At 67.4% G+C, this 111,303-nt stretch carries 108 protein-coding genes and 1 riboswitch (1 of these 109 only partly in view); of the genes, 64 read left to right on the forward strand and 44 right to left on the reverse strand.

What is annotated here, in order from left to right; all coding sequences use genetic code 11:
* Positions 1–78: 78 nt before the first annotated feature.
* From ACW7G2_RS08985 to ACW7G2_RS08995, 3 genes are all read right to left on the reverse strand, one after another.
* Positions 79–1,407 (reverse strand): TldD/PmbA family protein, encoded by a 1,329-nt coding sequence (locus ACW7G2_RS08985; protein ID WP_456974900.1) that lies wholly within the window; start codon positions 1,405–1,407, stop codon positions 79–81.
* 25 nt (positions 1,408–1,432) lie between these two features.
* Positions 1,433–3,067, reverse strand: coding sequence for a TldD/PmbA family protein (locus ACW7G2_RS08990; RefSeq protein ID WP_456974902.1), 1,635 nt, complete (start codon positions 3,065–3,067; stop codon positions 1,433–1,435).
* A gap of 181 nt (positions 3,068–3,248) precedes the next feature.
* Positions 3,249–4,883, reverse strand: coding sequence for a TldD/PmbA family protein (locus tag ACW7G2_RS08995; protein WP_456974904.1), 1,635 nt, complete (start codon positions 4,881–4,883; stop codon positions 3,249–3,251).
* 148 nt (positions 4,884–5,031) lie between these two features.
* On the opposite strand from ACW7G2_RS08995, the gene ACW7G2_RS09000 reads away from it, so the two are divergent.
* Positions 5,032–7,386: an FdhF/YdeP family oxidoreductase gene (locus tag ACW7G2_RS09000; RefSeq protein ID WP_456974906.1), complete on the forward strand. Its 2,355-nt coding sequence runs from the start codon at positions 5,032–5,034 to the stop codon at positions 7,384–7,386.
* Complete coding sequence (locus ACW7G2_RS09005; RefSeq protein ID WP_456974908.1) at positions 7,358–7,615, forward strand: hypothetical protein; 258 nt, start codon at positions 7,358–7,360, stop codon at positions 7,613–7,615. The genes ACW7G2_RS09000 and ACW7G2_RS09005 overlap by 29 nt, the downstream gene beginning before the upstream one ends.
* Positions 7,616–7,803: 188 nt before the next feature.
* Here the strand turns inward: ACW7G2_RS09005 and fdhE are convergent, their stop codons facing one another.
* The 4 genes from fdhE to fdnG are packed head-to-tail and all read right to left on the reverse strand — an operon-like array spanning position 7,804 to position 13,464.
* Positions 7,804–8,727, reverse strand: a complete 924-nt coding sequence (gene fdhE / locus ACW7G2_RS09010) for a formate dehydrogenase accessory protein FdhE (protein WP_456974910.1) — start codon at positions 8,725–8,727, stop codon at positions 7,804–7,806.
* Positions 8,724–9,419, reverse strand: coding sequence for a formate dehydrogenase subunit gamma (locus ACW7G2_RS09015; RefSeq protein WP_456974912.1), 696 nt, complete (start codon positions 9,417–9,419; stop codon positions 8,724–8,726). The genes fdhE and ACW7G2_RS09015 overlap by 4 nt, the downstream gene beginning before the upstream one ends.
* Positions 9,416–10,342 carry a formate dehydrogenase subunit beta gene (fdxH, locus tag ACW7G2_RS09020; protein WP_456975217.1) on the reverse strand — a complete coding sequence of 309 codons (927 nt, stop codon included), beginning with the start codon at positions 10,340–10,342 and terminating at the stop codon, positions 9,416–9,418. The genes ACW7G2_RS09015 and fdxH overlap by 4 nt, the downstream gene beginning before the upstream one ends.
* A gap of 56 nt (positions 10,343–10,398) precedes the next feature.
* Positions 10,399–13,464 carry a formate dehydrogenase-N subunit alpha gene (fdnG, locus tag ACW7G2_RS09025; RefSeq protein ID WP_456974914.1) on the reverse strand — a complete coding sequence of 1,022 codons (3,066 nt, stop codon included), beginning with the start codon at positions 13,462–13,464 and terminating at the stop codon, positions 10,399–10,401.
* A gap of 248 nt (positions 13,465–13,712) precedes the next feature.
* Between fdnG and ACW7G2_RS09030 the strand changes: the two genes are divergently transcribed.
* The 3 genes from ACW7G2_RS09030 (at position 13,713) to ACW7G2_RS09040 (ending at position 16,812) form a co-directional block, all read left to right on the forward strand.
* Positions 13,713–14,315: a nitroreductase family protein gene (locus tag ACW7G2_RS09030; RefSeq protein WP_456974916.1), complete on the forward strand. Its 603-nt coding sequence runs from the start codon at positions 13,713–13,715 to the stop codon at positions 14,313–14,315.
* A gap of 185 nt (positions 14,316–14,500) precedes the next feature.
* Positions 14,501–15,040, forward strand: coding sequence for a LemA family protein (locus ACW7G2_RS09035; RefSeq protein ID WP_456974918.1), 540 nt, complete (start codon positions 14,501–14,503; stop codon positions 15,038–15,040).
* The gene (locus ACW7G2_RS09040) at positions 15,037–16,812 is read left to right on the forward strand and encodes a DUF2207 domain-containing protein (protein WP_456974920.1); all 1,776 of its coding nucleotides are present in this window, start codon (positions 15,037–15,039) and stop codon (positions 16,810–16,812) included. Before ACW7G2_RS09035 ends, ACW7G2_RS09040 begins: the two co-directional genes overlap by 4 nt.
* An 80-nt stretch (positions 16,813–16,892) precedes the next feature.
* Here the strand turns inward: ACW7G2_RS09040 and ACW7G2_RS09045 are convergent, their stop codons facing one another.
* Together ACW7G2_RS09045 and ssb are read right to left on the reverse strand one after the other, a co-directional pair.
* Positions 16,893–17,378, reverse strand: coding sequence for a DUF4019 domain-containing protein (locus ACW7G2_RS09045; protein WP_456974922.1), 486 nt, complete (start codon positions 17,376–17,378; stop codon positions 16,893–16,895).
* A gap of 118 nt (positions 17,379–17,496) precedes the next feature.
* On the reverse strand, positions 17,497–17,991 hold the full coding sequence (gene ssb / locus ACW7G2_RS09050; protein WP_456974924.1) for a single-stranded DNA-binding protein: 495 nt from the start codon (positions 17,989–17,991) through the stop codon (positions 17,497–17,499).
* 186 nt (positions 17,992–18,177) lie between these two features.
* Between ssb and ACW7G2_RS09055 the strand changes: the two genes are divergently transcribed.
* On the forward strand, positions 18,178–19,173 hold the full coding sequence (locus ACW7G2_RS09055) for a polyprenyl synthetase family protein (protein WP_456974926.1): 996 nt from the start codon (positions 18,178–18,180) through the stop codon (positions 19,171–19,173).
* Positions 19,174–19,209: 36 nt separating this feature from the next.
* On the opposite strand, the gene murD is transcribed toward ACW7G2_RS09055, so the two are convergent.
* The 5 genes from murD to ACW7G2_RS09080 all read right to left on the reverse strand — a co-directional run bounded on the left by murD (position 19,210) and on the right by ACW7G2_RS09080 (position 26,900).
* Entirely contained in the window at positions 19,210–20,649 is a 1,440-nt protein-coding gene (murD, locus tag ACW7G2_RS09060; protein WP_456974928.1) for a UDP-N-acetylmuramoyl-L-alanine--D-glutamate ligase, read from the reverse strand.
* A complete protein-coding gene (gene murL / locus ACW7G2_RS09065; protein WP_456975219.1) occupies positions 20,585–21,943 on the reverse strand; it encodes a UDP-N-acetyl-alpha-D-muramoyl-L-alanyl-L-glutamate epimerase in 1,359 nt (452 codons plus the stop codon). Before murL ends, murD begins: the two co-directional genes overlap by 65 nt.
* 5 nt (positions 21,944–21,948) lie before the next feature.
* Entirely contained in the window at positions 21,949–24,549 is a 2,601-nt protein-coding gene (locus tag ACW7G2_RS09070; protein WP_456974930.1) for a bifunctional aspartate kinase/diaminopimelate decarboxylase, read from the reverse strand.
* Positions 24,550–24,686: 137 nt separating this feature from the next.
* On the reverse strand, positions 24,687–26,381 hold the full coding sequence (locus ACW7G2_RS09075) for an amidohydrolase (RefSeq protein WP_456974932.1): 1,695 nt from the start codon (positions 26,379–26,381) through the stop codon (positions 24,687–24,689).
* An 84-nt stretch (positions 26,382–26,465) separates the two neighbouring features.
* Positions 26,466–26,900, reverse strand: coding sequence for an OsmC family protein (locus ACW7G2_RS09080; RefSeq protein WP_456974934.1), 435 nt, complete (start codon positions 26,898–26,900; stop codon positions 26,466–26,468).
* A gap of 285 nt (positions 26,901–27,185) precedes the next feature.
* Here ACW7G2_RS09080 and ACW7G2_RS09085 point away from each other — a divergent pair, with 285 nt between their 5' ends.
* The 3 genes from ACW7G2_RS09085 (at position 27,186) to ACW7G2_RS09095 (ending at position 28,873) form a co-directional block, all read left to right on the forward strand.
* On the forward strand, positions 27,186–27,575 hold the full coding sequence (locus tag ACW7G2_RS09085) for an HU family DNA-binding protein (RefSeq protein WP_456975221.1): 390 nt from the start codon (positions 27,186–27,188) through the stop codon (positions 27,573–27,575).
* Between the two features lie 216 nt (positions 27,576–27,791).
* Positions 27,792–28,403, forward strand: a complete 612-nt coding sequence (locus ACW7G2_RS09090) for a M23 family metallopeptidase (RefSeq protein WP_456974936.1) — start codon at positions 27,792–27,794, stop codon at positions 28,401–28,403.
* Positions 28,404–28,441: 38 nt separating this feature from the next.
* Positions 28,442–28,873 carry a hypothetical protein gene (locus ACW7G2_RS09095; RefSeq protein WP_456974938.1) on the forward strand — a complete coding sequence of 144 codons (432 nt, stop codon included), beginning with the start codon at positions 28,442–28,444 and terminating at the stop codon, positions 28,871–28,873.
* A 44-nt stretch (positions 28,874–28,917) separates the two neighbouring features.
* On the opposite strand, the gene ACW7G2_RS09100 is transcribed toward ACW7G2_RS09095, so the two are convergent.
* Positions 28,918–29,418, reverse strand: coding sequence for an SET domain-containing protein (locus ACW7G2_RS09100; protein WP_456974940.1), 501 nt, complete (start codon positions 29,416–29,418; stop codon positions 28,918–28,920).
* 185 nt (positions 29,419–29,603) lie between these two features.
* Here ACW7G2_RS09100 and ACW7G2_RS09105 point away from each other — a divergent pair, with 185 nt between their 5' ends.
* The 8 genes from ACW7G2_RS09105 (at position 29,604) to ACW7G2_RS09140 (ending at position 38,376) form a co-directional block, all read left to right on the forward strand.
* Positions 29,604–30,068 carry an SUF system Fe-S cluster assembly regulator gene (locus ACW7G2_RS09105; RefSeq protein WP_456974942.1) on the forward strand — a complete coding sequence of 155 codons (465 nt, stop codon included), beginning with the start codon at positions 29,604–29,606 and terminating at the stop codon, positions 30,066–30,068.
* 14 nt (positions 30,069–30,082) lie between these two features.
* Positions 30,083–31,555, forward strand: coding sequence for a Fe-S cluster assembly protein SufB (gene sufB / locus ACW7G2_RS09110; RefSeq protein WP_456974944.1), 1,473 nt, complete (start codon positions 30,083–30,085; stop codon positions 31,553–31,555).
* 79 nt (positions 31,556–31,634) lie between these two features.
* Positions 31,635–32,396, forward strand: coding sequence for a Fe-S cluster assembly ATPase SufC (gene sufC / locus ACW7G2_RS09115; RefSeq protein ID WP_456974946.1), 762 nt, complete (start codon positions 31,635–31,637; stop codon positions 32,394–32,396).
* Positions 32,393–33,643, forward strand: coding sequence for a Fe-S cluster assembly protein SufD (sufD, locus tag ACW7G2_RS09120; protein WP_456974948.1), 1,251 nt, complete (start codon positions 32,393–32,395; stop codon positions 33,641–33,643). The genes sufC and sufD overlap by 4 nt, the downstream gene beginning before the upstream one ends.
* A gap of 35 nt (positions 33,644–33,678) precedes the next feature.
* Positions 33,679–34,902, forward strand: coding sequence for a cysteine desulfurase (locus tag ACW7G2_RS09125; RefSeq protein ID WP_456975223.1), 1,224 nt, complete (start codon positions 33,679–33,681; stop codon positions 34,900–34,902).
* A 94-nt stretch (positions 34,903–34,996) separates the two neighbouring features.
* Positions 34,997–35,599, forward strand: coding sequence for a GNAT family N-acetyltransferase (locus ACW7G2_RS09130; protein WP_456974950.1), 603 nt, complete (start codon positions 34,997–34,999; stop codon positions 35,597–35,599).
* Entirely contained in the window at positions 35,586–35,918 is a 333-nt protein-coding gene (locus ACW7G2_RS09135; protein ID WP_456974952.1) for a non-heme iron oxygenase ferredoxin subunit, read from the forward strand. The genes ACW7G2_RS09130 and ACW7G2_RS09135 overlap by 14 nt, the downstream gene beginning before the upstream one ends.
* Positions 35,919–36,126: 208 nt before the next feature.
* Positions 36,127–38,376 (forward strand): TonB-dependent receptor domain-containing protein, encoded by a 2,250-nt coding sequence (locus ACW7G2_RS09140; protein WP_456974954.1) that lies wholly within the window; start codon positions 36,127–36,129, stop codon positions 38,374–38,376.
* On the opposite strand, the gene ACW7G2_RS09145 is transcribed toward ACW7G2_RS09140, so the two are convergent.
* Together ACW7G2_RS09145 and ACW7G2_RS09150 are read right to left on the reverse strand one after the other, a co-directional pair.
* A complete protein-coding gene (locus ACW7G2_RS09145) occupies positions 38,356–39,033 on the reverse strand; it encodes a HutD/Ves family protein (RefSeq protein WP_456974956.1) in 678 nt (225 codons plus the stop codon). The two genes, ACW7G2_RS09140 and ACW7G2_RS09145, sit on opposite strands and share 21 nt — an antisense overlap.
* Before the next feature lie 189 nt (positions 39,034–39,222).
* Positions 39,223–39,540, reverse strand: a complete 318-nt coding sequence (locus ACW7G2_RS09150) for a ComEA family DNA-binding protein (protein ID WP_456974958.1) — start codon at positions 39,538–39,540, stop codon at positions 39,223–39,225.
* Positions 39,541–39,743: 203 nt separating this feature from the next.
* On the opposite strand from ACW7G2_RS09150, the gene ACW7G2_RS09155 reads away from it, so the two are divergent.
* Positions 39,744–41,186, forward strand: coding sequence for a M20 family metallopeptidase (locus ACW7G2_RS09155; protein WP_456974960.1), 1,443 nt, complete (start codon positions 39,744–39,746; stop codon positions 41,184–41,186).
* A gap of 69 nt (positions 41,187–41,255) precedes the next feature.
* Positions 41,256–41,519, forward strand: a complete 264-nt coding sequence (locus ACW7G2_RS09160) for a GlsB/YeaQ/YmgE family stress response membrane protein (RefSeq protein WP_456974962.1) — start codon at positions 41,256–41,258, stop codon at positions 41,517–41,519.
* Positions 41,520–41,735: 216 nt separating this feature from the next.
* Here the strand turns inward: ACW7G2_RS09160 and ACW7G2_RS09165 are convergent, their stop codons facing one another.
* On the reverse strand, positions 41,736–43,163 hold the full coding sequence (locus ACW7G2_RS09165) for a mannose-1-phosphate guanylyltransferase/mannose-6-phosphate isomerase (RefSeq protein ID WP_456974963.1): 1,428 nt from the start codon (positions 43,161–43,163) through the stop codon (positions 41,736–41,738).
* Positions 43,164–43,289: 126 nt separating this feature from the next.
* On the opposite strand from ACW7G2_RS09165, the gene murU reads away from it, so the two are divergent.
* From murU to ACW7G2_RS09195, 6 genes are all read left to right on the forward strand, one after another.
* On the forward strand, positions 43,290–43,997 hold the full coding sequence (murU, locus tag ACW7G2_RS09170; protein ID WP_456974965.1) for an N-acetylmuramate alpha-1-phosphate uridylyltransferase MurU: 708 nt from the start codon (positions 43,290–43,292) through the stop codon (positions 43,995–43,997).
* A 174-nt stretch (positions 43,998–44,171) separates the two neighbouring features.
* On the forward strand, positions 44,172–45,656 hold the full coding sequence (locus ACW7G2_RS09175) for a putative nucleotidyltransferase substrate binding domain-containing protein (RefSeq protein WP_456974967.1): 1,485 nt from the start codon (positions 44,172–44,174) through the stop codon (positions 45,654–45,656).
* Entirely contained in the window at positions 45,653–45,850 is a 198-nt protein-coding gene (locus ACW7G2_RS09180) for a hypothetical protein (protein ID WP_456974969.1), read from the forward strand. Before ACW7G2_RS09175 ends, ACW7G2_RS09180 begins: the two co-directional genes overlap by 4 nt.
* Positions 45,847–48,567: an ATP-binding protein gene (locus tag ACW7G2_RS09185; protein ID WP_456974971.1), complete on the forward strand. Its 2,721-nt coding sequence runs from the start codon at positions 45,847–45,849 to the stop codon at positions 48,565–48,567. The genes ACW7G2_RS09180 and ACW7G2_RS09185 overlap by 4 nt, the downstream gene beginning before the upstream one ends.
* Positions 48,564–48,926: a response regulator transcription factor gene (locus ACW7G2_RS09190; protein WP_456974973.1), complete on the forward strand. Its 363-nt coding sequence runs from the start codon at positions 48,564–48,566 to the stop codon at positions 48,924–48,926. The genes ACW7G2_RS09185 and ACW7G2_RS09190 overlap by 4 nt, the downstream gene beginning before the upstream one ends.
* A 26-nt stretch (positions 48,927–48,952) precedes the next feature.
* Positions 48,953–51,049: an exonuclease domain-containing protein gene (locus tag ACW7G2_RS09195; protein ID WP_456974975.1), complete on the forward strand. Its 2,097-nt coding sequence runs from the start codon at positions 48,953–48,955 to the stop codon at positions 51,047–51,049.
* Between the two features lie 14 nt (positions 51,050–51,063).
* On the opposite strand, the gene hda is transcribed toward ACW7G2_RS09195, so the two are convergent.
* Genes hda through ACW7G2_RS09210 form a run of 3 tightly spaced genes read right to left on the reverse strand, consistent with a single transcriptional unit; the run spans position 51,064 to position 54,014 of the window.
* Positions 51,064–51,792, reverse strand: a complete 729-nt coding sequence (gene hda, locus ACW7G2_RS09200) for a DnaA regulatory inactivator Hda (protein ID WP_456974977.1) — start codon at positions 51,790–51,792, stop codon at positions 51,064–51,066.
* A complete protein-coding gene (locus ACW7G2_RS09205) occupies positions 51,789–52,952 on the reverse strand; it encodes an AI-2E family transporter (RefSeq protein WP_456974979.1) in 1,164 nt (387 codons plus the stop codon). The genes hda and ACW7G2_RS09205 overlap by 4 nt, the downstream gene beginning before the upstream one ends.
* A gap of 3 nt (positions 52,953–52,955) precedes the next feature.
* A complete protein-coding gene (locus ACW7G2_RS09210; RefSeq protein ID WP_456975225.1) occupies positions 52,956–54,014 on the reverse strand; it encodes a DUF2066 domain-containing protein in 1,059 nt (352 codons plus the stop codon).
* Between the two features lie 192 nt (positions 54,015–54,206).
* Here ACW7G2_RS09210 and purM point away from each other — a divergent pair, with 192 nt between their 5' ends.
* The 9 genes from purM (at position 54,207) to ACW7G2_RS09255 (ending at position 60,159) form a co-directional block, all read left to right on the forward strand.
* Positions 54,207–55,244 (forward strand): phosphoribosylformylglycinamidine cyclo-ligase, encoded by a 1,038-nt coding sequence (gene purM / locus ACW7G2_RS09215; protein WP_456974981.1) that lies wholly within the window; start codon positions 54,207–54,209, stop codon positions 55,242–55,244.
* Between the two features lie 10 nt (positions 55,245–55,254).
* Complete coding sequence (purN, locus tag ACW7G2_RS09220; protein ID WP_456974983.1) at positions 55,255–55,935, forward strand: phosphoribosylglycinamide formyltransferase; 681 nt, start codon at positions 55,255–55,257, stop codon at positions 55,933–55,935.
* An 8-nt stretch (positions 55,936–55,943) separates the two neighbouring features.
* Positions 55,944–56,675: a DUF3108 domain-containing protein gene (locus ACW7G2_RS09225; RefSeq protein ID WP_456974985.1), complete on the forward strand. Its 732-nt coding sequence runs from the start codon at positions 55,944–55,946 to the stop codon at positions 56,673–56,675.
* A complete protein-coding gene (locus ACW7G2_RS09230) occupies positions 56,672–57,403 on the forward strand; it encodes a DUF3108 domain-containing protein (protein ID WP_456974987.1) in 732 nt (243 codons plus the stop codon). Before ACW7G2_RS09225 ends, ACW7G2_RS09230 begins: the two co-directional genes overlap by 4 nt.
* Before the next feature lie 143 nt (positions 57,404–57,546).
* Positions 57,547–58,095: a peroxiredoxin gene (locus ACW7G2_RS09235; RefSeq protein ID WP_456974989.1), complete on the forward strand. Its 549-nt coding sequence runs from the start codon at positions 57,547–57,549 to the stop codon at positions 58,093–58,095.
* Between the two features lie 94 nt (positions 58,096–58,189).
* Positions 58,190–58,867, forward strand: a complete 678-nt coding sequence (gene azu, locus ACW7G2_RS09240) for an azurin (RefSeq protein ID WP_456974991.1) — start codon at positions 58,190–58,192, stop codon at positions 58,865–58,867.
* Between the two features lie 73 nt (positions 58,868–58,940).
* Positions 58,941–59,273: a YnfA family protein gene (locus tag ACW7G2_RS09245; protein WP_456974993.1), complete on the forward strand. Its 333-nt coding sequence runs from the start codon at positions 58,941–58,943 to the stop codon at positions 59,271–59,273.
* 24 nt (positions 59,274–59,297) lie between these two features.
* Positions 59,298–59,753 (forward strand): ribonuclease domain-containing protein, encoded by a 456-nt coding sequence (locus tag ACW7G2_RS09250; protein ID WP_456974995.1) that lies wholly within the window; start codon positions 59,298–59,300, stop codon positions 59,751–59,753.
* Positions 59,740–60,159, forward strand: a complete 420-nt coding sequence (locus ACW7G2_RS09255) for a barstar family protein (protein ID WP_456974997.1) — start codon at positions 59,740–59,742, stop codon at positions 60,157–60,159. The genes ACW7G2_RS09250 and ACW7G2_RS09255 overlap by 14 nt, the downstream gene beginning before the upstream one ends.
* A 23-nt stretch (positions 60,160–60,182) precedes the next feature.
* On the opposite strand, the gene murA is transcribed toward ACW7G2_RS09255, so the two are convergent.
* Both murA and ACW7G2_RS09265 read right to left on the reverse strand, forming a co-directional pair.
* Positions 60,183–61,439: a UDP-N-acetylglucosamine 1-carboxyvinyltransferase gene (gene murA / locus ACW7G2_RS09260; RefSeq protein ID WP_456974999.1), complete on the reverse strand. Its 1,257-nt coding sequence runs from the start codon at positions 61,437–61,439 to the stop codon at positions 60,183–60,185.
* Positions 61,440–61,485: 46 nt separating this feature from the next.
* Positions 61,486–61,722: a BolA family protein gene (locus ACW7G2_RS09265; RefSeq protein WP_456975001.1), complete on the reverse strand. Its 237-nt coding sequence runs from the start codon at positions 61,720–61,722 to the stop codon at positions 61,486–61,488.
* 128 nt (positions 61,723–61,850) lie between these two features.
* On the opposite strand from ACW7G2_RS09265, the gene ACW7G2_RS09270 reads away from it, so the two are divergent.
* The 8 genes from ACW7G2_RS09270 (at position 61,851) to rapZ (ending at position 68,021) form a co-directional block, all read left to right on the forward strand.
* Positions 61,851–62,849, forward strand: a complete 999-nt coding sequence (locus ACW7G2_RS09270) for a KpsF/GutQ family sugar-phosphate isomerase (protein ID WP_456975227.1) — start codon at positions 61,851–61,853, stop codon at positions 62,847–62,849.
* Entirely contained in the window at positions 62,849–63,403 is a 555-nt protein-coding gene (locus ACW7G2_RS09275; protein WP_456975003.1) for a KdsC family phosphatase, read from the forward strand. The genes ACW7G2_RS09270 and ACW7G2_RS09275 overlap by 1 nt, the downstream gene beginning before the upstream one ends.
* Positions 63,400–63,960: an LPS export ABC transporter periplasmic protein LptC gene (gene lptC, locus ACW7G2_RS09280; protein WP_456975005.1), complete on the forward strand. Its 561-nt coding sequence runs from the start codon at positions 63,400–63,402 to the stop codon at positions 63,958–63,960. Before ACW7G2_RS09275 ends, lptC begins: the two co-directional genes overlap by 4 nt.
* Entirely contained in the window at positions 63,941–64,450 is a 510-nt protein-coding gene (gene lptA, locus ACW7G2_RS09285; protein ID WP_456975007.1) for a lipopolysaccharide transport periplasmic protein LptA, read from the forward strand. The genes lptC and lptA overlap by 20 nt, the downstream gene beginning before the upstream one ends.
* Positions 64,450–65,169, forward strand: coding sequence for an LPS export ABC transporter ATP-binding protein (lptB, locus tag ACW7G2_RS09290; protein WP_456975009.1), 720 nt, complete (start codon positions 64,450–64,452; stop codon positions 65,167–65,169). The genes lptA and lptB overlap by 1 nt, the downstream gene beginning before the upstream one ends.
* Before the next feature lie 67 nt (positions 65,170–65,236).
* Positions 65,237–66,649, forward strand: a complete 1,413-nt coding sequence (locus tag ACW7G2_RS09295; protein WP_456975011.1) for an RNA polymerase factor sigma-54 — start codon at positions 65,237–65,239, stop codon at positions 66,647–66,649.
* Positions 66,650–66,771: 122 nt separating this feature from the next.
* Positions 66,772–67,098 carry a ribosome hibernation-promoting factor, HPF/YfiA family gene (gene hpf / locus ACW7G2_RS09300; RefSeq protein ID WP_456975013.1) on the forward strand — a complete coding sequence of 109 codons (327 nt, stop codon included), beginning with the start codon at positions 66,772–66,774 and terminating at the stop codon, positions 67,096–67,098.
* A 47-nt stretch (positions 67,099–67,145) separates the two neighbouring features.
* Positions 67,146–68,021: an RNase adapter RapZ gene (gene rapZ, locus ACW7G2_RS09305; RefSeq protein ID WP_456975015.1), complete on the forward strand. Its 876-nt coding sequence runs from the start codon at positions 67,146–67,148 to the stop codon at positions 68,019–68,021.
* A 12-nt stretch (positions 68,022–68,033) separates the two neighbouring features.
* Here rapZ and ACW7G2_RS09310 read toward each other — a convergent pair whose 3' ends face one another.
* Together ACW7G2_RS09310 and ACW7G2_RS09315 are read right to left on the reverse strand one after the other, a co-directional pair.
* Positions 68,034–68,369 carry a hypothetical protein gene (locus ACW7G2_RS09310; protein ID WP_456975017.1) on the reverse strand — a complete coding sequence of 112 codons (336 nt, stop codon included), beginning with the start codon at positions 68,367–68,369 and terminating at the stop codon, positions 68,034–68,036.
* 3 nt (positions 68,370–68,372) lie between these two features.
* Positions 68,373–68,714: a hypothetical protein gene (locus ACW7G2_RS09315; RefSeq protein WP_456975019.1), complete on the reverse strand. Its 342-nt coding sequence runs from the start codon at positions 68,712–68,714 to the stop codon at positions 68,373–68,375.
* A 185-nt stretch (positions 68,715–68,899) separates the two neighbouring features.
* On the opposite strand from ACW7G2_RS09315, the gene ACW7G2_RS09320 reads away from it, so the two are divergent.
* Positions 68,900–69,292 carry a PTS sugar transporter subunit IIA gene (locus ACW7G2_RS09320; RefSeq protein ID WP_456975021.1) on the forward strand — a complete coding sequence of 131 codons (393 nt, stop codon included), beginning with the start codon at positions 68,900–68,902 and terminating at the stop codon, positions 69,290–69,292.
* A gap of 221 nt (positions 69,293–69,513) precedes the next feature.
* Positions 69,514–70,875: a magnesium transporter gene (gene mgtE, locus ACW7G2_RS09325; RefSeq protein WP_456975023.1), complete on the forward strand. Its 1,362-nt coding sequence runs from the start codon at positions 69,514–69,516 to the stop codon at positions 70,873–70,875.
* A 32-nt stretch (positions 70,876–70,907) separates the two neighbouring features.
* Here mgtE and ACW7G2_RS09330 read toward each other — a convergent pair whose 3' ends face one another.
* The 7 genes from ACW7G2_RS09330 to ACW7G2_RS09360 all read right to left on the reverse strand — a co-directional run bounded on the left by ACW7G2_RS09330 (position 70,908) and on the right by ACW7G2_RS09360 (position 76,516).
* Positions 70,908–71,858, reverse strand: coding sequence for an aspartate carbamoyltransferase catalytic subunit (locus ACW7G2_RS09330; RefSeq protein ID WP_456975025.1), 951 nt, complete (start codon positions 71,856–71,858; stop codon positions 70,908–70,910).
* A 34-nt stretch (positions 71,859–71,892) separates the two neighbouring features.
* Complete coding sequence (ruvX, locus tag ACW7G2_RS09335) at positions 71,893–72,348, reverse strand: Holliday junction resolvase RuvX (RefSeq protein WP_456975229.1); 456 nt, start codon at positions 72,346–72,348, stop codon at positions 71,893–71,895.
* Between the two features lie 5 nt (positions 72,349–72,353).
* Positions 72,354–72,920 carry a YqgE/AlgH family protein gene (locus ACW7G2_RS09340; RefSeq protein ID WP_456975027.1) on the reverse strand — a complete coding sequence of 189 codons (567 nt, stop codon included), beginning with the start codon at positions 72,918–72,920 and terminating at the stop codon, positions 72,354–72,356.
* Positions 72,921–72,984: 64 nt separating this feature from the next.
* Positions 72,985–73,443 carry an FKBP-type peptidyl-prolyl cis-trans isomerase gene (locus ACW7G2_RS09345; protein ID WP_456975029.1) on the reverse strand — a complete coding sequence of 153 codons (459 nt, stop codon included), beginning with the start codon at positions 73,441–73,443 and terminating at the stop codon, positions 72,985–72,987.
* A gap of 145 nt (positions 73,444–73,588) precedes the next feature.
* On the reverse strand, positions 73,589–74,212 hold the full coding sequence (locus ACW7G2_RS09350; RefSeq protein ID WP_456975031.1) for a superoxide dismutase: 624 nt from the start codon (positions 74,210–74,212) through the stop codon (positions 73,589–73,591).
* A gap of 123 nt (positions 74,213–74,335) precedes the next feature.
* Positions 74,336–75,466 carry a PilT/PilU family type 4a pilus ATPase gene (locus ACW7G2_RS09355; RefSeq protein WP_456975033.1) on the reverse strand — a complete coding sequence of 377 codons (1,131 nt, stop codon included), beginning with the start codon at positions 75,464–75,466 and terminating at the stop codon, positions 74,336–74,338.
* 12 nt (positions 75,467–75,478) lie between these two features.
* Entirely contained in the window at positions 75,479–76,516 is a 1,038-nt protein-coding gene (locus ACW7G2_RS09360; protein WP_456975035.1) for a type IV pilus twitching motility protein PilT, read from the reverse strand.
* 327 nt (positions 76,517–76,843) lie between these two features.
* Here ACW7G2_RS09360 and proC point away from each other — a divergent pair, with 327 nt between their 5' ends.
* The gene (gene proC, locus ACW7G2_RS09365) at positions 76,844–77,689 is read left to right on the forward strand and encodes a pyrroline-5-carboxylate reductase (protein WP_456975037.1); all 846 of its coding nucleotides are present in this window, start codon (positions 76,844–76,846) and stop codon (positions 77,687–77,689) included.
* On the forward strand, positions 77,689–78,174 hold the full coding sequence (locus ACW7G2_RS09370) for a DUF4426 domain-containing protein (protein ID WP_456975039.1): 486 nt from the start codon (positions 77,689–77,691) through the stop codon (positions 78,172–78,174). Before proC ends, ACW7G2_RS09370 begins: the two co-directional genes overlap by 1 nt.
* Positions 78,175–78,219: 45 nt before the next feature.
* On the opposite strand, the gene ACW7G2_RS09375 is transcribed toward ACW7G2_RS09370, so the two are convergent.
* Positions 78,220–79,026: a cobalamin-binding protein gene (locus ACW7G2_RS09375; RefSeq protein ID WP_456975041.1), complete on the reverse strand. Its 807-nt coding sequence runs from the start codon at positions 79,024–79,026 to the stop codon at positions 78,220–78,222.
* Complete coding sequence (gene pdxH, locus ACW7G2_RS09380; protein WP_456975043.1) at positions 79,023–79,625, reverse strand: pyridoxamine 5'-phosphate oxidase; 603 nt, start codon at positions 79,623–79,625, stop codon at positions 79,023–79,025. The genes ACW7G2_RS09375 and pdxH overlap by 4 nt, the downstream gene beginning before the upstream one ends.
* A 17-nt stretch (positions 79,626–79,642) precedes the next feature.
* On the opposite strand from pdxH, the gene ACW7G2_RS09385 reads away from it, so the two are divergent.
* A complete protein-coding gene (locus ACW7G2_RS09385; protein ID WP_456975045.1) occupies positions 79,643–80,461 on the forward strand; it encodes a kinase in 819 nt (272 codons plus the stop codon).
* Positions 80,462–80,475: 14 nt separating this feature from the next.
* On the opposite strand, the gene ACW7G2_RS09390 is transcribed toward ACW7G2_RS09385, so the two are convergent.
* Positions 80,476–80,679, reverse strand: a complete 204-nt coding sequence (locus tag ACW7G2_RS09390; protein ID WP_456975047.1) for a dodecin family protein — start codon at positions 80,677–80,679, stop codon at positions 80,476–80,478.
* A gap of 129 nt (positions 80,680–80,808) precedes the next feature.
* Here ACW7G2_RS09390 and ACW7G2_RS09395 point away from each other — a divergent pair, with 129 nt between their 5' ends.
* Genes ACW7G2_RS09395 through hemE form a run of 4 tightly spaced genes read left to right on the forward strand, consistent with a single transcriptional unit; the run spans position 80,809 to position 83,892 of the window.
* Positions 80,809–81,378, forward strand: coding sequence for a shikimate kinase (locus ACW7G2_RS09395; RefSeq protein WP_456975049.1), 570 nt, complete (start codon positions 80,809–80,811; stop codon positions 81,376–81,378).
* Entirely contained in the window at positions 81,375–82,475 is a 1,101-nt protein-coding gene (gene aroB, locus ACW7G2_RS09400; RefSeq protein WP_456975051.1) for a 3-dehydroquinate synthase, read from the forward strand. The genes ACW7G2_RS09395 and aroB overlap by 4 nt, the downstream gene beginning before the upstream one ends.
* A gap of 57 nt (positions 82,476–82,532) precedes the next feature.
* Positions 82,533–82,790, forward strand: a complete 258-nt coding sequence (locus ACW7G2_RS09405; RefSeq protein WP_456975053.1) for a WGR domain-containing protein — start codon at positions 82,533–82,535, stop codon at positions 82,788–82,790.
* 28 nt (positions 82,791–82,818) lie between these two features.
* On the forward strand, positions 82,819–83,892 hold the full coding sequence (hemE, locus tag ACW7G2_RS09410; RefSeq protein WP_456975055.1) for a uroporphyrinogen decarboxylase: 1,074 nt from the start codon (positions 82,819–82,821) through the stop codon (positions 83,890–83,892).
* 101 nt (positions 83,893–83,993) lie between these two features.
* On the opposite strand, the gene ACW7G2_RS09415 is transcribed toward hemE, so the two are convergent.
* Positions 83,994–87,518, reverse strand: a complete 3,525-nt coding sequence (locus tag ACW7G2_RS09415; RefSeq protein ID WP_456975057.1) for an ATP-binding protein — start codon at positions 87,516–87,518, stop codon at positions 83,994–83,996.
* A gap of 81 nt (positions 87,519–87,599) precedes the next feature.
* Positions 87,600–91,157 carry an ATP-binding protein gene (locus tag ACW7G2_RS09420; RefSeq protein WP_456975059.1) on the reverse strand — a complete coding sequence of 1,186 codons (3,558 nt, stop codon included), beginning with the start codon at positions 91,155–91,157 and terminating at the stop codon, positions 87,600–87,602.
* A gap of 82 nt (positions 91,158–91,239) precedes the next feature.
* Here ACW7G2_RS09420 and ACW7G2_RS09425 point away from each other — a divergent pair, with 82 nt between their 5' ends.
* The 3 genes from ACW7G2_RS09425 to ACW7G2_RS09435 are packed head-to-tail and all read left to right on the forward strand — an operon-like array spanning position 91,240 to position 92,985.
* Positions 91,240–91,857 carry a YceI family protein gene (locus ACW7G2_RS09425; protein ID WP_456975231.1) on the forward strand — a complete coding sequence of 206 codons (618 nt, stop codon included), beginning with the start codon at positions 91,240–91,242 and terminating at the stop codon, positions 91,855–91,857.
* Positions 91,854–92,444 carry a cytochrome b gene (locus ACW7G2_RS09430; RefSeq protein ID WP_456975061.1) on the forward strand — a complete coding sequence of 197 codons (591 nt, stop codon included), beginning with the start codon at positions 91,854–91,856 and terminating at the stop codon, positions 92,442–92,444. Before ACW7G2_RS09425 ends, ACW7G2_RS09430 begins: the two co-directional genes overlap by 4 nt.
* Positions 92,437–92,985 carry a YceI family protein gene (locus ACW7G2_RS09435; protein ID WP_456975063.1) on the forward strand — a complete coding sequence of 183 codons (549 nt, stop codon included), beginning with the start codon at positions 92,437–92,439 and terminating at the stop codon, positions 92,983–92,985. The genes ACW7G2_RS09430 and ACW7G2_RS09435 overlap by 8 nt, the downstream gene beginning before the upstream one ends.
* A 44-nt stretch (positions 92,986–93,029) precedes the next feature.
* Here the strand turns inward: ACW7G2_RS09435 and ACW7G2_RS09440 are convergent, their stop codons facing one another.
* Positions 93,030–93,278 (reverse strand): glutaredoxin family protein, encoded by a 249-nt coding sequence (locus ACW7G2_RS09440; protein WP_456975233.1) that lies wholly within the window; start codon positions 93,276–93,278, stop codon positions 93,030–93,032.
* Between the two features lie 43 nt (positions 93,279–93,321).
* Between ACW7G2_RS09440 and ACW7G2_RS09445 the strand changes: the two genes are divergently transcribed.
* Entirely contained in the window at positions 93,322–94,704 is a 1,383-nt protein-coding gene (locus tag ACW7G2_RS09445; protein ID WP_456975065.1) for an L-serine ammonia-lyase, read from the forward strand.
* 30 nt (positions 94,705–94,734) lie between these two features.
* Here ACW7G2_RS09445 and ACW7G2_RS09450 read toward each other — a convergent pair whose 3' ends face one another.
* Positions 94,735–95,760 (reverse strand): homoserine dehydrogenase, encoded by a 1,026-nt coding sequence (locus ACW7G2_RS09450; RefSeq protein ID WP_456975235.1) that lies wholly within the window; start codon positions 95,758–95,760, stop codon positions 94,735–94,737.
* A gap of 161 nt (positions 95,761–95,921) precedes the next feature.
* A complete protein-coding gene (gene metX / locus ACW7G2_RS09455; protein ID WP_456975067.1) occupies positions 95,922–96,956 on the reverse strand; it encodes a homoserine O-succinyltransferase MetX in 1,035 nt (344 codons plus the stop codon).
* A gap of 93 nt (positions 96,957–97,049) precedes the next feature.
* A riboswitch (SAM riboswitch) is annotated at positions 97,050–97,178 on the reverse strand.
* A gap of 116 nt (positions 97,179–97,294) precedes the next feature.
* Between metX and ACW7G2_RS09460 the strand changes: the two genes are divergently transcribed.
* Both ACW7G2_RS09460 and ACW7G2_RS09465 read left to right on the forward strand, forming a co-directional pair.
* Entirely contained in the window at positions 97,295–98,401 is a 1,107-nt protein-coding gene (locus tag ACW7G2_RS09460) for a phytase (RefSeq protein ID WP_456975069.1), read from the forward strand.
* Positions 98,402–98,404: 3 nt separating this feature from the next.
* Positions 98,405–99,238 (forward strand): M23 family metallopeptidase, encoded by an 834-nt coding sequence (locus tag ACW7G2_RS09465; protein ID WP_456975071.1) that lies wholly within the window; start codon positions 98,405–98,407, stop codon positions 99,236–99,238.
* 27 nt (positions 99,239–99,265) lie between these two features.
* On the opposite strand, the gene ACW7G2_RS09470 is transcribed toward ACW7G2_RS09465, so the two are convergent.
* Positions 99,266–100,339, reverse strand: a complete 1,074-nt coding sequence (locus tag ACW7G2_RS09470) for an HDOD domain-containing protein (protein WP_456975073.1) — start codon at positions 100,337–100,339, stop codon at positions 99,266–99,268.
* A gap of 165 nt (positions 100,340–100,504) precedes the next feature.
* Here ACW7G2_RS09470 and ACW7G2_RS09475 point away from each other — a divergent pair, with 165 nt between their 5' ends.
* The 4 genes from ACW7G2_RS09475 to ACW7G2_RS09490 all read left to right on the forward strand — a co-directional run bounded on the left by ACW7G2_RS09475 (position 100,505) and on the right by ACW7G2_RS09490 (position 105,251).
* Positions 100,505–102,106, forward strand: coding sequence for a peptide chain release factor 3 (locus ACW7G2_RS09475; RefSeq protein ID WP_456975075.1), 1,602 nt, complete (start codon positions 100,505–100,507; stop codon positions 102,104–102,106).
* A 17-nt stretch (positions 102,107–102,123) separates the two neighbouring features.
* On the forward strand, positions 102,124–102,774 hold the full coding sequence (gene trhA, locus ACW7G2_RS09480) for a PAQR family membrane homeostasis protein TrhA (protein ID WP_456975237.1): 651 nt from the start codon (positions 102,124–102,126) through the stop codon (positions 102,772–102,774).
* 65 nt (positions 102,775–102,839) lie between these two features.
* Complete coding sequence (locus tag ACW7G2_RS09485; protein WP_456975077.1) at positions 102,840–103,205, forward strand: hypothetical protein; 366 nt, start codon at positions 102,840–102,842, stop codon at positions 103,203–103,205.
* Between the two features lie 90 nt (positions 103,206–103,295).
* Complete coding sequence (locus ACW7G2_RS09490) at positions 103,296–105,251, forward strand: AsmA family protein (RefSeq protein WP_456975079.1); 1,956 nt, start codon at positions 103,296–103,298, stop codon at positions 105,249–105,251.
* 28 nt (positions 105,252–105,279) lie between these two features.
* Here the strand turns inward: ACW7G2_RS09490 and ACW7G2_RS09495 are convergent, their stop codons facing one another.
* From ACW7G2_RS09495 to mtgA, 3 genes are read right to left on the reverse strand one after another with little or no spacing between them, the layout of a single operon-like run.
* Positions 105,280–105,711 (reverse strand): CBS domain-containing protein, encoded by a 432-nt coding sequence (locus ACW7G2_RS09495; protein ID WP_456975081.1) that lies wholly within the window; start codon positions 105,709–105,711, stop codon positions 105,280–105,282.
* Positions 105,671–106,699, reverse strand: a complete 1,029-nt coding sequence (locus tag ACW7G2_RS09500; RefSeq protein WP_456975083.1) for a glycosyltransferase family 2 protein — start codon at positions 106,697–106,699, stop codon at positions 105,671–105,673. Before ACW7G2_RS09500 ends, ACW7G2_RS09495 begins: the two co-directional genes overlap by 41 nt.
* 56 nt (positions 106,700–106,755) lie before the next feature.
* Positions 106,756–107,469 carry a monofunctional biosynthetic peptidoglycan transglycosylase gene (mtgA, locus tag ACW7G2_RS09505; protein ID WP_456975085.1) on the reverse strand — a complete coding sequence of 238 codons (714 nt, stop codon included), beginning with the start codon at positions 107,467–107,469 and terminating at the stop codon, positions 106,756–106,758.
* Positions 107,470–107,594: 125 nt separating this feature from the next.
* On the opposite strand from mtgA, the gene hslO reads away from it, so the two are divergent.
* From hslO to ACW7G2_RS09520, 3 genes are all read left to right on the forward strand, one after another.
* Positions 107,595–108,497 carry an Hsp33 family molecular chaperone HslO gene (gene hslO, locus ACW7G2_RS09510; RefSeq protein WP_456975087.1) on the forward strand — a complete coding sequence of 301 codons (903 nt, stop codon included), beginning with the start codon at positions 107,595–107,597 and terminating at the stop codon, positions 108,495–108,497.
* Between the two features lie 140 nt (positions 108,498–108,637).
* A complete protein-coding gene (locus ACW7G2_RS09515) occupies positions 108,638–109,462 on the forward strand; it encodes an XOO1806 family protein (RefSeq protein WP_456975239.1) in 825 nt (274 codons plus the stop codon).
* A 175-nt stretch (positions 109,463–109,637) separates the two neighbouring features.
* A protein-coding gene (locus ACW7G2_RS09520; RefSeq protein WP_456975089.1) for a TonB-dependent receptor domain-containing protein crosses the window boundary here: on the forward strand, positions 109,638–111,303 show its 5' portion. It continues 1,259 nt past the right edge of the window; 1,666 of the gene's 2,925 nt are visible here — the first part of the coding sequence; the start codon lies at positions 109,638–109,640; its stop codon lies beyond the right edge, outside the window.

Here is a 111,303-nt window from a genome sequence, read left to right on the forward strand (position 1 = left end):
CCCCCCCCCCCCCCCCCCCCCCCCCCCCCCCCCCCCCCCCCCCCCCCCCCCCCCCCCCCCCCCCCCCCCGCCCGATGGTCACACCGCGTCGGAGAGCGAGGTGAAGGTGAAGTCGCGCAGCCGCATCGGCGGCAGCATCATCGACATCCAGCCCTCGCCCACGCGCACCGGCCGACCCAGCTCGTCGATGTTGTTGAGCATGATCACCGGCGACTCGTTGAAGCGGAAGTTCTTGATCGGGTGGCGGATCTGCCCGTCCTCGATGTAGAAGGTGCCGTCGCGGGTCAGGCCGGTCAGCAGCACGGTCTGCGGATCCACCATGCGGATGTACCAGGTGCGGGTGACCAGCACGCCGCGGTCGGTACCGGCGATCAGCTCGGCGGTCGACTTGTCACCCCCGGACATGATCAGGTTGCCGGGGCTGCCCGTGGCCCGCTGGCCCTGCTGCTGGGCCCAGTAGCGCGAATAGTTCAACGCCGCGACCTTGCCGTTCTCGATGATCGGCATGCGCTCGCGCGGCATGCCCTCGTTGTCCCACGGCATGACCGGCACGTCTTCGTTCCACGGATCGGCAATCACATTCACGCGCGGATCAAACAGCTGCTCGCCCAGGCGGTTGCCACCGCCGCGTTTGGACAGGAAGCTGCGGCCCTCGTCGGCGGTACGGGCGTCGAAGAAGCGCATCATGAAAGACACCAGCCCGGCGACCGCCGCCGGCTCCAGGATCACGGTGTACTTGCCCGGCTCCAGCGCGCGCGCTTCGGCCGATGCGCTGGCCTTGCGCATCGCCACCGCCACGTCGCGACCGGCGTCAAACTCGTTGGCATGACGCAGGCTGCGGCCGACCCAGCCCGAGCCCTGCCCGTCTTCAGTGCGCACGGTGCAGGTGTAGTCGAAGCTGGTCCCGCGCTGGTAGCCGAAGTTGCCGTTGCTGTTGGCGAACGCGGTGAAGCTCTGCCCGTCTTCCAGGAAGCCCGCAGCCACCAGGTTCTGGGCCCGGGACGGCGCGATGGAGTCAGCCGCCACGCTGGCGCGGAACTCCGGGGTGATCGCAGCGGTGGATTCGCTGAAGGTCGGGCTCGGGCGGTACTCCTGCGGCCCGATCGCCGGCATGAACTCGGCGTTCTCAGGCGCCAGCCGCGCGAGGTCTTCCGCCCTGCGCACCACGCGCTCCAGGGCTTCATCACTGAACTCGTTGATCGTGGCCGTGCCCACGCGTTTGCCGAACGCCACCTGCACGCTCAGCTCGGCGTTGGCAACCTCGCCACTGGTGGACACGCTGTTGCGGGCGAAGCGGATATTGCCCTCGACCGACCCGCTCAGCGTGGCGGTGCACTCGTCGGCTTTGGACAGGCCTACGACCTTGTCGAGGATGGCGCGGGCCTGCTCTTCGGTGAAGATGGTCATGTTGTGGAAGTCTCCTTGGTGCCGATCAGCCGAGCGAGCGGGCGGTATTGATCACGTTGATGCCGTCGAAGCGGGCGGTGGACGAGCCGTGTGAGACGGCCGAGACCTGCGAAGGCTGGCCCTTGCCGTCAAAGAACGAGCCGCCCAGGCGGTAGTCACTTTCATCACAGATCGCGCTGCAGGCGTTCCAGAATTCCGGGGTGCGGATCTGGTAGGCCACGTCCTCGATCATGCCGGTGATCTCGCCGTTCTTGATTTCATAGAACAGCTGCCCGCCGAACTGCGCGTTGTAGCGTTGCTGGTCGATCGAGAACGAACCGTCGCCAATGATGTAAATGCCGTTCTCGACGTCCTTGATCATGTCGGCCACGGACAGCTTGTTCCGTCCGGGCGCCATCGACACGTTGGGCATGCGCTGGAACTGCACGGTCGACCACGAGTCCGCGTAGCAGCAGCCGTCGGATTCGGTCTTGCCGAGGATGTGGGCCTGGTCGCGGATGGCCTGGTAATCGACCAGGATGCCGTCGCGAATCAGGTCCCAGCGCTTGCACTTCACGCCTTCGTCGTCATAGGCCACCGCGCCGAGGCTGCCGGGCTGGGTCTTGTCAGCGAAGATGGTTACCAGGTCGCTGCCGTAGCGGAAGGCTTCCTCGCGCTTGTCCAGGGTGGCGAAGCTGGTGCCGGCGTAGTTGGCTTCGTAGCCGAGCACGCGGTCGAGCTCCAGCGGATGGCCGACCGACTCGTGGATGGTGAGCCAGGTGTGCGAGGGGTCGAGCACCAGGTCGTAACGGCCCGGTTCGACCGAAGGCGCGGACAGCTTCTCCTGCGCCTGCTTTGCGGCGGCAACCGCATCCTCGACCATGTCGTAGGAGTGGCCGTAGTTGACCACGCCGTTGGGCGAAATGAATTTCTGCGCAGGGTCTGCATCGAAGTACTCGTAGCCCAGACCCATCGGCGCGGACAGCCCCGCCCGGGTGCGGAACTTGCCGCTGTCCTTGTCGATCGCGGTCACCGTCATCGGTGCCCAGATGCGGTGCACATCCTGGTCGACGTAGGAGCCGTCGGTGCTGGCGAAGTACTTCTGCTCATTGACCGCGAACAGGGTGGAATTGACGAAGCTGGCACCGGCGCCCATCGCCGCGGCGTTGACGCCCAGCAGCAGGTCCACCTTTTCCTTGACCGGCACTTCCATGGCGTTGCGCTGGATCGGCGTGCGCCAGCTGACCTCGCCCACGCCCTGTACCGGGGCCAGTTGCACCGGCTCGCTCTGGATGCGGGCGTTGGCCTTGGCAATCGCCGTGGCCTGGCGCGCGGCACCGGCTACGGCGTCGGGACTGATGTCGTTGGTGGCGGCAAAGCCCCAGGCACCGTCGGCAATCACCCGCACGCCCACGCCGGTGGATTCGGCGTTGACCACGTTCTGGACCTTGTCCTCGCGGGTCATGACGAACTGGCGCAGGTAGCGGCCGATGCGTACGTCGCAGTAGCTGGCGCCTGCGCCGGTGGCGGCCTGCAGGGCGGTATCGGCGAGCCGCTTCTTGATCGCGGGATCCAGGACGGTCATCAGCTCATCGGCGGCAACGGCCTTGCCAAGCCACGATGGCAGGACCAGCCCACCCAGTCCGAGGCCGCTCAGGGCCAGGAAGTCACGTCTGTCCAAGACAGGTCTCCAGTGCTGGATCGTTGCCGCGCACGGCTCATGACGATCGGGATGGGAGGGAGCGAATTGATGGCGTGACGCATGGCGTCAAGCTGCATCGATTCTTGCGGTCGGATGGTTGAGCGTCAAATGGCTTTCGGCATGGTGCCCAAGTCTGTAACCGCTCCTACCAGGGGAACGGTCATCCAAGGCTGCGGGCGGTGTTGATCACATTGATCCCGTCAAACCGCGTGGTCGAGGATCCATGCGACACCGCCGACACCTGCGAAGGCTGGCCCTTACCGTCGAAGAACGACCCGCCCAGGCGGAAATCCCGCTCATCGCAGATCGCGCTGCAGGCATTCCAGAACTCCGGCGTGCGGATCTGGTAGGCCACGTCTTCGAGCATCCGCGTGACCTCCCCGTTCTTGATCTCGTAGTACAGCTGCCCGCCGAACTGCGCGTTGTAGCGCTGCTGGTCGATCGAATACGACCCGCGGCCGTGGATGTAAATGCCGTCTTCCACGCCGGCGATCATCTCCGCCACCGTCAGCGGCTCCTTGCCCGGCGCCAGCGACACGTTGGGCATGCGCTGGAACTGCACCGTCGACCACGAATCCGCATAGCTGCAGCCGTCGGATTCGTCCTTGCCGAGGATGTGGGCCTGATCACGGGTGGCCTGATAGTCAACCAGCATCCCGTCCTTCACCAGGTCCCAGCGCTTGCACTTCACGCCCTCATCGTCATAGGCCACCGCGCCGAGGCTGCCGGGCTGGGTCTTGTCGGCGAAGAAGTTCACCCGCTCGCTGCCGTACTTCAAACCTTCGCGCATGCGCTCCAGGGTGGCGAAGCTGGTGCCGGCGTAGTTGGCCTCGTAGCCGAGCACCCGATCCAGCTCCAGCGGGTGGCCCACGTTCTCGTGGATGGTGAGGAACAGGTGGCTTGGATCGAGCACCAGGTCATACCTGCCCGGCTCCACGGATGGGGCGGACAGTTTTTCGCGCGCCTGCCTGGCCGCTGCCACCGCGTCTTCACGCATGTCGTAGGAGGTGCCGTAGGCGACCACGCCGCCGGGCAGTTCGATGCGCCCGGCCGGGTCGGCATCCAGGTATTCATAGCCCAGCCCCATCGGTGCGGACAGCCCGTCGCGGGTGCGGAATTTGCCGCTGACCTTGTCCACCGCAGTGACGGTGAACGGCGCCCAGATCCGGTGCACGTCCTGATCGATATAGGAGCCGTCGGTGCTGGCGAAGTACTTCTGCTCGTTCACCGCGAACATCCGCGAGCTGACGAAGTCGGCGCCGGCGTTGATCGCGTCGGCGTTCACGCCAAGCAGCAGTGCGACCTTTTCCTCCACCGGCACTTCCATCGCGTTGCGCGCGATCGGCGTGCGCCAGCTCACTTCGCCCACGCCGCGGACCGGTGCCAGCTGCACCGGCTCGGTCTGGATCCGGGCGTTGGCGCGGGCAATCGCGGTGGCCTGACGGGCGGCCTGCACCACGGCCTGCGGAGTGAGTTCGCTGGTGGCGGCAAAGCCCCAGGCGCCGTTGGCGATCACGCGCACGCCAACGCCGGTGGACTCCTCGTTGACCACGTTCTCAACCCGGTCTTCGCGGGTCATCACGAACTGGCGCAGATAGCGGCCAATGCGCACATCGCAGTAGCTGGCGCCACCGCCGGTGGCCGCTTCCAGCGCGGCGTCCGCCAGGCGGCGCTTCAGCCCGGGATCCAGCGCCAGCATCAGCTCTTCGGCAGCGATGGCGCGGCCAATGAAGGGCGGCAGCACCAGGGCGCCGATACCAAGCCCACCCAGGGTCAGGAAATCACGTCGATGCAAATCCGCTCTCCGTCGTCACAGTCGATCGAGCCTGCACGTTGCCGCGGCGGTGCGCATGGGTCAAACGGCATGGAGGCACGGCCGAATGGACTTGCCCCGGCCCCCGCGGGAAGATGAAGACAGGCTCCAACGTGATGAACAACCCGGAATGAGCAGCAAAAAGATCCAGGCGTTCGACGGCCCCGCCGGCGGCTGGCAGTCGCTGCGCAGCGTGGCCGCGCACTTGCACAAGGAAGACGTGGCGGTCAAAGGCGCGAAGACGTTGCTGTCGATGAACCAGCCGGACGGCTTTGACTGCCCCGGCTGCGCCTGGCCGGACCGCGACCACACCTCCACCTTCGAGTTCTGCGAGAACGGCGCCAAGGCGGTAGCGGCCGAGTCCACGCGCCATCGCGCCGGGCCGGAGCTGTTCGCCAGGTATTCGGTGGCAGAGCTGTCCGGCTACAGCGATCACTGGCTGGAAGGCCAGGGCCGGCTGACCACCCCCATGCGCTATGACGCCAGCAGCGACCGCTACCTGCCGATCGCCTGGGATGATGCTTTCGCCCTTGTATCAGGGCACCTCAACGGACTGGATTCGCCCGACGAGGCGGTGTTCTACACCTCGGGCCGCACCAGCAACGAAGCCGCCTTCCTGTATCAGCTGTTCGTACGCGAGTTCGGCACCAACAACTTCCCCGATTGCTCCAACATGTGCCACGAGCCTTCCGGCGTGGCGATGGGCGAGCAGATCGGCGCCGGCAAAGGCACGGTATCGCTGCAGGATTTCGAGCAGGCCGATGCGATCTTCATCTTCGGCCAGAACCCGGGCACCAACCATCCGCGCATGCTGGGGGAACTGCGTGACGCGGCCAAGCGCGGCGCGGCGATCGTCTCGTTCAACCCGCTGCGCGAGCGCGGGCTGGAGCGTTTTGCGGATCCCAAGGACGCGGCCGAGATGCTGCGCGGCGGTTCCACCCGGATCTCGTCGGACTACCTGCAGCTGAAGATCGGCGGTGATCTCGCGGCACTGAAGGGCATCATCAAGCACGTTCTTGAACGCGACGCCGAGGCGTTGGAAAGCGGACGGCCTTCGGTGCTGGACCTGGAGTTCATCCAGGCCCACACCAGCGGCTTCGAGGCCTTCGCCGCGGATGTGGCGGCGGAGTCCTGGGACACCATCGTCGCCGAGTCGGGACTGGAGGAATCCCAGCTGCGCCGGGTGGGCGATATCTGGCTGGGCGCGAAGCGGCTGATCTGCTGCTGGGGCATGGGCATCACCCAGCACCTGCACTCGGTCGCCACCATCCAGATGATCTGCAACCTGCTGCTGCTTGGCGGACACATCGGCCGCCCCGGCGCCGGCACCTGCCCGGTGCGCGGGCACAGCAACGTGCAGGGCGACCGCACCATGATGATCTGGGAGAAGCCGCCTCAGGCGTTCCTGGACCGGCTGCAGCAGGTATTCGGCTTCCAGCCGCCGCGCGAACCCGGCTACGACACCATCGGTGCGATCGAGGCCATGCGCGACGGCCGGGCGAAGGTGTTCTTCGCCATGGGCGGCAACTTCGCCGCGGCCACGCCGGATACCACCGCCACCCACCGGGCGCTGCGCAACTGTGCGCTGACCGTGCACGTGGCCACCAAGCTCAACCGCAGCCACCTTGTGCACGGGCGCGAGGCGCTGATCCTGCCCTGCCTGGGTCGCACCGAGATCGACATGCAGGCCGCGGGCCCGCAGCAGGTGACGGTAGAGGACTCGATGAGCATGGTGCACCTGTCGGGCGGCATCAACGCGCCGGCCGACCCCAGCCTGCTGTCGGAGCCCGTCATCGTTGCGCGCCTGGCCGAGGCCACGCTGGGACCACGCAGCAAGCTGCGCTGGCGCTGGCTGGCGGAAGATTACGATCGCATCCGCGACCTGATTGCCCAGGTGTTCGACGACTTCCATGACTTCAATGCCCGGGTCCGCGTGCCCGGCGGCTTCCGCCTGTCCAACGGCGCGCGCGAGCGGCGCTGGAGCACCGCTGACGGCCTCGCCGCATTCAAGGCCCATCGCGTACCGGTCAACACGCCGATCCACCGGGCGCGTAGCGGCCACGCCGGGCAGCCGGTGTTCGTGCTCAGCACGGTGCGCTCGCACGACCAGTACAACACCACCGTCTACGGACTAAATGACCGCTACCGCGGCGTGCACGGGGAGCGGCGGGTGCTGTTCGTCCATGCCGATGACATCGCCGCGCTGGGCATGGCGGCCGGTGACCGGGTGGACCTGGAAAGCCTGGCCGAGGATGGCGAGCAGCGCACGGCGAAGAGTTTCCTGCTCGTGGCTTACGACATTCCGCGCGGCTGCCTGGCGGCCTATTACCCGGAGACCAACGCGCTGGTGCCGCTGTCCAGCTTCGCCGAGCGCGCCCGCACGCCCACTTCCAAATCAATCCCGGTGATGGTGCATCCGCACCGTCCTGATCCACTCGCCAAGGGGCCGAGCCAGCGTGACATCCCCGCAGCTGTCATTGGCTGAGGCGCTGCTGGCCGAGCTGGCCCGGCACCCGGAAGGCATCGCTCTGCCACGCCTGCGCAAGCGCGTGGATGCACGCATGAGCCTGCTCATGCGCACCCTCGCCTGGCTGGGGGAAGACACCATTGGCGGTGTGGAAGGTGCCGGTCTGGTCCGGATCGAGCGTCGCGGCGACAACGAAGTCGCCCTGCTCACCGACCGTGGCCACGCAGCCATCCACCCTCCCCCGTAGGAGCGCGCCATGCGCGCGAAACCGCGTGAACTCCAGCGACCAGGAGAGGCTTCGGCCCCTGCGCCGTCACCGGAGGTTCGCCCCGATGATGCATGTCACGCGGCTTCGCGCGCATGGCGCGCTCCTACAGGGGGAGGGCCGGGGTGCCGGGCCCGAAGGGCCGCGGCGCTTCGCCGCGGCGGGTCCGGTCAGTAGCCGACCAGGTACGGGTTGAAGCCGCCGCGTACGAACTCGGTGTCCTTCATCAGCACGTCCAGGCCCAGGCTGCCGACGTCATCGGCCACCGGATCCAGGCTGGCGTTCTTCACCTGGTACAGGATCTTCACCCAGCGGTTGCACTCCCGGCAGGTCTCCGCCTTGACCGTGGCATCAATCGTTTCCACGGAGCGGTAGCGGACGTCCTTGTTGGAGCCACAGCACAGGCATTTGACCCGCACCTCGTTCCACTGCGTGGCGCAGCCGGCGCAGGTGGCATAGCGGATGCTTTCGATCCCCTGCGCTCCCATCACCGACGAAGTGACCGGCCGGCCGCCGCAGGCGGGGCAGATCCCGGTGCTGACGGGCACCAGCGCATCCACATCCAGCGTGGCCGCCAGCCGGGCGAGATGCACCTGCACCGCGGCCGCGGCGAACAGATGCGGCGCGGTGGCGTCGACCGGAATATCGTCACCAAGCACGTTGGACAGCAGCCACAGCCGCTGCTCCACATCGGCCGTGCGCACGGCCTCCAGCGCCTGCCGCGCCTCGTCCGGCATCTCCAGCCCGCCGGCCTCTTCAACCAAAGCCTGGAGTACCGCATCCAGCGCAGGATCAGCAGCCAGCTTTTCCCGGTCGATTGGCGGCATCGCGCCGTCGGCGGCCTTGGCCAGCCGCTCTGGAGCCAGCGGCTCGACCGGCGGCAGGGTCACCACCAGCCGCGCCTGCAGGCGGGAGATCTCGGCCAGGAAACGCAGGTACGGCGCCAGCTCGTTGCTTTCGGCAAGGAATGCGAACCGTTTCGCGCGGGTCTGGAACAGCTTGACCGGCTCGGGCAGGAAAGCCAGCGGCGGCTTTGGTACGCCGCCGATCATTGAAGGATCCGGCTTCAGCGCGTCTTCCACCTTGTCGTTCACAGGCGCTCCGAGCCGTCGGACTTGCGTCCGCCGGCCAGCTCCCGCAGCCACTTGCGATGGTGGCGGAAGGCCCAGCCACCGGTCACGGTGCCGCGGGTCATCGCGCGGATGGTTCCGCGAGTCCAGATGGCCGCATAGACATGGGCGATGAAGAGCAGCAGCAAAAGGATCGCCGCTACCGCGTGCACCGCTACCGCCACCCGGCGTAGCGGGATCGAGAACAGGTGTGCGGTGTACTGCTCCCAGATCACGACCCCGGTCACCACCATGGCCAGGATCAGGAAGGCCATGCCCCAGAACACCAGCTTCTGCCCGGCGTTGTACTTGCCCAGCTCTGGCAGGGCCGCCTCGTTGGCCTTGAGCACATCACCGATCTTCCGGCTCCATTCAACGTCGTCCCGACTTGGCAGGTTGAGCCGCCACATCTGCACGAACATTCCCAGGAAGCTCAACGTCAGCACCAGGCCCACGATCGGGTGCAGCCAGCGCGTGGTCTGGCCGCCTCCGAACAGGTTGGTCAGGCCGTACAGCGAAGGATGGAAGAAGGCGAAGCCCGACAGCAACAGCACGATCATGCAGACCGCGGTCAGCCAGTGGTTGGCCCGGGTGAAGCCACGGTACCGGTTGACCACGACGGGGCGGCTGGATTCAATCCTGTCGCCGGGCGCGGAATAGACGCGATTGTCACTCATGGTGCCCGCCTCCCGTCGTCATCGTGGCTGTCAACCAGCTGCTGTGCCTGCTCTTCTTCCTCGGCGCTGACCTTGTTGGCACGCGCCACCAGGCCGTGCAGCGCGGCGCCGGCCAGGGCCACGCCCGCCGCCACCAGCCCCACTTCCTTGGCCGGGCCCTTCCAACCGGCTACCACCGGGGAAATCCTGGGATCATCCGGCAACCCCGCATAGATCGAGGGTTTGTCGGCGTGGTGCAGCACGTACATCACGTGGGTGCCGCCCACTCCCTGCGGATCGTAGAGACCGGCGTTTTCGTAGCCGCGCGACTTGAGGTCGGTGATGCGCTCTTGTGCAAACGCAACCTGCTCGTCCTTGGGCCCGAAGGTGATGCACTCCGTCGGGCAGGCCTTGGCACAGGCCGGCCCCTGCCCCACCGCAACGCGGTCGGAGCACAGCGTGCACTTGGTCGACACCTGTGCGGTCTTGTGGATGCGCGGGATGTCGAACGGGCAGCCGGCCACGCAGTAGCCGCAGCCGATGCAGTTCTCGGAAATGAAATCGACGATGCCGTTCGAGTACTGCACGATCGCCCCGGGGGCCGGGCATGCCTTCAGGCAGCCTGGATCCTCGCAGTGCATGCAGCCGTCCTTGCGGATCAGCCACTCCAGGTCACCGCTGTCGGGGTTCTCGTATTCGGTGAACCGCATCAGCGTGTACATGTCCGGCGTGAGGTCGTGGGGGTTGTCGTAGACGCCCACGTTCTCCTCGAGCTCCGGCTCCAGGTCGTTCCACTCGACGCAGGCTGCCTGGCAGGCCTTGCAGCCAATGCACCTGGACACATCGATCAGCTTGGCCACCTTGGTCAGGTGCCGCTCCGGTGGAGGAAGGTCGGCCGTGGCCGACGATCTCACCATGTCGCTGGGCAGCAGGTTGGAAGCCATCGGCTGCACCGGCGGATTGGCCGCCGCCGTCACCGGCTGGGGAGCGCGTTGGTTGCTCATGCCGGCACCTCCTGATCCGCGGCCCGTTCGATGTTGACCAGGTACGCCTTGAACTCCGGGGTTTCGATGTTGGCATCGCCAACGAACGGGCCCAGCGTGTTCGAGCCGAAGCCCTTGCGTGCCGCGCCCTTGAAGCCCCAGTGGATCGGGATGCCGACGATGTGCACCGGCTTGCCGTCACACACCAGCGGCTGGATCCGCTTGGTCACCACCGCCTTGGCCCATATCTGTCCGCGCGAGGACCACACCCGGACCCGATCGCCCTTGGTGATGCCGCGCTCCGCCGCCAGCTGTTCGCTGATCTCGACGAAGAATTCGGGCTGCATCACCGCGTTGGTGTGGTTGTGCTTGGTCCAGTAATGGAAGTGCTCGGTCAGGCGGTACGACGTGGCCACGAACGGGAACTCGTCGCTGGACCCGAGGCCGGCCAGGTCATCCGGGAAGATCCGGGCCACCGGGTTGCCGCGCATCTTGCGGTTGAACGGGTTCTCCACGGGGCTCTCGAACGGCTCCATGTGGGTCGGGAACGGCCCGTCGCGCATCAGCCTGCGGCTGAAGAAGCGGCTGGTGCCTTCCGGGTTCATGATGAACGGACCGACTTCGCGTGGATTGGCCGTCAGGCCGATGTCGGGCACGTCCGCCCCCACCCAGCGTTCGCCGTTCCACTCCACGATGACCCGTTCCGGATCCCACGGCCGGCCGTCCAGATCGCAGGAGGCGCGGTTGTACAGGGTCCGGCGGTTGGCCGGCCAGGCGAACGACCAGTTGGCGTGCACGCCCATGCCGCTGGGATCGCTGTTGTCGCGGCGGGCCATCATGTTGCCCTCCTCAGTCCAGCAACCGGTGTAGACCCAGCAGGCGGCCGCAGTGCTGCCGTCGTCGCGCAGCTCGCCGAAGCTGGACAGCTGCTCGCCATTGCGTGGGCCGCCTTCCAGGTCCACCAGCGCCTTGCCGTTGAGCTCCCGGGCGAGTTCGGCCGCGGTCGGATGCAACGGATCGGCGTAGTCCCAGGTGAGGTTGAGGATCGGCTCGGGCACCTTGCCGCCCTCCTGCTCATACAGCTTGCGCACCCGCTGGAAGATGTTGGCCATGATCCAGTTGTCGGTCTGGGCCTGCCCCGGCGGGCTCGCCCCCGGCCAGTGCCACTGCAGCCAGCGGCCCGAGCTCACGGTCGCGCCCTCGTCCTCGGCGAAACACGTGGTCGGCAGTTCCAGCACTTCGGTCTGGATGGAAGCCGTGTCGACATCGTTGTAGATGCCGTGGTTCTCCCAGAACGCAGCCGTCTCGGTTTCCAGCGGATCCATCACCACCAGCAGTTTGAGCTTGGCGAACGCCTCGGTCATCTTGCCGCGGTTGGGGAAAGCGAGGATCGGGTTGAAGCCCTGGCAGAAGTAGATGTTGACCTGGTCATTCTTGAGCATGTCGAACATCTTCATCGCGTCATACTGCGCGATGTCCAGCTTGGGCAGCCAGTCATAGCCCCAACCGTTTTCCGCAGTAGCCGCATCGCCCCACATCGACTTCATGAAACTGACGAAGAACTTGTTGTAGTTCTGCCAGTAGCTCGTCTGGTTGGGACGCAGCGGCTTGTTGCCACGGGTGGAAATGTAGGACTCGAAGTCCAGCTCGCTCTCGGTCGGGATCGCCAGGTAACCGGGGATCAGGTTCGACATCAGGCCGATGTCGGTCAGTCCCTGGATGTTGGAGTGCCCGCGCAGCGCGTTCATGCCGCCGCCAGGAACGCCGATATTGCCCAGCAGCAGCTGCAGCATGGCCATGCCGCGGATGTTCTGTGAACCCTTGGAATGCTGGGTCCAGCCGAGTGCGTACATCGACGTCATCGTCTTCGTCGGGGAAGACGTTTCGCCGATCATCTCGCAGATCGTCAGGAACTTTTCCTTCGGCGTACCGCAGAGGTTCTCCACGAACTCCGGCGTGTACACGTCAACGTGCTGGCGCAGCAGGTTCCAGACGCACCGCGGGTTGTCGAGCGACGGATCGGTCAGCACATAGCCGTCGTCACCGATCTGGTACTCCCAGCTCTCCTGGTCGTAGCGGCGGTTCTCTTCGTCATAGCCGGTGAACAGGCCTTCGTGCCAGCCGAAGTCCTCCCGCACCAGGTAGGACGCGTTGGTGTAGTTGTTGACGTAATCCCACTGGATCTTGTCGTTTTCCATGCACCAGCGGATCACCCCCATCAGGAAGGCGATATCCGAGCCCGGCCGGATCGGGGCGTAATAGTCGGCCACCGACGCGGAGCGGTTGAAGCGGGGATCGACCACGATCAGCTTCGCGCCACGCTTGCGCTTGGCTTCGGTCACCCACTTGAAACCGCAGGGGTGTGCTTCGGCGGCATTGCCGCCCATGATGATTACGAGGTCGGTATTGGCGATGTCCGTCCAAGAGTTGGTCATCGCACCACGGCCAAACGTCGGGCCCAGACTGGACACCGTGGGGCCGTGTCAAACCCTCGCTTGGTTGTCGAACCCGACGATACCCATCGAGCGGACAGCCTTGTAGGTCAGCCACGCTGTTTCATTGGTGGTCGCGGACGCGGCCAGGAAGCCGGTGGTCGTCCAGCGGTTGACGGTGACTCCGTCCTCGTTGCGTTCAATGAGGTTGGCGTCGCGGTCGTCCTTCACGGTACGGGCGATCTTGTCGAGCGCCTCGTCCCAGGAGATTTCCTCGAACCGGTCCGAGCCCGGGCGGCGGATGCGCGGGTGGGTCAGGCGGCTTTCCGACTTCACGTAGGACTTGAGCGCCGCGCCCTTCGGGCACAGGGTGCCGCGGTTGACCGGGTGATCGGCGTCGCCCTCGATGTGGAGCAGGTCGGCGTGCTCGCCGGCGTTCAGGTCGCCTCGCGAGTACATGATGACTCCGCACGCCACTGAACAGTAGGTGCAGATGTTGCGGGTTTCGGTGGTGGTGGCCAGTTTGAACTCGCGCACATGGGCGGTAGTGGCGGCTTCTGCCGCACCAAAACCCATGGCACCGAGCGTACTGGCTGCCGCCCCCGCGCCTGCGAGCTTCAGGAAGCCGCGGCGGGACAGTTCGACAGTCATTTCTTCATTCTCCTGGCACCTGTCGGCGGATGGGTGCACGTGATGATGTTCTCCCGCGGGTATGGGGGAGTCAAGGAAGACATCCGATATGACAAACGCATGACAACCTGGCATCCCGAGAGGACATAAACAATACTTTGCGTGCCCCAACAAGAACCTTTGTTCCAAAAATGAAGGTAACTGAGGAAGCGTCGGAATCTAAACTTCAGGTCTGATTTTTAGTTTCCCCTCCCAACAGGATCTGCATCATGACCAACAACCGCTTCCTCGACGTCGCTCGCAAGCGCCGCACCCAGTACGCCTTGGGCAACGACCTTCCGATCAGCCAGGACCAGGTGACCGGCCTGATCCAGGAAGCGGTGCGCCAAGCGCCCTCTTCGTTCAACTCGCAGAGCTCGCGCGCCCTGATCCTGCACGGCGCCCAGAGCGCGAAATTCTGGGAGATCGTCAAGGACGAACTGCGCAAGATCGTCCCGGCCGATAATTTCGCCACCACGGAACAGAAGATCGACGGTTTCGCCGCCGGCGCCGGCACCGTGCTGTTCTATGAGGACACGGCCCCGGTGGAGGCGCTGCAGGAGCAGTTTCCGCTGTATGCCAACAACTTCCCGATCTGGTCCGAGCACAGCACCGGCATTGCCCAGTACGCGGTATGGATGGCGCTGGCCGAAGCCGGCATCGGCGCCAGCCTGCAGCACTACAACCCGCTTCCTGACAAGGCGGTTGCCGCCGAGTGGGACATCCCGGAAAGCTGGGTGCTGCGCGCGCAGATGCCGTTCGGCAGCCACGCTGGCGAGATCGGCGACAAGACCTTCATCGAAGACGCAGAGCGCTTCCGCGTCGCCGCCTGAAATCCTGCCTCAGCCGGCGTCGCGGCGCCGGCTGAGGACCCTTTCCTCACCGCCATAGCGCGGACCCTGTCGATGTCGCAGATCGCCACCGCGTAGCGCTGGCCGCTGCAGGCGGGTGGCTACACCCCAGCCCCGGGGCCACCATAATGCCGCTCAAGGAAAGGGAGGCAGGACAGATGATCGCAATGGCGCTGTTGCTGGGTGGGATGCTGGCCTGGGCGGTGTTCGCCTACAATCGGCTGGTACGACTGCGCAACCAGGTCCGGACCGCGTGGGCGGATATCGATGTGCAGTTGATCCGGCGCCACGACCTGGTACCGCAGCTTGTTTCGGCGGTTCGCGCGTATGCCGGCCATGAAGCAGCGGTGCTCGAAGCGGTGACCGCGCTGCGGGCGCAGGCAATGCAGCAACAGGCACCCCGGGCGCTGGGCGAGGTGGAGTCCGCGCTGGAGCAGGCCATCGGCAGGCTGGTTGTACTCGGAGAGGCCTATCCGGCCCTCAAGGCCAATGAGAACTTCGCTCGCCTGCAGGCGGATCTGGTGGAGGTGGAGGAACACCTGCAGTACGCGCGCCGCTTCTACAACGGCGCAGTGCGGGACTACAACGATGCCACCCAGCGGATCCCGGACCTGGCCATTGCCCGGAGCTTCGGGTTCAACGCGGCGGAATTCTTCCAGGCCGGGAGCGACGCACGTATCGCTCCCACGGTGAGGCTGGAGCCGTGACCCGCCTGCTGGCCGTGCTGCTGGCCGTGCTGCTGGCGCTGATCTGGACCTTTCCGGCGACAGCCCAGGATCGCGCGGGTGAGCGCATCCTGCGCTACGACGTGGACATCGCCATCCAGTCCGACGGCAGCCTGGACATCACCGAAACAATTGCGGTCCGGGCCGAGGGCCGCCGCATCCGCCGCGGCATCACCCGGGAGTTCCCCACCCGCTACCGTGACCGCTGCGGAGACCGGGTGGTGGTGGATTTCCAGGTGCTGGACGTGCAGCGCAACGGCCGGCCCGAACCGTGGTTCACCGAGCGGATCGGCAACGGCGTACGCATCAATACCGGCAACGATGATTTCCTGCCGGTCCCGGCCGAGCACATCTACACGTTGCGTTATCGCACCACCCGCCAGCTGGGCTTCTTCGACGCTCATGACGAGCTGTACTTCAACGCGCTCGGCCACGGCTCGGTTTTGGCGGTGGAACGCGGCAGCGTGTCCGTTCGCCTGCCTGCTCCGGTGCCCGCTGCCGACATGGACATTGATGGATTCACCGGCGCCACGGGCACGCGTGGCAAGGCCTTCCGCGCCAGCGTACCGACCCCGGGAGTCGCGCACTGGGAGCTGGCCGCGCCGCTGAAGCCAGGGGAAGGATTGACCGTGGTGGTCGGCTTTCCCAAGGGAATCGTGGCCGAGCCGGGCTGGTTCCAGCGGGTGGCCTGGCGCCTGAAAGACAATCGCGCCGGCATCGTGGCACTGGTCGGATTCGGCCTGTTGCTGGCCTACTGCATCCGCCGCTGGCGCCTGATCGGGCGCGACCCGCGGCCCGGCACCATCATCGTGCGCTACGAGCCGCCACCGGACTATTCACCCGCCGAGCTGCGCTTCATGCAGCGCAAGGGCTACGACAGCACTGCCTTCAGCTCCGACCTGCTGGTTGCTGCGGTGAACGGCGCAGTGACGATTCACCGCGAGGAACGGACACTGCGCGCGGATCGCTGGACCGTGCAGCCCGGAGAACCTGGACCATCCACGCTGCACCCGGACGCGCCCCCAGCCCGCCTGGTCGAACAGTTGTTGCCACCCGGCGGGAAGAGCCTTGAACTGCACCAGGAGAATGCCTCCCGGATCCAGAAAGCCATGGCGGAGCACGGCAAGCAGCTCCGCAGCCGCATCATTCCCACGCTCTATCGCGCCAATCACGGCAGCGTGGGCATTGCGGTCCTGATCGCCGCCATCACCGTCATCGGCACCGTCCTGGCTGCCTCGCTGGCCGGAGGGGGCTGGGTCCTGGCCGCGCCCCTGCTGCTGGCAACACTGGTGACCACGGTCATCTTCGGCCTGGTGATTGGCGCACCCACTGCGGACGGGCGGCAGCTGCTGGACGAGATCGAGGGCTTCAAACGCTATCTCAGCGTCGCCGAGCGGCAGGACCTGCAGCAGTTGGAAGGCCCATCGGAGCACGAACCCGGCCTGGATGGCGGCCGCTTCGAACGGCTGCTGCCATATGCCGTGGCGCTGGAGGTGGAAGAGGCCTGGACCCGCAAGTTCACCGCGGCCGCGGGCGCAGCGGCGGTCGCTGCCGCCACTTCGGCAATCACCTGGTATTCGGCCAGTGGCCACGGTGCGGGGATCGGTGACATTGGCGGGATGACCCGCGCCCTGTCCAAAGGCCTGAGCTCGCAGATCGCCTCGTCCTCATCGCCACCCGGCAGCTCCTCCGGTGGCGGCGGAGGCGGTTTTTCCGGCGGCGGAGGCGGGGGTGGGGGCGTCGGCGGGCGCTGAGCCCGTCGCGACCGGCGAAGCCTGAAACGACAGCGGGATCCCGAAGGATCCCGTTGCATACGCCCCACCAGCCCTGCTGATCAGCGCAGGCTGTATCCCGACACGCGCCAGATCTGGTCTTCATCCAGCCGGAAGGAAACCAGCTCGCGCACCGGTTCGGCACTGTTGGCAAACCGGGTGGGGAACGCGATATTGATGTACAGGCCGGCGGGCACCTCGCCGCCGTCCTGGAACTGGGTGCGGGTGACCACCGCCTGACCGCGCTCGGTGGGGGCGCCAAGCCTGGCCCGGTCGTTGCCCACCTGCTGGACAAAGCTGTCCCGCGGCAGCATCTGCTTGACCACGTTGGTGGACAGGTCCCACACCTCGCCGAGCTGGTTGCTGTCGATCAGCTGCACGACCTGCTGCGCCGCGTTGGTCATCTCGACATCCTGGCGGGCCAGCTGGGCCTGCTGCTCCGGGGTGAGCTGCGCCTGCTCCTGTGGCTGGGCCGCCGGCTGCTGGGCAGACACCGTACCCATGGCCGCGGAAAGGGCGACTGCGAGCGCGATCGACTTGAACTTCATCCCGGATACCCCTTGCATGTGCGTTGAAGAAGGGCGCCAGTGTATGCCAGCGACGGCGGGGCAGCGCAAGCCCCGCCGCGGCCGGAATGGCCCCCGATCACTTCCCAACTGCTGCTGTCTAGAACGGGATGTCGTCGTCGGAGAAATCCTCGGCCGGCGGGCGCTGCTGCTGTTGCTGCGGCTCCGCGCGACGCTGCTGCTCCTGGCGCTGCGGCCTGCCACCGCCACCGCCGCCACGCTCATAGCCGCCACCACCACCGCCACCACCACCGCCTTCGCCGCGACCGCCGAGCATCTGCATCTCGTTGGCGACGATCTCGGTGAAGTACTTCTCCACCCCATCCTGTCCGGTGTACTTGTCGTAGCGGATCTCGCCCTCGACGTAGACCTGGGAGCCCTTGCGCAGGTACTCGGCGACGATCTCACCGAGCTTGCCGAAGAAGGTCACCCGGTGCCACTGGGTATTTTCCTGATTGTTGCCGTCGCGATCCTTGCGCACGCTGGTGGTTGCCAGGCTGATCTTGGTGATCGCCATGCCACCCTGGGTGTACTTGGTTTCCGGATCGTTGCCGAGGTTGCCGACCAGGATCGCTTTATTGATGCCACGGGCCATGAATTCTTTCCTTGCAGATGTGGCCGGCGCAGGGGCACGGCCGTTGGGTTCGGGGACCATTGAAGTATACCGGCGCCGGGCCTGCCATCCCCGGCCGGCCCGGCGCCGGGTCAGAGTCCGCCGCGCGGGCGCGTGGGGCAACTCCCGGGCCCGTATAATCCCCGGTCCCCCAGCTCCTGCATACCCATGGCCCAGGCAAATACCGCACCCGTCCCCGACCTTGCCGCCATCCAGGCATTCGCCGCCGCCGACATGGCCGGCATCGATGCCCTGATCCGGCGCCGCCTGGCCTCCGATGTGGTCCTGATCAACCAGGTGGCCGAACACATCATCTCCGCCGGCGGCAAGCGCCTGCGGCCGATGCTGGTGGCCCTGGCCGGGCGCGCCTGTGGCGGCCACGGCGCCGAGCACCACCAGCTGGCGGCGATCATCGAGTTCATCCACACCTCCACCCTGCTGCACGACGACGTCATCGACGAGTCGGACCTGCGGCGTGGACGCAGCACCGCCAATGCGATCTGGGGCAACGCCGCCAGCGTACTGGTGGGCGACTTCCTGTATTCGCGCAGTTTCCAGCTGATGGTGGAGCTGGACCGCATGGAAGTGATGCGGATCCTCGCCGATGCCACCAACCGCATTGCCGAGGGCGAGGTGCTGCAGCTGCTGCACGTGCGCAACCCGGACGTGGACGAGGCGGCCTACCTGCAGGTGATCGAGCGCAAGACCGCGGTGCTGTTTGCCGCCGGAACGCGCCTGGGTGCGCTGGCTTCCGGCGCCGATGCAGCGCTGCAGCAGCGCCTGCACGATTACGGCCTGCAGCTGGGCTACGCGTTCCAGATTGCCGATGACATGCTCGATTACGCCGCCGAAGGCGCCGACCTGGGCAAGAACCTGGGCGACGACCTGGCCGAGGGCAAGGCCACCCTGCCGCTGATCCACGCCATCGCCCACTCCGACGCGCCGGTGCGTGAACGCCTGCGCGCGATCGTGGAAGCCGGCGACGCGGGCGCCATGGATGAGGTGCTGGCCGCCATCCACGCCTGCGGCAGCCTGGAATACAGCCACCAGCGCGCGCTCGAGTACGCCGCTGCCGCCGAAGCCGCTCTCGACGGCCTGCCTGAAAACGACGCCGTCGCCGCCCTGCGTGGCCTGGCCCGTTACGCGGTCAGCCGCGGGTACTGAGCGCGGCAGCACCCGGTGCCACCCGGCCCCGGGTGGTCAGGCAATGCCCAACCCGGGGATCGCGGTGATGAGCTCGGGATCGAAGCCGGCCAACTCTGCAAAGTGCCGCCCGCGCGCGGTGTAGTCGCGATAGGGCCCGAAGCTGGGCGCGCCCGGCGACAGCAGGATCACCCCGCCCTCCCCGCCCATCAGCCGCTGCGCCGCCTCCACCGCCATCGGCAGTTCCTCAGCGGCGGCAAGCTGCATGCTGCCGCCCGCGGCCAGGGGTTCAAGCAACGCATGGATCCGCGGCCCATTGGCGCCCATGGTCACTGCAGCGTGCGGCGGGCGCAGCGCGATGGCATCGGCGAATCCGCTCCAGTCCAGTCCGCGATCATGGCCGCCAAGCAGGATCGCCACGCGCGCATCGCGATACACCTCCAGCGCCGCCAGGCTGGCTGCCGGCGTGGTGCTGATGGAATCGTTGACCCAGTGGAACCCCGCCCGCTCGCCCAGCGGCTGCAGCCGGTGCGGAAGCGGCGCGAACCCGCGTGCCTGCGCCGCCAGCGGCGCCGGATCCAGGCCAAATGCCTCGATCGCGGCCAGCGCTGCGCACAGGTTGATGCGGTTGTGCCGGCCCGGCAGCGGCACGTCTGCGGAGTCCAGCACCGCCACGTCACCGCGATACACCACCTGGTCGCGAAGATGCCATCCCGATTCATGGTTGAACCAGGTGACCTTGCTGTCCGGCAGCTCCAGCCCGGACAGCCGCGGGTCGGCCGCATTGAGCACGGCATGGCGCGGCCGGGCTGCGGTCAGCAGGACCAGCTTGTCCTGCACGTAGCGCTCCTCGCTGCCGTGCCAGTCCAGGTGTTCCGGGAAGACGTTGCTCACCACCGCCACCTCTGGACGCACGCCCGAAGCGGCCACGTCGCCGGTCTGGAAGCTGGACAGCTCCAGCACCCAGGCCTCGGCCTGGCCATGCAGCAGCTCCAGCATCGGCATGCCGATATTGCCCGCCAGTGCCGTGCGCACTCCGCCCGCACGCAGCAGGTGGGCCAGCATCGCGCTGATGGTGCTCTTGCCCTTGGTGCCGGTGACGCAGATGGTGCGCGCATCGGGCCGCGCCGCGAACCACAGCGCGGTGCCACCCAAAAAACGAGTGCCGCTTGCCTGGGCCTCCAGCAGCTCGGGCCGGTAGGCGCTGATGCCCGGCGACTTCACCACCACGTCAAAGGCGGCCAGCCGTTCGGCCGAGACCTCGGTTTCCACAACCAGCCCGGTATCGGCGGCCCGGACCTGCCCTGCCTCTTCGGGCGAGCAGAACAGGGTCAGCGAAGCCGGGCCTTGCGCCAGCTCGCGCAGCGCGGCATGGGCGGCCTGGGCCTCGCGGCCCCAGCCCCACAGGGCCACACGCTGCCCGGCGAGCAGGTCAATCGCCGGGGGCGAAGCGTTCACGCAGCCGCTCCCACAGCTGGGCCGGGATGTTGTGCTCATCGGCAGGAACCAGGAGCGGCGCAATGGCAGGTACGTCGTCCTGCAACTGGGGCGCGATCACCCGGGCAAAGCGCTTGACCACCGCGTCCTCGCGCCACTCCGGGCGAGCCGCCAGCGCGGCCATCGCCGCCCGCGACTCGCGCGCTTCGCCCACGCATTCAAACGGCTTGTGGTCGCGGAACTCCATCAGCGCGTCGTAGCCCGGGATCTGGTCCTCATCATCAAGCAGGTTGCGCCCGAGGATGGCCACCAGCCGCGGCTTGGGCATGAACGGCGCCAGCGCCAGGAACACGAAATGGCACTTGGGGCACACCCCGCACCAGCGGTTCACCGGGCGCTCGCCCAGCAGGTGGAAGTTGCGGTTGCAGCTGGAGAAATGCGCGTCGTAGCGGCTGGACTGGGCAAACTGCCGCGCCACCGCCAGTTCGCTCAGCGGCCGCAGCAGCGAGTAGTAGCGCAGGTCCGCGGCCACGGTGGCCTGCAGGTGCTCGCCGAAGGCGCGCTCGAACGCCCAGCCCTTGGACCACTGGTGGTTCACTTCGCCCGTGCCTTCGATCAGGCTGCCGTAGCTGGCTGAACGCTCGTTGGAAAACACTACCTGGTCCACGCCCAGCACGATCGCGGCAAAGGCGAGGATGGCGGAGTTGATCGCGGTCACCGGGATATGCCCGTTCCAGGCGCCCATCCGGTTGTATTCGAACAGTTCCGGCGCAAGCTGGCGGCCGATATTGAACGTGGCCAGGCCGGTGTGTGCGGCGCAGGCGCGGATCAGCTGCGAGCCGCCGATCCAGGACACCGTCTGCTCCACGTCCAGCGCTCGCAGCGCCTCGATCGACACCAGCGAGTCCTTGCCGCCGCCGATCGCCACCAGCGCGTGCCTGCGCAGGCCCAGCGCCGGGGCCGCTGCGGCCGGCGCGGCATCGCGCGGAAAGCGGATGTGCCCGTGCAGGTCCAGCCCGTTGCGATAGGCGAACTCGCCCAGGCCGTGCAGGTAGATCTCGTCCATCAGCCCGGCGGTGGCCGCATCGATCGCGTAGCCGTCGATACGGATGTCGCGTGGCGCCGCCGCCTTGTAATAGCTCACCCCGGCGATCAGGTGCAGCAGCTGCAATGCCCGCTGCGCGGCTTCGGTCTGGAGCTCATCCAACTGGAAAGGCGCGCCCGGCAGGGTCACCTGCTCGATCAGCTCCGGCCCGTCATCGAAGGCATAGACCAGTTCGGCCAGGCCGGTAGCCGGGTCGAAGCCGCAGCGCACGAACCGGAACGTGCGCACCGCGTCACGCGAGAACTCCACCGCACTCACTTGATGATCTCCACGCGCGGCAGTTCGCGCAGGTTGTAGGTGTTGGCCATGACCATGCCGTAGGCGCCGGTGTCGGCCACCAGCAGCACGTCGCCAGGCGCGGTGGCCGCGGGCAGCGGGCGGCCGGTGCCCAGCACGTCGCCGGTTTCGCAGATCGGGCCGACCACGTCGAAGTCGACCAGGTCGACATCGTCCAACCGGCTCAGGTTGTGGATGTCATGCCAGGCTTCGTACAGGGCGGGGCGCATCAGCGCATTCATGCCCGCATCGCCGCCGACCCGGCGCACGCCGTGCTTTTCCACCACTTGGGTGGTGGTCAGCAGCAGCACGCCGCACTCAGCCACCAGGTAGCGGCCCGGCTCGATCGCGATCCGGTAGCCGGGATAGGCGGCCTTGACCTCGGCGATGCCGGCGCTCCAGGCCTCCAGGTCGAACGGCTCGTCCTCGGCGCGGTAGGGAATCGGCAGCCCGCCACCGATATCGATGGTGTCGATGCTGCCAATGCGGTTGGCGATGCCACCCAGTTCGTCACACACCGAGCGCCAGTGCTCAGGCGTATCCACCCCGCTGCCGAGATGGGCGTGCAGGCCGTCGACGCGGATATCCAGCTGCCGCGCGGCCTCCATGAATTCCTCGATGCGCGCCACCGGCAGGCCGAACTTGGATGCCACGCCGCCGGTCTTGACCTTGGCGTGATGGCCTTCGCCGCGGCCCAGGTCCACCCGCAGCCACAGCTTGCGGCCGCGGAACACATCCGGCCAGCGCCGCAGCGCTTCCACGTTGTCCAGGGTCACGATGGCGCCCAGCTCGAACGCGCCCGCGTATTCGTCGATCGGCGCGAAGCTGGGCGTGAACAGCAGCCGCCCGGCTTCCAGCCCGGGCACCGAATCCCGCGCGTGACGCAGCTCGGCCAGCGACACGCATTCCAGGCCGAAGCCCTCCTCCGCCAGCGCATTGAGGATGTCCGGGTGCGGATTGGCCTTGATGGCATAGAAGCGGCGGTCCACGGGCTCCATCGCCGCCAGCGCCCGGGCACGCTCGCGCACCGTTGGCAGGTGGTGCACATAGGTGGGCGTGCCAGCGGCGGCCAGCGCCAGCAATTGCTCGCGCTGGCCCTGCCACCACGGGGTGCCGCGCACCCGCGCCGTACCGGACAGCTCGCTCCAGCGCGGGCCGAACACGCCCTGCTCGTGCGCCGGCATCGCGCCACTGGCGATCAGCTGCGCGTGCAGGGTGGCCAGGATGCCGTCGGCGTCGGCCTCGTCGATCACGAAGGTGAGGTTGAGGTCGTTGGAGGACTGCGAGATCAGGTGCACCCGTTCCTGGCCGAAGGTGGCCCAGATGTCCGACAGCTTGTGCAGCAGCGAGCGCATGCCGCGGCCGACCAGGGTGATCGAGGCGCAGGGCGCGATCACCTTGACCCGGCAGCACCTGGCCAGGTCTTCCGACAGCCGCGCCAGCACGTCGGTGCTGACCAGGTTCTCGCTTGAATCCAGCGATACGGTGACGTTGGTCTCCGATGAGCCGAGCAGATCCACCGACAGTCCGTGCACGCGGAAGATCTCGAACACATCGGCCAGGAAGCCGACCTGCTGCCACATGCCCACCGTTTCCATCGATACCAGCACGATGCCGCTGCGCCGGCTGATCGCCTTGACCCCGGGCACGCTGCCGGCGCCGTCATCGATCACCGTGCCGGGCAGGTCCGGACGTGCGGTATCCAGGATCGCCAGCGGCACGCCCGCTTCGCGGCACGGGCCCAGCGCGCGCGGATGCAGCACGCGGGCACCGGTGGTGGTGATTTCCTGGGCTTCGGCGTAATCCAGCCGCTGCAGCAGGCGCGCATCCGGCACTTCGCGCGGGTTGGCGCTGAACATGCCCGGCACGTCGGTCCAGATCTCCACCCGCTCGGCCCGCAGCCGGCCGCCAAACAGCGCCGCCGAGGTGTCCGAGCCGCTGCGCCCGAACAGCGCGGTGCCGCCGTCTTCATGACGGGCGATGAAGCCCTGGGTCAGCAGCAGCGGCGCATCCGACTGGGCGGCGAAGCGCCCGCGCCATTCGTCATCCGCCTCGCGGCGACCGGTGGCGGCCATCCGCGTGGTCCAGTCGGTCTGGTTCGGCAGTCGCTGCGCCTGCAGCCAGTCGCGCGCGTCCAGCCAGCCGAAATCCAGGCCCTGGGCACGCAGGTAGGCCGCGCCGAGGGTCGACGACAGCAGCTCGCCCTGGGCCAGCACTTCGGCCTGCCAGTCCAGTGCACGTCCGGCGGCGCGCGCATCCACTGCAAGGGCCTGAAGGGTGGACAGGCGCGCTTCCAGCACCTGCTCGGCATCCAGCCCGAGCTCGGCGGCGAAGTCGCGATGCACCCCTGCCAACCGCTCGAAGCCCTGCTGCGTGTCCACGCTGCCGTCGGCGATCTCCTGCAGCGCGTTGGTCACCCCGGCCAGGGCCGAGACCACGACCAGTGCGCGCGCCTGGTGCAGTTGCGCCCGTTCGGCGGCCAGCCGTCCAATGGTGTCCCAGCGCTCACGCTTGGAGACGCTGGTGCCTCCGAACTTGAGGACGATCCAGCGGGCGTTCAACGGGACGATCTGGGGCATTGGCAGCAGGATTCCGGGCGTGGCAGACAGGTGTAGCCAAGCATTGTAGGGCGGCTGCGGCCCTGCCGCCCAACGGGTTCCTGCCGCGACACCGGGTGCTGCCGGCCCGCGACAGGAACGCCATGTGGATCAGCGGATCAATCCGCGCTGTAGACGGCTTCCCCATCCACCCAGGTGGAGCGGATGACCAGCTCGTCCAGTGTCTGGCCTGGAACCTGCAGCGGGTCTTCGCCCAGCACCACGAAATCGGCGCGCAGGCCCGGCGCCAGACGTCCGGTCTCATCTTCGCTGCGGGTGGCCCAGGCGGAGCCTGCGGTGAAGCCGTGCAGCGCTTCGCTGGCGCTGAGCTTCTGGTCAGGCAGCCAACCACCCGGCGGCTGGCCATCGCGGTCCTGACGGGTGACCGCCGCGTACAGACCGAGCCGTGGATCAGCCGACTCGACCGGGAAGTCCGACCCCAGAGCCAGGCGTCCACCCGCATCCAGGAACCGGCGCCAGGCATAGGCACCCGCGAGTCGCTCTTCACCGACGCGATCGCCGGCCCAGGGCATATCCGAAGTGGCGTGGGTCGGCTGCATGGAGGCAATCACGCCCATTTGGGCGAAGCGCGGGATGTCCTCGACCGCCACGATCTGGGCATGTTCCACGCGCCAGCGGTGATCCGAACCCACCGCATCACCAAGCACGCTCGCATAGGTATCCAGCACGGTGCGGTTGCCGCGGTCACCAATCGCATGGGTCGTCACCTGCACGCCGCACTCGTGGGCGCGGCGCACGATGCCGGCATAGACGTCGGGCTCGTAGGCCAGCAGCCCGTGGTTTCCGGCCTCGTCGCTGTATTCCTCCAGCAGTGCCGCACCGCGACTGCCCAGCGCGCCGTCGATGAACAGCTTGATCCCGTGCATGCGCAGGCGTCCGCCGTCGTGGGTGTACAGGCCGTTGGCACACAGATCCGCCAGCGCATCACCGTCACCGGCGGCATAGGCTGCAATCCGCAGCGGCAGCCGGCCTTCATCGGCAAAGCGGCCGAACAGCGCCAGGTCGTCCCGCGAGACGCCCATGTCGTGCACGCCTGTCAGTCCGACCGCAACAGCAGCGGCCAGCGCGCGCTCCAAAGCCTGCTCGCGCAGCGCCTCATCCTGTTCGGGAATGACACGCTCAACCAGCCGGCGCGCACCACCGCCGACAAACACGCCGGTGGCCTGGCCACCATCGCGCACGATCCGGCTGCCCTGCGGATTCCAGTCGCCGGCGAAGGATTGCGCGCCTTCCTGCGCCTGGGCGAGACGCATCGCCTCCGAGTTGCCCCAGCCCGCATGGCCATCCACCCGCACCAGCCACACCGGCCGGTCGGGGAATGCTTCATCCAGATCGGCGGCGGTCGGGAACTCGCGCTCCGGCCACAGGTTCTGGTCCCAGCCGCGCCCCAGCACCCAGCTGTTCTCAGGCAGATCCTGCGCATAGGCCTGCAGCCGTGCAACCACCTCGGCCTTGCTGTCCACACCGGCAAGGTCCGCCCACATCAGCGAGAAGCCGAAGTTCAGCAGATGCCCATGCGCGTCGATCAGTCCCGGCACGATGGTGGCGCCGCCCATATCCAGCACTTCGGCGCCAGGCCACTCGCGCTGCAGGTCGGCGGCGCTGCCAACGGCCAGGATCCGGCCCTCGCGATCCCAGGCCATGGCCTCGGCGACCGGCCGCGTTGGATCGGAAGTGTGGATGCGATCGGCTGTCAGCAGCCGCACCCCATCCACATCATTGGAAACAGCTTCGGTGCGGGCACAGCCCTGTACAAGCAGGCCGGCCAGCACCAGCGGAAGCAGACGACGCATGCAGAAATCCCCATCCCCGGAAACGGCGGTCACTATGCATGGCGCCCGGCGGACCCGCAAACCTTGCTGCGCGCGCTGCCGGCTTCAGCCGATCAATTCCGCCTCCAGCGTGATCGGCACCGCGCTGAGCGCCCGGGATACCGGACAGTTCTGTTTGGCGTCATCGGCAATCGCGCGGAACTTTGTCTCCTCGATGCCCGGCACCTTGGCCTTGGTGAACAGCCGGATCGCACTCAACGTGGGCCCGCCTTCGGTGGACAGATCCACTTCGGCCCGGGAGTCCAGCGAATCGGCCGGGTGCCCGGCCTCGGCCAGGGCGTTGGCGAGCGCCATGGTGAAACAGCCTGCGTGTGCCGCGGCGATGAGTTCTTCCGGGTTGGTGCCCTTGCCATCGGCAAACCGGCTGTTGAAGCCATAAGGGGTGTCCTGCATCAGCCCGCTGGTGGGCGTGCTGATACTGCCGCGCCCGGATTTGAGGTCGCCTTCCCAACGTGCGGTGGCCTTGCGTGAAATACCCATGTGCATGCTCCGTTTCAAAGAGCTCAAGCCTACGGCCCGCCCCGTTACGTGCGTGTGGCGTCCGTCACCGTCAGCATGGGGCAATGCACAGCCCGGTTCCCCAGCGCGCTGGTGGCGATGGCCGCCGCGCCCGCGGCACCGGAAGGGGCTGTAAAAAGCCGTCCAGAGCGTAAAAATCGCTGTTTTTTGCAGTTCTCTATTGGCCTCGCCCCCTTCTTGTCCTACATTCCAACTGCCGATGCGATCGGCCAGACCACCACTCCACCTCCATACGGAACAGGAAACATGGCGAAGACAGCAGTGAAGAAGGCGACCAAGAAGGCCGCTGTAAAGAAGGCGACCGCCAAGGCCGCAGCTCCCAAGGCGATCAAGGAGCCGCTGACCAAGGCCGGTCTGATTTCCCATCTTGCCGAGAGCACCGACCTCGCGGCCAAGGATGTGCGCGCTGTTCTGGCCGCCCTGGATGACACCATCGCCGGTTCGCTGAGCAAGCGCGGCGCGGGTTCGTTCACCCTGCCCGGGATGCTGAAGATCACCTCGACCAAGGTGCCGGCCAAGCCCAAGCGCAAGGGCATCAATCCGTTCACCAAGGAAGAGCAGGTGTTTGCCGCCAAGCCCGCCTCGGTCAAGGTCAAGGTGCGTGCGCTGAAGAAGCTGAAAGACGCCGCTATCTGATTTGCCGATTGCTGGGGCTTCGTGCCCCGCAATCTGAAAGGCCGGCCCCCAATGGGTGCCGGCCTTTTTTGTGGAGAAGTGCTGTTCCTTCGATGTGTTTCGCTGGGAGCTGAGAGGCCCCGCCGTGGCCGGGACTCGGCTTGCGGATCGCAGGAGCATGGGTGTCCGCCGGATTGCCGACGTCACGTTCATTGGCCCTGGCCCACCGTGCAGACAATGCCGGATGCGAACACCCCGCCCACGCCGACCCGCAGGGACTACGGACCTGCAGCCCACAGCCTCATCGCCTGGGCCATCCTGCTGGTGGCCGGCGCCTATCTGGCGGGCTGGGCATGGCAACAGCCGTTCATGGCCAAGCCGAAGATGAGCTGGCAACTGGCCCGCATGCCACCTCCCGACACCTTGTCCATGCCGGTACGCGATGTGCAGGCTTCGCGTATTGCCGACACCTATGGTGCCCCGCGGGGTGCGGATCGCCGGCATGAGGGCGTCGATATCTTTGCTCCCCGCGGCACGGATGTCCTCAGCGCCACCCCGGGACTGGTCGTGGCCATCCGCGAGAGCGGACTCGGCGGCCGCCAGGTGTGGGTGCTTGGCCCGGCCAACGAACGCCACTACTACGCCCACCTGGACGACTGGGCTCCAGATCTTGCGGTGGGTGACGTAGTCCTGCCCGGCAGCGTGCTGGGCAGTGTGGGCGACACCGGCAATGCAAGCGGCACGCCGCCACACCTGCACTACGGCGTCTATCGCACCGACGGCGCCTACGATCCGCTGCCGCTGCTGGCAGCTGCCGCCAGGCTGGAGCCACCGGACGCCACGCGTTAGCATCGGGCACAAGCCACAGGGGCCAGGCGGGAATTTCCATGGGCAAGCGGTTCTGGATCTGCAGCGTGATGGTCGGCATGACCGCACTGGTACTTGGCCTTGTCGTCCACGGGCTGCTGCTGCGTGGCGATTACATCGCCCACGCCGAGCTGTACCGCAGCCAGGCCGAGGCCAGCGCCCGCTTCGGCTGGATCCTGATTGCCTATGCGCTCATCGGCCTGTCGATGACCTGGCTCTACTACCGCCTCCACGACAGTGACGAAGTGCGGCTGCAACAGGGCCTGGCCTTCGGGATCGCCATCGGTCTGGTGTCATTCGTGCCCTGGCACCTGCTGGTCCATGTGGCCCAGCCGCTGCCGTTGTCGCTGATGCTGCGCCAGTCCGTGCTGGACCTGGTGGCCGCAGGCCTGCTGGGCATGCTGCTGGCCTGGCTGCGCCCGCGCCGGCGCGAGCTCACCCTGCCTGACTGACGGGCGTGTATTGACGGGCGGGCATTGCGCCTGCCCGCGGCCCATCAGGACCCGGAGCGCCGCCGCTTGGGCTGCAGCATGGTGCCGGTGCAGTTGTCCGCGCCGCAGCGACAGGCCCAGAGCTTCTTCAGCTTCGGCGTGTGCCGCTCATCCAGCACGATGCCGTAGTTGTAGGTCAGTTCCTCGCCTGCGGCGATGTCACTGATCGCCTCGATGAACACCTTGTCCTTGTGCGACCTGCCCTTGTCGTCTTCCTCCACCACCGCCTCGCAGTTGGGATCGCAGCTGTGGTTGATCCAGCGCGCGACGTTGGAGTTGTGGTTGCCGTCGATCACGTATTCGTCGTTGACGGTGAACAGGAAGGTGTGCCCGTTCTCCTCCTGGCCGCCGTACTCCTCGTCGACTTCATCGTGGGTCCGCAGGTCGCCCTTGTAGCGGATGATCCGCTCGCCGGCAGCGATATCGGCGGTAGCGAAGACGCCGTTGCCATGGATCGGCGACAGGCGGGCCTCGATCTTCTTTTCCTTTTTCTTTTTCTGGGGCATCGGCAGCGGATGTGAGCGATCGGGCCGCTATTGTGGCCAACCGCGAGCGGGGATGCGACAAGCGCGCGTGGGACCAACGACTGCAGCGCAAGCTGAACATCGACAGCTCCGGGGAGCTGCGGGTATTTGAGCCGCGAAGCGCGAAAGAGTACAATTTCGGTCCTCATTGGAGTTCCCGCCCCCGCATGCTCCGCGTTACCCGCCTCACCGACTACGCCACCGTGGTGCTGACCGTGCTTGCCGCCCAGCCCGAGACCGTGCTGAGCGCGGCCGAACTGGCCGAGCGCGCCGGCCTGGAAACACCCACCGTGAGCAAGGTGCTCAAGCCACTGGCCCAGGCCGGCCTGGTGGAAGGGTTCCGCGGCGCCCACGGCGGCTACCGGCTGGCCCGCGCACCGCGGGACATCAGCCTGCTCGAGATCGTCGAGGCCATGGAAGGCCCGATCGCCATGACCGAATGCAGTCTCGAAGAGCACGTGTGCGGCATCGCCAGCCAGTGCGGCGTGCGCGCCAACTGGCGCCGCATCAACGATGTGGTCGCCGCGGCGCTGCGCGACGTGAGTCTGGCGCAGATGTTTGACGACGCACCGGTTCCTCCCCCACCCCCGTCCGGGGGCAGGCGCATCGACGCCCGCCTCGCCGGCAACTGAAATACAGGCAGCCTATGGCCACCCAGATCATCGAACCCGTATTGGAAGAGCGCCCCAACGCGCTGGTCCACGAGCAGCTCGGCCGCAAGTACGCGGCCGGCTTCATCACCGACATCGAGTCCGAATCGTTCCCGCCAGGGCTGGACGAAGACACCATCCGCGCGCTTTCCGCGAAGAAGGAAGAACCCGAGTGGATGCTCGAATGGCGCCTGGCCGCCTACCGCCACTGGCTGACCATGCCGGTGCCGCGCTGGGCCCGGCTGAACATCGAGCCGATCGACCTGCAGGCGCTGAGCTACTTTTCCGCGCCCAAGGGGCCCAAGTACCAGTCCCTGGACGAGGTGCCGCAGGAACTGCTGGACACCTATGAAAAGCTCGGCGTGCCGCTGCACGAACGCGCCAGGCTCGCCGGCGTGGCCGTGGACGCGGTGTTCGACTCGGTTTCCGTGGGCACCACCTTCCAGAAGGAGCTGAGGGAAGCCGGGGTGATCTTCTGCTCCATGTCCGAGGCCATCCAGGAGCACCCGGAGCTGGTGAAGCAGTACCTGGGCACCGTGGTACCGGTGGGTGACAACTACTTCGCCGCGCTGAACTCGGCGGTGTTCTCCGATGGCAGCTTCGTCTACATCCCCAAGGGCGTGCGTTGCCCGATGGAGCTGAGCACCTACTTCCGCATCAACGCCAACCACACCGGCCAGTTCGAGCGCACCCTGATCATCTGCGAGGACAAGGGCCACGTGTCCTACCTGGAGGGCTGCACCGCGCCGATGCGCGATGAGAACCAGCTGCACGCCGCGGTGGTCGAGCTGGTGGCGCTGGAAGACGCCGAAATCAAGTACTCCACCGTGCAGAACTGGTACCCGGGCGACGAGAACGGCGTCGGCGGCATCTACAACTTCGTGACCAAGCGCGCCGAGTGCCGCGGTGATCGCAGCAAGGTGACCTGGACCCAGGTGGAAACCGGCTCGGCAATCACCTGGAAATACCCCTCCTGCGTGCTGCTGGGCGACGACTCGGTCGGCGAGTTCTACTCCGTGGCGCTCACCCACCACCGCCAGCAGGCCGATACCGGCACCAAGATGATCCACATCGGCAAGCGCACCAAGTCGAAGATCATCAGCAAGGGCATCAGCGCCGGGCACGGACAGAACACCTACCGCGGACTGGTGAAGATGGACCGCAACGCCGACGGCGCGCGCAACTTCACCGAATGCGATTCGCTGCTGATCGGCAAGAATTGCGGCGCGCATACCTTCCCCTACATCGAGGTCAAGAATCCGACCGCCACCCTCGAGCACGAGGCCACCACCTCCAAGATCAGCGACGACCAGATGTTCTACTGCCGCTCGCGCGGGATCTCCGAGGAAGACGCGATCAGCCTGATCGTCGACGGCTTCTGCAAAACGGTCTTCCGCGAGCTGCCAATGGAGTTCGCGATCGAGGCCAAGGCCCTGCTCGATATCTCGCTGGAAGGCAGCGTCGGCTGACCCTTCCATCCGCAGGACGGGCCCGGCCCGCAAACAGACAAGCAACTGGCGGCTCGCGCCGCCTCACGGGAAACACATCATGCTGAAGATCGAAAACCTCCACGCGAGCATCAACGGCCGCGAAATCCTCAAGGGCCTTTCATTGGACCTGCAGCCGGGCAAGGTGCACGCCATCATGGGCCCCAACGGCGCCGGCAAGTCCACGCTGGGCAACATCCTCGCCGGGCGCGATGGCTATGACATCACCGAAGGCACCGTCGAATTCGAAGGCCAGCCGCTGCTGGACCTGGAGCCGGAGGAGCGCGCCGCCGCCGGCCTGTTCCTGGCCTTCCAGTACCCGGTCGAGATCCCGGGCGTGAACAACACCTATTTCCTGCGCAGCTCGCTCAACGCCCAGCGCAAGGCGCGTGGCGAGGAAGAGCTGGACTCCATGGCGTTCCTCAAGCTGGTGCGCGAGAAGCTGGCCGTGCTGCACCTGGACGACAAGCTGCTGCACCGCGGCGTCAACGAAGGCTTCTCGGGCGGTGAGAAAAAGCGCAACGAGATCTTCCAGATGGCCGTGCTGGAGCCGAAGCTGGCGATCCTGGACGAGACCGACTCGGGGCTCGACATCGACGCCCTGCGCCACGTGGCCGAGGGCGTCAATGCCCTGCGCTCGCCCGACCGCGCGTTCCTGGTCATCACCCACTACCAGCGCCTGCTGGACTACATCCGTCCCGACGTGGTCCACGTGCTGGCCGACGGCCGCATCGTCGAGAGCGGCGGACCGGAGCTGGCCGAGCAGCTGGAAGAGCACGGCTACGCCTGGGTCAAGGACCGCATTTCTCCGGAGGCAGCATGAGTACCCTGCTGCAGTCGCTGGCCAGCAGCTTCCAGGGCGACGCCGCCCGCCGCGCAGCGCTTGACGCAACGCTTGGCGACGGCCTGCCCGGGCCCCGCAGCGAAGCGTGGAAGTACACCCCGCTGCGCGCGCTTGAGCGTCGCGAGTTCATCTCTTCCCGGGACGCGGTTGAGATTGATCCGTCCCTGCTGGCCGGCATCGCCGCGCCGCGCCTGGTGTTCGTCAACGGCCGGTTCTCCGAGTCGCTGTCGGATCGCAGCGGGCTGGATGAAGCCATCGAAGTCACCACCGAGGCGGGCACCGGCAGCAATGATGCGCGCTACGCCGACAGCGACGCCGTCTTCGCCCGGCTGGCGACCAGCCTGGCCGAACAGGGCGTGCAGGTGCGCGTACCTGCCGGCACCCGTGTGGAGCAGCCGCTGCAGCTGGTCTTCGTGGGCGCGCCGCAGGACGGCGCCGAACTGGCCTGGCACCTGCGCCACCGGATCGACATTGGCGAAGGCGGCCGCCTGGCTGTCGCCGAACACCACATCGTTTCCGGTGAGCACCGCCACCTCGACAACGCGCTGATGGAGATCAGCCTGGGCGCCAATGCCGAGCTGGAGCACGCACGCACCCAGGCGGGATCCGATGGCGCCACCGCATTCCTGCGCACCGAGGCCGAGCTGGCCGAATCGTCCCACTACCGCCGGGTTGATGTGGAGCTGGGCGGCGCGCTCTCGCGCCATGAGCTCAACGTGCGCCTGATCGGCGACGCGGCCCGCCTGGATGCCAACGGCGTGCTGCTGGCCGCCGGACGTCGCCACCTGGACACCCGCCTGGACATCGAACACATTGCCGCCAACACCTCCTGCGGCCTGCTCTGGCGCGGAATCGGCACCGGTCGCGGCCGGGTCGTGTTCCACGGCGGCATTACCATCCAGGCCGGCGCCGACGGCACCGATGCCCGGCTCTCCAACAAGAACCTGCTGCTGTCGCCCGATGCCGAGATCGACACCCAGCCGATCCTGGTGATCCACGCCGACGAAGTGGAAGCCGCCCACGGCGCCACCGTTGGCCAGCTGGACGAGAGCGCGCTGTTCTACATGCGCTCGCGCGGCCTGTCCGAGCGCGAGGCGCGGGTGCTGCTGACCCAGGCCTTTACCCGCGAGCCGCTGGCTGCGGTGCAGGACCCGGCCCTGCGCGAGGCGATGGACGCCCGCCTGACCGCCACCCTGGAAACCGTCTCGGGCGTGGCCGGAGGATGAGCGTCCGGGCGGAAGGGGCCAGCGCCCCGGGCGGAATGGCCCCGGCCGTGGACTGGGAGAGCGTTCGCGCTGACTTCCCGCTGTTGCAGCGCCAGGTACACGGCAAGCCGCTGGTGTATCTGGACAGCGCCAACACCGCGCAGAAGCCGGCGGTCGTGATCGAAGCGGTGGACCGGTTCTACCGCCACCAGAACGCCAACGTCAGCCGCGCCGTGCACCAGCTCGGCAGCGAGGCCACCGAGGCCTACGAGGGCGCGCGCAGCAAGCTCGCCGGTTTCATCAATGCCCGCCCGGAGGATCTGGTGCTGTGCAGCGGCACCACGTTCGCCATCAACCTGGTGGCGTATTCGTGGGCGCTGCCCCAGCTCCGGCCCGGCGATACCATCCTGGTCTCGCGCATGGAACACCACGCCAACATCGTGCCCTGGCAGCTGGTGGCCGAGCGCACCGGCGCCAGCATCCGCGTGGCCGAGATCCAGCCCGACGGCAGCCTGGACCTGGAAGCCCTGTACGCGGCGATGACCCCGGACGTGAAGCTGCTCGCGCTCACCCATGTCTCCAACCTGCTCGGCACCGTCAACCCGGTGCGCGACATCTGTCGAGAGGCCCGCCGGCGCGGCATCGCCACCTTGGTGGACGGCTCGCAGGCCCTGCCCCACCGCGCGGTGGACGTGACTGCGATCGGCTGCGATTTCTATGTGTTCACCGGCCACAAGATGTGCGGCCCAACCGGCACCGGCGCGCTGTGGGCGCGTCGCGAACACCTTGAGGCGATGCCGCCGTTCATCGGCGGCGGCGAGATGATCAAGGAAGTCAGCTTCGACGGCACCGTGTTCAATGATCCGCCGCACCGCTTCGAAGCGGGCACGCCCAACATCGCCGGCTTCATCGGCCTTGGCGCGGCGGTCGATTACCTCGACGGCATTGGCATGGCCCATATCCAGGCGCGGGAAGCCGAACTGCTGGCCCACCTGACCGAAGAGATGGACCGCATCGACGGCGTGCGCATCATCGGCCGCGCGCCGGAGAAGGCTGCGGTGGTGTCATTCCTGGTGAAAGGCGCCCACGCCCACGACCTGGCCACGCTGCTGGACCTGGAGGGCATTGCGGTGCGCTCGGGCCAGCACTGCGCCCACCCGCTGCTGCAGTACTACGGGGTGGCCGCCACCTGCCGTGCCTCGCTGGCGTTCTACAACACCCACGAGGAAATCGAGGCTTTCATCAGCGGCCTGCACAAGGTCCGCACGCTGCTCGGCTGAACTGGACGGCGCGCGGATTACGGGCCGTGCGTCGTGGTGGCATGATTCACGCGGTTTCGCGCGCAAGGCGCGCTCCTACGGGTTGATTTTCTGCATGACCAGACTGGAATTCAGGCCGGCGACGGTCGCCGACATCGATACCATCGTCGAACTGGTGACATCCGCCTACCGCGGCGATGCCAGTCGCGCCGGCTGGACCACCGAGGCCGACCTGCTGGACGGTCCCCGGATCGACCCGGAGGTGCTGCGCGCCGACATCGAGCGTCCGCGCAGCATCGTGCTGCTGGCCGGCGCGCCGGACGCGACCGGCGAAGACGCCCTGCTGGCCTGCGCCCACGTGGCCGTCGAAGACGACGGCACCGGCTATTTCGGCATGTTCTCGGTCCGGCCGCAGCTGCAGGGCTCGGGTACCGGCCGCGCGGTGCTGGAGGAGTGCGAGCGCATCGCCCGCGAGGACTGGAAGCTGGGCACCATGCGCATGCAGGTGATCGTGCAGCGCGCCGAGCTGATCGCCTGGTACCAACGCCGCGGTTACCGCCGCACCGGTATTTTCGAGCCCTTTCCCTACGGCGATCCGCGTTTCGGCATGCCAAAGCGCGACGACCTGCGCTTCGAGGTGCTGGAGAAGAGCCTGTCGCCCGGCGCCGTTGCGGAAACCGACGCCAAACCTGAAGAAGATGAACATGATGGACACTGAAGGCTGGATCCGCGTCTGCGCAACTTCCGAACTGCTGCCCGGCGAAATGCAGGTGGCCTGGGACGGGGACACCCCGATCCTGGTGTTCAACCGCGACGGCGACCTCTACGCGCTGGAAGACCGCTGCAGCCATGAGGATTTCGAACTGTCCGCCGGGGAGTTCGACCCGGCCACCGGCACCATCGAGTGCGTCCTGCACGGTGCGAAATTCGATGTCAGCGACGGACGGGCCCTGTGTCCGCCCGCGTACGCGCCAGCAGTGAAATTTCCTGTCCGCGTCCACGACGGCGCCGTCTGGACCCGCGACGACCGCGGCTGAACAAGCTGCTCCCAAGCACACGCGGGACCCATGATCGCTGGACGTGCAGCCCGCGTATCGACCGGCCCTTGAAACAATAACCATTCGCATTACAATTCTCACCAGCGTGCCGGACCACGAGTCCGGCACTTCTCCTTTTCCTTCCCCGCCTGGCAGCCGCCGCCAACCCCAGGTCCGAGAGAGCAAAACCACGAACCTGGAGCTGTTGATGTCCCCACGCAACCGCAAGCCCGTGCCGCGGCGCACCCTGCTTGCCACAACCATTGCCCTGGCTTTTGCCGCCGCCCCTGCTGCGGCCGAGCCCGGCCCCGCCACCGTCGACTTCGACACCATCGTGGTGACCGCTTCGGGCTTCGAGCAGAAGATCACCGACGCGCCCGCCAGCATCAGCGTCATCAGCCGCGAAGAACTCGAGCGCAAGCAGTACGCCAACCTGGCCCAGGCCCTGGGCGACGTGGAGGGCGTGGACATCAACCAGGGCACTGGCAAGACCGGCGGCCTGGACATCAGCATCCGCGGCATGCCCAGCGCCTACACCCTGGTGCTGGTGGACGGGCGCCGCCAGAACAACGGCGGCGACATCACCCCCAACGGCTTTGGCGAAACCTCCAACAGCTTCATGCCGCCGCTGTCGGCCATCGAGCGCATCGAAGTGATCCGAGGCCCGATGTCGACCCTGTACGGCTCCGACGCGGTGGGCGGCGTGGTCAACATCATCACCCGTCGTGTTGCCGACAGCTGGTCGGGCTCGATCGGCCTCAACCACACCTTCCAGCAAGACCGCGGCTACGGCGCCAGCAGCGGCGCGAACCTTTACATCGCCGGCCCGCTGGTCGCCGACCGTCTGGGGCTGGCCATCCGCGGCAGCATCCACGACCGCGGCGCTTCCGACCTGCAGTTCGGCAACGACGCGGCGGTCAGCCGCCGCGGCGCCGCGGCCGTGGAAGGGCGCAACAGCAACTGGGGCGCGCGCCTGACCTTGACTCCCAACGAGTTCCACGAGGTTTCGCTGGATCTGGAGCAGGGCCGGCAGGTGTATGACAACGACGACTGCCAGCTCGGCACCCTGGACGGCTGGGCCGGCAACGCGGTGTCCGGTTGCACCACTCCCGACAACAGCGCCGCCGGTTATGCCGACGAGCTGCGCTTCAACCGCGAGCAGGCTGTGCTGGCCCACCGCGGTTCGCTGGACATCGGCCTGTGGGAAAGCGCGGTGACCTGGAAAACCACCGAAACCATCGGCCGCACCATCCCCGGCACCATCGGCCAGGCCTGGGACAACTTCCCCGGGATCGTGGGCGGCGCGCCGCGCGCGCTGGAATCACGTGACCTGATCCTGGATACGCGTCTGGTGGCATCGCCGGGCGAGACCCACACCCTCAGCGTGGGCGGCCAGTACATCGACGCCGAAGTCGAGGACGGCATCACCTCGGAGCGCTTCGAACGCAGTTCCTGGGCGGTGTTCGTGGAAGACGAATGGCGGATCATCGATCCGCTGGGCCTGACCTTCGGTGGCCGCTATGAGGACCACGACGCCTTCGGTGGCCACTTCAGCCCGCGCATCTATCTGACCTGGTCGGCCAGTGACAACTGGACCCTGAAGGGCGGCGTCAGCCGCGGCTATCGCACCCCTTCCGTCAACCAGCTCCATGACGGCATCAATGGCGCCACCGGCCAGGGCCGCACCATCACCATCGGCAGCCCGCACCTGAAGCCTGAGACCAGCCGCAACCACGAGATCGGCTTCTATTACGACGGCCAACAAGGCTTCAACGCCAACCTGACCCTGTTCCACACCGAGTTCGAGGACATGATCAGCACCGGCACCCCGGTGGCGAACTGCTGGGCCGCGGCCAACCCCGGCCTGCCGGGCTGCATGGACCTGGGCAGCGGCTTTACCCAGGACAGCTTTGCCCAGAACACCAACGTGGGCGAAGCCACCAGCCAGGGCGTGGAGCTGGCCGCGCGCTGGCAGTTCGCTGAGGCGTGGTCGATGGGCGGCAACTGGACCTGGGCCGACACCGAGCAGAAGAGTGGCGAGGACCGCGGCGCTCCGTTCACCAACCAGGCAAAGCATTCGGTCAACGCCAGCCTGGACTGGGAAGCCACCGACACCCTCAGCCTGTGGCTGCGCGGTGAGTATCGCGGCGAGCGCGATCGCTTCACCAATCTCTACGGAAACCTCAGTCCGGCCGACCAGGCCATCGTGGACGGGCTGGGCAAGCTGCATTCCTACACCCAATTCCACCTGGGTGGATCCTGGCGCGCTTCCGACAGCGTGACCTTCAACGCCAGCATCTACAACCTGCTGGACAAGGACTTCCTTGACGGCGACTACTACGTGACCAACACCGGCGCCACCGGCTGGGGATCGCACTACACCCAGATCGGCCGCTCGGTCACCGGCACGCTGCAGGAAGGCCGCCGCCTCTGGCTGTCAGTCAACGTCGGCTTCTGAGCCGACTGAACCTGGACCGGGACCTGGGCCCGCCGGAGCGTGCAAGCCGCTCTCCGGCGGCGCTGCTTCCCGTGGACGCAGGCGCATGGCGATCAGTTCGCCGCCGCCGTCGAGCATGAACCGGCTCCGCTGCGCGGACGCCAGCACCGCAGCATCCCCCCGTTCCAGCGGTGGCAGGCCGCTGCCGTGGTCGAAACGGCCCTGCCCTGCCAGCAGGTACAGGAGCCAGCCTTCCGCCGGACCGGCGAAAAACAGCATCGGCCCGACCAGCGGGCGACGCCACACGTCAATCTCCAGCCTGTCACGCCGCCACATCAGGTTCAGCGCCACGGCGCGGCCGTCGATGGGCTCACCCGTCACAGCCTCTCCGCCGTCATAGCGGGCACGTCCGTGAGGGGGCAGGAGTTCTTCCACCCGGCCGTCGCCAAAGCGCAGCCTCAACCCCTCGCCTTCCACCAGCACCTGATCGCGGGCGATCCCCGGGAACAGCGACCAGGGCGCGGCCTGTTCGATCTCCGCCACTGACAGCCGCCACAGCCAGTCCCCGTCATCCGGCCAGGCCATGATCGCCCGGGTCCAGCCCAGCCCGTTACGCCAGCGCTCGCGGCGATGCGTGTTGGCCGGCAAGACCTGGGCTGTGGGCGGCAGGGGCAACATCCGCGCAGTTTATCCGCTGGCCCGGCGGGCCGCCCGCACATCGGTCCTGCAGTTCGGCACAAAAAGGCACCGCCCGTGCACACCAGGGTGCGCACGGGCGGCTCTACGTCCATGTAACGGCATCCTGCCGGTCCTCGGGGGCTCCCTGCCCCCGTCTTCCGGGAGCACGCGGCTCCCGGAAAGATCCAATCAGCGCTGCTGGGACACGCCTGCGGTGGCGGGCGCACGCCGGGTCGGGGTGCCGGTCTCGATCCGTTCGCGATTGCGCTCCACCGTAGCCAGCCCGATGCCCTTCACCTGGGCCAGCTCGTCGGCGCTCTTGAACGGCCCGTTGGCGGCGCGATGGGCAACGATCTCCTCGGCTTTGGCCGGGCCGACGTTGCTCAGCACGCGCGAAAGCGTGTCTGCATCGGCGGTATTGATATTGACCTTCTCGCTCGCCGACGCGCCGCCGAGCATCAACAGCGACAGCAGCAAGCTGGCAAAAATGATCCTGAATCCGTTCATGATCCTGCTCCTTGATGGTGTGGTGAATTCCTGTCCCCGAACCGGGATCGTCCCGGCCGGCATGCACAGTTTCCCTGTCGGCCACCAGGCCGCCCATCGTCGAACTCCCCGCGCCGCGCCGGGAGACCCCGCGCGACCGGGTAGGAAAAGCCTGAACGGCGGGCGCGCTAAAATAGGCGCCTTCCCCGCACAGCGAGCCCCTCATGGATACCAGCAAGATCAGCCAGTACGTCTCCAACAAATGGGACGACGAACTCATCGACCAGCTTTCCGACTACATCCGCATTCCCGCCAAGTCGCCCATGTTTGATCCCGACTGGGAGAAGAACGGCCACATGGACGAGGCGGTGAAGCTGATGGCCGGCTGGGCAAAGTCGCAGCCGATCCCCGGCATCCAGGTTGACGTGATCCGGCTGGAAGGCCGCACGCCGGTGATCTTCATCGAGATCCCGGCCGGCAACGGCGGCAGCAACGACGACTGCGTGCTGATGTACGGCCACCTGGACAAGCAGCCCGAAGTCACCGGCTGGGACGAGGACAAGGGCCCGTGGAAACCGGTGCTGCAGGACGGCAAGCTGTACGGCCGCGGCAGCGCCGATGACGGCTACGCGCTCTACAGCTCGCTGGCGGCCATCACGGCCCTGCAGGAGCAGCAGCTGCCGTACTCGCGCATCGTCCTGCTGATCGAGTCCTGCGAGGAGTCGGGCAGCTACGATCTGCCGGCTTATGTGGAACACCTGTCCGACCGCATCGGCATTCCCTCACTGGTGGTGTGCCTGGATTCGGGCTGCGGCAACTACGAGCAGCTGTGGTGCACCACCTCGCTGCGCGGCATGACCGGCGGCGACCTGACCGTGGAAGTGCTCACCGAGGGCGTTCACTCCGGCGATGCCTCGGGAATCATTCCCTCCAGCTTCCGCCTGCTTCGCCAGCTGCTGACCCGGGTCGAGGACGAGGACAGCGGCCGGATCCTGATCGACGCCCTGCACGCTGCCATCCCGCAGGACCGCCTCGACCAGGCCCGCGAGGCCGCCAAGGTGGTCGGCACGGCCGTGTACGACAAGTTCCCCCTGGTGCCGGGCCTGCAGCCGGTTACCGACGATCCGGCCGAGCTGATCCTCAACCGCACCTGGCGCCCGGCGCTGTCGATCACCGGCGTGGACGGCATGCCGAGCCTGGACGACGCGGGCAACGTGCTGCGTCCGAAGACCGCGGTGAAGCTGTCGCTGCGCCTGCCGCCGTCCATCGACGGCAAGCGCGCCGGTGAACTGCTCACCGAGGCCCTGGTGCGCGACACGCCCAACGGCGCCAAGGTCACCCTGGAGCTGGAAAAGGCCGCCACCGGCTGGAACGCCCCGGCGCTGGCACCGTGGCTGGGCAAGGCCCTGGAGGACGGCAGCCGCGAATTCTTCGGCAAGCCGGCGATCTTCATGGGCGAAGGCGGCTCGATCCCGTTCATGGGCCTGCTGGGCGAGAAGTTCCCCGGCGCGCAGTTCCTGATCACCGGCGTGCTGGGCCCGCACTCCAACGCCCACGGGCCGAACGAGTTCCTGCACATCGACATGGTCAAGAAGGTCACCGCCTGCGTGGCCAAGGTGCTGGCCGAACACCACCACGCCAGCGCGCGCGGCGAAACCACGCGCTGACCGCAGCGTTGACAACCCAGGCGACCGGCACCGGCCGGTCGCCGCATCAATCAATCCAGAGGAATAGAAATGCCTCCACCGTTTGGCAGCACCAGCTGGCTCTACATCATCCTGTTGGGCCTGATCGTTGGCATCCTGGCCCGGATGATTACCCCCGGCAGGCGCCGGCTGGGCATCATCCTGACCTCGCTGCTGGGCATCGGCGGCGCGTTGCTGGCCACCTGGCTGGGCCGGGAAATGAGCTGGTATTCGGCCGGCGAAGCCGCCGGATTCTTCGGCGCCCTGCTTGGCTCGGTGATCATCCTCGGCGTCGTGCAGCTGTTTCGGCGCTAGCGCGGATCGCCCGGGCGAGGGATCAGGAGCTTCCTGGGCTACGTGTCACGCGGCTTCGCGCGCATGGCGCGCTCCTACGAGGCCGAGGCGCATCCGGTAGGAGCGCGCCATGTGTCACGCTTTTTCCACCGCGTGCCACCCCCCTCGGGGGCGGGGTTGCCTCGGGGAGGACCGCCCCGTGCCCCCGAAACCGCGTGACCTCGAACCACCAACGCCCTACGAGCGCCCGTACACGTCCTCGTAGCGGACGATGTCGTCCTCGCCCAGGTAATCGCCCGACTGCACTTCGATGAGTTCCAGCATCTCGCTGCCGGGATTCTCAAGCCGGTGCTTCGCCCCCAGCGGGATGTAGGTGGACTGGTTGGCGTGCAGTTCGAACACGTCGTTGTCGCGGGTCACCCGCGCGGTGCCGCGCACCACGATCCAGTGTTCGGCGCGGTGCTTGTGGGACTGCAGCGACAGCCGGCCTCCCGGCTTGACCTTGATCCGCTTGACCTGGAATCCGTCGTCCTGGTCGATCGAGTCGTAGCTGCCCCAGGGGCGGTGTACCTCGCGGTGCAGCACGGCGTGGCTGCGCTCGCCGGCCTTGAGCCTGGCCACCACGTCCTTGACCTGCTGCACCCGGTCCTTGTGCGCCACCAGCACGGCATCGTCGGTTTCCACCACCACCAGGTCGTCCACGCCAACCATGGCCACCAGGCGACGCGACCAGGCATAGCTGTTGCGGCTGTCGACGGCGATCACGTCGCCGTGGTGGGCGTTGCCGTCTGCGTCCTGCTTGCTCACTTCCCACAGCGCCGACCAGGAACCGACATCGTTCCAGCCGATGTCGACTGGCAGCACCTTGGCATCCCCGGTCTTTTCCATCACCGCGTAGTCGATCGAATCCGCGGGCGATGCAGCGAAAGCATCCTTGTCCAGACGGACGAAGTCGCCGTCGCGGGCGGCGCCTTCGAAGGCCTTGCGTACCGCTGTCACCATCGCGGGCTGGAACTTTTGCAGCTCCTCCAGGTAACGCGATGCGCGGAACAGGAACATGCCGCTGTTCCAGTAGTAGCCACCCTCTTCCAGGTAGGCACGGGCGGTCCCGGCATCGGGCTTTTCCACGAAGCGCAGCACATCGCGCACGCCGCCCGCCGCTGCCTGACCAGCCGCCTGGCCCGCACCGGCCTGTATGTAGCCGAAGCCGGTTTCCGGAGCCTCGGGAACAATGCCGAAGGTCACCAGCGCGCCGGCATCGGCTGCCGGCATGGCTGCACGCACGGCAGCCTGGAAGGCCGCGGGGTCACGAACCACGTGGTCGGAAGGCAGCACCAGCAGCAGCGGATCTTCACCACCGGCAACGGCCTGAAGGGCCGCCGCGGCGATCGCGGGCGCGGTATTGCGCCCGACCGGTTCCAGCAGGATGGCCGCGCCTTCCACACCCACCAGCCGCAGCTGCTCGGCGGCGAGGAAGCGATGCTCCTCGTTGGCGACCACGATCGGCGCGCCTTCGGCCAGCGGCGCCACGCGCAACCAGGTCTCCTGGAGCATCGTGGCCTCGCCCGCCAGGGCAAGGAACTGCTTGGGGTAGGCTTCGCGTGACAGCGGCCACAGCCGGGTTCCGGAGCCTCCGGAGAGCAACACCACCTGCAGATTCGACATCGCCAACTCGCCTGGAACGGACCCTTGAGTTTACCCTGTGCCCCGTCTTCCGCCGTTCCGCCAGGTCGCCATGCCGTTCCAGCCCAGCCACCTGTTTGCCTACCGTTGCGCCGGGGCGATCCGCCGATGAAGGCGCTCATCTTCGCCGCCGGTCTGGGCGAGCGCATGCGGCCGCTGACCGACACCACCCCCAAGCCCCTGCTGCAGGCGGCCGGCAAGCCGCTGATCGTGTGGCATCTGGAGCGGCTGGCCGCGGCGGGCGTGGACGAGGTGGTGATCAACACTTCCTGGCTGGCATCGCAGTTTCCCGCTGCGCTCGGTGACGGCAGCCGTTGGGGCCTGTCGATCCACTACTCGTATGAGGGCGAGGTGCCGCTGGAGACTGGCGGCGGCATGTGGCAGGCGCTGGCCCGGCTGGGCAACGACCCGTTCATCGCCGTCAATGGCGATATCTGGACCGATTACGATTTCAGCCTGCTGCCGCACCAGCCGCGCGGCGATGCGCACCTGGTGCTGGTCAACAACCCGGACCACAACAGCGCCGGGGATTTCGCCGCGTGCCCCAACGGCATCCTGCGCAATGACGGCGGCGAGCGGCTCACCTTCTCCGGCATCGGGGTCTACCGCGCTTCGCTGTTTGACGACTGGCGGCGGATCATCGGTGACGCACCAGGTGCGGAAAAGGCCCCGCCGCGGTTCAAGCTGGCGCCGCTGCTGCGCGCAGCCATTGCCGAAGGCCAGGTCACCGGCGAGCACCATGCGGGAGCGTGGACGGATGTGGGCACGCCCCGGCGCTTGGCAGAATTGGAAGCGTCGCTGGTAGCGGAGCCGTAGGAACGGGCTGCGCGCCCCACGCCGCCAATCCCGGCATCGCCCCTGTCAGCCGCGCAGGGCCGAGCTGCGATTGATCGGCGACCAGGGCCTGCCCTGCAGGCGCACGCGGCGGGCACGCTACACTCCGGCCAGGTGGCACCGAACTCTTAGTCACGGGATACCGGGGGCAGCCAGGTGTCGGAAGGCCGGGGACAGGACAACACGCAGCAACCGTCCGCAGACGCGCGGACCGACACCGTGCGCGGGGAGCAGCGCGAACTGGTGTCGCTGATGACGGCGCGCGTCGGTGAGGCTTACCTGCGCCAGCCATTCTTCGTCGATGGCGATACCGACGTGGTCAGCCTGTGCCGGATGCTGGACGAGCGCGGCGTCGGCGAAGCGCTGGTGCGCGATGGCGACCGGCTCGGCATCTTCACCACCACCAACCTGCGCGATGCCCTGCTCCGTCCCGAGCCGCCAGCCCAACTGGCGGTGCGCGATCTGGCCACGTTCGCTCCGGTGTCGGTATCGGTGAATGACGAACTCCACGAAGCCCTGATCCTGATGCTGCGCCATCGCATCCACCGGGTGATCGTGCGCGATGGCGACGCGGTAGTGGGCGTGCTGAGCCAGCTTGACCTGATGGGATTCGTGGCCGGCCATTCGCACCTGATCACCCTGCAGGCGGCCTCGGCGCAGGATGTTCCGGCCCTGGCCGCAGCCGCAACCCAGGTCGACGGGCTGATCCGCCTGCTGCACCAGGACGGGGTGCGCCCCAGTGTAATCGCCGGGCTGGTGGGCGAGCTCAACCGCCAGGTGTTCCGGCGCCTGTGGACGCTGCTGGCACCGGCAGAACTGCGCAGCAACTCCTGCCTGGTGGTGATGGGCAGCGAGGGTCGCGGTGAGCAGATCGTCAAGACCGACCAGGACAATGCGCTGATCCTGCGCGACGGCTTCGAGCACCCGCGGCTGGGCGAGGTGACCGCCGCCTTCAGCGCCGCGCTGGGCGAACTCGGCTACCCGCCCTGCCCTGGCGGGATCATGCTCAGCCGCCCGCTGTGGTGCCAGCCGTTGGCAGGCTTCAAAAAAAGCCTGCGTGACTGGGTTCACGGCAGCGATCCGGTGGGGCCGATGAACCTGGCCATCTTCCTGGATGCGGCCGCTGTGGACGGGGATGAAAGCCTGCTGCAGGCGGCGCGCGACCATGTCGACCATCTGGTGCAGGACAGCGGCCTGTGGTTTGCACGCTTCACCCGCGCGGTCGAACAGTTCGACGACGGCGACAGCTGGTGGACCCGCCTGCCAGGCCTCAAGGGCACCCGGCCCACGCGGATCGATATCAAGAAGGTGGGGCTGTTCCCGATCGTGCACGGGGTGCGGGCGCTGGCCCTGCAGCACCGGATCCGGGCGCCGGGCACCGTGGACCGCATCAGGGCGCTGGAGGCGGAGGGCCGGATCGAAGCCCCCATGGCCCGCGACCTGGCCGAGGCGCTGCAGTTCCTGATCGGCCTGAAACTGACCACCAACCTGCGCCAGCTGGCCGAAGGGCGTGAACCAGGCAACGAGGTGCGACTGGACGCCCTGGGCCGGCTGGAGCGGCAGACGCTGAGGGACTCGATCGCCATCGTGCGCGGCTTCAGACAGTGGCTGGGCCGGCGCTTCCGATTCGACACGCTGTGAGGAGTCCGCCGCCCAAGCCCGCGGTACTGGTGGCGCTGTGCGCGCTGGGCCTGGCGCTGTGGAACTTCCCGCTGCTGATCGTGTGGAGCAGGGACGCCACGGTGTTCGGGCTTCCGCTGCTGCCGGTGGCGCTGTTCACCAGCTGGGCCGGGCTGATCGCCGCGCTGGCCTGGGTGTCGGAGAAGAACGAATGATCCCCGCGTGGCTGGTGCTGGCGGTGTCGGCCGGCTACCTGGCCCTGCTGTTCGCGATCGCGGCGTTCGCCGACAGGCGCGCGGCGCAGGGACGCTCGGTGATCGGACGGCCGTGGATCTACGCGCTGTCGCTGGGGGTGTACTGCTCGGCGTGGACCTATTTCGGCAGCGTGGGTCGGGCGGCGTCGGGCGGCATCTGGTTCCTGCCGATCTACCTCGGTCCCACGCTGGTGATGCTGGTGGGCTGGATCGTGGTGCGCAAGATGATCCGCATTGCCCGCGAGTACCGCATCACCTCGATCGCCGACTTTATCGCCAGCCGCTACGGCAAGAGCCCGGCACTGGCGGCGCTGGTGACGCTGATCACCGTGGTGGGCATCGTTCCCTACATCGCGCTGCAGCTGAAGGCGGTGTCATCGGGCTACCGGCTGCTGACCGACACACCGGGCACCGCGGCCGCTGGCCTGGCCTGGTGGCAGGACGGCACCCTGATGATCGCCCTGGCGCTGGCGGCCTTCACCGTCATCTTCGGCACCCGGCACCTGGACAGCGCCGAGCGCCACGAGGGCATGGTGGCGGCGATTGCCACCGAATCGCTGGTCAAGCTGGTGGCCTTTCTCGCAGTGGGCATCTTCGTCACCTGGGGCCTGTTCGATGGACCTGCCGACATCTGGGCCCGGGCTGCGATGGACCTGCCCGAGTTGCATGGCCTGCTGCTGTCCGGCGGCCGCGCGGTCGACGCTTTCGGCTATGCGGAGTGGTTCACCCTGACCTTCGTCTCGGCTCTGTCGGTGATCCTGCTGCCGCGGCAGTTCCAGGTGATGGTGGTCGAATGCGTGGATGAGCGGCACTTCAAGCGCGCGGCGTGGATGTTCCCGGCCTACCTGCTGCTGATCAACCTGTTCGTGCTGCCGCTGGCGATCGGCGGCCTGCTGATCTTCGGCACCGGCACGACCGATCCGGAAACCTTCGTGCTCTCGCTGCCGCTGAGCGAGGGCATGATCACCCTGGCCCTGTTTGCCTACATCGGTGGCCTGTCGGCGGCCACCGGCATGCTGATCGTGGAGACGATCGCGATCTCGACTATGGTCTGCAACGACCTGGTGATGCCAGCGCTGCTGCGCCTGCCCGGGTTCCGCTCGCGCAGCGGCGGCGACCTGACCCGGCTGCTGCTCAACATCCGCCGCGCGGCGATCCTGGGCGTGCTGCTGTTGGGATACCTGTACTTCCACGTGGCCGGCGACGCCTATGCGCTGGTGTCGATCGGGCTGATCAGCTTTGCCGCGGTGGCGCAGTTCGCGCCCGCCCTGTTTGGCGGCATGTACTGGCGCGGCGGCACCCGCACCGGGGCGATCGGCGGGCTGCTCGGCGGCTTCGCGGTCTGGGCCTGGACGCTGATGCTGCCCTCGCTGGCCAAGTCGGGGTGGATCGGCGACGGCATCCTCGAGGCCGGGCCTTTCGGCATCCAGGCCCTGGCGCCGGAAAGCCTGTTCGGGCTGACCGGCTTCGACCCCCTTACCCACGCCCTGTTCTGGAGCCTGCTGGTCAATATCAGCCTGTACGTGGGGCTGTCACTGCGGCGCGAGCCGACCGGGCGCGAGGCCAGCCAGGCGCTGCTGTTCGTGGATGTGTTCGAGCGCGGCGGCTCGGACGCACCGGTGTTCTGGCGCGGCCGGGCCAGGCTGGATGACCTGCGCCAGCTGGCCAACCGGCTGCTGGGTGAGGCGCGCGCGGGCGCGGTGTTCGATGAGCTGGCCCACGAGACCGGCGTGGGCGATGCCAGCCGGCTGGTGCCCGATGCACGCCTGGTTGACCACGTGGAGCGCCAGCTTGCAGGCGCCATCGGCAGTGCATCCGCACGGGTGATGGTGGCCTCGGTGGCGCAGGAAGAACGGCTGGGACTGGATGACGTGATCGACATCCTCGACGAGGCCAGCCAGGTCCGCGCCTACGCCCGGGCGCTGGAGCAGACCTCCAGCGAACTGCGCGAGGCCAACGAGCAGCTCAAGAGCCTGGACCGGATGAAGGACGACTTCATCTCCTCGGTCAGCCACGAGCTGCGCACCCCGCTGACATCGATCCGGGCACTGGCCGAGCTGATGCACGACACGGCGGATATCGAGCCCGCCCAGCGCGAGGAATTCCTGGCCATCATCGTCGCCGAGAGCGAGCGGCTCGGCCGATTGGTCAGCCAGGTGCTGGACATGGCCAAGATCGAGGCGGGGATGGCCGAATGGCACATCGAACCGCTGGATCTGCGCGAGGTGGTGGTGGCAGCGCTGAAATCGACCGGCGAGCTGTTCCGCAGCAAGGACGTGGCCGTCGACGTGCATCTGCCCGACGCGGTGCCGCCGGTGGCAGCCGATCGGGATCGCCTGGCCCAGGTAATGCTGAACCTGCTGTCCAACGCCGCCAAGTTCGTGCCGACCACCGGTGGCCGGGTCGAAGTGCGGCTGCGGGAGGAAAGCGACGGACTGGTGGTGGAAGTCGCGGACAACGGCCCCGGCGTGCCCGAAAGGGAACGGCCCACCGTGTTCGACAAGTTCCGCCAGGGCGGCGACGAACTGGACCGCCCGCCCGGCACCGGCCTGGGCCTGACCATCAGCCGCCAGATCGTGGAGCACCTGGGCGGTAAGATCTGGCTGCATCATCAAGCCGACGGCGGCGCATGCTTTGCATTCAAGCTGCCGCTGCGGCCGGAAGGAGGGACGCAATGACCACGGTGCTGATTGCCGACGATGAACCGAACATCGTCATTTCCCTTGAGTTCATGATGAAACGCGAGGGCTACGAAGTGCTGGTCGCGCGCGATGGCGTGGCTGCGCTGGAGGCGATCCGCAACCAGCGCCCGCGGCTGGTGCTGCTGGACGCGATGATGCCGGGGATGAACGGTTTCGATGTGTGCGAGGCGGTACGTGCCGACCCCGGGCTGCGCGACACCCTGATCCTGATGCTCACTGCCAAGGGCCGCGAGACGGACAGGGCGCGCGGCATCGGCGTAGGCGCGGATGCCTACGTCACCAAGCCGTTCTCCACCCGCGAGCTGGCCCAGCAGGTGCGGGACATGTTGGCGTGAGACGGGCTGGCGCGGGACGGGCTGGCATGAAGCGGGCTGCCCTGCTTGCGCCTGGTCTGGCGCTCGCCCTGTGGCTGGCCGGCGCCATCGTCCTGTCTGCCCATCACTGGGCACTGGTGGCGGCCTGGTGGCTGGCCGGCGCCGGCCTGGGGGCATGGGCGGTGGCCTGGCAGCGAGCAGCCTGGGCAGGGCGCAGCGCGCGCATGGCGGACGCGATCCGCGCGCTGACCGGCACCGCGTCTGCCCCGGACCTGGTACCCGAAGGCCCCGACGAGCTCAGGGAACTGGCCGAAGCGGTCAATTCCCTTGCCACCGTACGGCGGGAACTGGGCGCGACCATGGCCGAACAGGTCCAAGCCGCCAGCAACCGCGTGGGCCAGCAGCGCGACCAGTTGGCCACGCTGATGGCCCAGCTCCACCACGCCGTGGTCGCGTGCAACCGGGAAGGCAGGATCCTGCTCTACAACGAGCGTGCATTGCGCCTGTCGCGGGCGCTGTCACGGACGCCGGGCCAGCTGCAAGGCGTGGAGCTGATCGGGCTCGGCCGTTCCATCCACGCCCTGATCGACGCTGCCGCGATCGAGCACGCGCTGGAGATCGTGGCCCAGCGCCATGCCCGCGGAGATGCTGCCAGCGCGGTCCGCTTTGTCGCCACGACACCCGGCGGCCACCTGTTGCAGGTCAACGCGGCGCCGGTGCATCCGGTCGACGACACCGGCGTGGAGGCCACCGATGCGGAGGCTACCGGCTACATCCTGATGCTGGACGACATCACCCGGGAGCAGGAAACCCAGGGTCGGCGCGACCGCATCCTGATCGAGCTGACCGAAGCCAGCCGCTCCTCGTTCGCCGCCATCCAGGCTGCATTGGACATGCTCGACTATCCAGACCTGCAGCCTGCCGAGCGGGAAAATTTCCAGGTGGTGCTGCGCCAGGAGGTTGCCGGCATGAGCGCCCGGCTGGACCGGCTCGGCGCCGAGGCCTCAGCCGACCAGCGCGTGCGCTGGCCGCTACAGGGCATGCGCGGGATCGACCTGGCAACGGCCGCCACACAGCGGATCCGCGCCCACACCGGGCACAGCGTCGATATCGTGGTTGAAGAAGAGACCCTGTGGCTGCGGGTCGACAGCCTGGCCCTGATCCAGGCGCTGGTGTTTTTGAGCGTCCGGCTGCTGGAGGGCACCCCGGCCGAACTTCGGCTGCGACTGGCGCCTGCCGGCAAGCGGGCCCATCTGGACCTGGCGTGGCGGGGCGCCGAGATCGACCTGGAGTCATTGCGCCGCTGGCAGACCGAGGCGACCGGGCCGGGCCCCGCGCCCACGGTGCGCGAGGTGGCCGAGCGGCACGGCGGCGAACTGTGGCTGGAGCGCACGCCCGGGCCCGGGCCGAACGGTGGAGACATGTGCTACCGGTTCCTCCTGCCGCAAACCAGCGTCGGCGACGCGCCCCAGGCCGCCGGCAGCAGACCGGCGTACTACGATTTCGACCTCTTCGCGGCGAGCGCAGACAGTCACAGCCTGGATAACCGGCTGCTGTCAGAACTGTCGTTCACCGTATTCGACACTGAAACCACCGGCCTGGATCCGGCCGGCGGGGACGAGATCATCCAGATCGGTGCGATCCGGATCGTCAATGGCAAGCTGCTGGCATCCGAGCGCTTCGACCAGCTGGTGAACCCGCGGCGGACCATTCCTGACGCCGGCTTCCAGATCCACGGCATCAGCCTGGAGATGGTGCGCGGCCAGCCCGGCATCGACCAGATCCTGCCAGCATTCCACGCCTTCGCCAGCGACACCGTGCTGGTGGGCCACAACGCGGCGTTCGACATGCGCTTCCTGGCCCTCAAGGAGGACTCCAGCGGAGTGCGTTTTGACCAGCCCGTACTCGACACCCTGCTGCTGGCCAGCCTGGCCTGGCCGAACGAACCCAACCATGGTCTGGAGACCATCTCCGCGCGGCTGGGCGTGGAGGTGGCTGGGCGCCACACCGCACTGGGTGACGCGCGGGCCACGGCTGAGGTCTTCCTCGGGCTGATTCCGCTGCTGCGCGAGCGCGGCATCACCACGCTGGGCCAGGCACGCGCGGCCTCACAGGAATCGTTCTACGCCGCCCTGCGCTACTGACCGGGTCGCCTTGGCTACTCGGCCTGCGAGGCCGCCAGGACCTCGCGCAGGAAGGGCACGGTAATGCGCCGCTGGGCCGCGAGGGATTCACGGTCGAGCCGGTCAAGCAGCCCGGTCAGGCTGCCCAGGTCCCGGTCCACCCTTCGCAGCAGCCAGTCGATCGCGGCTTCATCTATCTGCAGCCCGCGCCGGTCGGCACGGACCCGCAGCACCTGTCGACGGCCCTCGTCATCCAGCACGTCCACGCGGATACGCGCGCACTGCCCCAGCCGCGAACGCAGGTCGGGCAGCGTCAGCGGCAGCTCGTCCGGCAGCACCCGTGCGGCGTACAGCACCCCGGTCCCGGCCACGCGGGCCCGGTTGTGGAAATCAAACAGGGCGATCTCGTCACTCCGCTGGCCCGCCATCAGGTCCAGGCCGTCCAGCGCCACCAGGTCGTATTCCTGCAGTGAGGCCAGTGCCTGGTCCAGTCGCCCGACCGCGCTGGCCATGGGCACGTAGGCCACGCGCCGGCCCTGCACCTGGGCATGGGCGCAGGCTGCCATCACCAGGTGGCTCTTGCCAGTGGACGCCGGACCGGACAGGTACAGCCAGTCGCTGCCCGTGCCCGCGGCCAGCGCGCGCAGCTGCTCCACCGCGCCCTCAGGTGCGGCCACGAAAGTGTCAAAGCGCTGGTCAGGTGGATAGCGCAGCGCCAGGGGCAGTTGCCGCCCGCTGCCCGGGGAGCCGATCGGCGGGTTCACGCTCCCGGCGTCCCCTTGCCGTCGGCGCCGGTCACGATGCTGCCCCTGTCAACCATCACCCCCGAGGGGGTGCCGGCATACAGCCGGCTGCTGGTGTAGCGCTCATGCGCGTAACGCAGCAACACGTTGGCCACCGCCGCCACCGGCAGTGCAATCAGCATGCCCAGGAAACCCAGCAGCTGCCCGCCCGCCATTACCGCGAAGATCACCGCCACCGGGTGCAGGCCGATCCGGTCACCCACCAGCCGCGGCGTCAGCACGTAGCTTTCCAGCAGCTGGCCGGCGCTGAACACCGCGGTACCGAGGATCAGCAGCTGCCAGTCGATGCCCTGTGCCTGCACCAGTGCCGCCAGCAGCATCAGGATCGCCCCCACCGTCGCGCCCAGGTAGGGCACGAAGCTGATCAGTCCGGCCACCAGGCCGACCAGGATGCCCAGCCGCAACCCGATGATCTGCAGGCCAACCGCATAGAACACGCCCTGGGCCACCATCACCAGGAACTGGCCACGCAGGAATCCGCCCAGGCGCTCGTCGGATTCGCGCGCCAGGCGAGCGACGGTATCGATATGGTCGCGCGGGATCAGCGAAGCCACGCGCTCCACCAGCAGGTCCCAGTCGCGCAGGAAGTAGAAGGTCAGGACCGGCAGCAGCACCAGGTTGACGATCCAGGTAATGAATACGAACCCCGAGCGCTGCAGGTAGCCGAAGAACGACGCAGCCACCCCGCCAGCCTGCTGCCAGTGTTCGCGCGCCCAATCGAACAGCCGTTGCGGATCGGCCCAGGCTGCCAGCGAAAATCCGCTGCGCTCCTCGATCCACGGGATTGCGATGCCCACGACCCACTCCCTGATGGAAGGCAGGGACTCGACAAGGGTCTTCACCTGGCGCTCGACCATCGGCACCAGGATCAGCATCGCCAGGGTCACCATCAGCACCATCAGCAGGAATACCAGGCTGACCCCGAAAAGCCGCGAGCGACCGGTGCGCTCCACCCGGTCCACCAGCGGATCGCACAGCCAGGCCAGCAGCCCCGCCATCACGAACGGGGTCAAGATCGGACCCAGCGCAATCAGCAGCCAGAGGACGACCGCCAGCACCAGCCCCCATTGCAGGCGCTTGAGGAACAGGGCGATCGCCGCGGTGTCCTGCAAAGGTGCCATCGGTCAGCGCACCAGCCGATAGATCGGAGTACCGGTATCGAGCAGCATGTCCATCTCCGCCAGCACCCGCTCATCGGCCAGGCTGCGGAAACCCGGAAGCCCGGTCAGCAGCTCCAGTTCCACTTCCAGGCCATCGGCCGTGGCCCGCACCGGCGTGATCCGCTGGACTACCGACATGCCCTGCAGGTAACCCGCCAGGCGGATGAAGTCATCGCTGCTGTCGATACCGGTGAACGTCATCCGGTAGCTGCCGGCCGGGCCCGTCTCCGGGGCGCGCGCATAGCGCTTGACCATCGCATCGGCTGCACCGTCGGCGCCGCCCGCCATGGCCGCCTGCGGCCGTGCGTTCTCGGTGGACCACTGCGACAGCACCCGGCCGTTATCGACGAAGGTCCAGTCGGCCTTCCAACCGCCCTCGTGGCGGTACAGCTTGCCCAGCAGTTGCATCGGCGGCGCGTAGCGGGCCGACAAACGGGCTACGGCGGCGTGGTCACCGCGCCAGATCGCCCCGGTGGCTGCCTGCTCGGCGGCGCTTCCCCGCGGCAGGCCAAGCCCATAGCCGCGCTCGCCGGCACGATCGAGCACCGGTCGCACCGCATTGTTCTGGTTGAGCGTGACCAGGCGTGGACCGCGGCCATCATCGATGGCCAGCCACAGCACCGGCCGCGGCCGGGGTTCAGGCCACATCGGCAGGCCCAGCGCCGCGGCCATGCCTTCTACCGCCTCCTCACGGAAGCGCACCACCAGCGTGGTGTGGAAAGTGGGCGCGCCACTGGCCGAGGTTCCCTCGTCCTGGCGGTAATCAAAATGTTCCACGTAACCCTCGGCACGACGCAGCTCGGCGGATACGCCCGGCCGCTCGGCCACCGCCTGGTCTCCGGACAGCTTGCCCAATACCTGGGCCAGCGCGCGGCCCAGCGCGGCGCGGCGCTCATTCTCCCGCTGGCTGTTGACCCGGACCTCGGCCTCATACAGACCCTGCGCGCCGGCGCGGTCTCCTTCCATCCGCTGGGCCATGGCATCACCAGCCAGCAGCAGGCAACCGGCGACCAGCCAGGCCATCCAGCATCCGATGCGGTTAACGTGCGGCATGTAGCGTTCCCGGGACATACAGATCGCAGAATGTTGCCACAAAGCCGGTTGCCTGTTCGTCGAGGTGTCGTTGGCGTGTGGTTGCAGATCCTCATGCGCAGCAGGCCGCGAACCCTCCCCGACTGCTAAAATCGCGCATTGTCCTTTCTGGCGGCCGCACCCGTGACCACCCCCACCCCGCTCACCTACCGCGATGCGGGCGTCGATATCGATGCCGGCAACGCCCTCGTCGAACGCATCAAGCCGCTGGTCAAGCGCACCCACCGCCCCGGCGTGATGGGCGGGCTGGGCGGTTTCGGCGCTCTTTTCGACCTGTCCGGCCGCTACCGCGAGCCGGTCCTGGTCTCGGGCACTGACGGCGTGGGCACCAAGCTCAAGCTGGCCCAGCAGCTGGGGCGCCATGACACCATCGGCATCGACCTGGTGGCCATGTGCGTCAACGACATCGTGGTCCAGGGCGCGGAACCGCTGTTTTTCCTCGACTACTTCGCCACCGGCAAGCTGGACGTGGATACCGCCGCGGCCGTGGTAGGCGGGATCGCCGCTGGCTGCGAGCTGGCCGGCTGCGCCCTGATCGGCGGCGAAACCGCGGAAATGCCCGACATGTACGCCCCGGGCGAATACGACCTGGCGGGCTTCTGCGTGGGTGCGGTGGAAAAAGCCGATCTGGTGGACGGTTCGCGCGCCCGCGCCGGCGACGTGCTGATCGGCATCGGCTCCAGCGGCCCGCATTCCAACGGTTATTCGCTGATCCGGCGGATCTACGAGCGCGCCGGCAGCCCGGCCGACCTGGACCTGGCCGGCACCCGGCTGGCCGACGCGCTGATGGCGCCGACCACCATTTATGTGAAGCCGCTGCTGGATCTTTTGGCGACGCACGGTGAATCCATCCATGCCCTGGCCCACATCACCGGCGGTGGCCTGACCGAAAACATCGTGCGGGTGATCCCCGAACCGCTGGGTATCGAGGTGGACGCCAGCGCCTGGGCGCTGCCGCCGGTGTTCGAGTGGCTGCAGTGCGAAGGCGCGGTGGCCGACGCGGAAATGTGGCGCACGTTCAACTGCGGACTCGGCTTCGTACTGGCCGTGGACGCCGCCGCGGCGGGCCAGGTGGAGGCGGGTCTGGAACAGCACGGTCTGGCCAATTGGCGCATCGGCCAGGTCAGCGACGCCGCCGGCGATCGCGTCCGCATCGGCTGAGCAGTTGCCTGTGGATTCCACCAGCCCGCAAGGCGGGCCTCTGCGCATCGCTGCCCTGGCGTCCGGCCGCGGCAGCAACCTGCAAGCCCTGATCGACGCCATCGCCGCCGGCACGCTCAATGCGCGCCTGGTGGGGGTGTTCTCCGACCGCGCCGGGGCCGTGGCCCTGGATCGCGCCCGAGCGGCGGGCGTAGCCTGCGCCGCCGAGGACCCCAAGGCATTCCCTTCCCGCGCTGCCTACGACCAAGCCCTGTTCGCCCACGTTGACGCGGTACAGCCGGACCTGGTGGTCTGCGCCGGCTATATGCGCCTGATCGGCCCCGCGGCGGCAGAGGCGAGGCCGGGCCTGCTGATCAACATCCATCCCTCGCTGCTGCCCCGGTACAAGGGGCTGCACACGCACCGGCGTGCGCTGGAGGCAGGCGACAACGAACATGGGGCCAGTGTCCATTACGTGACCGCCGACCTCGACGGTGGGCCGGTCATCGCCCAGGCCCGGGTGCCGCTGCTGTCCGGCGATGATGAGGAGAGCCTGGCCGCGCGGGTACTGGGCCGCGAGCACGCCCTGCTGGTGGAAGTGGTGCGCTGGATCGCCAACGGACGCATCCGCCTGGAGGAACACAGCGTTCATGTCGACGGATTACCCTTGGACATGCCGCTTCAGCTTGGGTCCAACAACCGCTTTGCATGATGCCGTCCATGCGACATTTCACTCTGCTGCTCACCCTGCTGCTCATCCTGCCGATCTGGGCACTCCCCGACACCGTGCGGGCGGCTGAGCCTGAACCCTTCTTCGCCACCTACGAGGCCTGGTACGGCGACCGGCACGTCGGCGAAGCCAGCATGAAGTTGGAGCGGCGCGAGGAACCAAACTGGGAAATCGAGCTGGAGATCCGCGCCAACCGCGGGCTGATCGGCCTGGCCCGGCTGAACATGCTGCAGAGCACCGTCTTCGACGTGCACCACGATGGCCACTTTTTCCGGCCGCTGACCCAGCGCACGGTGCGCAAGGCCATCCTGTTCGGCCGCAACTCCACCGGCATCTACGACTGGCACACGCGCACCGCCCAGTGGAGCGGCGACGTCAGCGAACGGCGCAGCCAGCCGGTGCCGCTGCAGGACGGCGACATGAGCGCCCTGCTGATCAACCTGGCGGTGATCCGCGACGTCGAGCCCGGGGCCACTCTGCGCTACCGCTATGTGGACAACGGCCGCGCCCGCGAGCACGAGTACCAGGTGGCCGAAGAGCCCGAATCCATCCGCGTGGCCGACATCGGCTACAGCGCCCTGCGCGTTTCACGCATCGACGACGATGACGACGAAATGGTTGTGTGGGTCGCCAACGGGGTACCTACCCCGATCCGCATCCTGCAGATCGACGGTGACGGCACCATCGACCTGCGCCTGATCGAATACCGAGGGACTGAATGACCATGACCAACCAGCTACTTCATCGCAGCATCCTGCGCAGCGGCGCCCGCCTGCTCGCGACCGGCGCCCTGCTCGCAGCGGCCACGTCGGCATGGGCGCTGGAGCCTTTCAACGCGGAGTACCGCGCCAGCTACATGGGCATGCAGGCCACCGGCAACATGACCCTGGCACGCAGCGGCGAGGACCAATGGGAGTACAAGGTGGAAGTTGCCGGCATGGGCGCGCGCCTGACCCAGAGCACCACCTTCGAAGAACATGGAGACCATTGGCGTCCGCTCAAAAGCGTGGATTCGCAGGCTGGTGAATCCGGCCTCGCCGCGATGCTGGTCAAGAACCGCAGCGTGGAAACCACCTACGACTGGGACGCCAAACAGGCCCGCTGGAGCGGCGACGTGGACAGCGATGAGGCTGGCCCCGTGCAGCTTCGCCCCGGCGATATGGACGGCATGCTGATCAACCTGGCGGTGGCACGTGACGTGGCCGCCGGACAGCCGCTCAACTATCGCCTGGTGGAAGATGGTCGCGTGCGCGGACAGCAGTTCCGTGTCGATGGCACCGAGACCATCAGTGTGGCCGGCAAGCAGCGCGAGGCCACCCGCGTGGTGCGCACCAGCGGTCGCCGCGAAACCATTGCCTGGGTGGTCGAGGACCTGCCGGTACCGGCCCGCATCCTGCAGCGCCGCAACGGCCGCGATCATCTGGACCTGCAGTTGCAGTCGTTCAACTGACGCCGGGGTTGACGGGGTTTGGAGATCTTCAAAAGCAGGTGCCGCTGTTCGTCCACGTCATGGGTCGGCCGGTGCCTGCACACAGGCGGTGACAGGCGTAGCATTGAACCGGGCGCGGCTGCGCCGCCGATCCGGAGTCTCCGATGAACTTTTTCAAGACCGCCTTGCTGGGCTTTTCCCTCACGCTGGCCACCGCCTGCACCCAGCCTGCCATGGCCGAAGAGAGTCTGCAGCCGGGCGACCGCGCCCCGCTGTTTGAAACACCTGCGTGGTTGGCGGGCGAAGCATTCCAGTTCGACATGGCCGCTGCGCTGGCGAAGGGACCCGTGGTGCTGTATTTCTTCCCGGCCGCCAACACGCCCGGCTGCAATCTCGAGGCGTCACTGTTCTCGCAGAACATCGACCGCTTTGCAGAGCTGGGCGCCACCGTGATTGGCGTGACCGCCGGCAATACCGACCAGCTGCAGGAGTTTTCCGCGGACAGCTCTACCTGCGCGGGCAAGTTCCCGGTTGCGGCTGATGAAGGTGCGCGCATCGCCGCCGACTACCGGGCCGTGAGCGAAGGCAGCGAATACTCATCGCGTACGTCCTACGCCATCCGCCAGGACGGCACCATTGCCGCGGTGCACTCCGACCGCAATCCCAACCGTCACGTGCAGGCCATGCTGGAGGGCCTGGACGTTGCTGAATGAACAGATACCGCCTGTGGATGTCATCACTTTTTCGTAAGGGATGATCAGCAAAAATAGGCGCATGGTTTCCCCATTCATGGACCTGGAGGTTCAAATGAAAGTCCGACTGACTCTGCTTGCCCTGTCGTGCTCGCTGGCCCTGGCCGCCTGTGGCGGCGACGGCACCCCCGCTGACGCCGATCGCACGACGCCGGCGGATACCGCGGCGATGGACACCACCCCGATGGACACCACGCCTGCCGAACCCGTGGGTGAGCCGACCGCAGCCGGTGGCCATGACGACACTGTCGAGGGCGACGCCCTGGATCGGCCCTACACCGAGCAGTCCACCGGCGGTGCCGAGAATGTCGACGAACAGGCTGCCAATTCCGGACCCCAGGTGGCTGATTGCGCCATCACCATCGAAGGCAACGACCGGATGCAGTACAACACCAGCTCGATCGACGTACCGGCCTCGTGCAGCGAGTTCACCATCAACCTCAACCACGTTGGTTCAATGCCGGTCCTGGCGATGGGCCACAACGTGGTGGTGACCAGCGCTGGCGACTTCACCGCCGTTGCCGCCGATGGCCTGGCCGCCGGGGCGGATGCCGACTACGTCAAGCCGGACGACGCGCGCGTGATTGCCGCCACGGAGATGGTTGGCGGTGGCGAGTCCACCTCGGTCACCTTCTCCACGAGCTCGCTCACTGCCGGCCCCGATTACACCTTCTTCTGCTCGTTCCCGGGCCATTCCGCACTGATGCGCGGCACCCTGACGTTCGGCAGCTGATCCCCGTCTGTAGCTGATCGAAACGCCCGGCATCGCCGGGCGTTTTTTTGCTTCCCTGCCGGACCCTGTCGCTTTGGCCCTGCTCAAAATCCTGGGACTGTTCACCCTGACCGCCCTGGCCGAGATCATCGGCTGTTACCTGCCCTGGCTGTGGCTCAAGCAGGGGCGTTCAGCGTGGTTGCTGGTGCCGGCGGCGCTGAGCCTGGCGGCATTCGTCTGGCTGCTGACCCTGCATCCACAGGCCGCGGGGCGCGTCTATGCCGCGTATGGCGGGGTGTATATCAGCGTTGCATTGGTGTGGCTGTGGGCAGTGGATGCCATCCGGCCCACCGTCACCGATTGGGTCGGCGTGGGTGTGTGTCTGCTCGGCATGTGCATCATCATGCTCGGAGCCAGGCAGGGCTGACATCTACCCCGCTATCATTGCCCCATGTCACGTCGCAGGCGCCACCGCTCCTCACCGCGCAGCTGGCTCTGGCTGCTTGCAGGGCTGCTGCTTCTGGGGACGTGGCAGGTGCTGCAGCGCGGAGAAGAGCCTGCACCGGCACTTACTGGAAGCACGGAGCAGCTGCAACGTCCCGCGCAGGCGCCCCGCGCTCCAGACTTCCTGCCGCTTGAAGCGCATGCCACCCTGGCGTTGATTGATCGCGGCGGACCCTACCCACACCGGCAGGACGGCACTGTGTTCCAGAACCGGGAAGGCCTGCTGCCCACCCAACCCCGGGGGCATTACCGCGAATTCACCGTGGAGACGCCGGGCGCCGGCCACCGCGGCGCGCGACGCATCGTCACCGGTGGCGACCCGCCCACCGAGTGGTACTACACCGCCGACCACTACCGCAGCTTCCGCGCGTTCCAGCGCCAGGGGAACCATGAACCCGACTGACCCCGGCAACTGGCTGAAACACAATGCTGCATCTGGCGTGGACTACCCGGCCAGCCACGATGAATGCACGGCGATACAGGATGCCGCTGCCACACTCGGCTACCGCGTGGTGTCTGTGGACCTGGGAACGGTCGATGGCAAGACTGCACTGCTGGAGGAGATCGCCCGTGCGCTCGATTTCCCGAACTACTTCGGCCACAACTGGGATGCGCTGGCCGACGCCCTGGGAGATCTCTCGTGGGAGCAGGCGCCGGGCCTGCTGCTGGTACTGGAAAATGCCGCCCGCCTGCAGCGCTGCGCTCCGGGAGACTTCGACATCCTGCTGGAGATCCTCAGCGAAAGTACCGGCGAACGCGCCACAGCCGATATCCCGTTTCGGGTACTGGTTGTAGGACAGGAGACCTAGCTGGTCCGCGGCCGCGAGGCCGATCAGATGCGCGAGATCTGTGCGCCCAGCCCGGACAGCTTGGCTTCGATGTTCTCGTAGCCCCGGTCCAGATGGTAGATGCGGTCGATCACTGTTTCTCCGGAGGCCACCAGGCCCGCCAGGATCAGCGAAGCGGAGGCGCGCAGGTCGGTGGCCATCACCGGAGCGCCACTGAGGGCCCGGACGCCGGTGACCGTAGCCCGGCTGCCTTCGACGTTGATGTCGGCACCCAGGCGCATCAACTCGTTGACGTGCATGAAACGGTTTTCGAAGATCCGTTCATCGATGGTGCCGATGCCCTCGGCGATGCAGTTCATGGCCATGAACTGCGCCTGCATGTCGGTGGGGAAGCCCGGATGCGGCTCAGTGACCAGATTGACCGCCTGAGGCTTACGGCCGCGCATGTCGATGGTGATGCGGTCACTCTCGATGACGGGCCGGGCGCCGGCTTCGGCCAGCTTGTCCAGCACGGCGACCATGGTGTCGGCGCGGGTGCCCGTGGCGGTCACGCAGCCAGCGGTCATTGCCGCGGCCACCAGGAAGGTGCCGGCTTCGATCCGGTCCGGCAGCACGGCGTGCCGGCCTCCAGCCAGGCGCTCCACCCCGCGCACCACGATCCGACCGGTTCCGGCGCCTTCGATGTCGGCGCCCAGCGCGATCAGACAATCGGCCAGGTCCACCACCTCCGGCTCGCGCGCGGCGTTGTCGATCACCGTAGTGCCCTTGGCCAGGCTGGCGGCCATCAGGGCGTTCTCGGTGGCGCCCACGCTGACCATGGGAAACTCGATGTGCCCGCCCTTGAGCTGCCTGGCGCGGGCGCGGATGAAGCCGTGTTCGACTTCCACCTCAGCCCCCAGCGCCTGCATGGCGTGGATGTGCAGATCAACCGGACGCGAACCGATCGCGCAGCCGCCGGGCAGGGACACTTCCGCCGCGCCGTGGCGGGCCAGCAATGGACCGAGCACCAGCACCGAGGCGCGCATGGTGCGTACCAGCTCGTACGGGGCCACGTGGCCGGTCGCCGGGCAGGGATCGATCCGGAAACGGGAGTTGGCGACGTCGTGTTCCACGTCCGCACCCAGCTCCCGCAGCAGGCGCGCCGTGGTCAGCACGTCCTGCAGATTGGGAACATTGTTGATTTCCACCGGGCCGTCGGCCAACAGGCTCGCGCAGAGGATGGGCAAGACGGCGTTCTTGGCACCGGAAATGGCTACTTCGCCGTGAAGCGCAGTGCCACCGAGGATTCGGATTTTTTTCATGGGAGAGTGCAGCCGCGGGCGGACGCTCAGGAGTCGGCGCCCAGGATCAGGAAGCAGCCTGGTCCGGAGTCAGTGTGGTCAGGGCCAGGGCGTGGATTTCACCGGTCTGGATACGGTCGCCCAGCGTGGCGTACACCATGCGATGACGGGCCAGGGGCAATTTGCCACGGAAGGATTCCGACACGACCACCGCTTCGAAATGGACGCCATCGGCGCCCTGTACTTCCACGCGGGCGTCAGGCAAGCCCTTTTCAATCAGTTCACAGATGGTTTGTGCGTCCAACGTGCGCCAGCTCCGGCTCGTGAAGCCCGCCTGAGCAGCAACCCGCGTCGGAGGCGACGGCGGGGTATTCACGGCGGGACATGCGTAAAATGAACAGCTTAGCCTAACGGAAAGCCATCAGCTTGGATATGGTCACCCCTGCAACGCAACCGTCCGCCACCTCCGATTTCGCCGCCAACGGCCGGCGCGTGATTGAAATAGAAATCGATGCGCTGCGGGCAGTCGGTGATCGCCTGGACGGTGCTTTCAGCGAAGCCTGCGAACGCATCCTGGCTTGCCAGGGTCGGGTGGTCTGCACCGGCATGGGCAAGTCCGGCCACATCGCGCGCAAGATCGCCGCCACCCTCGCCTCCACCGGCACCCCCGCGTTCTACGTGCATCCGGGCGAAGCCGGACACGGCGATCTCGGCATGATCACCGATGCGGACGTGGTGCTGGCGCTGTCCTATTCCGGCGAATCCGACGAGATCATGATGATGCTGCCGGGCCTGCGCCGCCAGGGCAATGTGCTGATCGCCATGACCGGGCGGCCCGGGTCCTCGCTCGGGCGCGAATCCGACGTGCATCTGGACGTGAGCGTGCCGGCCGAAGCCTGCCCGCTGAGCTTGGCTCCCACTTCCAGCACCACCGCCAGCCTGGCCGTAGGCGACGCGCTGGCCGTGGCCCTGCTGAACGCGCGCGGCTTCACCGCCGACGACTTTGCCCGCTCACACCCCGCCGGCGCGCTGGGCCGGAAGCTGTTGCTGCGCATCGACGACGTGATGCATGGCGGCGATGACGTGCCGCGCGTGGCCGAGGAAGCCACCCTGGCCGAAGCATTGCTCGAAATCAGCCGCAAGCGCCTGGGCCTGACCGCGGTGGTCGACGCCGAAGGTCGCCTGCTCGGCCTGTTCACCGATGGCGACCTGCGCCGCACACTGGCGGACGAGCGCGTTGATGTGCGCACCACCCGGGTGTCCGAGGTCATGACCCGCACCCCGGTCACCATCGCCAGCGACGCACTGGCCGTCGAGGCCGCCCGACTGATGGAAACCCACAAGATCAACGGCCTGCTGGTGGTCGACGCCGACGGCCACGTTGTGGGCGCGCTCAACATCCACGACCTGCTGCGTGCGAGAGTGGTGTGATGGACGGACCCGCATCCTTCCCAGCCGAACTGCTGGCCCGCGCCGCGCGCATACGCCTGGCCTGCTTCGATGTGGACGGCACCCTGACCGATGGGCGCCTGCACTTTGACGCCCAGGGCGGCGAGATGAAGGCCTTCCACGTGCACGATGGCCAGGGCCTGGTGCTGCTGCGCAAGGCCGGCATCCGCGTGGCGCTGATCACTGCCCGGGCCAGCGCGGCAGTGGAACGGCGCGCGGCCGAGCTGGGCATCGACGCGTTCTGCGCGGTAGCCGACAAGCTCGCCAAGGTAGAGATGCTGTGCAGCGAAGCGGGCATCGGCCTCGACGAAGTGGCTTTCATGGGCGATGACCTGCCTGATCTTGCGCCCATGCGCGCGGTCGGCCTGGCCGCGGCCCCAGCCAACGCCCACGCCTGGACCGCGGCCGAAGCCTGCTGGCGCACCACCGCCCGCGGCGGCGAAGGCGCGGCCCGCGAGCTGTGCGACCTGCTGCTCACCGCACAGGGCGCGGTGGAAGGCCTGCTGCAAGCCCGCGTTGACGGGCGGCGGGCATGAACTGGCGCGGCGTGACGGCGGGGGTGCTGGTGGTGGCGGCGATCCTTTCCGGCTGGTCGGCCTGGCGCCAGCGCGCCGAGCCGGTGGTCCAGACCATTGATCCGCTGCGCTCGGATTACGTGCTGACCGATTTCGAACTCACCGCCCTGAGCAGCGAAGGCAGCGAGGCCTTCACCCTTCGCGCACCGCGGCTGGAACAGCATCCCGAAGACCGCACGATCAGCATCCAGACCCCGCTGTTCCTGGTGCCCGACTCCCACGGCGCACACTGGGAAATCCGCTCGCAGAACGCACTGATCACCGCCGATCACGACGAGATCATGCTGCGCGAGGATGTCCAGGCCGACGGCACCGACAACAACGGCAGCCCGGTCACCATGAACACCGAGCAGCTGAATGTATTCCCCGAGAAGCGCACCGCAAGCAGCCAGGAACTGGTGACCGTGCAACAGCCCGGTTCTACAATCCAGGGCCGCGGGCTGGACGTGGATCTGTCCAGCAAGCGCTATGTGCTCCATTCCGAGGTAGAGACCCGCTATGTCCCGACGCGCCGCTAGTGCCCTGCTGCTTACCGCCGCCCTGCTGGCGGCCGCGTCCGCGCACGGGCGCCAGTCCGATCGCGACCAGCCGATGGATATCCACTCCGGCCACCAGGTAGGCGGGCTGAATGATGGCGAGCCCATCATCATGTCCCGCGGCGTGGTGATCACCCAGGGCACCCTGGAGATCAAGTCCGATCGCGCCGAAGTGACCCTGCGCGGCGGCGAAGTGGATCGGGTGGTGTTGACCGGCAGCCCGGCCACCATGTTCCAGGAAACCGATGAGGGCGAGCCGCTCAACGCCCATGCCGGCCGCATTGTCTACGACATGCGCAACGACACGCTCACCATGACCGACAATGCCCTGGTGGAGCAGCCGCGCGGTGACATGCGGGGCGAGCGCATCGTCTACAACCTGCAGACCGAACGCGTGGAAGCCGGCGGCGAAGGCGCCGGACGCGTGCACATGCGCATCCAGCCGCGCAGCCAGCGCCAGGACAGCAACTGATGCTGGCCGCGGAGGGCTTGCGCAAGCGCTACCGTTCACGCGAGGTGGTCAGCGACTTCGGCCTGACCCTGGAAGCCGGCGAAGTGGTGGGGCTGCTCGGTCCCAACGGCGCCGGCAAGACCACATGCTTCTACATGATCGTCGGTCTGGTGACTGCTGATGCCGGGCGCATCGTGCTGGACGGGCGCGACATCACCGACGAGCCCATGTACCGGCGCGCCCGCCTTGGCGTGGGCTACCTGCCGCAGGAACCTTCTGTGTTCCGCAAGCTGTCGGTGGCCGACAACATCCGCCTGGTACTGGAGCTGCGCGACAACCTCCGCCGCAAGGAACGCGAAGCCGAGCTGGCCAACCTGCTGGAAGAACTGCAGATCACCCACGTGGCCGACCAGGCCGGTGCGAGCCTGTCCGGCGGCGAGCGGCGGCGCGTGGAAATTGCCCGCGCACTGGCCGCCCAGCCGCGCATGATCCTGCTCGATGAACCGTTCGCGGGCGTCGACCCGATCTCGGTCGGCGACATCCAGCGCATCATCCGCCACCTCAAGAACCGCGGCATCGGCGTGCTCATCACCGACCACAACGTGCGCGAGACCTTGGGCATCTGCGACCGTGCGTATATCCTCAATGAAGGCAGCGTACTCGCGCAGGGGGCTCCGGACGCGCTGCTGGCCAATCCTGATGTGCGCAGGGTGTACCTGGGGGACTCGTTCCGCCTGTAACGCTGCGCAGGCGGGATGAACTGATTGTCCGGATCCGGCCAGCCCGGACGTTGCATCATGGGGAACAATGAAGCAGCGCCTGCAGACATCGTTGGGACAACAGCTGGTGCTCACGCCGCAGCTCATGCAGGCATTGCACCTGCTACAGCTGTCGGCGCTGGATCTGGAAGCCGAGGTCAGCGCGGCGGTCGAGAGCAACCCGTTGTTGGAATGGGAGGAGGACGCCTCGCCAACGACGGACCCCACATCGGAAGCCGACGCTCCGCTTGCGACGGATGGCGAATCGGCGGTCGCCGACAGCGAAGACTGGGGCGGCGGGGAAAGCTGGCAGGGCTCCGGCGCTGGCGGCAGCTTCGATGACGACCGGGATCCCGCGGACCGGGCAGCCGATCCGGACACCCTGCGCGAACACCTCGCCTGGCAGCTGAATCTTTCCCAGCTGTCAGCGCATGACCGATTGATCGGCGAAGCGATCATCGATGCCATCGAGGACGATGGCTATCTGCGCTGCGGCTTTGACGACATCCTCGCGGCCCTGGCTCCCCAGGTCACCTGCACGCACGAAGAGATCCAGGCGGTGCTCTGCCGGATCCAGCACATGGATCCAATTGGCGTGGGCGCCCGCGACCTGCGCGAATGCCTGCTGCTGCAGCTGGCCGTGCTGGACCGTTCGACCCCGGGCCTCGAGCTTGCGGTGCGCATCGTGGAGGAGCTTCTGGAAACGCTGCCGCGACTGGGTGAAGACCGCCTGGCCGAGTCACTGGGCTGCCCGCGCGATGAGGCGGATGTGGCCCTGCAGCTGCTGCGCTCCCTGAACCCCCATCCGGGCAGCTGCATGGGGGCCCTGCCTCATGAGACCTATGTGGCGCCGGACTGCACCATCAGTCGCCACGAGGGCGTGTGGAAGGTCAGCCTGGTGGACGGCCCGGCCAGCCGGGTCACCATTCACCGCGGCTACGAAGGCATGATCGGCCAGACCAGCGAGGCCGACGGAGCCTACCTGCGGGGCCGCCTGCAGGAGGCGCGGTGGTTGCTGCGCAGCCTGCAGCAGCGCGGCGAGACCCTGCTCAAGGTGGCCAATTGCCTGGTGCGCCAGCAGTCGGGTTTCCTTGAGTTCGGCCCGCAGGCGCTGCGGCCCCTGACCCTGCGTGAAGTGGCCGCCGAAATCGGGATGCATGAGTCCACGGTGTCGCGCGCCGTTGCCGGGAAGTACGCGCGCACCCCACGCGGCACGCTGCCGCTGCGCGACTTCTTCGCCTCGGGCGTCAGCACGGACAGTGGCGGCCAGGCCTCCAGCATCGCCATCCAGCAGATGATCCTGCACCTGGTCGAGGCCGAGAACCCCGGCAAGCCACTGTCCGACGCCCGGCTGGCCGAGGCACTGAAGGCCGAAGGCGTCATGGTGGCCCGGCGCACGGTCAGCAAGTATCGCGAAGCGCTGAGCATCCCGTCCTCCCACGATCGAGTCCGCCTGGGCTGAACTGCTGTCCGGTTCCGTGGTCAAACACGGTGCAAGCCCTGCGCTTGCCTGTCCGCAGCGTTGGGTTACTCTGTCAATACGCGCTGCGTACACCCGATCCCTGATGCATAGGAGAGTTGCCGATGCGAATTGATACCCACGGGCACCAGATCGAAGTCACCCCCGCACTGCGCGATTACGTCGAAACCAAGCTCAAGCGTCTGTCGCGCCACTTCGACGACCCGTTCGAGATCCGTACCCAGCTGAGCATCGACAAGCCCAAGCACAAGGCCGAGGCCACCGTGACCCTGCCGGGCCGCACGCTGCACGCGGACGCCACCGGCGTGGACATGTACGCCGCCATCGATGTACTGGCCGACAAGCTCGACCGCCTGCTGGTCAAGCACAAGGGCAAGATGGGCGATCATCATCGCGGTGAGAACCCGATCCGCGACGGCAGCTTCGGCTGAGCCCCGCTGCCGGACGATTGCCGCTCGCGACCCGCCAGGAACAGCCAATGACCGAAGTATCCGGCTCTTCACTGCTGATCGTCAGCGGCATGTCCGGCAGCGGCAAGTCGGTAGTGCTCAAGACCCTCGAGGATCTGGGCTATTACTGCACCGACAATCTGCCCGCCGACCTGCTGCCGGACTTCGTGCGCAGCGTGGGCCAGGACGAGGGGCGGGCCCGCAAGCTGGCGGTCGGGATCGACGTGCGCAACCGCCAAGACGACTTGGCCAACATCCCGCGGTGGCTGTCGGCCGTCGCCAGTCTGGGATTCGATCCCCGGCTGGTGTTCCTTGAGACCGGCGACCAGCAGCTGCTCAAGCGTTACGCGGATACCCGGCGCCGCCACCCGCTGAGCCACCTGGGGCTGTCGCTCCACGACGCCATCGCCTTGGAGCGCCAGGTGCTGCGCCCGCTGCGGACGCTGGCCGACGTGGTGATCGACACCACCAAGCTCAATGTCCACCAGCTGCGGCGGAGCATCATCGCCGAGCTTGACCTGTCAGTGGAGCGCTCGTTCTCGCTGCTGTTCCAATCCTTCGCGTACCGCCATGGGGTGCCGGCCGATGCGGACTTCGTGTTCGATGCCCGCGGCCTGCCCAATCCCCATTGGGAGCCGGAACTGCGGCCCCTTTCCGGCCGCGACGAGGCGGTCGCCGACTACTTCGCATCCAGTCCAGACGTGCAGGAGTACTTCCGCCAGGTGGCGACATTCCTCGACCACTGGCTGCCAAAAATGCGTTCGGATACCCGGGCCTACTGCACCGTCGCCTTTGGCTGCAGCGGTGGACGCCACCGTTCGGTCTACCTGGCCGAACGCATGGCCAAGCATGCGCGCGGCCAGGGTTGGGAAGACGTCACCACCTTCCACCGGCAACTGGACTGACTGCAGGGCGGGTCAGTGCCCGCCCTGCCCGATCCGGTCGAGTTCAAGCTGGTCGGCGAAGCTCAACTCTTCCAGCGCCTGACGCAGGCGCCGGCCGTTCTCCACGCCAAGCTCGTGGGTGCGGGCGTGGATCCACTCGTCCGCCGGCTCCTTGCCATCCTCGCGGATGCGTTGGGCGTATTCCGGGGCCATGGCCTGCATGGCTTCCTGCACGCTCTGCTGCATCCGGTCGTATTCCCGATGCAGGAGCTCCCTGTCCTGCTCGGTAATGGCGTCGCCGTCACGCAGGCCGGTGATCGCTTCGATCCACTGCTGGCGATGCTGCCAGGCGTCACCTGCATCCGTCATGGATCAGGCACCAAGGCCTTGGCGGAAGCCATCCGCGAAGGTGGTGAGCATCTGCTCCCCCAGGTTGCCCACATCGGTATCCGGCAGGTCGATGCCGGTGAGTGCGTCTGAAATAACCGGCAGCAGAGTCTCGTGGAACGCGCTTTCAAAAGCGTAGACAGCCGCCTCGACGATCGGGCCGGCAAAGGCCTGAACCAGCGCCCCTGAACCCGGCAACAGCTGGTTGGCGGCACTCGACAGGACAGTGGTCAGCAGGCTTGGGGCCAGGTCCACGAGTCGATCGAGAAGGTTACCGGCAAAGTTGCCGGCAAAGTTGGAAACTGTATTGCCTATTGAACCCAGCATGGCCATCTCCTTGGTGGCTTGGTTTCAGTGTCTGCACCTCGGGCCTGAAGTTGCGGCCGGCGCCTTCGATGAGACACTTCTTGTTCGATAGCGATCGTGCATCAGCCGTGGCTGCCCGCGTAAGCTGGGGCAGACCCTAGACACCGCCGGTGCCGACCCCTCCGCTGCTCTGGTAATTTGTCCCGATGGCCGTTGGTATCCTGCTTATCACCCAGCCCGGCATCGGTGCCGCCCTGCTCGTCGCCGCCGCTGCCCAGCGCAATCTGCCGCTGGCATGCGCGGCATTTGAAGTGCCTCCAGGCGCCGACCCCGCTACCCTGCTGCCGGCGGCCAGCGCAGCCCTGCGCAAAGTGGACGGTGGAGCGGGAGTCCTGCTGCTATCTGACATGCAGGGATCCAGCGCCGCCACCCTGGCGGCGAGGCTGGCGCACCTGGGCACGCCGACGCGGCGGGTGTCCGGACTCAGCCTGCCAATGCTGCTGCGGGTGCTGGACTACGCGGAACAACCGCTCGACGAAATGCCGGCCATCGCCGCAGCCGGCGCCCGCAACGGCGTCATCCTCGACGGCGAAGGCTGAGCCGGCACTCTCCGGGCGTGCAGAATTGCGCCAAGCAGGGATAATGTGCGCACGAATGCATGACCTGTCGCGCCTGCAAGTGGCGATGGAACCACTCCAGAGGTCGCCGTCCACGGCGCGACTGCACCGACTCCTGAACGTCCGGCCCCGCGATCCATGGTCCGGTTTCCGGAATCAGACAGCCGCCCGGGCAGTGCCCGCCAGCCGCGACTTTCCACCCCATGGCCGAAGCCGCCCGCCACGACAAGACCGCGCGCCAGCTGCGCCTGCTCTCCGATGCGCTCGACAGCGGTCGGCTGGGGCCGGTGCGGCGGATGGTCAACACCCTCGCCCCGGCCGAGATCGGCAACCTGCTCGAATCACTGCCGCTGGACAAGCGCATGGTGGTATGGGGCCTGGTGGACGCCGAGGACGACGGCGAGGTACTGGTCCACGTAGGTGACGAGGTCCGCGAAAGCCTGATCGCGGACATGGACCCGGACGAAATCGTCGCCGCGGTCGAAGACCTGGACATCGACGACCTGGCCGACCTGGTCGAAGACCTGCCCGAAGCGGTCACCGAGCAGATCCTGCGCTCGATGGACCGTGAAAACCGCGAGCGCCTGGAGCAGGCGCTGTCCTACGACGAGGACACAGCCGGCCGGTTGATGAACCCGGACGTGGTCACCGTGCGCGCCGACACGACGGTGGACGTGGTGCTGCGTTTCCTACGTCTGCGTGGCGAGCTGCCCGAGCACACCGACCACCTGTACGTGGTCAACCGCCGCCACCAGCTGATGGGCTGGGTAGCACTGCAGGATCTGGTGACCCGCGATCCGGCCACGCCGATCAACGAGCTGATCGACGAGGAACTGGACTCACTGCACGTGGACGAATCGGCCCAGGAAGTGGCGCGCCAGTTCTCCGATCATGACTGGGTCTCGGCACCGGTGGTCGATGACGGCAACGTGCTGCGCGGGCGTATCACCATTGACGACGTGGTCGACATCATCCGCGAGCAGGCCGAGCACCAGGCGCTCAGCGCCGCCGGCCTGGACGAGGATGAGGACCTGTTCTCCCCTGTCCCACGCGCCGTGCGCGGCCGCGTGGTGTGGCTGTGTATCAACCTGATGACTGCCTTCATGGCGGCGATCGTCATCGGCCAGTTCGAGGCCACGATCGAGGAGATCGTAGCGCTGGCGGTGCTGATGCCGGTGGTCGCCGGAATTGGCGGCAACGCCGCGGTACAGGTGCTGACCCTGATGGTGCGTGGCCTTGCCCTGGGCCAGGTGGGCGCAAGTAACGCCCGGATCCTGCTGTGGAAGGAAGTCCGGGTGGCACTGATCAACGGACTGCTGATCGGCAGCCTGGTGGGCATCATCGCCCTGGTCTGGTTCCACGACTGGCTGCTGTCGCTGGTGATCACCATCGCGCTGGTGATCAACTTCAGCTCCGCGGCGCTGGCCGGGGTGCTTGTGCCACTGCTGTTGCGGCGCATGCGGGTCGATCCCGCCGTGGCCGGCACCGTGGTGGTCACGGCGGTGACCGACGTGATGGGCTTCTTCAGCTTCCTGGGCCTGGCAACGCTGATCCTGTTGAACTGAGGCTGGATCCAGCTGTCCGGCGATTTATCCGGTCAGCGCCTGTCCTGCGGAACAAGCAGCGCCTCCAGCACCGCCATGCGGACGGGAACGCCGTTGGCCACCTGACGCAGGATCAGTGACTGGGGGCCGTCAGCGACCTCGTCGTCGATCTCCACGCCTCGGTTCATCGGTCCGGGATGCATCACCACGGCGTCGGGCGCGGCGCGGCGCAGGCGCGCGGCGGTCAGGCCCCAGTCGCGATGGTATTCCTCCAGCGGGCCGACCAATCCTTCTTCCATACGCTCGCGTTGCAATCGCAGCATCATGACCGCGTCCACGCCTTCGATCGCAGCGTCGAGGCTGTCATCCACGACGCAGCCGTCCAGGGTGGCATCGTCCGGCAACAGGGTCGCCGGGCCGCACACGCGGATCTGGCCGGCCCCCAGGATACGCAGGGCCTGCAGGCCCGAGCGGGCCACGCGGGAGTGCTTCACGTCCCCCACCATCAGCACCTTGAGCCGGGAAAAATCGCTGCCCTTGGCCTGGCGCAGGCTCAGCATGTCCAACAACCCCTGGGTGGGATGCGCGCTGCGACCATCGCCGGCATTGATGATGGCGGTATCCGGCCCCGCGGCCTCGGCCAAGGCCGCGGCCGCGCCCTCCTCGCGGTCACGCAGGACGAACCCGCGCACGCCCATCGCCTCGATCGTGCGCAGGGTGTCGATGGCCGACTCGCCCTTGGTGGTCGAGGACGTCGACGCGTCGAAATCGAGTACGTCCGCGCCCAGGCGCTGGGCCGCCCGCTGGAAGCTGAGCCGGGTGCGGGTCGAGGGCTCGAAGAACAGCGTGCACATGGCCTGGCCCGACAAGGCATCCGGCGCCGGACCTTGGCCGTCGATGATGGCCTGGGCGCGGTCCAGCAGGTTCCACAGGACCTCGGCAGACAGGCCATCGAGGGTCAGCAGGTGGCGCAGGCGGCCGGTGGCATCAAGCTGGGAAGTCATAGAAAAACCGTGCGGGGTCGGACGTGAGCTGATTCTACGGGAGCGGCACCGCGTCTTCGGGCGCTTCCATCCAGCGCTGGACGATGATCGCCGCTGCCTCAGCATCCTGCTTGGCACCGTCGCGGCGCCGGCGCCGTCCCTCGGCCCGGTCCGCGGCAAAGCGCCGCGCGGCTTCGCGCGAGCTGGAGCGCTCATCCACCAGCAGCACGGGCACCCGGTAACGTTCGCGCAGCTGGCGGGCAAAGCGCTGCGCGCGCTTGCGGGCCGGCTGGTCGCCATCGTCCAGGGTGATTGGATCACCAACGATCAACGCCTGTGGAAGCCACTCGGCCCGCAGGCGATCGATGTGCTCCCAGTCAGGCGCGCCTGAATGGACCTCGACGACCGCCAGCGCGCGACCGCCCATGCCGAAGCTGCTGCCCACGGCCACGCCGATGCGGCGGCTGCCGACGTCAAAGCCGAGCACCGTGGCGCCGCTGGCCGGATCCAGGCCGGTCACGCCCGCCCCATGTAGCCGGCCATCTGCAGCATGTCCACGCCAATGCGCCCCGCCGCGGCCTGCCAGCGCGATTCCAGCGGCATCGCAAACAACAGCTCGGCATCGGCCGGGGCCGTCAGCCAGGTGTTCTCGGCCAGCTCCTGCTCAAGCTGCCCCGCTCCCCAGCCGGCGCATCCAAGTGCCACCAGCACGCGCTGCGGGCCTTCGCCGCGGGCGATCGCATCGAGCACATCGCGCGACGTGGTCACGTGCAGGCCCGACTGCACCTGCATGCTCGATTCCCAGCGCCGCTCGCCGTCGTGCAGCACGAAACCCCGTTCGGGATGCACAGGCCCGCCGGCCAGCACCGGCTGGCCGCTCACCAGGGGGTTTTCGCAACCGATATCCATCTGCGCGAACACATCGCCCAAGGTGTATTCGGAGACGCGGTTGACGACCACGCCCATCGCGCCGTCGGGGTCGTGCTGACAGATCAGGGTGACCGAACGGGCGAAGTTCGGATCGGCCAATACCGGCAGCGCGATCAGCAGCTGGCCGGCGAGCGGTGTGGCTTCAACAGACATGCGCCCATTCTAACGGCATGGCGGAAGAGCCCGGCTTGAGGCCGGGCGCCCGGTATCTGCAGGGTCAATCCAGGCCGAACTGGATCTCGTCCGGGGTGGCTACCCGCACATCCACCACTTCAAGCTCCGCGCGGAAGGCCCGCCCGGCCAGCGGGTGGTTGCCGTCCACGGTCACCGTGTCGCCCTCGACTGCGACCACTTTTACTTCCAGCGGCCCATTGGCAGTCTGCGCGTTGAGCTTGGCGCCCACCTCGGGTGTCACGCCGTCGCTGATGATGCTGAGCGGGTGACTTTGCACCAGCGATTCAAAGCGCGGACCGAAGCCCTTTTCCGGCGGCACCGTCACCTCCAGCCGGTCTCCCGTGCCGCGGCCCTCCAGCGCCTCCTCCAGGCCTTTGGCAATGCTGTCGGTACCGTGCATGTACACCAGCGGATCATGGCCACGGGTGGTGGTGATCTGGCTGCCGTCCTCATCGGTGAGGGTGAAATGCACGGTGGCGATGCGGCGGTAGGCGATTTCCATACGAAGAGCATTCCAGGACTGGCAGGGCTGCCGATCTTCGCGTGCGGGCGCATGGTACGCAACTGCCGGAGCCAGCCAGTCCTCCCGGAAACAGGAAAGCCGGGCAATGCCCGGCTTTCGCTGGTGAAACGCGGGAAGGTAAAACTCAGCCTTCGGCCGCCTTCAGGCGACGCTCCACTTCGGCCCAGTCGATCACCTCGAAGAACGCGGAGATGTAATCCGGGCGACGGTTCTGGAACTTCAGGTAGTAGGCGTGCTCCCACACGTCCAGGCCCAGGATCGGGGTGTTGCCGGAGCCGATGCCCTTCATCAGCGGGCTGTCCTGGTTGGCGGTGTCCTCGACGGCCAGCTTGCCTTCCGCGTCAACGGTCAGCCACGCCCAGCCGCTGCCGAAACGGCCCTTGGCCGCGTTGGCGAACTTTTCCTTGAACGCGTCGAAACCGCCCAGGTCGCGCTCGATGCGCTCGCCCACCACGCCTTCCGGCTTGCCGCCGCCCTTGGGCGACATCACCGTCCAGAACAGCGAGTGGTTGGCATGGCCACCACCGTTGTTGCGCACGGCGTTGCGGATCGATTCGGGCAGCGAGCCGACCTCGGCCACCAGCTCTTCGATCGCCTTGCCCTCATGGCCGCTGTCTTTCAGCGCGGCATTGAGGTTGGTGACGTAGGTGTTGTGGTGCTTGCTGTGATGGATTTCCATCGTCTGCGCGTCGATGTGCGGCTCGAGCGCGTCATAGGCGTAGGGAAGATCGGGGAGGGAATAGGTCATGGGATCTCCGTGCAAAGTGGCAGGACCCCCATTGTCGCCTCCGGGGAGTAAAAAAGGGATCAACCGGGCGCAACGCAACATCCTGCCGCGCCGGAAGCACCGCAAGCGGCGGGGCGACGGGGCTCAGTTGGCCTCCGCCACCTCCACCCCGTCCAGACCCTGGCTCAGGGTGCGCGCGTCGCCGCCCTGGGCAAGCTTGATCCGCAGCCGCACCTCGTTGGCCGAGTCGGCATGGCGCAGGGCGTCCTCGTAGGAGATCTCGCCGGCCTGGTAGAGCTCGAACAGGCTCTGGTCGAAGGTCTTCATGCCCAGGTTGGTGGATTCCTTCATCACATCCTTGAGCTTGTGGATCTCGCCGTCACGGATGTAGTCCTGCACCAGCGGCGTGCCGAGCATGATTTCCATCGCCACGCGCCGGCTCTTACCGTCTGGCGTGGGGATCAGCTGCTGGGCCACCACACCCTTGAGGTTGAGCGAGAGGTCCATCAGCAGCTGGCCGCGGCGGTCCTCGGGGAAGAAGTTGATGATCCGGTCCATCGCCTGGTTGGCGTTGTTGGCGTGCAGGGTGCACAGCACCAGGTGTCCGGTTTCGGCGAAAGCGATGGCATGGTCCATGCCCTCGCGTGTGCGCACCTCGCCGATCATGATCACGTCCGGCGCCTGGCGCAGGGTGTTCTTGAGCGCGTTCTCCCAGCTGTCTGTGTCGATGCCGACTTCGCGCTGGGTGATGATGCAGCCATCGTGCTTGTGCACGAACTCGATCGGATCCTCGATGGTGATGATGTGGCCGGTCGAGTTCTGGTTGCGGTAACCGATTATCGACGCCATCGACGTGGATTTACCGGTGCCGGTGGCGCCAACGAAGATGATGATCCCGCGCTTGGTCATCGCCAGGGTCTTGACGATCGGCGGCAGGTTCAGCTCCTCGATGGTCGGGATCCGGGTTTCGATCCGGCGCAGCACCATGCCCACCTGGTTGCGCTGGTAGAAGCAGCTCACCCGGAAACGCCCCACCCCGGACACGCCGATGGCGAAGTTGCACTCGTGGGTTTTTTCAAACTCCTCGCGCTGCGCCGGCGTCATCACGTTGAGCACCAGGTCGCGCGACTGCTGTGGCGTGAGCGGGTTCTGGGTGATGGGCGAAATCTTGCCGTGGACCTTGATCGATGGCGGCATGCCGGCGGTGATGAACAGGTCCGACGCCTTCTGGTGCGCCATCAGCTTGAGGAACGAGGTGAAATCGATACTGCTCATGGTGCGCTCCGGTTACTCGAACAGCCGTTTGTCCCTGGCGTAATCACGCGCCTGGGCACGGGTGACCATGCCGCGCTTGACCAGGTCCTGCAGATGCTGATCGAGGGTCATCATGCCCAGCGATTGGCCGGTCTGGATAGCCGAGTACATCTGCGCCACCTTGTCCTCGCGGATCAGGTTGCGGATGGCCGGGGTGCCCACCATGATCTCCCACGCCGCAGTACGCCCACCACCGACCTTCTTCAGCAGCGCCTGGCTGATCACGGCGCGCAGGGATTCGGACAGCATCGAGCGCACCATCGGCTTCTCGCCGGCGGGGAACACGTCGATGATGCGGTCGATGGTCTTGGCTGCGCTGGAGGTATGCAGGGTGGCGAATACCAGGTGGCCGGTCTCGGCCGCGGTCAGTGCCAGGCGGATGGTTTCCACGTCGCGCATTTCGCCGACCAGGATGTAATCCGGGTCTTCGCGCAGCGCCGAACGCAGGGCTTCGTTGAAACCGTGGGTATCGCGGTGCACTTCGCGCTGGTTGATCAGGCATTTCTGCGCGGTGTGCACGAACTCGATCGGGTCCTCGATGGTGAGGAGGTGCCCGTACTCGGTCTTGTTGATGTGATCGACCATTGCCGCCAGCGTGGTCGACTTGCCCGAGCCGGTCGGCCCAGTCACCAGGATCAGGCCCTGCGGCTGGTCGATCAGCTGGCGGAACACCGCCGGCGTGCCCAGGTCTTCCAGGGTCAACACCTCGGAGGGAACCGTACGGAACACCGCTCCCGCGCCGCGGTTCTGGTTGAAGGCGTTGACGCGGAAGCGCGCCAGGCCGGGGATCTCGAACGAGAAGTCGACCTCGAGGAATTCCTCGTAGTCGCGGCGCTGCTTGTCCGACATGATGTCGTAGACCAGCGCGTGCACCTGCTTGTGATCCAGCGCCGGAATGTTGATCCGGCGTACGTCACCATCAACCCGGATCATCGGCGGGAGTCCCGCGGACAGATGAAGGTCGGAGGCCTTGTTCTTGACCGAGAAGGCCAACAGTTCGGCGATATCCATGCGTGTCCCCTGCGCAGCAGCTGTAGTGATGCGGGCCCGGGCTGCCCCAGTCGGGCCCAAGCGTACTCCCCGACCGCAGTATAGCGCCCTACTTGCGTCACAAATCCAGCCCCGCCCCTGTTTAAACGCCGCCCTCCCGGCGCACCGGCCACCCACCCCCCGTAGGAGTGCGCCATGCGCGGAAGCCGCGTGACACCTGGTAGGACAACGGGGCGTCGGCTGGCTGGCCGCTGCCGAAGCCACCCGGGCCGAAAGGATTCACGCGGCTTCGCGCGCATGGCGCGCTCCTACAATGGGGGGGCCCATGCACTTCGGAAGGACCGATCCATGACTGCCCAATCCCCTGACTTCGCCACGCCCACTACCATCGCCTTCATTGGCGGGGGCAACATGGCCCGCAGCCTGATCGGCGGCCTGATCGCCAGTGGCACCGATCCCGGTTCGATCAGGGTTGCGGCGCCCAGCGAATCCACCCGACGGGGGTTGGAGGCGGACTTCGGCGTGGCCACCTTCCCAAGCGCAATCGATGCGGTACAGGGCGCGCAGGTGTGGATGTTCGCGGTCAAGCCACAGGTGATGCGCGGAGTCTGCGAAGAGCTGCAGGCCGCTGCCCGGGCCGCCCGGCCGGTGGCGGTGTCGGTGGCCGCCGGCATTACCTCGGCGCAGATCGAGCGCTGGCTTGGCGGCGACGTGGCGGTGGTGCGATCGATGCCCAACACCCCCTCCCTGCTCGGCGCCGGCGTCACCGGTCTGTACGCCAACGCGAACGTGGACGCCGAAGGTCGCCGGCGCGCCGATGCGGTGCTGGCCACCGCCGGGGTCACCGTCTGGATCGATGATGAGGAAAAGATGGACGCCGTCACCGCCGCGTCCGGCAGCGCCCCGGCCTACATCTTCCTGCTGGCCGAGGCGATGGAGGACGCCGCAATCGCCCAGGGCCTGCCCGCCGATGCCGCCCGCACCCTGGTGCTGCAGACCATTCTGGGCGCCGCCCGCATGCTGACCGAAACCGACGAGTCCCCGGCCGAACTCCGCCGCCGCGTCACCTCTCCCGGCGGCACCACCCACGCCGCCATCGAAGCGTTTGAACAGGGCGGCCTGCGTGACCTCGTCGCCCACGCGATGAACCGCGCCACCGAGCGCGGCGGCGAACTGTCCGCTGCCAACGACTGATGTCCGTTCACGTCGCGGCTTCCACCCTGTTGCTCTGCCTGCTGCTGGTGGCCTGCGGAAGCGGATCCGACCCGGGGACCGGGGGCCAGCCGCAGGTGGAAGCAGCGGCGGAAGAGCTCCTCGGCCACGACATGCTGATCCAGGCCAGCGTGGCGCATACCGGCTCCCTGCCGGAGGCCATCGCTGCCAGATACGGCGTGCGGCGGGAACGCCACGGCTTCATGCTGGTGGTCAGGCTGACCGCTCCGGACGGGAGCGAACTGGCATCGCCGCCGTCCCGCATCACCGCCAGCGCGCGCGACCTGCGCGGGGTGGAGCAGGCAGTGTCCCTCGAGAGGGCTGCCCCGCCTTCCGCCGCGGAGTACGTTGGCACCTTCCAGATACAGCCGCCGGACACGCTGACACTGCAGGTGGATGTGGTTTCCGCGGAAGGCCGGACTTCCACGCTGCGTTTCAGCAGGGAAATAATGCCGGCCCAGCGCTGATCGGATCAACGGGCCGGGATGGCGGTTCGGGCGGCTGCAGCGCTTCTATCGCTGGTTGACGCCCCAGGCGTGGATGATCCGGGCCAGCTCACGTACACCGTCGGTCAGCGCCGCCGGCCCCGGCTGCAGGATCAGCGGGGATTTGATCTCGTGCAGCTCGCCGTCGCGTACCGCGGGGATCGCGTCCCATCCGGGGCGCGCCGCGACCTTCTCCGGGCGAAATTTCTTGCCGCACCAGGAGCCCAGGATGATATCCGGCGCCCTGCGCACCACTTCCTCCGGGTCCGCCAGGATCCGGCCGCGCGCCAGCGGCTCAAGCGCACGCTCGGGAAAGATGTCGTCGCCCCCGGCGATCCCGACCAGCTCGGAGACCCAGCGGATACCGGTGATCAGCGGGTCATCCCATTCTTCGAAATACACCTTCGGCCGGCGCGCAAGCGTTGCAGCCTCGCGCTTGATGGCTTCCAGCCCGCGTTCCAGTTCGTCGGCGTATGTGTTGGCGCGCTCCGCCACGCCCACCATCGCCCCCAAGCGGCGGATGTAATCGATGATCTCCGCCACGCTGCGGTGGTTCGCGATCCAGACCTCCACCCCGCTGCGTATCAGCTCGGCGGCGATATCGGCCTGGATATCGGAAAAGCCAATCGCCAGATCGGGTTTCAGCTTGAGGATCTCGCCCACCTTGGCGCTGGTGAAGGCGCTGACCTTCGGCTTCTCCTTCCGCGCCCGGGGCGGGCGCACGGTGAAGCCGCTGATGCCGACGATCCTGTCCTGCTCGCCCAGCGCATACAGCGTCTCGGTGGGCTCTTCGGTCAGGCAGACAATGCGCCGTGGCCCGACGGGGCGGCTCACGGAAACAGCATCCGGCGCGTCCAAGTGCCGTCCTCTCCGCGCTCGTAGAGCTGGCGCTCATGCAGCCGGTATTGGGCCCCGTACCAGAACTCGATCCTGGCCGGATGCACACGGAAGCCGCCCCAGCGAGGAGGGCGCGGCACCGCGCGGCCTTCAAATTCCTGCTCCCGCGCGGCCATCCGCCACTCAAAGGTCTCTTGGGAGTCCAGCGTTTCCGATTGCTCCGACGCCCAGGCGCCCAGTTGGCTGCCGCGCGGACGCGAGGCGAAGTAAGCGTCGGCCTCTGCATCGTCAACGATCGACACCCCACCTTCGATCCGCACCTGCACACCCGCACGCACCCGTGGCCAGTGGAACAACAGCGCGGCGCGCGGGTTGTCCTGCAGCGCGCGGCCCTTGCGGCCATCCAGGTGGGTGTAGAACACGAAGCCGCGGGCGTCGTGCGCCTTCAGCAACACCATGCGCGCGGTCGGCAGGCCATTGGCATCGGCGCTGGCCACCACCATGGCCGTGCGATCGGGTTCACCAGCCGTCTCGGCCTCGCTGAACAACAGGTCGAATGTGGCCAGGGCTTCCAGGTACAGGGCGTTGTCATCCATTCGGCTATTGTGGCGCGATGGCCCCGCCCATGCACCCGAGCCACGTTCACGCCTTCGACCGGGATTTCGTCACGCGCGTCCTGGATGACGCGCTGGCGCACGGAGCCCGGGTCTATGGCATCAGCGGCCTGCAGGGCAGCGGCAAATCCACCCTGGCCGCCCAGCTGGCAGGCGCCGCGGCCGACCGCGGCCTGCGCCTGGCCAGCGTCTCGATCGATGACTTCTATCTTGATCTGGATGAGCGGCAGCACCTGGCCCGGCAGGTACACCCGCTGCTGGCCACGCGCGGGCCACCCGGCACCCACGACATCAGCTTTGCCGCAGGCACTCTGGACGCACTGCGGCGCAGGGGCACCGTCCGCCTGCCACGTTTCGACAAAGCGAGCGATCGACGCCTGCCCTGCGAACAATGGCCGACACTGGGCCAGGCCGATCTGGTGGTGCTGGAAGGCTGGTTCCTGGCCACGCCTCCCGAAGCGGAGGAAGCGCTGGCCACGCCAATCAATACGCTGGAGCGCGACGAGGATCCGGACGGACGCTGGCGCCGCTGGTGCAACCAGGCGCTGGCCTGCGACTATCCGTCGCTGTGGCGCAGAATCGACCGCCTGCTGTTCCTGCAGCCGCCCGGGTTCGAGGTGGTACCGGATTGGCGCTGGCAGCAGGAGCAGACGCTGAGCCAGGCCGATCCGCAGCGGCGCGGGATGGATCGCGCAGCACTCGAACGTTTCGTCCAGCACTTCGAACGCGTCAGCCGGCAGGCACTGCGCACCCTGCCTGCGATCGCCGACCTGACGGTGCGGCTGGATGCACGCCGCCGCCCCGCCTGGCCGGAATGATCACCCGCGCTTAGCTACTCAACCACAAAGGTGATGCGCAGGTTGACCCGCCATTCGGTGATGGCACCGCCTTCACCGCAGACTGCCTTCACCTCGTTCACCCATGCACCCTGGATTCCCTTGACCGACTCACTGGCCTTGGCCAGGCCACGCTTGACGGCATCTTCAACGCTGGTGGGCGAAGACGCGCTCAGCTCGATGACTTTCGCAACGGACATGATCGACTCCCTCTGGGTTGCCAACCGGCCGGACGACCGGAATGATCAAGCATGCCCGTCCATCTGTAAGCCCGGCGCGAAAGCGGAGGCGCAGCGAGCTCCGGCGCTGGGCGCTGTTAGCATCGCTGCATGAACCCGGCTTCCAACCTCATCCTGGTCGGCCCGATGGGCGCAGGAAAATCCTCGATCGGCCGCTGCCTGGCGCGCGGTTTCGACCTGGAATTCGTGGACCTGGACCAGGAGATCGAGCACCGCACCGGCGCCAGCGTGCGCATGATCTTCGACTGCGAGGGAGAAACGGGGTTCCGGGTGCGTGAACACGCCGCGCTTGCCGACGTACTTGCCGGCTCGGGCCGGGTATTGGCTACCGGCGGCGGCTCGGTCCTTGATCCCCGCAACCGCGGCCTGATGCGCGAGAGCGGCTACGTGGTGTACCTGATGGTCAGCGTGGCCGGCCAGCTGCAGCGCCTGGGGCGGGACCGCAGCCGGCCGCTGCTGGCCAGCGGGGACCGGGAGGCGGTGCTGCACCGCCTGGCCGGTGAACGTGGATCGCTGTACCGGGAAGTGGCCGATCTGGAATTCGACACCGGCAGCGCAGCCGCCGGCATTGCCGCCACGCGGCTGGCGCGCCTGCTCGAACAGCACTGGCAGCGCAGGGCCGCAGCTTCTGAAGCACCACAGGGATCCAGGTCTGCATGAGCAAATCCACCCACACGGTCCAGGTCGCAGGCGCGACCCCTTATCCGATCCACATCGCCCCGGGCCTGCTGGCCGATGGCCAGGCCCTGGCCGGGCACCTGCGCGGCAAGCAGGTGCTGCTGGTCAGCGACCACATGGTGGCCCCGTTGTATGCGGACCGGGTTGAGGCCGCGCTGGGCGACGCGCTGCCAGGACTTTCCGTCGCCCGTCTGGTGCTGCCAGCGGGCGAAGCCTCCAAGACCCTGGAATCTTTCAGCCTGGTGATCGATGCGCTGGCCGGACTGGGTGCGCGCCGCGACGCCTGCGTGTTCGCCCTGGGCGGCGGCGTGATCGGCGACCTGGCCGGCTTTGCCGCTGCGTGCTGGATGCGCGGCATCGACTGCGTGCAGCTGCCTACCACCCTGCTGGCCATGGTCGATTCCTCCGTCGGCGGCAAGACCGCCGTCGACTTGCCGCAGGGCAAGAACCTGGTTGGCGCTTTCCACCCGCCCCGTGCGGTGCTGGCCGATACGTCCACCCTGGCCACCCTGCCCCCGCGCGAACTGCGCGCAGGTCTGGCCGAAGTGGTGAAGTACGGCGCCATTGTCGATGCCCCCTTCCTGAATTGGCTCCAGGGCCACGCCGCCGCGCTGATGGCTGGGGATCAGGCATTGCTTGCCGAGGCCATTGCCCGCAGCTGCGCGCACAAGGCCGCAATCGTTGAGCGAGATCCTTTCGAGCAGGGGGAACGCGCCCTGCTCAACTTCGGCCACACCTTCGCCCACGCCATCGAGACCGCCCAGGGCTACGGCGGCCTCAATCACGGTGAGGCGGTGGCGGTGGGAATGGTCCTGGCTGCGCGGCTGTCGGAACGCCTCGGCCTGGCCCCAGCTGCCGATAGCGAACGCCTGCTCGCGCTGCTGCAACGGTTCGGGCTTCCGACAGCCGTGCCGCCCGACCTGGAGCCGGAGCGACTGGTGGCGCTGATGCGCCTGGACAAGAAGGCGCAGAGCAGCGGGCTGCGCTTCATCGTCTGGGAAGGTGCGGGGCGCGCGCGGATCCAGGGTGACGTGCCCGAGCAGGCCGTGCTCGCCACCCTGCGCGAACCGGACCACTGAGGCTGTCAGAGCGGCCGCATTGGCGTCTGTAACGGCCGCAAGCCTTACAATTGACAGATGCGCCTGCTCCTGCAACAACGCCCCGAGGGCACCGAATCTCCAAGGTTCGTGCAGCTGATGCTGCAGCCGGACCTGCTTGGAGCCTGGACCCTGGTGCGTGAAACCGGCCAGATCGGCGGCCGCAGCACCGTCCGCCGCCAGCAGTTCCTCAATCAGGGCGAGGCGGTCGCGGCGCTGGAACAGGCCCGCGACCAGCAGCTCAAGCGCGGTTATCAGCTCATGTTCGCGCGCGGCGCGGACACCCCACGCGGCTGAGCATCGCATCATTCCAGAGGCCAGAACCTTGTCCCAGACCCCACAGAACGATCGCTTCCTCCGCGCACTGCGCCGTGAACCCGTGGACCGCACCCCGGTCTGGCTGATGCGCCAGGCGGGCCGCTACCTGCCCGAGTACCGCGCCACCCGCGCCCAGGCCGGCAGCTTCATGGCCCTGGCCACGAACCCGGAGCTGGCCTGCGAAGTCACCCTGCAGCCGCTGCGCCGCTTCCCCCTGGATGCGGCCATCCTGTTCTCCGACATCCTCACCATTCCCGACGCCATGGGCCTGGGCCTGTATTTCGTCGACGGCGAGGGCCCCAAGTTCGAGCGGCCGCTGCGCGACGCGGCATCCATCGCCAAGCTCGGCGTGCCCGACATGGAGAGCGACCTGGGCTACGTGATGGAAGCGATCCGGGTGATCCGCCGCGAGCTCGACGGCAAGGTCCCGCTGATCGGCTTCTCCGGCAGCCCCTGGACCCTGGCCTGCTACATGGTCGAAGGCAGCGGCAGCAAGAACTTCGCCATCATCAAGGCCATGGCCCACAACGATCCGAAGGCACTGCACGCGCTGCTGGAGGTCACCACACAGGCTGTGATCCAGTACCTGGCCGCCCAGCGGGCCGCCGGCGCCCAGGCGCTGCAGGTATTCGACACCTGGGGCGGGATCCTGTCACCGCGCATGTACCGCGAATTCTCCCTGCCCTACCTGACCCGCATCGCTCAGGAGCTGGAGCGCGGCGAGGGAGCGGAGCGCACCCCGCTGATCGTATTTGGCAGGGGCAATGCAGCCTATCTGGGCGAACTGGCCGATACCGGCGCCGAAGGCGTTGGCGTGGACTGGCTGATCGACCTGGGTGACGCGGCGCGGATCACCGGCGGCAAGGTGGCGCTGCAGGGCAACCTGGACCCCGCCACGCTGTACGGATCGCCCGACGCCGTCCGCGCGGAAGTCCGCCGTGCGCTGGACAGCTACCGTGACGGCAACGGCGGCTCGCGCGAAGGCCACGTATTCAACCTCGGTCACGGCATGTCACCGGACATGAATCCGGATCACGTGGCGGTGCTGGTCGACGAAGTACACAGCTACAGCGCCCGCTGAGCGGGTCCGTGCCGGCCTTGGGCCGCTACCAGTGAACAGGGCGGGTCAGCGTTTTGCGCTGGCCCGCCTTTTTTCTGGTCGCTGAAGGAGGGTCCTTCCCGTCAATCGGCGGACGGCTCCACTCCTGCCAGCGCTCCGGCCAGGATCGTGCCGGTCACGGGCTTGCGTACGAACCGGTCAAAACCGGCTTCCATCGCCTGTGCTTCGACTTCGCCGTCCGCGCGGGCGGTCAATGCAATCAGGGTCCCGGCGAATCCCTGGGCACGAAGCTGACGGGCCAGCGCAAAGCCGTCCAGGCCGGGCAGGTCCAGATCCAGCATCGCGGCGTCCGGAGTGTTTGCCGCCAGCGCAGCGAGCGCGGCCAGGCCATGGGCGGCATGGGTGACCGAATGGCCCTGGCCGCGCAGCAGGCCGCCGATGACCTCGGCCACCGTCGGGTCGTCTTCCACCAGCAGCAGCGCAAGCGGTGACGTCTGCGAACTGGGCGTCGCGGCCGCCACCGAGCTGACCGGGCGGGTTGCCGGTAGCGGCAACTCCACGTCAAACCGGGTGCCTCGGCCCAACCCGCTGTCCACCATGATCCGGCCGCCCATGCCCGCGGACAGCTCCTGGCAGATCGCCAGGCCCAGTCCGCTGCCGCCATAGCGGGCAGTGTGTTGCGGGCCTTCGGCCTGTTCGAAGCGCCGGAACAGGCGCTCGCGCTGGTCCGCGTTGAGTCCCGGGCCGGTATCGATCACCACGAATCGCACCATGTCATCGTCACCGCGCTCGGCGCGCATTTCGACGTGACCGCGCTCGGTGAACTTGACCGCGTTGCCCAGCAGGTTGAGCAGGATCTGGCGCACCCGCACCACGTCTCCGAGTACCCATTGCGGAAGGTCATCAGCGATCCGCTGGCGGAATTCGAGCCCGCGCTCCTCCGCGATCGGGGCAGTGAGCCCGGCGGCTTCCTGCAGCAGTTTGCGCAAGTCGAAGGGCTGCCGTTCCAGGTGCAGCTTCCCGGCCTCGATCCGGGCCAGGTCCAGGGCATCGTCCAGCAGCCGCAGCAGGTGGTCGCCGGCCGTGCGGATGGATTCGGTGTACCGGCGCTGCCGGCTCTCGAGCTCTGTCCCCAGCAGCAATTCGCTCATGCCGAGCACCCCGGTCATCGGGGTACGCACCTCGTGGCCCAGCGTGGCCAGGAAGCGTGACTTGGCCAGCGACGCCTGCTCGGCGAGATCGCGCTTCTGCTCGGCCAGCTGCCAGGCATGGCGACGCTTGAGGCGCTGGCGGTACGCATGCGCCAGCCACCAGACCAGGGCCAGCGCGCACAGTGCGAACAGCAGCATCGCCCCCGGTGTACGCCACCAGGGCGGGGCCACCCGGAAGTGCAGGGTGCGCACTTCCGACCACAATCCATCGGCGTTGCGGGCCGCCACCTCCAGCCGCCAATCGCCGACCGGCAACTGCGAGAACACGCGCTCCCCCACCGCGCCAGCGTCCACCCAGCCATCGTCATAGCCCACCAGGCGGAACCGGTACAGATTGGCCGAGGGATTGCGGAATGACAGCAGTCGCGCCACCACCCGCAGATCCCGGTCACTGTGCCGGAGCTCGAACGGGCCATCCGGTACGAACGCGGGCTGGCCCCGCACCTGGGCCGTGGAAATCACCAGGTTCGGAGTACGCCCGACCCGTTCCAGCAAGGTCGGATCAAATACCACCAGCCCGTCCGGGGTGCCTGCAAGGATCAGCCCGCTGTGCGGATCCCGCGCCGGCGAGTGCCGCACGTCCTGGCTGGGCAGGCCGTCACCTACCGCCCAGGTCCGCACCGTTCCGGTTTCCGGATTCACCCGTATCAGGCCACGCGTGCTGCCCAACCACAGCGACCCGTCATCGGCAACAGCCATCCCGTTGAAAGCCACCATCGGCATGCCGTCCTGCGCCGACAGGGAAAGTGCCTGTTGCAACTGGACGCCGTCCCAACGCCACCCGTCCAGCCGCCCCACGCCGCTGGCCCACACCGTATCTCCGTCCACGGCCACTGCCTCGGCAATCGTCCCATCTGACCCGGGCACCGGCTCCCAGCCGCTGCCATCCTGGGTCAGGCGGCGCAGGCCGCGGCTTGTTCCCAACCAGGGACGGGCATCGGGTCCGACCACCAGATAGTAGATACTCTCGCCCTCATCCAGCCCGGACCCGTCACCCGTGGCGAAAGCATCCACCACGCGCCCATCCAGTTCGCGCAGTTGCAGGTGGGAATGGCCGATGAGCAGCCACAGCCGTTCATCCACCTCGATGAATCCACGTGGCTCCAGCCGGCTCGACATTGAATCCTGCGCCTGCTCGACACCCCAGCGCTGTACCGCCCGGGTGGCCGGATCGATGCGTGCCAGGCCCGCCGGGTAGCCCACCCAGACGTGGCCGCGGCTGTCCTCGAACACCTGGGTGAGAACGACGCCCTGACCGACATCTTCCATCAACCGCTCCACCCTGCCGGTGGTGGGCTCGAAGCGATCCAGCACGCCGCTGCTGCCCACCAGCCACATGCCCCCACGTCTGGCCGGGGCCATTCCGCGCACCGCGGCGTTGCCCAGCGTCTGCGGATCGCCGATGCGACGCGAATGGATGACGAACCTGCGCCATGCGGCAGGCACGTACCAAAGCGCATGACTGCCGCTGATCAGCCAGACGCCGCCTTCCCGATCCTCATGCGCCCCGGCCCAGTAGGGACGCACCTCGTCGCGCGTCGCATCGCTGTACAGGGCAACAACGCCCACCGGCCCGCCTGCACCGTCGGCAAACCCGAGGCCGGCGCGGATGTCCAGCCAGAAGTTGCCGCGGCTGTCCTGCAGCAACACCTCGATCACGTTGCGCTCGACGTCCTCTCCCCAGGCCACCTGCTCGACCGTGCCGTCAGGCCGGCGCACGGCCAGGCCCGCGGCGGTTCCGACCCACATCGTTCCGTCGCTGCCGAAGGACAGGCCATTGACCCTCTCATCAGGCAGGGCGGACCTGGGCAAGCGCTCAAAGTCCGTTCCGGTCCAGCGCGCGACCCCGTTGCGCGTGCCCACCCACACCGATCCGTCGGGCGCGATGCGGACCGCATTGACCGCCTCGGAAGGCAGACTGCGCTCATCACCTTCCACGGGCACGAATCGCTCGACCCGGCCTTCCACATCACGCCGGTACAGTCCACCGCCGGCGGTGCCGAACCACACGCTATCGTCGGCATCCACGGCGACCGACCACACCTGCTTGCCTTCGATATCGGCAGCCCCGACCCCCGCAGGGACCGAGAAGCTGTCGCTGAGCGGGTCGTAACGGATGAGCCCGGCCAGGGCGCTCCCCAGCCAGATCACTCCGCTGGAATCGATGTCGATCGACCACAGCAAGGCGTCAGGCAGGCCGTCTTCCATCCTCCATACCTGGAACCCGGTGCCGTCGTAGCGGGCCAGTCCGTCGACCGTGCTCAACCACAGATATCCGGCCTTGTCCTCGACCATGCCGGAGACGCGATTGCTGGGCAGCCCATCGGCCACGGACAGCTGCCTGGGCCGCGGCAGCTCGGAGGCACCGTGGGCGGATGGCACCACCAGCATCGCCAGCATCAGCGACGCCAGCAGCCACCTCTTGATCGTCGTCATCATCCGGCCCCCTGGCCGCCCCCTGTTCATTGCGCGCGCCAAGGGTAGCGCGCCCCCGGTGTGGCAGACATCTTTCACGGGTCAGGCCGACACGCCGTCATGCCGATGCGCCTGGTCCAGCACCTTCCCGATCCGTGCGGCCAGCACGGCACCGCTGACCGGCTTGCGCAGGAAAGCATCGAATCCCGCTTCGTGCACGACCTGCTCCACCGCGCCATCGGCGCGGGCGGTGATGGCTACCAGCGGTCCGCGCCAGCCCTGGGCACGCAGCTGGCGTGCAAGCGCGATGCCGTCGATCCCGGGCAGGTCCAGGTCAAGCAGCGCCAGCGCGTAATCCTGGCGCCGCACTTCGGTCAGTGCCGCCAGGCCATGGGCCACATGGGTCGGCACATAGCCGTGGGCTGCCAGCAGAGCGGAAATGACTTCAGCCACGGTGGGATCGTCCTCGACCAGCAGCACCCGGACGCCCGCGGCCGGCACCTGCAACGGCGGCGCCTGGTCCACGCATGCCGGTGGCGGAGCCTCGGCGGTTGGCAGCGGCAGCGTCACCACGAAGCTCGAGCCCGTCCCCGGCGTGCTGTCCACGGTGATTTCCCCACCCATCTCCGCGGCCAGCTCCTGGCTGATCGCCAGTCCCAGTCCACTGCCGCCATAACGCGATGCGGTGTGCGCGCCCTCGGCCTGTTCAAAGCGCTGGAACAGGCGCTTGCGCTGCTCCTCGTTCAATCCCGGCCCTGTATCGGACACGGTGAAGCGGACACCTCCTGCTTCCGCCGACTGCATCGCCAATTCCACCCGGCCCACCTCGGTGAACTTGATCGCGTTGCCCACCAGGTTCAACAGGATCTGGCGGATCCGCACCTCGTCCCCAAGCAAACCCGGCGGAACGTCCGCGGCCACCAGCGCCCTGTAATCCAGTCCGCGCTGCCGGGCCAGTGGCGCCATCAGCGCGCCCACTTCCTCCACCAGCGCGCGCGGATTGAACGGCTGAAGGTCAAGTTCCAGCCTGCCCGCTTCGATCCGCGCAAGGTCCAGCGCATCGTTGACCAGACGCATCAGGTGCCCGCCGGCCCGGTGGATCGCCTCGGTGTATCCACGCTGGCGCGTATCCAGCCGGGTCTTGAGCAGCAGCTCGCTCATTCCCAGCACGCCGGTCATGGGCGTTCGCACCTCGTGCCCCAGCGTGGCCAGGAACCGGGTCTTGGCGTCAGACGCCTGCCGGGCCAGCTCGTGCTCATGTTTCGTCCGCTGCCACGCCATCCGTCGTCGCACCCTCAGGCGCACCGTATGCACCGCCCAGCCGCCGAGCAGCAGGGCCGCGATCACGTAGGCGCCCCGGGCCTGTCGCGTCCACCACCAGGGGGCAGCGACCTCCAGCATGAAGCTGGTCGGTTCGGACCAGGGGCTCAACGGGGTCCTGCCCATCACCTCCAGCCGATAGCGGCCCGGATCGAGCGCCGGGAACACGCGCTCGCCGGCGGCCCCGGCCTCCACCCAACCGCTGTCGTAGCCATGCAGGAAAAACCGGTAGCGGTTGTAGCGGGCGGAATTGAATCCGGCCACGCGCGCATGCACCCGCATTTCATGATCGCGGTAGCCCAGCCGCAATGGCTGGTCCAGTTCGAGCTGCCGTACGCCATCGCGTCCGCGCACCTCGATCGCCTTGATGGCCAGGTCCGGCATGGTGTCATCCGGCCGCACCTGATCCGGATCGAAGATCACCAGCCCGGCCCCGGTGGCAAAGTGGATGCGGCCATCAGCGGGGCCCGGCACCGGGGCGGTGGTCATATCCTGTGCCGGCAAACCGTGACTGACGCCGAACACGTGCACCATCCGCCGCTCCGGCTCCACCCGCACCAGCCCGCGGGCACTGCTGAGCCAGACCACGCCCTCCACATCCACCGTCAGGCCGCCAAAGGCGAGGTCCGGCATGCCGTCCTCCGGCCCCAGCCGCGACTCCAGCACCAGCTTGGCGCCGTCCCAACGGTAGGACTCCAGCACGCCGGACCTGGTGAGCCATACCCGGCCCCGCCCTTGCAGGGTAAAGGCTCCCGTGGACCGATCCGGCGCCCCCGGCACGGGCTCGAAACCGCGCGTGCCCGAGTTCCACATCAACAGGCCCTGTTCTCCCGAGACCCACAGCCCTCCATCGGGGGCCCGCTCGGCATGTTCCAGCCGCAGGCCCGGTGCCAATCCACGTCCATCGCCAGGCAAAACCGTTTCCTGCAGCGTGCCGTCGCGGTCCCGCGCCTGCAGGCCGTGGTAGGCGGACACGTTCCACATCAGCCCTCCAGTGGCCTGCACCACGGCCTGGCACTCATCGGAAGGCGCTGGATCCAGCGCGTCATCGGCCTGCCATAAGCGCATCAGGCCGGTCCCGGGCTCGTACCGGGCCAGTCCCCCGTGGAAACAGAGCCACACGTTGCCCGCATCATCTTCAAGCAGGCGGTCGGGCACATAGTCACCTTCCGCGTGGAAAACACGCTCCACCGCACCGGTCGCCGGGTCCAGCCGTTCAAGAACGCCGCTGTTTCCAACCAGCCACATGGATCCGTCCGCTGACGGCGCGACCGCGGTCACGTCCACATTGGCCAGCGATTGCGGAGCATCATCCTCGCCGTGCAGCAGCACTTGGAACTGGCGCCAGGTAGGCGGCAGGTACCACAGCCCGGAATCCACGCTGCCCAGCCACAGCCCACCCTCGTGATCTTCGTACGCCGTCGACCAGTCCGGGGTCACTGCACCCTGGTGCAGGTCGCTGTAAGTGCGGACCGGGCTGATCCACGAATCGCCGGCCACGGCCAGGCCGCCGCTGGCGTCGATCCAGTACATCCCGCTGCGGTCGTGCAGCAGCATCTGGTAGAGCCGCCCGGTAGCTACGTGCTCGGACCACGGCGGCGCACCCGAAAGTCCGCCACCCGGCTCCAGCACGCCCAAGCCCTGCGGCAGACCAACCCAGACGCGTCCGTCCGCCGCCGGCGTCACCCCCAGCAGCGTCGCTCCGGGCGGCACTCCGGGCACCGCCTCGAAATCCAGACCGGTCCAGCGCACCAGCCCATCCCGGGTGCCCACCCAGAGCGTTCCATCATCATCGGTGACCAGAATCGGCACGCCGGCCGAGGGCAGGCTGCGCGGGTCATCGGCATCGGGCAGGAAGCGGCGCACGCCGCCGCCCGGATCGAGCCGGTACAGCCCTGAAGTCGCGGTGCCGAACCAGATCGCGCCATCCGGGGTACCAGTGACGCTCCAGATGATGTCGCTCTCCAGCTCCGGCACGCTGTCGCTGGTGTAATGGCGGAAGTCGTTGCGGGCCCGGTCCAGTACCGCCAGGCCGCCGCTGGTGGCGACCCAGAGCCGGCTCCGCGCATCCACGTACAGGCCGGATATCTCGTTGTCCGGCAGACCGTCTTCCTTGCGCCAGACCCGGAAGCTGACGCCGTCATAGCGCGCCAGGCCGTCCCCCGTACCGATCCAGAGATGCCCGCTGTGGTCCTCGGCCAGCGCCCGCACCCCGTTGGAAGGCAGGCCGTCCGCCACCGTAAGCTGACGTAATCTCGGATTTCCGGCCGGACTGGCGCTGCCACTCCCCGGGGCGAGCGCCATGACAAGCAGCCCGATGATCGCTACCTTGCGCAACATGCTCCCTGCATCCCCTCACCTTCCGGTGTCCCGGCATCCTCGCAACGTCGCGCGGGCTGTGCAAGCCGGAGGCTGGGCGCAAATACTCCCGACGCTATTGGCGTTCGCACTCTGCACGCTGCTCGGCGCCGCCGGGAATGCAGCCGGACAAGTGCGCACCTACGCACTGGATCCGGTGCACACGCGGGTGATGGTGGCGGTTGATCACGCTGGTTTTTCACGTGCGCTGGCCACCGTTTCCGGCAGCACCGGAACCCTGCGGTTTGATCCGGAGGACTGGCAGAGTGCGCGCCTGGAGGCGCGGGTCCCGCTGCAGCGGCTGGACCTTGGTGACGGGGACTGGAACCGCGCCGCCCTGGCATCGGGGCTGCTGGATGCGGGGACACACCCGGAGGCGGTATTCACCTCCCGCAGCGTGGAGCCGCTCAGCGACACCCGGGCACGTATCCACGGCGAACTGACCCTGCGCGGCGTGACCCGGCCGGTCACCCTTGAGGCCACGTTGAACGCGCTCAAGCGCCATCCGATGCCGCCGTTCCGGCGCACCGCCGGATTCTCCGCAGTGGGCATGCTCAGCCGCGCCGACTTCGGCATCAGCGCGTGGCCGGGCGTGATCGGCGACCTGGTCGAGCTGCGGATCGAGGTGGAAGCGGTGCACGCACCGGACGCCACCTTCACCGAAGAAGAGGCATTGCCATGAGTCTGAAAAACACCCGCGAACGATGGGGCGGCGTGAGTCAGGCACTGCACTGGCTGGTGGCCCTTCTGATCCTGCTTCAGGGTCCGCTGGGCATAGTGATGGCTTCCCTGCCCAACAGTCCCGACAAGATCCGCCTTTACGCGCTGCACAAGTCGATCGGCCTGACCATCCTTGCCCTGGCGACGTTGCGGCTGTGCTGGCGTCTGTATGCCGGCGCCCCGGCAGCGCTGGCAGACGTGCCGGGCTGGCAGCAGGCAGCCGCTCGGCTCTCACACCGGTTGCTGTACGCGCTGCTGTTCGCGATCCCGCTCAGCGGCTGGCTGTTCAATTCGGCCGCCGGCTTTCCGATGCAGTGGTTCGGCCTGTTCAACCTGCCTGCCATTGCCAGCGCGGATCCGGCGCTGCGCGAATTTGCCGGCAACCTGCACCTGTGGCTGTTCTGGCTGCTGGTTGCGGTCACCCTGGTGCACGCGGCTGCGGCCCTCCATCATCACCTGATCGCAGGTCATCCCACGTTGGCGCGCATGCTTCCGCGTGGCTGGCTGCATTCCCCCGACCCGCTCGACGAGAAAAATCCGAATGCGTAGCTCCATGCTGCTGATCGCCCTGGCGCTGTGCGCCCTTCCGGCGGCCGCTACCGACTGGGTCCAGGCCCCAGGATCGAGCCTGGTGTTTGCCGGCACCTACCAGGGCGAAGTGTTCAATGGCCACTTTCCGGGTTTCCAGACCCGGCTGCGCTTTGATCCCGCCGACCCGGCGGCGGGCCGGCTGGAAGTGGACATCCCCATGTCGGGCGTGACCACCGGCAATCCCGATTACGACGGGGAGATGCGCGGCCCCGCCTTCTTCGACATCAAGCGCTATGCGCGGGCCCGCTACATTGCCGAAGGGTTCCGTGCGCTTGAGGACGGACGCTACGCGGCCGATGGCAGGCTTGAACTGCGCGGCACCAGCCAGCCGGTCACCCTCACCTTTACCTGGCAGGACGGCGAGCATCCGACGCTCTCCGGCCGGGCCACGGTGGAGCGCCTGGCTTTCGGCATCGGCGACGGCATGTGGGCGGATACCTCGGTAATCCCTGCGGAAATCGCCATCAGCACCCGCGTGGTATTCCGCCCAGCCCGCTGATCGCCAGCCAGCCCAGGCCGCCGAGCGGGTGACATCCCGCCGCGCTACAGCCCGGCGGCAATGAATGCACTGACGGCGTCTGCGTCGAACGGCCAATCAAGTTCCCGTCCGTCAGGGCCGCTGCGCAGCACTGGCACCCGGATCCCGTACCGCGCCTCGAGCGCCGGATCATCATCGATCCACACGGTTTCGAAATCCGGCGCGCGCGCCTGCGCCAGCACATGCAGCGCCTCATCGCACAGGGGGCACTCATCGCGCTGGTACAGGACCAGGACTGGAACGGACTGCTGCATCGGGCCACCGGAAATAGCCTGCGGGGCCGCGTAGAATAGCCGCATGGCAGTCAGCACATTCGACCTTTACAAGATCGGCGTCGGGCCGAGTTCCTCCCATACCGTCGGGCCGATGCGTGCAGCCGCGCGCTTCGTCGACCGCTGGCTGGTCCAGGCCGGCCGGCTGGATGACGTGGCTCGCGTGCGCGCCGAGGTATTCGGCTCGCTGGCCCTCACCGGCCGCGGCCACGGGACCGACAAGGCGGTCATGATGGGCCTGGAAGGCCACATGCCGAACCTGATCGACCCGGACATCATCACCCCGGCAGCCGAGCGGATCCGCAGCGAGTCCCGGATCCAGCTGGCAGGTCGCCACGAGATCGCGTTTGAGGAAAAGCGCGACCTGCTGATGAACAAGCGGCAGAAGCTGCCTTACCACACCAACGGCATGCGCTTTGCTGCCTATGACGCCCAGGGCAACGAGATTGCCAGCCGCGATTACTACTCGGTCGGCGGCGGTTTCGTGGTCAACCAGGACGAAGCGGCCGAAGACCGCATCGTTGCCGACACCACCGCGGTGCCGCACCCGTTCTCCAGCGGTGACGAGCTGCTGGCGCGGGCCCGGGAAACCGGGCTGTCGATTGCACAGATGATGTTCGAGAACGAGCAGTGCTGGCGCACTGAAGACGAGATCCGCGACGGTCTGCGCGAACTGTGGGCTGCCATGCAGTCGTGCGTGCAGCGCGGAATCCAGCAGGGCGGCACCCTGCCCGGCGGCCTCAATGTCACCCGCCGCGCCTCGGCCATGTACGCCGAACTCTCGGCCCGTCCCGAGGCCGCACTGCGCGACCCGCTGACCACGCTGGACTGGGTCAACCTGTACGCGCTGGCGGTCAACGAGGAAAACGCCGCCGGTGGACGCGTGGTGACCGCTCCCACCAACGGCGCGGCCGGGATCATCCCCGCGGTGCTGCACTACTACGACCGCTTCTGCCCCGGCGCGAACGAACAGGGCGTGTTCGACTTCCTGCTCACCGCCGCCGCGGTTGGCATCCTCTACAAGGAAAACGCCTCCATCTCCGGCGCTGAGGTCGGCTGCCAGGGAGAGGTGGGCGTGGCCTGTTCAATGGCTGCCGCCGGGCTGACCGCAGCGCTGGGCGGCACCCCGATCCAGATCGAGAACGCGGCCGAGATTGGCATGGAGCACAACCTCGGCCTGACCTGCGACCCGATCGGCGGCCTGGTGCAGATCCCGTGCATCGAGCGCAACGCCATGGGGTCGGTCAAGGCGATCAACGCCTCGCGCATTGCCTTCCGCGGCGACGGCACGCACAAGGTCAGCCTGGACAAGGTGATCAAGACCATGCGCGAGACCGGACTGGACATGAAGGACAAGTACAAGGAAACCTCGCGCGGCGGACTGGCGGTCAACGTCATCGAGTGCTGACCGCGCGGATGTTCCGGTGCGGTTCGCCGATCAGGACGGGCGACGCACGATCCGCAACACATCATCCAGCAGCGCGGCCGCGGTGACCGCGCCACCGGCGCCCGGCCCCCGGATCACCAACGGCTGGTCGCGATAGCGGCAGCTGGTGATCGCCACAAGGTTGTCGGTGCCCCCGCCAGCACACAGCGGATGGCTGGCGGGCAGTTCGCGCAATCCCACCGTCGCTCCTTCCGCATCCACCCGACCAATGAAGCGCAGTTTCGCGTCCGCGCTGTGCGCTGCACGCAGCATTGTGGCCAACGACTCGTCCAGGGTGGGCAGCAGGCCATCCACCTCCGGCCCCGTCGCCGCAACCAGCGCATCGGACAACAGGGACTCAACCCGTACCTCGTGCGCCTGCAGCGGCAATCCGGCCGCGCGCGCCAGGATCAACAGCTTGCGGCGCACGTCCTCTCCGGACAGATCCAAGCGCGGATCAGGCTCGGTGTAGCCGCCGTCCCGCGCCTCGCGCACCAGCTGCGAGAACGGGCCCGTACCGTCGTAGCGGTCAAACAGCCAGGCCAACGACCCCGACAGCACGCCTTCCACGGCGTGGATCCGGTCGCCCCCGGCCGCCAGTTCGCGGATGGACCGCAGCATCGGCAGCCCCGCGCCAACCGTGGCGCTGTCCCCGTAGGCGGCCCCATAGCCGCTGCGGGCGGCAGCAATTGCCTGCGCCCGGGCCAGGTCCGCCCCTGCGCCCAGCTTGTTGGCCGTAACCACGTGCACGCCACGCGCCAGCCATTCGGCATGCCAGCCGGCGACGACATCACTGGCGGTGGCATCCACCATCACGTCGCCCGGCCGCAGGCTTTCCGCCTCCACCCACGGCGCCCATCCTCCCGTACCCGCAGGCGCGGCCCGGATGTCTTCCAGCGCCTGCAGCGGATCCTCACCACCTGGAACCAGCGCGCGCGAATTGCACAGCCAGGCGATGTCCGGCAACGGGACGCCCTGGTGTCGCAGCCGGTCCCAGCGGGCAACAAACGCAGCGCCCACGGTTCCCGTACCAAGCAATGCCAGCCGCGGCGCCGGGGCCGGATGGCGCCTGCCGCGGCCCGTCCGCGCCAGCGGGACCACCGCGCCCCAGCCCGGATCACAGTCGATCCCCGCCCGTACCGCACAGGTGGCAGGAGCCTGGACGGCGGGCCGAGCGGCAGCATCGTGATCAACGCGGCTCATGCGGCGCCCTCCTGTGCGGACAGCGCTGCGCGCAGGATCGCATCAACCCTTGCATGCTCCTTCAGGAACGCGTCGTGCCCGTAGGACGAGCGCAATATGCGCAGCCGTCCAGGCACCGCCAGGCCCTCCACCAGCGCCACCGAATCTTCCAGCGGTGCCAGCCAGTCTCCCTCCACCGCCACCACGGTGGTCGGCACCGTGATGGCCGACGGGTCCACACGGTGCAGATCGATTGATTCGGACAGGCGCAGCCATGCCGTCACCGACGTGCGCGACACGAAGCGGGCGCCGGCGGCATCCAGATAGTCTTCCGCGGCCACCCGCACCCGGCCATTGATGATCTCCGGCGGGGCATCGAAGCGCTCGGCGAATTCTTCCGGGGTGCGGTAGCTCAGCATCGCGAACTGGCGCGCCAGCCCCAGCCCGTGCGCATCCGAACACTGCAGCTCACCCAGCCCCACCGCTCGGCGCTGCAGCGCGCGCCACGCCGCGGCATAGGGGTGGGCGCGATGGGCGCCGCTCACCGCCACCAGCTGCTGTAACCGGTCCGCGTGCCGCGCAGCGAACTGCAGCCCCACCAGCGCCCCGTAGGAGTAGCCGACGAAGGCTTGCACACGCTCAACCCCCAGCCCGGCAAGCAGCGCAGCGGCGGCGTCTGCCTGGTCGGCCGTGTCGATCGGCGCGTCCAGCTGGCCGTCGGCGCCAACGAAATCAAACGCGAGGATCCGGCGGCGCGCCGGATCCAGCGCGCGATCCGCTCCAACCAGGCCGTCCAGCCAGCCGCGTTCGGGGAAGGCGGCGCTGGCGGCCACGTGGCGATGGGCGGAAATGCCGCCAGCCACCAGCACCACCGGCGCATCCACCGGCCCCTGGCTCTCCCAAGCCACGGTCAGCCGGCGGCGGCCCGCGTGCCGCATCTGCAGCTCCACTGTCAGCTCGCCGCGCGCCGCTGGAACGGGCGCACCGGCAGCCGTGCCGGGTGATGTGAATGGAATATTGGGAACAGCAACCGCAGTTTCGAACAGGCTCATGACGCATCCGCCTCGGAGGGAAAGAGGCCATCGATGCATGCGGGAAGCCGGGAAGGATGTCGCCACTGGCGCGGTCACGCGCGCTGCCCTCGACAGCCATCTTCCGGTGGACGCAACAGGTCCCCGCAGGACTTGGCACCTTTCCCCTTGGTGCGCACGGCGCCCCGCAAGGTGGTTGCCCCGGCATCAAAGGGCCTGTCCCTCCGCCGGTCTCGATGGATGCAGGCATCCTGCCGGGCACGAGCCAATCTGTCAATCCCTTCATCGCGATAGAGCGATGAACTACGCCGGATGTCGAAGCCATTCCGAAACCAGCGGGGCTTCGCCATAATCCGGCAATGACGAACCCCCGCATCCTGCTCGCGCTGCTGGCCAGCGCCTTCGCCGCATCCTGCGCCACCCTCCCCGAGCCCTCCAATCGCGCCTCGGCCCACCCGGTCAGCGGCCATGCGGCGGTTAGCGTTGAGGTGACGGAGAGCTTTGTCAGCGCAGCTTCGCCGGATGACGAGCTGGACTCACTGGCTACGTGGACCGCCCCGGACGGCCAGGTGCTGGTGATCGCCACCGCCAAGTCCAGCCATCGCCTGGCGGTGTACGACGGCGCCACTGGCGAACGCCTGCGGGAAGCCGGCGGCAAGGGCAGCGCACCGGGACAGTTCAACCGGCCCAACGGCATCATCGTCTACGCCGACCTGGTGTTTGTCACCGAACGCGATGCGCCGCGGGTGCAGGTGCTGTCCCTGCCAGGCCTCGAGCCAGCGGGCAGCTTCGGTGAGGACATTTTGAGCAGCCCATACGGGATCTGGCTGCATGAAACCGCGCCGGGCGAACTGGAGGTCTATGTGACCGACAGCTTCATGTACGGCAAAGACTTCAGCGAGGTGCCGCCGCTGCACGAACTGGACCAGCGCGTGCGCCGCTTCCGCCTGCAGCTGGCCGACGGCGGCGGTATCGACGCCTCCTACCTGGGTTCGTTCGGTGACACCAGCCAGGCCGGCGCGCTGCGCATTGTTGAATCACTCTGGGGCGATCCGGCCCATGACCGGTTGCTGGTGGCCGATGAGGACCGGCGCCATGTCTCCACCCTGCGCGAATACACCCTGGACGGCCGCTACACCGGCAGGAGCATGCCGGGCAGCTTCGCCGGTGAAGCCGAAGGCGTGGTGCTGTGGGACTGCAGCCCGGACGAGGGCTATTGGATCGCGGTGGATCAACTGGTGCCGCACTCCCTGTTCCACGTCCATGACCGCGTCAACCTGGACCATCGCGGCAGTTTCCGCGGCCGGATCACCGCCAATACGGACGGCATCGCCCTGCATCTTGCGCCGACGGCGCGGTTTCCCGCCGGGGTGATGTATGCGGTCCACGATGACCGTTCGGTCAGCGCTTTCGACCTGGGCCACGTGGTCCAGGCCCTGGACCTGGACCACGCCTGCCTGCACTGACCCATGTCCTGCCACGCCATCGTCCGGGCCTGCGCAACCGGCCTTCTGTTATTGCTGGTTGCGGCCGGTGCAACCGCCCAGGAGATACGTGGGCAGGAGCCGTCCCGCATCGCACGCCTGCATCTGGAGTCCGCTGAAGGCGGCCTGCTGGCCTGGGCCGAGAACCTGCTGGCCGGACCGATCGAGGTGATGCTGCATGGCGACGGCCATCCCTCCATGGCACACCCCGCCCTGCCCGCCCGGGCGACGGTGCCGGCGTACGGGCGGGTCCTGGTGTCGCGGATCGGAGCGGCCGGTGCCGCGGGCGCGCGCTTCCGGCTGGAAGCGGTGCCCGGTCATCCCAGCACCCGTCCCCGGGACGTGGAATATGCCTGGCCCCTGGCCAGCGTGCCGCTGCGCATCACCCAGGGCTGGGGCGGCGGATTCAGCCACGCAGACGCCGGCAACCGGCACGCAGTGGATTTCGCCACGCCGGTAGGCGTTCCGGTGCTGGCAGCGCGCGACGGCACGGTGATGCAGGTCGAGTCGGGTTTCTCCGCCACCACCCTGGATCCGCACTTGGAAGGACTCGCCAACCAGGTACGCATCCTCCACGAGGACGGCACCATGGCCCTGTATGCGCACCTGGATGCCAATGGCGTCTTCGTACGCCCCGGGCAGCGGGTCCGCCGCGGCCAGCGCCTGGGCCTGTCCGGCAATACCGGTTTCAGCGCCGGCCCGCACCTGCACTTCGTGGTCCAGGTCAACCGTGGCATGCGCCTGGAATCCATCCCGTTCCGCATGTTCGGGCCCGGTGGCGTCCTGCGATTCCACGACCTCGGCTCCGGCGCGGAATAACCGCGGCCAGTCCCGGCAGGACCGCAGCTAAGCCACGGATCTGGGCGCGTCCTGCTCCAGCATTGCCTTCCATTGCGGCAGTCGATCGCGCACGCCCACGGACTGCAGGTAAGCCTCGTCCACCGACTCATCCGAGACCAGAGCCGCTGCAACGTGCACTGCCCCGGCTACCCAGAACCCCGCCGCGCGCAGGCGCCGCGGCTCCCGATGGAAAGCCACCGCTTCGACGATCGGCATCGGCAGGCCCCACAGGCCCAGCAGATACGCTCCCGCGGCCGGATATTCCGGTGCTGCGGCGCCCTCCTCCGGCGGTGGTAGCAGGCGCCCGATCTCGGCCAGCAACCCGGCCGTGGCGGCCAGCTCTGCACTGGGACCTGCCAGCAGCCGGGCCGCCAGGCGAGAAGTGCGCAATGCGCGCTCTTGCATTGCCTCCCGCTCAACCGCTGACAGGCCCCCGGCACTCCCAAACGCCTCGGTGGCCAGCACCACCTGGTGCACGGTCTGCAGCCCAAGACGGGTCACCGCCGAACGGATGTCGATAATTTCGCGCCCTGCCGAGAAATAGGCGGAGTTGCACAGTCTGAGCACGCGCGCGGCCAACGCCGGATCCTGCGACAGCTCGTCGGCGATCCGGGTCAATGCCACGTCCGGATCTCGCATCAACCGTGCCAACTGGAAGTACATGCGCGGGGCCGCAGGCAACGAATCCACGGAACCCACGTACTGTTTGATTTGCTTGTTGTCCAGCAGTTCGCGCAGTTCACTGATGCCTTCCACAGCATCGATCAGCTCGTTGGCGTCCAACGGCTTCCGCAGCACCCGGTGGGCGCCCTCCAACAGGTCCATCCCTCCTGCTTCCTGTCCCTGCTCCAGCAGCAGGACGCGTACTGCCTCCGGATAGCGCTGGCGTAGCGTGGCCAGATCGCGCCTCCAACCCGCATCAGGTGCCAGGCCACTCACCAGCACGTCCACGTCCGGGAAGACGCCAGCCACACCTGGGGCTGCAATGGTGTCCACGCTCCAAGCCAGGCCGAACTCGGCGAGCGACTGCTTCAACCCCGTCGCCGCAGCCGGATCCGAACCAATGATGACTATCCGCACCGTTTGTTTCTCCAAATGTCACGGGGGGTGACGCCCACCACCTGTAAACATTAGCGGCTACGGACCGCCCGTCTTGATAGGCAGGACAATGACCCGGATCACAATTCGCGAACGTCTATAATCGCGCCCTTCCTTTCTGTATCCAGGCGCGGGCGCGCCGACCCCATGTCCGAAGTCTCCAAACAGGCGCAACGCCGCCGCACATTCGCGATCATTTCGCACCCCGACGCCGGCAAGACCACCCTGACCGAAAAGCTGCTGCTGTTCGGCGGCGCGATCCAGATGGCCGGGGCGGTCAAGGGGCGCAAGGCGGCCCGCCACGCCACCAGCGACTGGATGAAGCTGGAGCAGGAGCGCGGCATTTCGGTGACCAGCTCGGTCATGCAGTTCCCCTACCAGGACCACGTGGTCAACCTGCTCGATACCCCCGGCCACGCCGACTTCGGCGAGGACACCTACCGCGTTCTCACGGCGGTGGATTCGGCGCTGATGGTGATCGACGTGGCCCGCGGCGTGGAGGAGCGCACCATCAAGCTGATGGAGGTGTGCCGCATGCGCGACACGCCGATCATGACCTTCATCAACAAGCTCGACCGCGAAGGCCGCGAGCCGATCGAGCTGCTGGACGAAGTGGAAGATGTGCTGGGGATCCAGTGTGCCCCGGTGACCTGGCCGATCGGCATGGGCACGCGCCTCAAGGGCGTGGTGCACCTGCTCAGCGGCGAAGTGCACCTGTACGAAAGCGGGCGCAAGTTCACCCGCCAGGACTCCACCATCCTGCCTTCGATCGATGACCCGGAGCTGGAGAAACGGATCGGCGCCCAGGCGCTGGCCGAGCTGCGCGACGAGCTGGAGCTGGTGCAGGGCGCCAGCCATTCCTTCGATCTGGAGGAATACCGGGCCGCCCGCCAGACGCCGGTGTTTTTCGGTTCGGCGGTGAACAACTTCGGCGTGCAGCCGCTGCTGGACTTCTTCGTCCGCCATGCCCCGTCGCCGCAGCCCCGCCCCACCACCGGCCGCGAGGTGGAGCCGTCGGAAAACCAGCTCACCGGCTTCGTGTTCAAGATCCAGGCCAACATGGATCCGCAACACCGCGACCGGGTTGCGTTCATGCGCGTGTGTTCGGGCCGCTTCCACGCCGGGATGAAGACGTTCCACGTGCGCAGCGGCAAGGACATGAAGCTGGCCAACGCGCTGACCTTCATGGCCAGCGACCGCGAGATCGCCGCCGAAGCCTATCCGGGCGATGTGATCGGCATCCACAACCACGGCACCATCTCGATCGGCGACACCTTTACCGAAGGCGAGGCGCTGTCGTTCACCGGCATTCCCAGCTTCGCGCCGGAACTGTTCCGCCGCGCCCGACTGCGTGATCCGCTTCGGCTCAAGCAGCTGCAAAAGGGCCTGGCCCAGCTGTCGGAAGAAGGCGCCACCCAGTTCTTCCGCCCGCTGATGGGCAACGACCTGATCCTGGGCGCGGTGGGCGTGCTGCAGTTCGACGTGGCCGCCTACCGGCTCAAGGCCGAGTACGGCGTGGACGCGATCTTTGAACAGGTCGGCGTGGTGACCACCCGCTGGGTGCACTGCGACGACGAGCGCAAGCTGGAGGAGTTCCGCGACAGGAACGCCGTCAACCTGGGCATCGATGCAGCCGGCGAGCTGGTCTATCTGGCACCCTCACGGGTCAACCTGCAGCTGGCCCAGGAGCGCTGGCCGGACATCAGCTTCGACGCCACCCGCGAACACGCCCACGTCCCCGCGGAATGATCGCAGGTCCGACGATGATCACCGCCTCCATGTCCCCACGTCAGCAGCGTGAGGAGTTCGCCAGCGCACTGACCCATGGCATCGCCGCTACGGCGGCCCTGATCGCCGGCACTGTGCTGATCAGCCTCGCCGCAATCCACGGCGATGGCTGGCAACTGGGCGCGGCCATCGTTTTTTCCGCCAGCCTGCTGCTGCTCTACCTGGCCTCCACGCTCTACCACTCGTTCCGGCAGCCGGTACTCAAGCGGCGGCTGAAGGTGTTTGACCACTGCGCGATCTACCTGCTGATCGCCGGCACCTATACCCCCTTCACCCTGATCGGGCTGCGCGGACCGTGGGGCTGGGGGCTGTTTGCAACCATCTGGACGCTGGCCCTGGCCGGAGTGGTGTTCAAGCTGTTTTTCACCGGACGCTTCAAGCGCCTGTCCACCCTGATCTACGTGGCCATGGGCTGGATGGTGCTGGTGGCGATCAAGCCGGTGATGGAAGCGCTGGACGGCTGGACCCTGGGCTGGATGGTCGCCGGCGGGCTGTTCTACACCCTGGGCACGGTGTTCTACCACCGCGAGTCCATCCCCTACTCCCACGCGATCTGGCACCTGTTCTGCATTGGCGGCAGCCTTTGCCACTACGTGGCTGTAATGGCGCAGGTGGCAACACCGCTATAAACCCGCGCCGTAATGAAGCGGCGCAGTATGATCGGACTTCATCGCACTGCATGAATGTGGACCCCATGAACGCCTTCCGCCTGCTGATTCCCGCCTGCCTGCTGCTGGCCGCCTGCCAGGAACAGACGCCCCCGCCCGCCGCTTCAGTGGAGCCTGCCCCGAATCCCGCCCGGGAAGCCGCGCTGGCCGCGGATGGCGACATCGTAGCCAGCTACGCCTGCGCGGAAGGCAACCAGGTGGAACTGGTCCGCGACGGACGCGTAGCCCGCCTCTCACTCAGCGACGGGCGCATCATCCGGCTGGGTGAGATGGCTGGCAGCCAGCCGCGCACCTGGTCCGACGTGGGACTGCGCTTCATCATCGATGGCGATTTCGTCGAGCTGAGCCAGTCCAACGGCGAGCGCAACCTGGCCTGCGAACCCGCCGGATAACGCCCGGCGGCGCTGAACCGCCGACAACACATTCACTCCGGTTATACCGGCCCGCGCGGATGGTGGTGGCGTTTCCACACCGAGTCCGCCATGCCCGCACCCTCCCGCCACCGGCAGCAGGCGGCCCTTGCCGCCATCACCCGCCACCCTTGGCGCAGCGCGCTCGCCGCGGTCGCGATAGCGTTGGTGGTACTGGCGCTGGTGTGGGATTGGAACTGGTTCAAGGGTCCGCTTGAGCGCGCGGTGGAGGCGCGCACCGGCCGCAGCTTCGATATTGGCGGCGATCTGGATGTGGATGTCGGCAGCACGGTCACAATCAGCGCCGGCGCCCTGCGGCTGGGCAATGCGGAATGGTCAGCCGAACCGGAGATGGCCCGCGCCGATCGCGCCCTGATCCGCCTGCACCTGCCCTCGCTGCTGCGGCGCCAGACTCGAATCCCCGCGATTGAACTGGTCAACCCGCGGCTGCGTCTGGAACTGGGCCCGGAAGGCGGCAATTGGGATTTGTTTGACTCGTCGGGGGATGGCACACCGGCCCGCATCGAAAGGCTGTGGATCGAAGGCGGCGAGCTGCTGTTCCTGCACCCCGCCGATGACACCCGCATCGAGGTGTCCCTGGAAAGCCAGGAGTCGGCGCGCGCCGAGACCGCCCCGCCGGTAGCGGTCGCAGGCAGCGGCCAGTGGCGGGGCAACGAGTTCAGCCTCGAAGGGCGCATTGCCTCGCTGCTGGATCTGCAGCAGCAGGAGACACAGCCCGGTTACGGGATCGATCTGGAGGCCGAAGCCGGCCGCACCCGGGCCCATGCCCGCGGCGTGTTGTTCAATCCTTTCCAGCTGCAGCGCTTCGATCTGCAGATGGCGCTGTCGGGCGCCAACCTGGCCGATCTGTATCCGCTGCTCGGCGTCGCCCTGCCCGACACCCCGCCCTACACCCTGGATGGCCGCTTTGGCCGCGATGCAAACACCTGGACCTATCGCGACTTCACCGGTGCGGTAGGCGACAGTGACCTGGCCGGCGAAGTCGCCGTCACGGTGGGCGGAGACCGTCCGCATTTCTCGGCGGACCTGGTGTCGGAGATGCTTGATTTCGATGACCTGGCCGGACTGGTCGGCGCGGCCCCGGACACCGGTCCGGACGACACCACCAATCCCGAGCTCCAGGCCCGCGCGGAGCAGCGCGCGGCCGCTGGCAAGGTATTGCCGGATACCCCCTATGAACTGGACAAGCTGCGGGCAATGGACGCCGACGTGCGTCTGCGCGCCAGCCGCATTGAATCCCCCGTGTTGCCATTGGACGAGATGGACGCGCACCTCGTCCTGGCAGACGGCTTGCTCACCCTGCAGCCGCTCGCCTTTGGCATGGCCGGCGGCAGGATCGATTCCGGCATCCGCATGGATGCGCGCGGGGAAACCATCCAGACCCGGTTGGATGCGAGCGTCAGCGGCATGGAGCTGGAGCAGCTGTTCCCGACCCCGGAAATTGCCCGTGACGCGCTGGGATCCATCGGCGGGGAGGTGTCGCTCACCGGCACCGGCAACTCGGTGGCCCGCATGCTTGGCAGTGCCGACGGCGACGTAGCGCTGGGCATGGGCAGCGGCCAGATCAGCAACCTGGTCCTGGAGCTGGCAGGGATCGACATCTTCGAAGCCTTGCGCTTCCTCATCACTGGCGATCGCCTGGTGCCGGTGCGCTGCGCGTTCGCCGATTTCGCGGTGCAGGATGGCGTCATGCAGGCCCGGGCACTGGCTTTCGACACCACCGATACGCTGATCGTGGGCGACGGCAGCATCGACCTGGGCGAAGAAACGCTGGACTTGGAGCTGCGTCCGCGGCCCAAGGACCGCAGCCTGCTCAGTCTGCGCTCGCCGCTGGTCATCGATGGCACGTTCGCCGACCCGGGCTTCCGCCCCGACATGGGGCGTCTGGGCATACGCGGTGCGATCGCCCTGGCCCTGACCAGCATCGCCCCGCCCGCCGCCCTGCTGGCCACGCTGGAACTGGGCCCGGGCGAAGACGCCGGCTGCGGCGGCGAATACGCGGAATAACCGGCCGTACAGGCCCGGCGATCCGCGATCAGCCGGAGATGTAGCTGTGCAGCTGCTCCAGCTCGATCTGCTGATCCTCGATCACCGCCTTGACCAGATCGCCGATCGACACCAGACCCAGCACCGTACCGCCCGCATCGACCACCGGCAGGTGGCGGATACGCTGGCGGGTCACGATTTCCATGCAGTGCGGCACGTGGTCATCCAGACCCACCGTGGTCACTTCGCGGGTCATGATTTCCCGCACCGGCGTGGTTTTGGATGACAGGCCTTCCAGCACCACCTTGCGTGCGTAGTCACGCTCCGAAAGCATCCCTTCCAGGGCGCCTGCACGCATTACCAGCAAGGAGCCGACCCGCTTCTGCGCCATGAGCCTGATCGCATCGATAACCGCCGCGTCGGGATCGATGGCAAACACTTCATGCCCCTTCACCTCCAGCAGATGCCTGACCGTTCGCATCGTGCACTCCTCCGGTTGACTGGGTTGCGCCCCACTGTACCCGTTCCGCGGGAAGCCATGCATCAACCAGATACAGGGGCCGCTGCTTGGACTCCAGGTACAGCCTGCCCAGGTACTCGCCGATCATCCCCAGGGCGATCAGCTGGGTTCCGCCAAGAAACAGGATCACTGCCATCATCGTCGGCCAGCCGGCCACCGCATCCCCGTGGAGCAGCGCTTTGAAAATGATCCACACCCCGTAGCCGAAGGCCACCAGTGCAGTAACCAGTCCCACATACGTGGCCGCCCGCAGCGGCGCCGTGGAGAAGCTGGTCAACCCCTCCAAGGCGAAGTTCCACAGCCGCCAGACGCTGTATTTGCTGCGCCCTGCCGATCGCGACTGGCGCTCATAGGGAACGGCGATGCTGTTGAAGCCCACCCAGCCAAACAGCCCCTTCATGAAGCGGTGCCGCTCGCGCAGCTGCCGCAGCGCCGCCAAGGCGCGCGGTGACAGCAAGCGGAAATCGCCGGTATCCACCGGGATCGGCGTCTTCGACAGCCGCTGCATCACCCGGTAGAAGCCGTGCGCGGAGGCGCGTTTGAACCAGCCTTCGCCCTCGCGCACGGTGCGGGTGCCGTAGACGTCGTCATAGCCTTCCTGCCAGCGGGCGACGAACTCGGGCGCCATTTCCGGCGGATCCTGGCCATCGGCATCCAGGATCAGCGCCGCGCCCTCTTCCACCAGGTCCAGCCCGGCGGTCAGCGCCGCCTCCTTGCCGAAATTGCGCGACAACCGCAGCAGCGATACGCGTCGGTCACCGGATGCAATGCCCTGCAGCACCTTCCAGGTGCCATCGCTGCTGCCATCGTCCACGTACAGCACCCGACCGTGCACGCCATGTTCGCGCAGCAGCACATCCAGCATCGCAGCAATACGCGGATGCAGCTGGGGCAGCGCCTCGGCCTCGTTCCAGGCCGCCACCACCATCGTCAACAGGTTCTTGGTCATGCCGCCATCCTAAACCCGCCGCTGCAGGCCCGGCACGATGCGTCGCCGTGGCCCGCTCAGCGCAGCTGTTCGAGATAGGCCTCGCCACCGATCTGACCCATCTGCCGCTGGATCTGGCCGGTACGCCGCTGCACGTAGGGGCCCGGGCTGGCCGCACTGTAACGCCCCGGGTTGGGCAGGACGGCAGCCAGACGGGCGGCTTCCGCGCTCGAAAGCGCATCAGCGTCCTTGCCGAAGAACTCACGCGCCGCGGCCTGGGCGCCATAGACGCCGTCGCCGAATTCCGCCACGTTCACGTACATCTCCAGGATCCGCTGCTTGGGCCACAGCAATTCCATCAGCACCGTGTACCAGGCCTCCAGCCCCTTGCGCACCCAGCTGCGCCCACTCCACAGGAAAACGTTCTTTGCGGTCTGCTGGCTGATGGTGCTGGCCCCGCGCAGGCGCCCGCCGCGGGCACGCTCCTCGCGCGCCCGCTCGATCGCGTCCAGATCAAAGCCGCGATGGGCCGCGAAGTTCTGGTCCTCGGCCGCAATCATCGCCAGCGGCAGTGCCGGTGCTATCCCTTCGAGATTGCGCCACTCACGGCGCAGGCGGAAATCGCGGTTGCCGTCCACCCAGGCCTGCACCTGATGCTCCACCATCACCATCGATACCGGCGGATCGACGAACCGCAGCACCAGCACCTGCAGCACGCTGAAGAGGGCAAGCGCCAGCGGGGCCAGCACCAGCCACCGCAGCCAGCGGCGTCCACGCCGACGCGCCCTCACTCCCGTCCTCCCGGCTTGTGCATCACCTCACCTGGCCCCATCTTCATCCGTCCGGCATTCATGGCCTCCATTATGGAATGGCCATCGTCACTTGCCAGCCACCTGCCCGCACACACCATATAGATATGAATACAGCCGCCGCCGATAGCGACCGCCTCACCCGATTCCTCCTGCCGCAGGCCGATGTACGCGGCGTGCGCGTACACCTGCGCGATACCTGGGCCACCATCCGATCCCACGATGAGCACCTGCCTGGTGCCAGTGCCCTGCTGGGCCAGGCGGTGGCGGCCTCGGCGCTGTTCACCGCCCACGCCAAAATCGATGGCCGGCTGTCGGTACAGCTCAGCGGCCGCCAGCAGATCCGCACCCTGTTTGCCGAATGCACCTCTGCGGGCACCCTGCGCGGCATCCTGCGCGTGGCCGACTCCAAACAGCCGCTGCCGGACGATCTGCGCGACGCCGCGAGCGGCGCTACGCTGGCCATCACGATTGAAGGCCCTGGCATCGGCTCGCGCGAGCCCACCCGCTACCAGGGCCTGGTCGAGCTGTCGCAACCCACCCTGTCCGCGGCGTTCGAATCGTATTTCCGCCAGTCCGAGCAGCTCCCTACCCGGATCCTGCTGGCTGCCGATGGTCAGGCGGCCGCAGGTTTGATGCTGCAGCAGCTGCCCGGCTCGGATGGCGATGCCGACGGCTTCAATCGCGCCAGCGCCCTGCTCGAAACCCTGTCCCCGGCGGAACTGCTGGCTTGGGACAATGACACCCTGCTGCACCGCCTGTTCCACGAGGAAGCACCCGAGCTGATGGGCGAGCGAGCGCTGCGCTTCGGCTGCTCCTGCTCATACGAACGAGTGTCCGGCATGCTGCAGTCGCTGGGCGAAGCCGAAGCACAGGCGGCAGTGATCGACGGCCATGCCAGCGTCCGCTGTGAGTTCTGCGCCCAGACATACCGGTTCGAACCGGCGGATATTGACGCTTTGTTCACGGACGCGCGGGCATCAATGGAAGGCCCGGAGCGGCTGCAATGACGTTCCGGGCAGTGCTCGGGGATTGTTAAAGAAACATAAACACGATAAAGTCGGAGGCCCTCGCCAAGGAACTTCCGACTCCGTCAAAGGGTCGACTGTTCACGATGACACTGCGCCCTGCCAAGCTCGTGCTTTCCGCCCTGCTCGCCCTTGGCGCAGCAGCGGGCGCGCACGCCCAGGGCAGGAACGCAGGCGACCAGGCGGTTCTGCCGGTGTGGAACAACAGCGGCCAGATCGAAGCCCTGCTGGTGCTTGAACCCACCGATGACGGCGCCAAGGCCGGCACCCGCTGGCGCTTTGGCGGCAACAGCCTGGACACCATGTTCGGACTGGAATCCGGCGATTCGCTGGCCCTGCTGTGCAATCACCAGGGCGGCCTGGCCGCCCAGCTTGGCAACCTGGCCCACAACTGCTCGCTCGCATCGCTTGACGATGACGCGCCTGCCGGCCAGCGCAGCACCGCAACCGCCTCGTTCAACACCAGCTCCAGCCAGGTTGGCATCACCGTGGGTGACACTCAGGGCACCTTGCCCGCATGGCTGGCTCCGGGCGGCCGCGGCGCGGCGGGCCAGGTGGATGGCAACGACCTCACTGTGTTCGCCCAGAAGAACATCAGCGACCAGGGCTTTGTGTCCATTGCCGGCACCGTGGCCAAGGCACGCCTGATCCCCTATGCCCAGGCCCCCGTTGGCCTGACCGACCGCTGGGACAGCAAGAGCCTGAGCGTGGGCGGTGGCTACGGCAACTTCGGTGCCAGCGTCATCGGCCAGGTGATCGACACCCCGGGCCGTGAGCGCTTCGAAGGCGTTGGCCTTGGCCTGACCTGGCGTACTCCGTGGAGCGGCCAGCTCACCGTCGGCGCCGAAAACGTGATCACCCGGGGCAAGAACCCCTTCTCGCCGCGCGGCGAGAACGGCGAGGACGAGGGCACCATTCCCTACGTCCGCTACGAGCAGGACCTCTGAAATCTCCTGCTGTGCCGTGGCGGTTTACCGAAAACCGCACGATTTGTTAACGACACTTTAATTTCTCTCCAATGGGGGCTACTATCGGCCTCGGCCTTGCCGACTTTGGCATCTGTGTTGATGTCATCGGTGGGGTTCCCATGGGATTACCCAAGACACACTTGGAGAGAGAGAGATGACTTTGAAGACCACCAAGCTGCGCGACGCGATTACTTTCGCGCTCGTTGCCGGCGCAACCGCCGTCACCGGCACGGGCGTTGCATTCGCCCAGGATTCCGGTACGGAAGCAACCACCCTGGACCGCATCGAGGTCACAGGTTCGCGCATCCGCCAGGCCGACATCGAGACCGCACAGCCGGTCTTCACCATCAGCCGCCAGGATATCGAGCAGCAGGGCTTCGCCTCGATCGGCGACGTCCTGCAGAACATGACTGCTGCCGGCTCACCGCCGATCAGCCGCTCGCAGCCGCTGTCCTCCGGTGAGAACGTTGGTGGCCAGTACATCGACCTGCGCAGCCTGGGCGCGAACCGCACCCTGGTGCTGGTCAACGGCCGCCGCCTGCCGATCACCACCAGTGGTTACCAGGACATCTCCGCCATCCCGAGCATCATGGTCGAGCGCATCGACATCCTGAAGGACGGTGCCTCCTCGATCTACGGTTCCGATGCGATCGCCGGCGTGATCAACATCATCACCCGTCGCAACTTCGAAGGCGTCGAAAGCAGCGTCTACCACGGCCAGTTCTCCGATGGTGACGGCGCCAAGACCCGTATCGACGGCGTGTTCGGCGTCAGCAGCGACCGCGGCTACATCACCGTCGGCGCCGAGTACCGCGAGGAAGAGGAAGTCTGGGCCCGCGACCGCTACTACACCGCCGACAGCCGCCCGGGTTTTCCCGCGAGCAGCCTGACCACCGTCGGCCAGTGGGGCAACTTCTGGAGTCCAGCCGACGACGCATGGTTGGCCCCGGACCGTGGCGGCAACGCCATAGGTCTGGACAACTTCCATCCCCAGACCAGCGATGACACCAACAACTCCGCTGATCAGATGCACGCGCTGAACCCGCTCGAGGCGCGCTCGCTGTTCGTCAGCGGTGCGTACGACATCACGGATCGCGTGCAGCTGGTAGCCGACGCGAGCTACCAGAACCGCAGGTCCGAGCGTCAGATTGCCGGCTACCCGCTGCAGTCGGCTGCGTTCGGCATTCCGATGGCCGGCTCAAGCACCAGGTGGGTCGAAAACCCCGTAACGGGCGAGCTGGTGCAGCAAGCCCTCAACGGCAGCTACTTCAACCCGCTGGGTGATCAGGACATCGACTGGCGCCGCCGCGGCTGGGAAGTGCCGCGTTCGACCAACAGCGAAATCTCCGTGTGGCGCTTCAGCGCCGCGCTTGAGGGCTCGTTCGAGTTCGGCGACCGCTATATCGACTGGCAGGTCGGCAACATGTACTCCGACACCGACCTGGCCGTCAGCAGCCGTGGTGACTTCCACACCGGGGCGGTTGCAAATGCTGTGGGCCCCTCGTTCATGAATGGCCAGGGTCAGCTCGTTTGCGGTACCCAGGGGACGGGCTTCGACACCGACGGGAACGCGATCGACGAGATCATCTCCGGCTGCGTGCCGTGGAACCCGTTTGCAGGCGGCGGTACCGGCGCAGTGGCGAACTCGCTGGACGATCCGGCCATCCAGAACCTGTTCTTCCCGACTTTCCACGACCTCGGCTCGACCACCACCCACAGCTACTTCGCCAACATCAGCGGCAACCTCTTCGCGCTGCCGGCCGGCGACCTGAGCTACGCCGCAGGCTACGAGTACCGCAAGGAAAAGGGCTCCTACACGC

The organism is Luteimonas sp. A277 (genome assembly GCF_054052045.1).

Excerpts from the sequence above, each read along its gene's own strand:
- ACW7G2_RS08985 (WP_456974900.1), bottom strand. The coding sequence starts at position 1,407 with ATGACCATCTTCACCGAAGAGCAGGCCCGCGCCATCCTCGACAAGGTC.
- ACW7G2_RS09000 (WP_456974906.1), top strand. The coding sequence starts at position 5,032 with ATGAGCAGCAAAAAGATCCAGGCGTTCGACGGCCCCGCCGGCGGCTGG.
- ACW7G2_RS09015 (WP_456974912.1), bottom strand. The coding sequence starts at position 9,419 with ATGAGTGACAATCGCGTCTATTCCGCGCCCGGCGACAGGATTGAATCC.
- fdxH (WP_456975217.1), bottom strand. The coding sequence starts at position 10,342 with ATGGCTTCCAACCTGCTGCCCAGCGACATGGTGAGATCGTCGGCCACG.
- ACW7G2_RS09030 (WP_456974916.1), top strand. The coding sequence starts at position 13,713 with ATGACCAACAACCGCTTCCTCGACGTCGCTCGCAAGCGCCGCACCCAG.
- ACW7G2_RS09035 (WP_456974918.1), top strand. The coding sequence starts at position 14,501 with ATGGCGCTGTTGCTGGGTGGGATGCTGGCCTGGGCGGTGTTCGCCTAC.
- ACW7G2_RS09045 (WP_456974922.1), bottom strand. The coding sequence starts at position 17,378 with ATGAAGTTCAAGTCGATCGCGCTCGCAGTCGCCCTTTCCGCGGCCATG.
- ssb (WP_456974924.1), bottom strand. The coding sequence starts at position 17,991 with ATGGCCCGTGGCATCAATAAAGCGATCCTGGTCGGCAACCTCGGCAAC.
- ACW7G2_RS09055 (WP_456974926.1), top strand. The coding sequence starts at position 18,178 with ATGGCCCAGGCAAATACCGCACCCGTCCCCGACCTTGCCGCCATCCAG.
- murD (WP_456974928.1), bottom strand. The coding sequence starts at position 20,649 with ATGAGCACAACATCCCGGCCCAGCTGTGGGAGCGGCTGCGTGAACGCT.
- ACW7G2_RS09070 (WP_456974930.1), bottom strand. The coding sequence starts at position 24,549 with ATGCCCCAGATCGTCCCGTTGAACGCCCGCTGGATCGTCCTCAAGTTC.
- ACW7G2_RS09075 (WP_456974932.1), bottom strand. The coding sequence starts at position 26,381 with ATGCGTCGTCTGCTTCCGCTGGTGCTGGCCGGCCTGCTTGTACAGGGC.
- ACW7G2_RS09080 (WP_456974934.1), bottom strand. The coding sequence starts at position 26,900 with ATGGGTATTTCACGCAAGGCCACCGCACGTTGGGAAGGCGACCTCAAA.
- ACW7G2_RS09085 (WP_456975221.1), top strand. The coding sequence starts at position 27,186 with ATGGCGAAGACAGCAGTGAAGAAGGCGACCAAGAAGGCCGCTGTAAAG.
- ACW7G2_RS09090 (WP_456974936.1), top strand. The coding sequence starts at position 27,792 with ATGCCGGATGCGAACACCCCGCCCACGCCGACCCGCAGGGACTACGGA.
- ACW7G2_RS09095 (WP_456974938.1), top strand. The coding sequence starts at position 28,442 with ATGGGCAAGCGGTTCTGGATCTGCAGCGTGATGGTCGGCATGACCGCA.
- ACW7G2_RS09100 (WP_456974940.1), bottom strand. The coding sequence starts at position 29,418 with ATGCCCCAGAAAAAGAAAAAGGAAAAGAAGATCGAGGCCCGCCTGTCG.
- ACW7G2_RS09105 (WP_456974942.1), top strand. The coding sequence starts at position 29,604 with ATGCTCCGCGTTACCCGCCTCACCGACTACGCCACCGTGGTGCTGACC.
- sufB (WP_456974944.1), top strand. The coding sequence starts at position 30,083 with ATGGCCACCCAGATCATCGAACCCGTATTGGAAGAGCGCCCCAACGCG.
- sufC (WP_456974946.1), top strand. The coding sequence starts at position 31,635 with ATGCTGAAGATCGAAAACCTCCACGCGAGCATCAACGGCCGCGAAATC.
- sufD (WP_456974948.1), top strand. The coding sequence starts at position 32,393 with ATGAGTACCCTGCTGCAGTCGCTGGCCAGCAGCTTCCAGGGCGACGCC.
- ACW7G2_RS09125 (WP_456975223.1), top strand. The coding sequence starts at position 33,679 with ATGGCCCCGGCCGTGGACTGGGAGAGCGTTCGCGCTGACTTCCCGCTG.
- ACW7G2_RS09130 (WP_456974950.1), top strand. The coding sequence starts at position 34,997 with ATGACCAGACTGGAATTCAGGCCGGCGACGGTCGCCGACATCGATACC.
- ACW7G2_RS09135 (WP_456974952.1), top strand. The coding sequence starts at position 35,586 with ATGATGGACACTGAAGGCTGGATCCGCGTCTGCGCAACTTCCGAACTG.
- ACW7G2_RS09140 (WP_456974954.1), top strand. The coding sequence starts at position 36,127 with ATGTCCCCACGCAACCGCAAGCCCGTGCCGCGGCGCACCCTGCTTGCC.
- ACW7G2_RS09145 (WP_456974956.1), bottom strand. The coding sequence starts at position 39,033 with ATGTTGCCCCTGCCGCCCACAGCCCAGGTCTTGCCGGCCAACACGCAT.
- ACW7G2_RS09150 (WP_456974958.1), bottom strand. The coding sequence starts at position 39,540 with ATGAACGGATTCAGGATCATTTTTGCCAGCTTGCTGCTGTCGCTGTTG.
- ACW7G2_RS09155 (WP_456974960.1), top strand. The coding sequence starts at position 39,744 with ATGGATACCAGCAAGATCAGCCAGTACGTCTCCAACAAATGGGACGAC.
- ACW7G2_RS09160 (WP_456974962.1), top strand. The coding sequence starts at position 41,256 with ATGCCTCCACCGTTTGGCAGCACCAGCTGGCTCTACATCATCCTGTTG.
- ACW7G2_RS09165 (WP_456974963.1), bottom strand. The coding sequence starts at position 43,163 with ATGTCGAATCTGCAGGTGGTGTTGCTCTCCGGAGGCTCCGGAACCCGG.
- murU (WP_456974965.1), top strand. The coding sequence starts at position 43,290 with ATGAAGGCGCTCATCTTCGCCGCCGGTCTGGGCGAGCGCATGCGGCCG.
- ACW7G2_RS09185 (WP_456974971.1), top strand. The coding sequence starts at position 45,847 with ATGATCCCCGCGTGGCTGGTGCTGGCGGTGTCGGCCGGCTACCTGGCC.
- ACW7G2_RS09190 (WP_456974973.1), top strand. The coding sequence starts at position 48,564 with ATGACCACGGTGCTGATTGCCGACGATGAACCGAACATCGTCATTTCC.
- ACW7G2_RS09195 (WP_456974975.1), top strand. The coding sequence starts at position 48,953 with ATGAAGCGGGCTGCCCTGCTTGCGCCTGGTCTGGCGCTCGCCCTGTGG.
- ACW7G2_RS09205 (WP_456974979.1), bottom strand. The coding sequence starts at position 52,952 with ATGGCACCTTTGCAGGACACCGCGGCGATCGCCCTGTTCCTCAAGCGC.
- ACW7G2_RS09210 (WP_456975225.1), bottom strand. The coding sequence starts at position 54,014 with ATGGCCTGGCTGGTCGCCGGTTGCCTGCTGCTGGCTGGTGATGCCATG.
- ACW7G2_RS09225 (WP_456974985.1), top strand. The coding sequence starts at position 55,944 with ATGCGACATTTCACTCTGCTGCTCACCCTGCTGCTCATCCTGCCGATC.
- ACW7G2_RS09230 (WP_456974987.1), top strand. The coding sequence starts at position 56,672 with ATGACCATGACCAACCAGCTACTTCATCGCAGCATCCTGCGCAGCGGC.
- ACW7G2_RS09235 (WP_456974989.1), top strand. The coding sequence starts at position 57,547 with ATGAACTTTTTCAAGACCGCCTTGCTGGGCTTTTCCCTCACGCTGGCC.
- azu (WP_456974991.1), top strand. The coding sequence starts at position 58,190 with ATGAAAGTCCGACTGACTCTGCTTGCCCTGTCGTGCTCGCTGGCCCTG.
- ACW7G2_RS09250 (WP_456974995.1), top strand. The coding sequence starts at position 59,298 with ATGTCACGTCGCAGGCGCCACCGCTCCTCACCGCGCAGCTGGCTCTGG.
- ACW7G2_RS09255 (WP_456974997.1), top strand. The coding sequence starts at position 59,740 with ATGAACCCGACTGACCCCGGCAACTGGCTGAAACACAATGCTGCATCT.
- murA (WP_456974999.1), bottom strand. The coding sequence starts at position 61,439 with ATGAAAAAAATCCGAATCCTCGGTGGCACTGCGCTTCACGGCGAAGTA.
- ACW7G2_RS09270 (WP_456975227.1), top strand. The coding sequence starts at position 61,851 with ATGGTCACCCCTGCAACGCAACCGTCCGCCACCTCCGATTTCGCCGCC.
- ACW7G2_RS09275 (WP_456975003.1), top strand. The coding sequence starts at position 62,849 with ATGGACGGACCCGCATCCTTCCCAGCCGAACTGCTGGCCCGCGCCGCG.
- lptC (WP_456975005.1), top strand. The coding sequence starts at position 63,400 with ATGAACTGGCGCGGCGTGACGGCGGGGGTGCTGGTGGTGGCGGCGATC.
- lptA (WP_456975007.1), top strand. The coding sequence starts at position 63,941 with ATGTCCCGACGCGCCGCTAGTGCCCTGCTGCTTACCGCCGCCCTGCTG.
- lptB (WP_456975009.1), top strand. The coding sequence starts at position 64,450 with ATGCTGGCCGCGGAGGGCTTGCGCAAGCGCTACCGTTCACGCGAGGTG.
- ACW7G2_RS09295 (WP_456975011.1), top strand. The coding sequence starts at position 65,237 with ATGAAGCAGCGCCTGCAGACATCGTTGGGACAACAGCTGGTGCTCACG.
- hpf (WP_456975013.1), top strand. The coding sequence starts at position 66,772 with ATGCGAATTGATACCCACGGGCACCAGATCGAAGTCACCCCCGCACTG.
- rapZ (WP_456975015.1), top strand. The coding sequence starts at position 67,146 with ATGACCGAAGTATCCGGCTCTTCACTGCTGATCGTCAGCGGCATGTCC.
- ACW7G2_RS09310 (WP_456975017.1), bottom strand. The coding sequence starts at position 68,369 with ATGACGGATGCAGGTGACGCCTGGCAGCATCGCCAGCAGTGGATCGAA.
- ACW7G2_RS09315 (WP_456975019.1), bottom strand. The coding sequence starts at position 68,714 with ATGCTGGGTTCAATAGGCAATACAGTTTCCAACTTTGCCGGCAACTTT.
- ACW7G2_RS09320 (WP_456975021.1), top strand. The coding sequence starts at position 68,900 with ATGGCCGTTGGTATCCTGCTTATCACCCAGCCCGGCATCGGTGCCGCC.
- mgtE (WP_456975023.1), top strand. The coding sequence starts at position 69,514 with ATGGCCGAAGCCGCCCGCCACGACAAGACCGCGCGCCAGCTGCGCCTG.
- ACW7G2_RS09330 (WP_456975025.1), bottom strand. The coding sequence starts at position 71,858 with ATGACTTCCCAGCTTGATGCCACCGGCCGCCTGCGCCACCTGCTGACC.
- ACW7G2_RS09340 (WP_456975027.1), bottom strand. The coding sequence starts at position 72,920 with ATGTCTGTTGAAGCCACACCGCTCGCCGGCCAGCTGCTGATCGCGCTG.
- ACW7G2_RS09345 (WP_456975029.1), bottom strand. The coding sequence starts at position 73,443 with ATGGAAATCGCCTACCGCCGCATCGCCACCGTGCATTTCACCCTCACC.
- ACW7G2_RS09350 (WP_456975031.1), bottom strand. The coding sequence starts at position 74,212 with ATGACCTATTCCCTCCCCGATCTTCCCTACGCCTATGACGCGCTCGAG.
- ACW7G2_RS09355 (WP_456975033.1), bottom strand. The coding sequence starts at position 75,466 with ATGAGCAGTATCGATTTCACCTCGTTCCTCAAGCTGATGGCGCACCAG.
- ACW7G2_RS09360 (WP_456975035.1), bottom strand. The coding sequence starts at position 76,516 with ATGGATATCGCCGAACTGTTGGCCTTCTCGGTCAAGAACAAGGCCTCC.
- proC (WP_456975037.1), top strand. The coding sequence starts at position 76,844 with ATGACTGCCCAATCCCCTGACTTCGCCACGCCCACTACCATCGCCTTC.
- ACW7G2_RS09370 (WP_456975039.1), top strand. The coding sequence starts at position 77,689 with ATGTCCGTTCACGTCGCGGCTTCCACCCTGTTGCTCTGCCTGCTGCTG.
- pdxH (WP_456975043.1), bottom strand. The coding sequence starts at position 79,625 with ATGGATGACAACGCCCTGTACCTGGAAGCCCTGGCCACATTCGACCTG.
- ACW7G2_RS09385 (WP_456975045.1), top strand. The coding sequence starts at position 79,643 with ATGGCCCCGCCCATGCACCCGAGCCACGTTCACGCCTTCGACCGGGAT.
- ACW7G2_RS09390 (WP_456975047.1), bottom strand. The coding sequence starts at position 80,679 with ATGTCCGTTGCGAAAGTCATCGAGCTGAGCGCGTCTTCGCCCACCAGC.
- ACW7G2_RS09395 (WP_456975049.1), top strand. The coding sequence starts at position 80,809 with ATGAACCCGGCTTCCAACCTCATCCTGGTCGGCCCGATGGGCGCAGGA.
- aroB (WP_456975051.1), top strand. The coding sequence starts at position 81,375 with ATGAGCAAATCCACCCACACGGTCCAGGTCGCAGGCGCGACCCCTTAT.
- ACW7G2_RS09405 (WP_456975053.1), top strand. The coding sequence starts at position 82,533 with ATGCGCCTGCTCCTGCAACAACGCCCCGAGGGCACCGAATCTCCAAGG.
- ACW7G2_RS09415 (WP_456975057.1), bottom strand. The coding sequence starts at position 87,518 with ATGACGACGATCAAGAGGTGGCTGCTGGCGTCGCTGATGCTGGCGATG.
- ACW7G2_RS09420 (WP_456975059.1), bottom strand. The coding sequence starts at position 91,157 with ATGTTGCGCAAGGTAGCGATCATCGGGCTGCTTGTCATGGCGCTCGCC.
- ACW7G2_RS09430 (WP_456975061.1), top strand. The coding sequence starts at position 91,854 with ATGAGTCTGAAAAACACCCGCGAACGATGGGGCGGCGTGAGTCAGGCA.
- ACW7G2_RS09435 (WP_456975063.1), top strand. The coding sequence starts at position 92,437 with ATGCGTAGCTCCATGCTGCTGATCGCCCTGGCGCTGTGCGCCCTTCCG.
- ACW7G2_RS09440 (WP_456975233.1), bottom strand. The coding sequence starts at position 93,278 with ATGCAGCAGTCCGTTCCAGTCCTGGTCCTGTACCAGCGCGATGAGTGC.
- ACW7G2_RS09445 (WP_456975065.1), top strand. The coding sequence starts at position 93,322 with ATGGCAGTCAGCACATTCGACCTTTACAAGATCGGCGTCGGGCCGAGT.
- metX (WP_456975067.1), bottom strand. The coding sequence starts at position 96,956 with ATGAGCCTGTTCGAAACTGCGGTTGCTGTTCCCAATATTCCATTCACA.
- ACW7G2_RS09460 (WP_456975069.1), top strand. The coding sequence starts at position 97,295 with ATGACGAACCCCCGCATCCTGCTCGCGCTGCTGGCCAGCGCCTTCGCC.
- ACW7G2_RS09465 (WP_456975071.1), top strand. The coding sequence starts at position 98,405 with ATGTCCTGCCACGCCATCGTCCGGGCCTGCGCAACCGGCCTTCTGTTA.
- ACW7G2_RS09475 (WP_456975075.1), top strand. The coding sequence starts at position 100,505 with ATGTCCGAAGTCTCCAAACAGGCGCAACGCCGCCGCACATTCGCGATC.
- ACW7G2_RS09485 (WP_456975077.1), top strand. The coding sequence starts at position 102,840 with ATGAACGCCTTCCGCCTGCTGATTCCCGCCTGCCTGCTGCTGGCCGCC.
- ACW7G2_RS09490 (WP_456975079.1), top strand. The coding sequence starts at position 103,296 with ATGCCCGCACCCTCCCGCCACCGGCAGCAGGCGGCCCTTGCCGCCATC.
- ACW7G2_RS09495 (WP_456975081.1), bottom strand. The coding sequence starts at position 105,711 with ATGCGAACGGTCAGGCATCTGCTGGAGGTGAAGGGGCATGAAGTGTTT.
- ACW7G2_RS09500 (WP_456975083.1), bottom strand. The coding sequence starts at position 106,699 with ATGACCAAGAACCTGTTGACGATGGTGGTGGCGGCCTGGAACGAGGCC.
- hslO (WP_456975087.1), top strand. The coding sequence starts at position 107,595 with ATGAATACAGCCGCCGCCGATAGCGACCGCCTCACCCGATTCCTCCTG.